This window comes from Gemmobacter aquarius (assembly GCF_003060865.1).
In the GTDB taxonomy this organism is placed as follows: Bacteria; Pseudomonadota; Alphaproteobacteria; order Rhodobacterales; family Rhodobacteraceae; genus Paragemmobacter; species Paragemmobacter aquarius.
Map to the genome: position 1 here is coordinate 1,853,307 of NZ_CP028918.1, position 110,726 is coordinate 1,964,032.

The following is a 110,726-nucleotide window of genomic DNA, read 5'->3' on the forward strand; positions in this document are numbered from 1 at the left end:
GACTGAACCGCCCCTCGGCAATCATCTGAAGCACGTCCTGCAAAACCTGCGACGCCTCGATGGCTTTTCTCGACTGCTCGGGGTCCTCGCGCCGCTTCATCACCTCGTCCGCCGTCAGCCCGAACAGGAAGAAATGCTCTGCCCCCACCTCTTGCAGGATTTCGACGTTCGCCCCGTCCAGCGTGCCGATGGTCGGCGCGCCGTTCATCATGAACTTCATGTTTCCGGTGCCGCTGGCCTCTTTGCCCGCGGTCGAAATCTGCTCCGACAGGTCGGACGCAGGGATCAACCGCTCGGCCATGCTGACGTTGTAATTGGCCGGATAGACGATCTTCAGCAAATCGCCGGTCACCGGATCGTTATTAACAACCTCGGCCACATCGTTGATCAGATGGATGATTTCCTTGGCCACCGCATAGCCCGGCGCCGACTTGCCTCCGAATATCTTGACCCTCGGCACCCAGCCCGCCTTGGGGTTCGCCCGTATCGCATGCCAGCGCGCGATGGTTTCCAGAATGTTCAGCAACTGCCGCTTGTATTCGTGAATCCGCTTGATCTGCACGTCGAACAGCGCGTCGGGCGACACCTTGACCCCGCATTCCGTGCCGATCCAGTTCGCCAGATCGACCTTGTTCGCCCGCTTCGCCGCCCCGAACGCATCGCGGAACGACCGCTCCTTGATATGCGGCTCCAACTCGCGCAGCCGGTCGAGGTTGTCTTCCCACCCCGCCCCGATCGTCCCCGTAATCAGCCCCGCAAGCGGCCGGTTCGCCATCTTCAGCCAGCGCCGCGGCGTCACCCCGTTGGTCTGGTTGATGATCCGCCCGGGGTGCAGCTTGTCCAACTCGGGGAACAGGTTCTTCTTGACCAGTTCCGAATGCAGCGCCGAAACCCCGTTCACCTTATGCGCCATGATAAAGGCCAACTCGCCCATCCGCACCTCGTGATGCTTCACGATGCCGATGTAATGCGGGCGGCTGTAATTCTCGTCCTTGTGCCACGCATCGATCCGCTCCACGATCTGCATATGCCGTGGCAACACGTTGCCAAAGGTGAAGGTCGCCCAGCGTTCCAGCGCCTCGGGCAGGAGCGTATGATTGGTATAGCCCAGACAGCCCCGCGCGGTTTCCAGCGCATCGGCGAATTCCATCTGATGCTCATCGACCAGCAAACGCACCAGTTCCGGCCCCGCAATCGCCGGATGGGTGTCGTTCATCTGGATCGCGGCATATTTCGGCAGGTCGCGCAGGTTGGTATGGGTCGCCATGAACCGGCGCAGAATGTCCTGCAACGCGGCAGAGGTCAGGAAAAACTCCTGCTTCAAGCGCAATTCCTTGCCCTGATAGGTCGTGTCGTCCGGATACAAGACCCGCGAAAGCGTCCGCGCCAAAGCCTCCGGCTCGGCCGCAGCCGCATAATCCCCGCGATTGAACCGCTCCAGATCGAACATCGTCGTCGGTTTCGCCGCCCAAAGCCGCAGCGTATTGGCCCATTTGCCCTGCCAGCCAACCACCGGAGTGTCATGGGCTTCCGCCAGCACGGTTTCCCCCGGCACCCAGACCTCGCGGCCCCCGACCATCTCGACCGCCCCCTTGAACGGGATGGTATAGCTGCTCTCGGGCCGCGCGAATTCCCACGGATGCGCCTGTGACAGCCAGTCCTCGGGCGTCTCCACCTGCTGCCCGCCCTCGAACCGCTGCCGGAACAGCCCGTGCTCGTAGCGGATGCCATAGCCGTAAGCGGGGCACCCCAGCGTCGCCATGCTTTCCATGAAGCACGCCGCCAACCGCCCGAGGCCGCCATTGCCCAAAGCCGCGTCCGGCTCGTTCCCGACAATGGCACGGAAATCCTGCCCGAACCCCGCCATCACCTCTTCGGCCGCATCCCGCAGCCCAAGGTTGACGGTCGCATCCTCGAGTATCCGCCCGATCAGGAACTCCATCGACAGGTAATAGACCCGCTTCCTGTCCTCGGCCCAGGTCCGGCGGGTCGAGGCAAACCACGGCTCGACGATCCGGTCGCGGATCGCGAAAGACAGCGCCATGCGCCAATCGTAAACGCTCGCGTTGGGGGCATCCTTGCCCAGCGTAAAGGTCAGGTGGCGGGCAACATCGGCCTGCAGCAGGTTGGGGGTCATCGAAAGATCGTTCACGTGCTCATCCGCGCTAGGGCCACAATTACCTCCCCAGCCTAACCCGCACCGATGTGCGGTCAAGCGGGGCCAAGACAAAGGGAAGCTCCGATACGTCCGTTCCGTTCCCTCAAACCGCTTTAAGGCCTAGCGCATTAAACTGCGCCCGTCACCCCTGAAATTCCGCAGAAAATCCTTTTTCAAACCGCTTTGACCTTCCGCCCGGCACAGCCCCGACATCACCCGCAATACCGCGCCGCATACCGCAAACGCAAACCCGCCATGCACAAACGGAACGCACAGCTTTCAGGCGGAAACTGATCTGGATCAACGTAGCCAAGCTGAAAACGGGATAAATCTTTGCCGTTCCCTCGGCTCCATCGGAAGAACCGGCATGAGACTCACAACCCGCACCAACCTCGCCATCCGCACGCTGATGTTCTGCGCGGTGAACGAAGGCCGCATCGTCCGCAAGACCGAGGTCGCCGCAGCCGTCAACGCCTCCGAAAACCACCTCGCGCAGGTCATCCACCTCCTCGCCCAACGCGGCTTTCTCAAAACCGTGCGCGGGCGCTCCGGCGGCCTGACCCTCGGCCACGCACCCCAAGCGATCCGCGTCGGCGACGTCTTCCGCAGCTTCGAGGCCTGCCTGCCCTTCACCGAATGTTTCAGCGAAAGCGAAAACACCTGCCCCCTCATCGGTGCCTGCCGGCTCAAGGCCCTGCTCGCAGACGCGCTTGAAGCGTTCTACACCGCGCTGGACAAGATCACGGTCCTTGACCTCGTGACCGACAACGCCCGCCTCGAAACCCTGCTCAGGGTCGCCTGACCGCCCCCGGCCTGGCTGCCCCCCTCAACGGCAGACGGTCCCGCACAACGCCGCAGGACCATCCCCGATTTTTCGCAGAAAAATCGCAGCCCCGCCACAGTGCCCGCAGGCACTCACGCGCCCCAGGTCCGCCGCAGCACCCCCAGCCAGTTGTCCCAGGCCAGTTTTCGCACCATCGCCTCGCCATAGCCATGCGCCAGCATCGCCTCGATCAGCCGCGGCAGGCCCGCCACGTCGACAACCCCGTCGGGCACGGTCGCCCCGTCGAAATCCGACCCGAACCCCACATGGTCCTCGCCCAGCCGTCCGATCAGATGGTCCAGATGTCGCAGCATCGCCTCCCACCCCATCTCGGGGTCGCGCCGCCCGTCGGGCCGCAAGAAGACCGTAGCAAAGTTCAGCCCCACCATCCCCTTCGACTCGCGGATCATGTCAAGCTGGCGGTCCGTCAGGTTCCGGCTCGACGGTGTCACCGCATGGGCGTTGGAATGGGTGGCCACCAGCGGCGCATCCGACAGCTTGGCCACATCCTCGAACCCCTTCAGGTTCAGGTGCGACAGGTCGATCATCACGCGCAGCTCGTTGCACACCCGAACCAGCCGCTTGCCCGCATCGGTCAGCCCCGGCCCGGTATCCGGCGTTGACGGGAACGCAAACGGCACTCCGTGCCCAAAGGCCGTTGGCCTGCTCCACACCGGACCAAGCGACCGCAACCCCGCCGCATGCCACAGGTAAAGCGCGTCGCAGGCAGGGTCGATCGCCTCGGCCCCTTCCATATGCATGATGCCCGAAATCGCGCCCGCAGCTTTCGCGGCCTCGATCTCGGCCACCGTTCGCACATGGCGGAACCGCCCGCCAGACGACCGCTCCATCCAAAGAAACTGGCTCGCCAACTCCGCCGCGATGGCCTGACTGGGTGCCAGCGCAAGCGGTGCGGGCAGCGGCACCTGATAGGGCGGATTGTCCATCAGCACGTCCATATCCGCATCCGGATCATGCGGCGACGGCATGTAGATCGCAAAGAACCCGGCCCAGAACCCGCCCGCCGCCATGCGCGGCAGGTCGAGATGCCCCTTCCCTTCGCCCGTCAGCCAGATCGCCTCGCGGTTCTCGGGCGCCTGCAGGATGCGGAACAGAATGTCGTTATGGCCGTCAAAGACAGGGATCATGCGCGAAGCCTCCATTTGCCGCCACCTTTGCACGGTCAAACCGGCGCTTCAATCGCAGCAAGCCGCACCCGCCTTCGCCGCCTCCGGTTTCGCCAGCCCCGACAATATCGGACAATCCGGCCGCGCATCCCCCGCGCAGGCATGCACCAGCCCCTGCAAGGTCGCTTCCATCGCCCGCAACTCCGCGATCTTGGCCGCGATGTCGCGCAAATGCCCCTCGGCCAGCGCCTTTACATCCGCACTGGCGCGGTCCTTGTCGTCATATAGCGCCAGCAGCTTGCGGCATTCCTCGATGGTGAACCCCAAGCCCCGCGCCCGCGCGATGAACGACAGCTTGTGCATGTCGCTCTCGCGGAACGCCCGATAGCCATTCGCCCCGCGCAAAGGCCGGATCAGCCCGATCTCCTCGTAGTAACGGATCGTCTTGGCAGGCAGCCCCGCCGCATCGCCGACTTCCTTGATGTTCATGCCCGCTCTCCCTTCACCAGCCGCAAGCGCAGCGCATTGGTCAGCACGAAAACACTCGACAACCCCATCGCCCCCGCCGCCAGCATCGGCGAAAGCTGCGGCCCCCCGAACGGCACCAGCACCCCCGCCGCCACCGGAATTAGCGCCGCGTTATACCCGAAGGCCCAAGCCAGATTTTGCCGGATGTTCCGCATCACCGCGCGACTGATCCGGACCGCATTGGCCACCCCCAAGGGGTCGCCCGTCATCAACACGACATCCCCCGCCTCGATCGCCACATCCGTGCCCGTCCCCATCGCCAACCCGACGTCCGCCGCCGCAAGTGCCGGAGCGTCGTTGATCCCGTCCCCGACGAACGCTACGCCCGCGCCCAAAGCCTTGATCTCCTCGCCCTTCCCGTCCGGCAGCACCCCCGCCCGCAGGTTGGCGATGCCGATCCGCCCCGCAATCGCCTGCGCCGTCACCGCATTGTCGCCGGTGATCATCGCCACCTCCAACCCCAGCGCCCGCAACGCAGCAAGCGCCCGCACGGTCGTTTGCTTCACAGGGTCCGCCACTGCGATCAGCCCCGCGGCCTCGGCCCCGTAACCCACGTAAAGCAGGCTCTTCCCCTCGCCCGCGAACCGCTCGCCCGCCTGCCCCAAGGCGGCAGGCAGAACCGCAAACATCCGCGCCGACCCGACACTCACCGAAACACCCCCCACCACAGCCCGCGCCCCGTAACCCGGCACCGCCTCGAACCCCTCGGCCCGTTCCACGACCAGCCCCCGCGCAGCAGCCTCGGCCAACACAGCCGCCGCAAGCGGATGCTCCGACCCCGCCTCGACCGCCGCGGCCACACCCAGCACATCCCCCAGCACATCCGTCACCACCGGATGCCCCTCGGTCAGCGTTCCGGTCTTGTCAAAGGCCACCATCCGCACGCCGGACAGACGCTGCAACGCCTCGCCTTTCCGAAACAGCACCCCCAACTCGGCAGCCCGCCCCGTCCCGACCAGAATGGAAACCGGCGTGGCAAGCCCCATGGCACAAGGGCAGGCGATGATCAGCACCGACACGCCCGCCACCAGCGCCTGCGCCACGCCGCCACCGGCCAGCAACCAGACCGCCACGGTCAAAGCCGCAATCCCCATCACCACCGGCACGAACCATAGCGTCACGCGGTCCACCACTTCCTGCACCGGCAGTTTGGTTCCCTGCGCCTCCTCGACCAGCGCCACGATCCGCGCCAGCACCGTCGCCGCCCCGACCGCGCCAACCTCGACGACCAGCCCGCCCGTCCCGTTCACCGTCCCGCCGGTCACGCCATCGCCGACCCCCTTGGCCACCGGCACCGCCTCGCCGGTCAGCATCGCCTCGTCCACGGCAGACCCACCCGATACCACACGACCGTCCACCGGCACCCGCTCTCCGGGCCGGATCACCACGCGCATCCCCGGCACCAGCGCCGAAACCGGCACCTCCTCGCCGCCTTCCAGCCGCGCCACCCGTGGCTGCAACCGCACCAGCCGCGCAATCGCCGCCCCCGCCCGCCCCCGCGCCCGTGCTTCCAAGGTGCGTCCCAGCAGGATCAGCACCACGATCACCGCAGCCGCCTCGAAATAGACCACCCGCGCCTCGGCAGGCAGCACCCATGGTGCAAAGGTCACGACCGTCGAGTAGACCCAAGCCGCCCCCGTCCCCACCGCGACAAGGCTGTTCATATCCGGCCCGCCCCGCAGCAGCGCCGGTATCCCCTTCACGAAAAACCGCCGCCCCGGAAAGGCCAGCACCAGTGTCGCAAGCGCAAACTGCACGGGGAACAGCCAGGCCCCCGCCACCCCCATCAGCCAATGATGGAACGCAGGCACCAGATGCCCGCCCATCTCGGCCACGAACACCGGCAAGGTCAGCACAGCCGCAACCGCCGTCTCTCGCGCCAGCGCCCGCACCTCGGCCTCGGGGTCATGCGGCGGCGCCTCCTCCAGCACCTGCGCCCCGTAGCCCGCCTTGCCCACCGCCGCGATCAGCGCCCCCTTGTCCACCGCAGCGCCATCCCACAGCGTCACCGTGGCCCGCCGCAGCGCAAGGTTCGCCACAGCATCCTTTACGCCCGCTTGCGCCTTGAGCACCCGTTCCACCCTCCCCGTACAGGCGGCACAGGTCATCCCCTCGACCGACAACGACAAAACCGCCTCGCGCGCCGGATAGCCCGCTTTCGCCAAGGCAGCCGCCAGATCGACCGGCGTCGCGGGCGCCGCAAAGCGCACATCCGCCGTCTCGGTCGACAGGTTGACCACCGCCGTCTCGACCCCCGGCACGGCCTTCAACACCCGCTCGGCCCGCGCCACGCAACTGGCGCAAGTCATCCCCTCAAGCCGGAAACGGGCAGTCATCGTGGGTGTATCAAGCATGGTCAGTCTCCTTCACCACCCCAGATAGGGCTTCCAGTCACGGTAAGGTCAACCCCGCAATCTTGATAAACATACCCCCTTGACCTTCCCCCCGCCGGAACCCCCACATCAGCGACCAAAGGAGAACCGCAATGACCACCCTATCGATCCCCGACATGACCTGCGGCCACTGCAAGGCCTCGGTCGAATCCGCGCTGAAAGCCTTGCCCGACGCGGGCACCATCACCGTCGATCTGGTTGCCAAAACCGCCACCACCTCCGGCCCCGCCGCCGCCGCGACCTTGCTCAAGGCACTGGACGAGGTCGGATTTCCCGCAACCCTCGTCGGGAACTGACTGGAACCCATCCGAAAAGCTCTGTTGCAAAGGTCGCACAGTCTTAATAAAGCGTCGTGAATTCGTCATGTTTGGGCCTTGCCATGGGCCAGCCCGAAGCGCACCTTTGCATGACGACCAAGAAGACCACCTGAAACGGCATAGAGAGCAGCCCGTAATGGCATCGAAACCTTCCGCCCAACAAGGCGGCACGCAGTCCCCCTCGCAACAGCAGCAGGGCGGCTCGGCACCTTCCCAGCAACAGCAGGGAACACAAAAACCCGTAATCCGCGACTGGGCCTCGATCTGATCCCCAGACCCGCTTGCAGATAACCGGGGCCAGCCGCTAGGCTGGCCCCGTTGCATTTCAGGCCAGCCCCATGCCCAACCCCGTATCAACCAACCCCGTCTCCACGATCACCAACCTCGGCCCCGCATCGGAAGCCGCCTTCGCCAAGGCGGGCATCCACTCGGCCGAGGAAATCCGAAGCCTCGGCCCCGACGAAGCCTACCGCCGCCTTCTGGCCGCAGGCACCCAGCCGCATTTCATCGGCTATTATGTTCTGGTGATGGGCCTGCAAGGCCGCCCGTGGAACGATTGTCAGGGCGACGAGAAAAAACAGCTCCGCGCCCGCTTCGATGCCCTCAAGGCCGCGATCCCGGCCAATACAAAGGGCCGCTCCGAACTCGAAGCGGCCCTTGATGCCTTGGGAGTGATCGAGCGGAAGGCTCAGCCGACCAGTTCGAGACCCGAGAAGTAGAACGAGATCTCGCGCGCAGCCGACTCCGGGCTGTCCGACCCGTGAACCGAGTTTTCGCCGACCGACAAAGCGAATTCCTTGCGGATCGTACCTTCGGCAGCGTTCGCCGGATTGGTGGCACCCATCACTTCGCGGTTCTTCAGGATTGCGCCTTCACCTTCCAGAACCTGCACGACCACCGGCTCGGATGCCATGAACTCGCACAGCTCGCCGTAGAACCCGCGCTCGGCGTGCTCGGCATAGAACTGGCCGGCCTGCTTGGCGCTCAGGTGGATACGCTTTTGCGCGACGATGCGCAGACCGGCTTCCTCGAACTTGGCGTTGATCTTGCCGGTGAGGTTGCGCTTGGTGGCGTCGGGCTTGATGATCGACAGCGTGCGTTCGATAGCCATTTTGAATGTCTCCATGACAAAGGGCGCGGGCATGATCCCGCGCCTCCAATTGATGCGCGCGCCTCGTAACACGCGTGGTACGGATTGAAAAGCCGACACCTCTGCCCCGGTCCCGAACTGGTGAACGGATCTTAACGCTTCTTCGCATTTTGTCTGCATAGGCTGTGCACAGCGTGTGCAGTGCCATTCAGCCCTCGTCACGGTTGACGCCAGCCCCCGCTTCGGGCAATGCCCTGCCCATGTTGAAAATCGAGAACATCACCTATTCCGTCGAAGGCCGCCCCCTGTTCGAGGGCGCTTCCGCAACCATTCCCTATGGCCACAAAGTGGGCCTCGTCGGCCGGAACGGCGCGGGAAAAACCACGCTTTTCAAGCTGATACGCGGCGAGTTGGTGCTCGAGGGTGGCGACATATCGCTCCCCACCCGCTCGCGGATCGGCGGCGTGGCGCAAGAGGTGCCCTCTTCCTCCACCTCGCTGCTCGACACCGTGCTCGCGGCCGATACCGAACGCAACGCCCTGCTGGCCGAGGCCGAAACCGCCACCGACCCGCACCGCATCGCCGAAGTGCAAGCCCGCCTGACCGACATCGACGCATGGTCCGCGACAGGCAGGGCTTCCAGTATTCTCAAGGGCTTAGGCTTCGATGCTGAAGCACAGTTGCGCCCGTGTTCCGACTTTTCCGGCGGCTGGCGCATGCGCGTCGCCCTTGCGGGCGTGCTGTTTTCCCAGCCCGATCTGCTGCTTTTGGACGAACCGACCAACTATCTCGACCTCGAAGGCGCGCTCTGGCTCGAATCCTACCTCACGAAATACCCCCACACCGTCATCATCATCAGCCACGACCGCGGCTTGTTGAACCGTGCGGTGCAGGGCATCCTGCACCTCGACCAGAAGAAATTGACTTACTGGACAGGCCCTTACGACCAATTCGCACGTCAGGTGGCCGAACGCCGCGCCGTGCTGCAAGCCGAAGCCAAAAAGCAGGAAGCCCGTCGCGCGCACCTTCAATCCTTTGTTGACCGTTTCAAGGCAAAAGCATCCAAAGCCGTGCAAGCCCAATCCCGCGTGAAAATGCTGGAAAAGATGACCACGATCACCGCGCCCGAGGATGCAAAGCGCGTCGTCTTCACCTTCCCCGCCCCCGAAGAATTGTCGCCCCCCATCATCAACCTCGAAGGCGCGTCGGTCGGCTATGGTGGACCGGCAATCCTGAAAAAACTCTCGCTGCGGATCGACCAAGACGACCGCATCGCGCTTCTGGGTCGCAATGGCGAAGGAAAGTCCACTCTCTCCAAGCTGTTGGCTGGCAAACTTAAAGTTATGGAGGGAAAGTTCACCTCCTCGTCGAAGTTAAGGATCGGTTACTTCGCCCAGCATCAGGTCGATGAACTGTACATCGACGAAACGCCCCTGCAACACCTCCAGCGCCTGCGCCCCGCCGAAGGCCAACCCCGCCTGCGCGCCCGCCTTGCCGGTTTCGGCCTGATGGCAGACCAGGCCGAAACCGTGGTCGGCAGGCTTTCCGGCGGACAAAAAGCCCGCCTTTCCCTGCTCTTGGCGACCATCGACGCCCCGCACTTGCTGATCCTCGACGAGCCGACCAACCACCTCGACATGGAAAGCCGCGAAGCGCTGGTCGAAGCCCTAACCGAATATTCCGGCGCCGTAGTCCTCGTAAGCCACGACATGCACCTTCTGTCGCTGGTGGCCGATCGGCTGTGGCTCGTCAAGGGCGGCGCCGTAACGCCCTATAACGAAGACCTCGAGGCCTATCGCAAGATGCTGCTGGCAGGCGACGAAGACGCGAAGCCCGCCGCAAAACCCGTTGATAAACCAAAGAAAGCCAGCCGCGACGAAATCCTCGCCCTGCGCTCGGAAGTGCGCAAATGCGAAGACCGCCTGACCAAGCTGAACGAGATGCGCGACAAACTGGCCAAGAAACTGGCCGATCCCGAACTTTATGAAGACGCCCGCAAGGGCGAGCTCGAAACCTGGAACCGCAAATATGCCGAGTTGATGGAGGCGCTTGACCGTGCCGAAGCGCTCTGGCTCTCTGCCTCGGAAAAGCTCGAAAGCGCCGCATGATCGAAACAGGGTTCCTGATCACCGCATTCGCCACGCTTTTCGTGGTGATCGACCCGCCCGGCCTCGTGCCGCTGTTCATCGCCCTGACCCAAGGCATGGATGCCGAACACCGCCGCCGCCTTGCCCTGCGCGCCTGCATCATCGCCGCTATCTTGCTGACTTTGTTCGGACTTCTGGGCGAACAACTGCTCGGCTTCATCGGCATCTCGATGCCCGCCTTCCGCATTGCGGGCGGCATCTTGCTGTTTCTGACCGCGCTCGACATGCTGTTCGAACGCCGCACCCAACGACGCGAGGGGCAAAAGACCGATCCCGACCATGACCCTTCGGTCTTTCCCCTCGCCACCCCGCTGATCGCCGGCCCCGGCGCGATTGCCACCATGATCCTGCTGGTCGGCCAGACCGAAAACTGGCTCGGCACCGCTGCCATCCTCGGCCTGCTCCTTGTGATGATGCTTTCGACCTTCCTTTTCCTGCTCGCCGCCCCGCTGATCGAACGGCTGCTCGGTCGCACCGGCACAATCGTTATCACCCGTCTGCTCGGCATGCTGCTTGCCGCCCTTTCGGTCCAGTTCGTCATCGATGGCGTCAAGGGAACCGGCCTGATCTGATACCCCTTTGCGTTTCGCCCGTCGCTTCCCATATAGGCCTTCATGGATTCCGATCAGCTCGCCCGTCTGGCCTATCTCTTGCTGCTTCTGGTGGCGGTCGCCGGCTGGGTTCTGGTCGAATTCCGCCGCCGCATCGGCGAGGCGTTGCGCGTCGGCATTGCATGGGGGCTGATTTTCTGTGGTGTGGCAGCGGGTTACGGACTTTGGCACGATATGGGCGGCTTCAGCGTGCCCGCGCCGCAAATGGTCAGCACCACGGGCGAAATCACCATCCCCCGCGCGCCTGACGGCCACTATTACGTAACGCTCGACATCAACGGCACTCCGATCCGCTTTCTGGCCGATACCGGCGCCTCCAACATGGTGCTCACGCAGGCCGACGCGTTGTCTTTGGGCATCGACCCAGAAAGCCTCGTCTATCTCGGCGAGGCCGCCACCGCCAACGGCACCGTCCGAACCGCCCGCGTCGAGTTGCCCAAGGTGACGCTCGGTCGATATACCGACGCCGATTTTCCCGCATGGGTGAACCGCAGCGACATGCAAGGCTCGCTTCTGGGAATGGAATACCTCCGGCTTTACCGCGTCGAGATAGCAGCCGACCAGATGATCCTGCGGCGTTAAGGCCCCGTTAACCCTTTTCCGCCTTCTTCTCCCAGCGTCCCGCCTCCTCGGACCAATACTGCGCAGGTATTCCTGCTTCGGTAAGCCGTTTCCACTTGCCCCGCGCCGCCGTCAACTGCTCGCCGTCCGAACCGTCGAAAAGCAGCCAGACGCGCTCCAGCCCGCTTGCCTCGGCCACGGTCACATCAGCCCCGTCAAGCAGGAACAAGCCCTTGGCACCGTTCGATATTTCTCCCGACCCGATCAGCACCGGCTGGTCGGCATCATGCGGACCGCCCTGCATGCCATGGGCCAGAAACCCGGTCGGCTCGCCCTGCCAAAGCCGCCCGTCCAGCCGCTCCAAGGTGGCCCTATCGCCGCCCCGAACCATCACACGCCAGCCCTGCCCCAAGGCGCGGGTCAACAGCATCATCAGCGTCTCTTCAGGCGACGACCGCGTCAGGTGGTAGAACATGACGACACCCATAGGGGATTATCTGCCCTCGTAGCGGTCGCGGATCAAGCGGTTCAGCGCCATGACACCCCAGCCTGTCGCCCCCTTCGGAGCAAGCGTGGAATCGGCCTTCAGCAACGCGGTACCGGCGATATCCAGATGGATCCACGGCATATCGGGCTTGACGAAGCGTTGCAGGAATTGCGCAGCCGTAATCGCGCCCCCGTCGCGCCCGCCGACGTTCATCATGTCGGCAATCCGGCTTTTCAGCTTGGCATCATAGGCCTCGCCCATCGGCATGCGCCATGCGCCCTCGCCCTCGGCTTTGGCGGCTTTCAGGAAAGCGTTGCACAAATCGTCGTTATTCGAAAAAACGCCTGTATTTTCATGGCCCAAGGCGACGATGATCGCGCCCGTCAGTGTGGCGAGGTTGATCATTCCCGTCGGTTTGAAGCGATCTTGCGTATACCACATCACATCGGCCAGAACCAAACGCCCCTCGGCATCGGTGTTGATCACCTCGATCGTGTCACCCTTCATGCTTCGCACCACATCCCCCGGACGTTGTGCGCGACCGTCGGGCATGTTTTCGACCAGTCCGACCAGACCGACGACATTGGCCTTCGCCTTGCGAAGCGCCAATGTCCGCATCACGCCCGCGACAACACCGGCGCCGCCCATGTCCATCGTCATCTCTTCCATGCCGCCTGCGGGCTTGATCGAGATGCCGCCCGTGTCGAACACCACGCCCTTGCCGACCAACGCGAAGGGAGCCACCCCCTTCTCGCCGCCATGCCATTGCATTACCACAACTTTCGACGGGCTCTCCGACCCTTGGCCAACCCCGAGAAGTGCCCCCATTCCCAGCTTTTCAAGCTGTTTCTCCTCGAGGATTTCGACCTCGAGCCCCAATTCCTGCATTGCCGCCAAACGCGCAGCGAAATCATAAGTGGTCAGGATATTCGCCGGTTCGTTCACCAGATCGCGGGTAAAGAAAACCCCCTCGGCCACCGCGGCCCCCGGCGCCGCGGCAGCGGCCACCGCTTCGGGATTGGCCACCATCATCACCACCGGCCCCGTGACCTTGGCCTCGCCGGTCTTATGCGGTGTGAAATCATAGGCGCGCATCGCAAGGCCAAAGGCTATCTCGGCGGCCTGCGCGTGACCCTCGGCGAGCACGGTTGCCCCGGCAGCGCCGATCCCCTTCGCTACCGCTGCCCCTGCCTTGCGGGCTATGGAAGCCTCGCAGCGCTTGGGCAGGCGTACGATCTGGATCGCCTCGGCCATGAGGCCCGCTGGCCATGCCAAATCCTGCGCCTCGCCCGGTTTCAGACGTGAAAAAGCATCCGATTGAAGATAGCGTGTGACCGATCCCTTGGTCAGCCGGTCTACCCGCCGCACCGCCGCCGAAAGGCCGGTTGGCCCGTCGGCGAAGACGGCAATCCTCCCGCCAAGCACGGCCAAGGCGTCAAGGTCGACCGCTTGAAACTGGATCGGGATCGGATGGGTCATGGCGTGTTCGGTCCTGCATGGAATGGGTGTCGGGCGAAGGCTGCAATAGGTTGCCTCGCCGCATTGAGCGAACGCTAGCCCGCTCCGACCGGCTTGACCAGATAGCAGTTTTCCCCGCCTTCCGTTTGCGATAGCTTGCCATCAACAAAAAACGGGGGGCTGGGGCGCGTGTCGAGATTCGACAGATATCTGCTGTCGCAATTGCTTGCGCTGTTCGGCTTTTTCGCCCTGATCCTGGTGACGGTCTACTGGATCAACCGCGCGGTCGGCCTGTTCGACAAATTGCTTGGCGACGGCCAATCCGCCCTTGTTTTCCTTGAGTTTTCCTTGCTCATCCTGCCAAATGCGATCCGGCTTGTGCTGCCCGTCGCCGCCTTTGCCGCGACCGTCTACGTCACCAACCGCCTGATGCAGGAAAGCGAGTTGGTGGTGATGCAGGCCACCGGATTTTCCTCGTTCCGTCTGGCACGTCCAATCATTTACTTTGGGCTGATCGTCACGCTGCTTCATCTGGCCTTGATGAACCTGCTCGTTCCATGGAGCAATGCCATGCTCAACACGCGCCAGCAGGCGCTTTCGCAGGATATGACGGCCCGCTACATGAACGAGGGTCAGTTCATGCAGCCTGCGTCGGGGGTCACGCTATATATCCGCGACATCACGGACAAAGGCGAATTGGAAGACGTATTCATTGCCGACGATCGCAGCAGGGCTGTCCGCACCGTCTATAATGCCAGCCGCGCGCTGATCGTGCGAAGCGAAACGGGTCCTAAGCTGCTGATGCTGGACGGCACGTCGCAACGGCTCGACCGCGACGGGTCGCGCAAGCTGTCGATCACCCGTTTCGCGGATGCGACCTATGATCTGGGAACGATCATCCAGACTGCCAAAGCGCGCGGGCCGGAGCCCCGCGATCTGACGAGCCTTGCGCTTTTCACACCCGAAGGCGGGCTGGACTGGGCCGATCCGGCAACGCAAAGCGCCGTAACCCGCGAGATCCAGTCGCGGTTGAGCCAACCTTTCCTAAGCCTCGCCTCGGCAATGCTCGGCTTTTCGGCTTTGTTGATAGGCGCGTTCAGCCGGTTCGGATTGGGGCGGCAAATTCTTGGCGCCGTGATCGGGCTGATTCTTGTGCAACTCATCAGCACCACGAGCACCTCTCTCACCCTGCAGAACGTGGCGCTTTGGCCAACGCTTTATGCCGGGCCGCTGACGGGGTGCCTGATTTCGGTGCTGCTCCTCTGGGTGTCGCAACGTCCGCGGCGCAGTCGCAGGGTCGTCGTATGACCCTGAACCTGTACATCGCAAGGCGGTTTCTCATGATGCTTCTGCGCGTGTCGGGTGTGTTTTACGGCATTCTTCTGCTGATCGACACCATCGACCAACTGCGCGGGGTCACCGACAGGGGGGCGGGCGTCACGACCGCGCTATGGCTTGCCGCGCTTAACGTCCCCGAAAGCCTGTATCGCATCTTCCCGCTGATCGTCGTTCTTTCGGCCATCGCACTTTTCATCGGGCTGGCCCGCAGTTCGGAACTGGTGGTAGTTCGGGCGGCGGGGCGGTCGGGTTTGCGGTTTCTGTTGGCTCCGGTTTGCACTGCACTGCTGGTGGGATTGCTTGCCGTTTCGGTCCTCAACCCCTTTGTTGCAGCCATGACACGGGCCTATGTCAACGCGCAGGCCGATCTCGCCGCAGGAACGGAAAGCGTGCTGTCGGTCAATGCCAACGGGGTCTGGATGCGGCAGGGCAACGAGGATGGCCAAACCGTCATCTCGGCCGCCCGCAGCAGCCAGGATGCGACCGAACTGTTCGAGGCAACCTTCCTGAAATTCGCGCCGGACGGAAACCCGACCGAGCGGATCGAGGCAAGCAGGGCGCGTCTCGACTTAGGCGCGTGGCTTCTGGATGGTGCCAAGCGCTGGGACCTGACCAAACCCAACCCCGAGGCCGAAGCGACAGTGGAACCGGACGGCTACAGGCTGGCATCGGACCTGACCGCCGAGGGCATCCGCGATAGTTTCGGAAAGCCCTCGATGATCGCGTTCTGGTCCCTGCCCGACTATATCGACAGTCTGGAACGCGCGGGCTTTTCGGCCCGAACCCATCAGGTCTGGTTCCAGATGGAATTGGCCCAACCCTTGCTGCTTATTGCCATGGTGCTGGTCGCTGCAGGCTTCACCATGCGACATGCGCGGTTCGGCAAGACCGGAACATTGGTGCTTTGCGCCGTTCTGAGCGGATTTGCCATTTTCTTTCTGCGAAATTTTGCCCAAGTCTTGGGTGAAAACGGCCAGATTCCCGTCGTTCTCGCCGCGTGGAGCCCGCCGGTGGCAGCCGTGATGATGGCGCTAGGCCTGTTACTGCATCTGGAGGACGGCTGATGGTTGCCACCCCATCCCTGAGTCTGCTTCTGGCCTCGTTCGCTTTGGCGTTTTGTCTGGGCCTGCCAGCCTCAGCGCAGGACAGAGCGACATTGGTTGCAGACAACCTGCAAATCGAGGGTGACTCGGTGTTGATCGCCGAAGGCGGCGTCGAGGTGTTCTTTCAAGGTCGCCGCCTGACCGCTTCGCGCATCGTCTATGACCAGAGCGCAGGCCGGTTGATTGTCGAAGGCCCGATCCGTCTGACCGACGAAACCGGCGACACGGTCATTCTGGCCAATCAGGCCGATTTGGCCGCCGATATGACCGAAGGGCTGCTGACAAGTGCCCGCGTGGTCTTGAACAGCCAATTGCAAATGGCATCGGCAGAAGCGCGGCGGATCGGCGGGCGTTATCTGCAGCTGGAAGATACGGTTGCATCGAGCTGCCGCGTCTGTGCCGAAGGTGACACGCCGCTTTGGGAAATCAGGGCGAGACGGGTCACGCATGACCAGCAGGAACGGCAGATCTATTTCGATCGGGCGCAGCTCAGGCTGGCGGGCGTGCCGGTGTTCTATATACCGCGTTTGCGGTTGCCCGATCCGACGTTGAAACGGGCAAACGGCTTTCTCCTGCCCAAGTTCAGCGGCTCGACCACCTTCGGGACAGGTATCGAATTGCCGTATTTTCTGACGCTCGGCGCATCGCGTGATGTGACCGTCACACCGTTCCTGACAAGCGACAAAGCCCGAAGCCTGACACTGCGCTATCGCCAGGCCTTCGAGAATGGCGACCTTACGGTCGTGTCGGGCCTTGCCGGAGACCAGACGAAGGAAGGTTTGCGCGGCTACCTTTTCGCCGACGGCAGCTTTGCCTTGCCCAATTCGTTCCAGCTGACTTTTCACGGCGAATTGGTCAGTGACCGCGCCTATCTGACCGATTACGACATCAGCGACGCCGACCGCCTGACAAGTTTCGTCGTCTTAACGCGGGTCCGGCACGACGAGTTGGTCTATGGAAACCTGCGCGGCATCAAGTCGCTGCGGACGGCCGAGAACGCATCGAGCATCCCCTCGATCGTCGGGGACGCGCTTTGGCAAAAACGGTTTACCGGGCTTGGCGGGATGGGCAATCTGCGCTTCGCAAGCCATGGGCACCTGCGCCGGTCGATTTCCGAGCTGGACACGGACGGAGACACCGTGCCCGACGGACGCGACGTTGCCAGGTCGTCGATCGGTGCGGACTGGCGGCGCGACTGGGTTCTTCCGGGCGGTGTGTTGGGTGCGGTTCTGGGCGAAACGCGACTCGATTTCTACGATGTCGCGCAAGACCCGGTCTTCGCCGGAAGTTCTGCCCGTCTTTGGGGTGCTGGCGGAGTCGAATTACGCTGGCCGCTGGTCAAGAACGGCAAAGACGGCGCGCGTCACGTTCTGGAGCCCGTGCTCCAGATCATCGCAGCCGAAGCAAGCGACGCGAACATTCCCAACGAGGATTCGATCCTTGTGGAGTTCGACGAGGCGAGCCTGATGTCGCTGAACAGGTACCCCGGAAGCGATGCAGTCGAGACGGGCCTGCATGCCAACCTCGGGCTTTCCTGGACCAGATACGATCCGGACGGATGGTCGCTTGGCGCAACCGTCGGCCAAGTGCTGCGCGCCGAAGCCAATGACGGGTTCAGTGCCGCATCCGGTTTTGCGGGCGACTCGTCGCTTTGGCTCGCGTCTGTCCATTTCGAGACAGGCACCGGGCTTTACGCTTCCGGACGGATCATCGCCGACGAGACGTCGGGTGTGGCGCGGGGCGAGATCGACGCGCTGTATTATGGAGAACGGCTGACGCTAAGCTCGGGCTATATCTGGTCGGTCGCAGATGCGGATGAATTCCGCGGCGACGACATTTCCGAGCTTGTTATGTTCGGCGGATACAAACTTACCGACAACTGGAGCACGGAAGCGTCAGGCCGGTATGATCTGATCGAAGACTCGGCAAGCAGGGCGGCATTGGGCCTGAAGTTCAAGAACGAGTGCGTCTTGCTCGATCTTTCGCTCTCGCGCCGCTTCTCAACGTCGACTAGTGTATTGGCAGACACACGCTTTGGCGTGACGCTGGAACTGACCGGTTTCGGCGGCGGCGAAAGTGCCGGTCCGGCGCAGGTGTGTCGGCGGTAAGATGCGGGATGAGGGCATGATGCGACGCAATGGTTCGAAACTGGCCTGTGCTTTGGGCACTGCGATGGCCTTGAGCTTCGTTACGCCATTGGCCGGAGCGGGCTTTGCACAGGACAGCGGCGGGTTGTTCGCGCCGCGACTGGTGATCAACGGTCAGGTCGTTTCGAATTACGAAGTCGAGCAAAGGATCAAATTCTTGCAGGTGCTGCGCGCACCGGGCGATCCGGAAAAGACGGCCCTGACCGGCCTGACAACGGACCGGATCAGCGCGCAGGAAGCCGAAAGACTGGCCATCAAGCTAACACCCGAGCAGGTGACCGCCGGGATGCAGGAATTCGCCGCCCGCGCAAATCTGGACGTTCCCGCCTTCATCAAGGCGATCAACGTCGAAGGGGTGGACGCCGAAACCTTCCGCGATTTCGTAACCGCGGGTCTGCTCTGGCGCGAGGTGGTGCGACAGAAGTTTGGCGGCACGGTCCGGATTTCGGAAGCCCAGATCGACCGTGCACTTGCCGAAGCAGCGCGCAAACCGGACGTGAAACTGCTGCTTTCGGAACTGGTGGTTCCGGTTCCCGAAGGAACCGATCCGGCAGATGTCTTGGCCGAAGTGCGCGATATCAAAGCGAATCTGGGGTCCGAAGGTGGTTTTGCCTCGGCGGCGCGCAAATATTCTGCCTCGCCCACGGCGCAAAGCGGCGGACGGCTCGAGTGGTTGCCGCTGAGCAATCTGCCTCCCGCAATTTCGGGGCAGTTGCTTGGTCTTGCACCGGGTGAGGTTTCGGACCCTGTGGTGGTACCGCAGGCCGTCGTGCTGTTCCAGTTGAACGGGATCAGCGATCTGGAGACGCCTGCACCGACCGATGTAAAGGTGAGCTACGCGCAATTCGCCGTTTCGCCGGAACAGGACGCGGCGGCGATTGCGGGATCAGTTGACGGCTGCGCCGACCTATACCCGCTGGCACGGGGTCTGCCTGCCGAACGCCTGACGGTGGTAGAAGAAGTTGCAATGGCCGCGGTGCCGCAGGATATCGGGCTTGCACTTGCAAAGCTCGATCCGGGCGAGGCGGTCGTACGGGAGCGTAACGGGTATAACGAGCTTTTGATGCTTTGCCTTCGCAACGGTGTGCAGCCCGAACCTGCGGCAGCGGATGCTGCTGCCGAGCCAGCACCCGAGGCCGCGCCGAAGCCTGATGCCGCGACCGATGCGCCAGCCACAACCGAGGACGATTTCGTCAAGCCGGACCCCCAGCGCGAGGCCGTGCGAAGCCAGCTTGGCAACCGCCAACTGTCAGTGCTTGCCGATGCCTATATGGAAGAGCTTCGGTCGGAAGCGATCATCGAAGCGCCGTGACCGCTCCGGTCGCCCTGACCTGTGGTGATCCGGCCGGGATCGGTCCTGAAATCGCTGTTGCGGCTTGGCGGATGCTCGGGCGCGAGGTTCCGTTCTTCTGGATCGGCGATCCGAGGCATTTGCCGCAAGGGACTGATTACATAGTGATTTCGGACCCTTCCGAGGTCGGTGACGTTGCCGATGGTGCCTTGCCCGTGTTGGCGCATGCTTTTGCGCAGGACGTGACGCCTGGACAGCCTGATGCTGCGCTTGCCCAAGGGGTAATCGACGTTATCGCGCGGGCGGTTGCCTTGGTTCAAGGCGGACAGGCTTCGGCCATATGCACAGCGCCGATTTCGAAGAAGGTGCTGAAAGACGGGGCGGGGTTCGCCTTTCCGGGCCATACCGAATTTCTGGCCCATCTGGGCGGGGTCAGGCAGGTGGTGATGATGCTGGCCTGCCCTGCGCTGCGGGTGGTGCCTGCGACGATCCACCTGGCCTTGTCCGAGGTGCCGCGCCTCCTGACGCCCGAAACGCTGGAAGAGACGATCCGCATCACCGCCGCCGGATTGCGGCGCGATCTGGGGATCATGGCCCCGCGTATAGCCGTGGCGGGGTTGAACCCGCACGCTGGCGAAGGCGGGATTATGGGGCGCGAGGAGATCGACTGGATCATTCCGCTGGTCGAACGGATGCGGGGCCAGGGTTTTGATCTGCGCGGCCCGATGCCGCCCGATACGATGTTTCACGCCAAGGCGCGGGCGGGATATGACGTGGCGGTCTGCATGTATCACGATCAGGCGCTGATCCCGATCAAGACCATCGATTTCGATGGCGGGGTGAATGTGACGCTTGGCTTGCCCTTCATCCGCACCTCGCCCGATCATGGCACGGCCTTTGACATTGCCGGAAAGGGCATCGCCAATCCGTCGAGCCTTGTCGCCGCCCTGAGAATGGCGCAACAGATGGCAAAGGCGCGTCTGGGGTAAGCGCCGGGGGCTTTGTGCCCCCGGACCCCCAGATTATTTGCGCCACGATGAACGGGGGAACGATGGCTGCGATTGACGGGCTGCCGCCGCTGCGCGATGTGATCCGCGACCATGATCTGGTGGCGAAAAAGCAGTTGGGGCAGAATTTTCTGCTCGACCTGAACCTGACCGCCAAGATCGCGCGACAGGCTGGCGATCTGAGCGGCTGCGATGTGCTCGAGGTCGGGCCCGGCCCCGGCGGGTTGACGCGGGGCTTGCTCGCCGAGGGCGCGCGGCGGGTGCTGGCGGTCGAGAAGGACCCCCGCTGCCTACCCGCTTTGGCCGAGATCTCAGCGGCTTATCCCGACCGATTGCAGGTGATCAACGGCGATGCGCTGGAGGTTGATGTACTGTCGCATCTGACGCCGCCGATCCGCGTGGTGGCAAACCTGCCCTATAATGTGGGGACAGAACTGCTGGTTCGCTGGCTGACGCCCAAGGTCTGGCCGCCCTTTTGGGAAAGCCTGACACTGATGTTCCAGCGCGAGGTTGCCGAGCGGATCGTGGCCAAGCCCCGGACCGAGCATTACGGTCGGCTGGCGCTGTTGGTGCAGTGGCGCTGCGAGGCGAAGATCGTGCTGCACCTGCCGCCCGAAGCCTTTACCCCTGCGCCAAAGGTTCATTCGGCGGTGGTGCATCTGACGCGGCTGGACAGCCCTCGTTATCCGGCGGACGGGGCGGTTCTGGCACGGATCACGGCGATGGCCTTTAACCAGCGGCGCAAGATGCTGCGGTCGAGCCTGAAGGGGATGGGGCCGGATATCGAGGAAAAGCTGGTCGCGGCCGGAATTGCGCCGACAGCGCGGGCCGAAGAGATTTCGCTGGAAGGGTTCTGCGCTTTGGCGCGGGAAGTTGCGGGCTGAACCGGAAAAGGCCGGACCTGATGGTCCGGCCTTTTGTTGGTTGGTTAAAAAAGGATTACTCGGCTGCTTCCTGCGAGCCGCCGCCGCCGCCGTTGTCGTTTCCGTCATCCTTTGGCTTTTCGGCCTTGGGCTTGCGGGGCGCACGCGGCTTTTTCGGTGCGGCTTCTGCCTCGGCTGCCGGAACGCCGGGGAGCGAGGCTTGAGCTGCCACAGGTGCGGCAACGGGCGGTGCAACGCGTGTCTCGGCCACCGGAGCGTCGGCTACGGGTTCGGCTTTGGGCTGCTGGTCGCGGCGGTCTTCGCGGTTCTGATCGCGCGGACGGTCCTCACGGGGCCGGTCCTCACGGGGACGGTCACGATTCTGGTCGCGGGGGCGGTCGTCACGGGGACGGTCCTGACGCGGCTGGTTGTTATCGTTTTGTTGAGGAGTGTCACGATTTGGGCGGTCGCCTTGCGGACGGTCGTCGCGGCGACGGAATTCGCCGCGGTCGCGGCGTTCGTTACCCTGACGTTCGCCGCCCTGATTGCCGTTTTGCTGGCCGCCCTGCGGGCGGTCATTTTGCGAACGATCATTCTGGGGACGATCATTCTGCCGGTCGTCGCGGCGCGGCTGGTAGGGGCGGGCTTCGGGCGTGTCGACGAGATTGGCATCGCCATCGGCGGTATAATCGCCTGAGGGTGCGGCATGGCGATCATCGTCGTTGCGGTCGTTGCGATCATCGGGGCGGTAGTCGCGATTGTCGTTGCGGTCACGCCAGGTGTCGCGGTCGCGGTTGGCGTTGTTGCCACCCTGCTGGTAGCCGCCCTGCTGGCCGTTGCCGTTCTGGCCATTGCCGCTGTGGCCATTGCCTTGCTGGTAGTTCCCCTGCTGGCTATTTCCGCCTTGGCTGTTGCCGTTCTGAACCTGGTTGCGCTGACGCTCTTCCTGTTCGGCGGCCATCTCGCGCTGGGCCTCGCCCAGAAGGCGGGTGTAGTGTTCGGCGTGTTGCAGGAAATTCTCGGCTGCGACGCGGTCGTTCGACAGCTGCGCGTCACGGGCGAGAAGCTGATACTTCTCGATGATCTGCTGCGGCGTTCCGCGCACCTTGCCTTCGGGGCCGGAGCTTTCGAAGACGCGGTTGATGATATTGCCGAGGGTGCGCGGGCGGTTCGCCTTGGAACGCGAGCGGGACTTGGAAGATCTCATCTTGTCCTTTGGTCCAAAAGACCTGGCTATCTGCGAACGCCCTTGCAGTTGATCCAACCGGATGGGGACGTTACGAGCATGTCTGGCATAATCCGCAAGGGGGAGCCTTCGCCCTGCCCCGCCGCGTAGTTCGAGTAATCACCGACTGCGGCAGATTACAAGGGGAAACTGTGCGAGGCGGCGCAGCGCACGGTGATTTTGCCGATGGAAACCCGCCGATGTGGCGGATTTCCCGCAGCTCAGGCAAGGTGGGCTGCAACCACGCGGTCGCGACCGTCGAGGTCTTGCAGAATACGGATGCCGGTGAGGCCTGCATCGGCGAAAATGCCAGCGACGGCGAGGGCTTGGGTCGGGCCTATCTCGACGATCAGGCGGCCGTTCGGGGCGAGATGCGCGGAGGCTGCAGCGGCAATCTTGCGGTAGGGCGACAGGCCGTCACCGCCCGGAGTCAGGGCGCGGCGGGGTTCATACAGAACCTCGGGCGAGAGGGTGGGCAATTCGGATTCGGCGATATAGGGCGGGTTCGACACGATCAGGTCGAAGCGGCCCGTGACCTCTGCCAGCCAGTCGGAGGCGAGGAAGCTGCCACGGTCGGTCAGGCCATGCTTCGCCGCGTTTTCGGCGGCGATGGCAAGGGTGGGGGCGTGGATGTCGGTGCCGGTGCCGGTTGCTTGGGGGCGGTCGGCGAGCAGCGAGAGAAGAATGCAGCCGGTGCCGGTGCCGAGGTCGAGGACCGATGCGAAGGGAGCAGAAAGGGCTGTTTGTACAAGGAGTTCGGTTTCGGGACGCGGGTCGAGCGTGTCGGGGGTTACGCGGAACGAGCGGCCCCAGAACAGGCGTTGGCCGATGATGTGGCTGACGGGTTCACGGTTTGCGCGGCGGGTGACGGCGTCGTCATAGCGGGCCAGCGCTTCGGACGCGATATCGTCATGCAGATGCAGGGTCAGGCGGTCCGGGGGCACGCGTGCCGCAAAGGACAAGAGGGCGCGGGCGTCGCGGGGGGCATCCTCGATACCGGCGTCGCGCAATCGGGGAATGGCGGCGCGCAGGGCGTCGGCGAGGGTGGTCATGCCTCCATCTCGGCGAGTTTTTCGGCTTGGTCGTGGGCGACGAGCGCGTTCACGATGGTGTCGATGTCGCCCTGCATGACGGCCGCGAGGGAATAGACGGTCAGGTTGATGCGGTGGTCCGTCAGGCGGCCTTGGGGGAAGTTGTAGGTGCGGATGCGTTCGGAGCGGTCGCCCGATCCCACCTGCGCCTTGCGGTCGGCGGCGCGGTCGTTGGCTTGGCGTTCGCGCTCGATCTCATACAAGCGGGCGCGCAGGACCTGCATGGCGATGGCGCGATTCTGGTGTTGGGATTTTTCGGAACTGGTGACGATGATTCCGCTGGGCAAGTGGGTGATGCGGACGGCCGAGTCGGTGGTGTTGACGTGTTGGCCCCCTGCCCCGCTGGCGCGCATTGTGTCGATGCGGATATCGGTGGCGGGGATGTCGATGTCGACCTCCTCGGCTTCGGGCAGGACGGCGACGGTGGCGGCCGAGGTGTGGACGCGGCCCTGGGCTTCGGTTTCGGGCACGCGCTGGACGCGGTGGACGCCGGATTCGAATTTGAGCTTGGCGAAGACGCCTTCGCCCTGGACGTGGGCGGTGACTTCCTTGATGCCGCCAAGGTCGCTGAATTGCTGGTCGAGGATTTCGAAGCGCCAGCCCATGCGTTCAGCGTAGCGTTGGTACATCCTGAGCAGGTCGGCGGCGAAAAGGGCGGCTTCGTCCCCGCCCGTTCCGGGGCGGATTTCGAGGATCGCGGGGCGGGCGTCGGCGGCGTCTTTGGGAAGCAGCGCAAGGCGCAGCGCGTGTTCGTAATCAGGGATCAGGGCGCGGAGGCGGGGGATTTCATCCTCGGCCAGGGCTTTCATCTCGGGGTCTGACAGCATGGCTTGGGCGTCGGACAGGTCGTCAAGCGCGCGGCGATAGGCGGCAATCTGGTCGGCCACGGGTTTCAGATTGCTGTATTCGCGGGATATTTCCGCAATTTCGGCGGGCGGCGCGCCTGCGTTGAGACGGGCTTCGAGGAATTCGAAGCGCTGGGTGATCTGGGCGAGTTTATCGAGTGGGACCATGGGGAGGGTTTGGCGTGGGAACGGGTGGCGGTCAAGGGGCAGCCGCACAGCGGGGGCCAGCCCCCGCACCCCCGGAGTATTTGACCAAGGATGAAGGTGTTAACGAAGGGTTAACTGCGCCGTCCAATCCGTCAGGCGGGCGGCGTTTACCCCCATGTCGCTGCGCCCGAAGCGGAGGCGGGCGTAGAGGTCAAGGCGGGTGCCTTGCGGCGTCGAAGTGGCCTGCGCGGTTGTGTAGTCGGGAAAGCCCCAGAGCGCCGAGCGGGTGACCCAGGTTATGCGGCCCGAGGCGGGGTCGCCTGCCAGCCGCATGGTGCGGGGGGGGGCCAGAGCGATGGCGTCGAGGCGTTGCAAGAGCGTTTCGGGCGGCATGTCATAAAGGCAGGCGAAGCGGGCAGAGCCTTCGGCAGCGGCGACCGCGCAATCGGCCGCGCGGTCGGTCAGGAGGTCTGTGTTCCAGCGCCCCGGATCAGAAGGTGCGAGACGCACGTAGGCCGCGAAGGCTGCGGTTGCGACAACGGCGAGAAGGGCCAGAAACATGGGGATCATTATAGCACCTGCGTTGCGGGCCATGATTAACGCTGCGTCCGCGCCCAGTGGTAGAGGCAGACCAGCTCGTATGCCACATGGGCGCCCGCGATGGCGGTGGCGCCTGTCGTGTCATAGGGGGGTGACACCTCGACCACGTCGCCGCCGACGAGGTTGATGCCCGCAAGGTCGCGCAAGCAGGCCGCCGCCTGCCACGAGTGCAGGCCGCCCCAGACCGGCGTGCCTGTTCCCGGCGCAAAGGCGGGATCGAGCGCATCAATGTCGAAGGTAAGGTAAGTTGCTGAAGTGCCGACGATATCCTTGGCGCGGGCGACGGTTTGGGCGACGCCTTGTTCATGCACATCACGCGCTGTGATGACATTGAAGCCGAGGTAATCTTCGGTCGTGGTGCGGATGCCGATCTGCACGGAACGGGCCGGATCGACGAGGCCGAGTTTGACCGCCTTGTAAAGGAAGGTGCCGTGGTCGATGCGGGTCATGTCGTCATCGGGCCAGAGGTCGGAATGGGCGTCGAAATGGATCACCGACAGGGGGCCGAATTTGGCGGCATAGGCGCGCAGGATGGGAAGCGTTATGAAATGGTCGCCGCCGAGGGTGACGGTGCCTGCGCCTGCGGCAAGGATGCCTGCGATGTGGTCGGTAAGCGTTTGCGGAAAGCTCGCCGTGTGGGCGTAGTCGAAGGCGAGGTCGCCGTAGTCGACAATGTTGAGCTCTTCCAAGGGGTTGGTGGGCCAGCCATGCGGCGGGTCGTAGGGTTGCAGGGTCGAGGCCTCGCGGATCGCACGCGGGCCGAAGCGGGTGCCGGGGCGGTGGGTGACGGCCTGATCGAAGGGCACGCCGGTTATGGCGAGATCGACGCCGGCGAGGTCTTTGGTGTAGGTCCGGCGCAGGAAACTGGTGGCGCCGCCAAAGGCGTTTTCAAACGCATAGCCGCGCTGGCTGGCGCGTGTGAATGCGGTATCGACTTCGGATTTCGCGTCTTCGAGGGCCATTGGGGGAATCCGTCACAGGCAGCAGCGTCGCTCGGGCGGCCGAGACGCTGCGGATCGGCTTGCTGTCAGGGAACAGGAGGCGGGGCGGGGTGTCAAGCGGATCGGGGCGGGAATTAACCATAATTTGGCGCGGCGAATCATGCACAGGGGATGCAGACAAATGCACCAAATTCGTGAAGATCGGTTAAGGAATTAAGGAAGGGTGAAGCGGGTTGTCGGCCTTTGCCTGACGCTTTGACCCCCCTTGACCCTCTCAATCGAAGGGGGCGTTTGCATGGAGTCGCGTATGGCCCCCTGTTGGGGACGGCGTTGGGCGCTCTGGATTCGGCGCGGCCTTACCGGTGGTGAACGTCAGGGACGGGGCGAAGGGATACGATAGACGACCGATGCGAACTTTGGCGTGGCTTCGCGGGCGATGACGGTGCCGCAAAGGCTTTCGGCGATCCGGCGACTTGCGGCATTGGCCTCTGCGACGGGATAGCGGAACGCCTGCGGGCTGAACACCGTCGCGGCCCATGTCGCCACTGCCCGCACGGCTTCCCGTCCGTAGCCCTTCCCCTGTTCGGTTTCGCTGATCCAGATGCCAAGTTCAGGTTCGGGGGACAGCGTTGCGTGGACGCCCGACAGGCCGATGAAAAGGCCCGTTCCGCCATGGCGGATCACGAAAACCAGATCGGTCCGATCCGCGATGGTAACGAGCCACCGGCGCCAGACGGTTTCGAAGGCAGCGTGGGAGGGGGGCGGGTCGAAGGCCAGAAAACGCGTGAGCGACGGGGTGATTGCGTCAAAGGCCGCGTCCGCGTCGGCGGGCGTGAACGGGCGCAGGGTCAGGCGTTCGGTCCGGATGGCACTGATCGGCGGTGGATCGGAAGCGACAGATGGAGGTTGCGGTATGGATATCGGATCGGATCGCAGCTTACGTGACCGTATCCCGTCTTGGCCAGAGGCGTCGAGAGGCCGGGTGCACCGCTGGAAGAAAGATGCGCCCTCCCCTGAGAGGGGGAGGGTCGGGGTGGGGGGTCAGGCGAGCGGCTGGGCGCGTTCGACGAGGCGGGCGAAGAAGGATGCGCCGATGGGCGCGGCCTCGTCGTTGAAATCATAAGCGGGATGGTGCAGACCCGCGCCGGGGCCGGTGCCGAGGAAGAGATAGGCGCCGGGGCGGGCTTCGAGCATGTAGGAAAAATCTTCCGACCCCATTTCACGGGCGGAATTGCCGTCTACGGCGTCGGCGCCAGCAACCTCGGCCGCGACATCGGCGGCGAAGGTGGTTTCGGCTTCATGGTTGATGGTTGCGGGATAGCCCCAGTCGTAATGCACATCGGCCTTGACGTTATAGGCGAGCGCGTGGCCTTCGACGATTTCGTGGAAGCGGCGCTTCAGAAGCGCGCGGACCTCGGGGGCGAAGGCGCGGATGGTGGCCTGAAACATCGCGGTTTCGGGGATGATGTTCGACGCCGTACCGGTGTGGATTTGCGTCACGGAAATGATCGCCTCGTCCAGTGCATAGACGTTGCGGGGGATGATCGTCTGGATCGCACTTACCATGCCGACGACGGCGACCACGGGGTCGATGCAGTCATGCGGGGTGGCGCCGTGGCCGCCCTTGCCGGTCAGGGTGACGGTGGCGGTATCGACCGAGGCCATGATCGGCCCCGGTGTGGTGCGGAAATGGCCGAAGGGCACGTTGGGGGCGTTGTGGATGCCGTAGACCTGCGAAACGCCGAAACGGTCCATCGCGCCCTCGTCCACCATGACCTGACCGCCGCCGCCGTCTTCTTCCGCAGGTTGGAACATCAGGGCGACGCGGCCGGTGAAGCGGCGGGTTTCGCACAGGTATTTGGCGGCGCCGAGCAGCATGGTCACGTGGCCGTCATGGCCACAGGCGTGCATCTTGCCGGGGATGGCCGAGGCGTAGGGGGCGCCGGTGATTTCGGCGATGGGGAGTGCGTCCATATCGGCGCGCAGGCCGATGGTGGCCCCCTGCCCCTGCCCGTTGATGATGGCGACGAGACCGGTCTTGGCGATGCCTTCGTGGATTTCATCCACCCCCATCTCGCGCAGGCGGTCGGCGATGAAGGCGGCCGTATTGTAGCAATCGAAGCCGAGTTCGGGGTTTTGGTGCAGGTGGCGGCGCCAGCCCTTCATTTCGTCTGCATAGGCTGCGATACGGTTGAGGACGGGCATGGCGGGCTTCCTTTGGGCGCGTGTCAGTTCGGTATTCTGGCGTTTGATCAAATCTGAAAAGCACGGAGGCTGCAATGGCTGCACCCGACATTGACCGGACCATGAGCGACGATCTGGTGCGCGACACCGGAGGTGGGCCCGAACGGCAGATACTGCGGCTGGTCGAGATCATGCGGCGGCTGCGCGATCCGGTGGGCGGCTGCCCGTGGGATCTGGAGCAGGATTTCGGCACCATCGCGCCCTATACGCTGGAAGAGGCGCATGAGGTGGCCGATGTGATCGCACGCGAGGCTTGGGACGAATTGCCGGGCGAGTTGGGCGATTTGCTGTTTCAGGTGGTCTACCATGCCCAGATGGCCGAGGAGGCCGGGCTGTTCGGGTTTGACGCGGTGGTGCGGGCGATTTCCGACAAGATGCTGTCGCGACATCCGCATGTGTTCGGTGACGAGAGCCGCGACAAGTCGTCGGCGCAGCAGACCGCGGATTGGGAGCGGATCAAGGCCGCCGAGCGCGGGGCGGCCAAAGAAGGTGGGGCGGGCGTGCTCGACGGGGTGGCGCTTGGGCTGCCTGCGCTGGTGCGGGCGGTAAAGTTGCAAAAGCGGGCGGCGCGGGTGGGGTTCGACTGGCCGTCGACGGAACAAGTGGTGGCCAAGATCGCGGAAGAGGCGGCCGAATTGGTCGAGGCGCGCGAGGTGTTGACCAAGACCGAGGTCGAAGAGGAGTTCGGCGATCTGCTCTTCGTCATGGCGAACCTTGCGCGGCATCTGGAGGTGGACCCCGAGGCTGCGTTGCGCGGCGCAAATGCCAAGTTTACGCGAAGATTCGGGCGGATCGAGGAATGGTTGGCGCAAGCGGGCAAGCGCCCCGCAGACAGTGATCTGGCCGAGATGGACGCGCTGTGGAACCGGGCGAAGGCCGAAGAGAAGGCGGCGAAGGCGGCAGTTTCGCGAAAGCGTGATACCTGATTTTTTCACTCAGGTATTGACCCAAGTAAAATAGTCGGGTTTATGGGGCGCATCGGTTTTCGCTATTCAGGAGCGCCACATGCGCCTTTCCCTCTCGCTTCTCGCCCTTGGCCTGACCTCGGTCGCCCTGCCTGCTTTGGCCGAGGAAGTGAACATCTATTCGCACCGCCAGCCCGAGCTGATCCAGCCTTTGCTGGATGCATTCACCGCCGAGACGGGGATCACGACCAATGTGGCCTTTGTCGACAAGGGCATGGCCGAGCGGCTGGTTGCGGAAGGCGCGCGGTCGCCGGCTGACCTGATCCTGACGGTGGATATCGCGCGGCTGAAACAGATCGTCGATGCGGGGGTGACGCAGGCGGTGGTCGATCCGGTGCTGGAAGCCAACATTCCCGCCACCTTGCGCGATACCGACAACCACTGGTTCGGGCTGACCACGCGGGCGCGGATCGTCTATGCCAGCAAAGACCGTGTGCAGGCAGGCGAAGTGACGACCTATGAGGATCTTGCCGATCCCAAGTGGAAGGGGCGCATCTGCATCCGGTCGGGGACCAACGATTACAACATCGCGCTTCTGGGGGCGATGATCGTTCACCACGGTGAGGATTACGCCAAAACCTGGGCCGAAGCGATCAAGGCCAATCTGGCGAAGAAGCCGAATGGCGGCGACCGCGACCAGATCAAGGCGATCGCGGCGGGCGAATGCGATATCGCGCTGGGCAACACCTATTACATGGGCCAGATGCTGAGCGACCCCGAAACCAAGCCCACCGCCGAGATGGTACGGATCGACTTTCCGGTGTTTCAGGATGGCGGGTCGCACCTGAACATCTCGGGCGTTGCGATGACCAAGGCGGCGCCTAACAAGGAGGCGGCGCTCAAGCTGATGGAATGGCTGGCCTCGGACGAAGCGCAGCGCATCTATGCCGAGAAAAACCACGAATTCCCGGTCAAGGACGGGGTGGCGCGGTCGGCGCTGGTGCAGGGCTGGGGCGACTTCACGCCCGACACGGTTTCGCTGAGCGATGTGGCGGCGGCACGGCCTGCGGCGCTGAAAATCATGGAAGAAATCGATTTTGATAATTGACCTGACCGGTCAAGACTGCGGATCAGGGGGCTTTGTGCCCCTTTTTCGTCTCGCGACAGTTTTCAATCGTAAATGGCAGTAAATATTTTTGTCCGTCTGGACAATTTCCGAGCCTTCCGATTTGCTCCGCCCGACCACAATCCGAGGATCAAATGACCCACAGCCCGCGCAAGATCATCATCGATACCGATCCGGGACAGGATGATGCCGTGGCGATCTTGCTGGCGCTGGCCAGCCCCAAGGATGTGGAGGTTCTGGGGATTACGGCCGTTGCGGGCAACGTGCCCCTGCCGCTGACGCAGAAGAACGCGCGCATCATCTGCGAGCTTGCAGGCAAGCCCGAAACCCGCGTCTTTGCGGGCTGCGATGCGCCTTTGAAGCGCAAGCTGGTGACGGCCGAACACGTGCATGGCAAGACCGGACTCGACGGGCCGCAGATGGCCGATCCGGTGATGCCGCTGCAGGACCAGCACGCGGTCGATTTCATCGTGCAGACCCTGCGGAGCGAGCCTGCGGGGAGCGTAACGCTTTGCCCGCTTGGGCCTTTGACGAATATCGCGAAAGCCTTTCAGCAAGCACCCGACATCGTATCGCGCGTGCAGCAGATCGTGCTGATGGGCGGAGCCTATTTCGAGGTGGGAAACATCACTCCGGCTGCGGAATTCAACATTTACGTCGATCCGGAAGCGGCGGAAATCGTGTTCAAATCCGGCGTGCCGCTGGTCGTGATGCCGCTTGACGTCACGCATAAGGCCCTGACCAACCGCGCGCGGGTCGAGGCGTTTCGCGCCATCGGCAACGAGGCCGGGCGGATGGTGGCGGAATGGACCGATTTCTTCGAGCGGTTCGACATGCAGAAATACGGGTCCGAAGGGGCGCCGCTGCATGATCCTTGCGTGATCGCCTATCTGATCCGGCCCGAATTGTTCACGGGGCGGCATATCAACGTGGAAATCGAGACGCAGTCGGAGCTGACGCTGGGGATGACCGTGGCCGATTGGTGGGGGGTGACGAAACGCCCTGCCAATGCGCTGTTCATTGGCGGGATCGATGCGGCGGGGTTCTATGCGCTTTTGACCGAGCGGCTGGCCCGGCTTTAGCTTTCGGGCAGCACCACGGTAAAGACGGAACCCTGCCCTTTCTCGCTTTCGATCCGCATCCGGCCGCGATGGCGGTTGACGATGTGCTTGACGATGGCAAGGCCAAGGCCGGTGCCGCCTTTTTCGCGCGAGCGGTGACCGTCGACACGGTAGAAACGTTCGGTCAGGCGCGGGATGTGCTGGGGGTCTATGCCCTCGCCCGTGTCGATCACGTCGACACGGATGCCCGGACCGCGTGGCAAGGCTTCGCGCGACAGGCGGATCGTGACGCTGCCCCCCGCCCCGCCGTATTTCACCGCGTTCTCGATCAGATTGGTCAGCACCTGCGTGATCTGGTCGGCATCGGCGGGAACGGGAAGCGGGCCGTCGATTCCGGTGGTTTCGATGGTGACACCCTGCGTCTGGGCAAGCGGGCGCAGCGTGGCTATGGCCGATGAGATAAGGCTGGCAAGATCGACGCGGTCGGTGGGGCGGACGCGTTCTTGCGATTCGACGCGGGACAGGTGGAGCAGGTCGCGGATGAGACGGTTCATCCGCTCGGCCTCGCGCTCCATGATCGCGAGGAAGCGGTCGCGGGCGGGGGCGTCGTCGCGGGCCGCGCCGCGCAGGGTTTCGATGAAGCCGAGAAGTGCTGTCAGCGGGGTGCGGAGTTCGTGGCTGACATTGGCCACGAAATCGCGGCGCATCTGGCCCATCTGTTCGGCTTCGGTGACATCGACGAAGGTGAGGGCGGCGCCAAGCCCGCCAAGCGGCGCGACCGAGACGCGGTAGGCCGCGTCTTGCGACGGGCCGGGGATGACGTGGCGCGCCTCGGCCCCGCGGCCTTCGGTCAGGGCGGCGGCGATGGCAGTTTGCAACGCAGGCTGGCGCAGGGTGAGCAGGTGGTGTCGCCCCTCGATCCCCGCGCCGAACAGGGCTGTGGCGGCGGGGTTGGCCGCCGCAATGCGTTCATCGGGGCCGATCACGATCATCGGCAGGGGTACGGCATCGGCCATGGCCCGCATCACACTGGTCTGCATCGCGCCCTTTCCATCGGTTTGTCCCCTACCTTTACCATGCCCAGTCGCAGGGACCAGTGCGGGCTTGGCTTTGACAAGGTGATACGATACCGAACTTAAAGTGTTTTGCGGCAGAGCCTTGGTAGGACGAGTGGAATGAGTGACGGATCCAAGGCGGTTGCGCTGCTGATCGGTGCCGTGGCGGGACCAGAGGGGGCCTTGCGCGCACCGTTCCGGATGCTCGATGCGGCGCTGCTGGCACATGTCGCGCCCGACACGGTGATCTGCGCGCTGCTGGCAGGCGACAGCGATGCGATGACCGTTGCCGAACGGCTGGCCGAACTGGGCTGGCGCGGGCGGCTTGTCGTCGTGGCACAAGGTCTGCCGAACCGTCGGATGGTGCAGCAGGAATTGCAGGCGATAGCGCCGTGGATCAGCGTCGAGGTGGTGGCCGGGCTTTAGGCGGTTGGGTTCAGGCGGCGGGCGGCGCGTCGCGCTTGGCGATCCAGTCGTGGTCGGGATCGTTCTGGAAGCGCCAGTTGCGGCGCGGGCCTGCCATGACGTTGAGGTAATAGAGGTCATAACCATAGGGCGCGCCGCAGGGGTGGTGCCCGCGCGGCACCAACGTGACGTCATGGTTCTTGGCGGCCATGGTCTCATCCAGGCTGCCGTCTTCGGTATAGACGCGCTGGATGGCAAAGCCGGTTTCGGGGTTGGTACGCATGTAATAGGTCTCTTCGAGATAGGTCATGCGCGGGAAATCGTCTTCGTCGTGGCGGTGGCTGGGGTAGCTGGACCAGTTGCCCTGCGGCGTGAAGACCTCGGTCACCAGCAAGCTGTCGGCCACGTCGCGGGCCTCCATGGCGATGTTGTTGATGTAACGGGTGTTGGCGCCCTGCCCGCGCGGGGTCAGTTCGATGCCATCGGGGCCGAGTTGTCGGACCGGATAGGTGCCCTTTCCCGGCGCGGTGCAGACGGCAAGAGTGCAATCGGTGGTGGCGGTGGCCTGCCAGTCGCTGCCGTTTGGCACATAGAGGCAATGCGGCGGGGTACGTTCGAAGACGCTCATGCGGTCGCCCATCTCGCCCATGTCCTGACCGCCTGCGGTGATGCGGGCGCGGCCTTCGACGAGGACGAGGATGGCCTCGCGGTCGCCGGTGACTTCGGACGCGGATTGGCCAGCCGTCAGCCGGTAAAGGCCAAAGCCGACATAGCCCCAGCCGGCGCTTTCGGGGGTGATGTCATGCACCTTGCCGGTGGTGCCGGTGGGTTTACGCAGAAGGTCGGCCATTTCGCCCCTCATTTTCTGTCTGAAAAATATCCTCGGGGGGTGCGGGGGCGGAAAGCCCCCCGCTCCTGTCAGATCAGCCCGACGTCCCGCGACAGGCGCTTGAGTGTCGCAAGGCCCAGCGTCTGGTAGAGCAGCGGGTTGCGGGCGTTCGGGTCTTGTTCGGCCTCGATCACGATCCAGCCGTCGTAATGGTGATCGGCAAGGATTTGCAGCAGCGGTTTGAAATCGACCCCGCCCTCTTGGTCGCCCGGAACGGTGAAGGCTCCGGCAACGACGCCTTTCAGGAAAGACCAGCCGTCGGCGCGGACCTTTGCGGTCACGGCGGGGCGGATGTTCTTTGCGTGGAAATGGCGGACGCGTTTGGCGTGTCTGGTCAGCACCGCGACCGGATCGCCGCCGCCAAAGGCGCAGTGGCCTGCGTCGAACAGCAGGTGGGTGTGCGGGCCGGTGGCTGCCATCAGCGCGTCGATCTCGGCGGGGGATTCGACGATGGTGCCCATGTGGTGGTGGTAGACGAGCGTCACGCCCTGTTCGGCCAGATAGGCGGCGAAAGCTTCGAGTTTGGCGCCGAAAGCGGTCATCTCGGCGGCGCCAAGCGTCGGGCGGTCGTTGACCGGCTTTGCCGCGTCGCCATGGATCGCGTTCGAGGTTTCGCAGACGATGCAGACCTTGCAGCCGTTGTGCTTCAGCTTGGCGAGGTGGGGCTGGACGGCTGCGATCTCATCTTCGACCGAGCGGATCAGGAGTTCGGTCGAATACCAGCCCGAGATGAATTTGAGGCCGTATTCGCCCAACAGGGCGCGCAGGGCTTCGGGCTCTTCCGGCCAGCGGTGGCCGTTTTCGATGCCATCGAAGCCGATCTGGCGACCAGCCTCGTCGAGGATGCGGGTGGTTGGGATATCGGCGCCGATAGAGCGGTCGTCGTCATTGGCCCATGCGATGGGATTGGTTCCGAAAAGGATCATGTGATTACTCAGCTTCAGTCGGCAAGCCGCTGTTTTTCTTTGGAGGTTTCGTAATTCTTGCGGGCCGCGTTGACGGCGGGGCGGACCGAGACTTCGGGCACGCCCACTTCCCACCATGTGCCGCCTTCGGCCGTGCTGGGTGCGGGATCGGTATCTATGACGATGACCACGGGGATCGCGCTGTCGCGCGCGGCATGAAGCTTGGCCTCCAAGTCGGCGATATCGTTGGCCTTGACCGCTTTCGCGCCCATCGAGGCCGCGTGGGCGACAAAATCGATGGCCGAGGCGTTCACGTGGTAGCTGTCGTCCAAGAGGTTGTTGAACGGCGCGCCGCCGGTGTGTTTTTGCAACCGGTTGATGCAGCCGTAGCCGCGGTTGTCGGTCAGCACGACAATGAAGGGCACGCCCATCATCACGGCGGTGGCGAGTTCCGAGTTGGCCATCATATAGCTGCCGTCGCCCACCATGCAGATCACGTCGGCATGGGGCCGCGCCATCTTGATGCCCAAAGCGCCCGCGACTTCGTAGCCCATGCAGGAAAAGCCGTATTCCATGTGGTAGCCGCCTTGTGCTGCGTCCCAGATCTTATGCAACTCGCCCGGCATGGTGCCTGCGGCGCCCATGACCACGGTTTGGGGCGTGGCTGCGCGTTGGACGGCGCCGACGACCTGCATGTCGGTGGGCAGGTGGTTTCCGGCGGCAGGGGTGGCTTTGACGGCGGCCTTGGCTGCGACCCAGTCGGCTTTCAGCTTGGCGTCGGGGCTGGCGTATTTGTGCGATTGCAACGCCAAGCCAAGGGCTTGCAGGGCGATCTTTGCGTCAGACACGAGGGCAAGCGCGCCGTGTTTGGCGGCGTCATAGGGTTGGACGTTGATCGACAGAATCTTGCGGTTCGGGTGTTTGAAGAGCGACCACGAGCCGGTGGTGAAATCCTGAAAACGGGTGCCGAGGCCGATGACGAGGTCGGCGGTTTCGCAAACGATATTGGCCGAGGACGATCCGGTGACACCCACGGGACCGTAGTTCAGCGCGTGGTCATGCGGTAGCGCGGACTTGCCGGCTTGGGTTTCCACCACGGGGATGTTGTGCGCGGTGGCAAAGGCGGCAAGGTCGGCTTCGGCCTGTGAATAAATCACCCCGCCGCCTGCGACGATCACCGGAGCCTTGGCGGCTTGCAGCGCGGCGATGGCGGTTTGCAGTTCCTGCGCGTCAGGCGCGGGGCGGCGGATGTGCCAGACCTTGGGGGTGAAGAAGGTTTCGGGGTAGTCATAGGCTTCGGCCTGCACATCCTGACAGAAAGCGAGCGTGACGGGGCCACATTCGGCAGGGTCGGTCATGACCCGCATGGCGCGGGGAAGTGCGGTCAGGATATGTTCGGGGCGCGAGATGCGGTCGAAATAGCGGCTGACGGGGCGGAAGCAATCGTTGGCGGAAATGGTACCATCGGCGAAGGATTCGACCTGTTGCAGCACCGGATCGGGGGCGCGGTTGGCGAAGACATCGCCGGGGATCAGAAGGACCGGCAGACGGTTGACGTAAGCCAAGGCGGCGGCGGTGACCATGTTGGTGGCACCGGGGCCGATCGAGGTGGTGACGGCCATGGCGCGGGTGCGCTTGTGGGCTTTCGCATAGGCGATGGCGGTATGGGCCATGGTCTGTTCGTTATGGCCGCGCCATGTGGGGAGCGTGTCCTTGATGCCGTGCAGCGCCTCGCCCAGCCCCGCCACGTTGCCATGGCCGAAGATGCCCCAGACGCCTTCGATGAAGCGGTCGCCCTCGGCTGTCATCTGCACCGAAAGCCAGCGGACCATGGCTTGGGCGGCGGTCAGGCGGATCGTGGTCATGCGGCGGTGTCCTTCGTTGCGCGGGCCTTGTCCCAGATCTGGCACAGGCGGCTGTAGCGGGTGGCCATCATCTCGACGGCTTGGGTATCGGTCATGGAACCTGCAAGCCAGCCACGGGCGGCATCGGCGAAAATGGTGCGGCCGACGGCGAAACCTTTGACCAGATCATGCCGGGCGGCAAGGGCGAGCGAGGCGGAAAGCGCGTCTTCGGCGGCGTCGAGGCCGAGGATGACGATGCCACGGGTGTGGGGGTCGTTGCGGGTGATGGTGGCGCAAGCCTTGTCATAGGCGGCATCGGTGGCGAAGGGTTCTAGCTTCCACCAGTCGGGGTAGATGCCGAGGTCGTAGAAGCGCTGGATCACGATTGCCGAGGTGTCGTCGGTGACGGGGGCGACCTTGGAGGGGATGATTTCCAAGAGCATTTCCAGCCGGTTGCGGCGGCAGGCGTGGAACAGGCGCAGGACGGTGGCTTCCTGTTCGGCTTTCATCTCGGCCGTGTCGTCGGGGTGGTAGAAGCAAAGCACCTTGACCACATGTTCGAGCGGCCATTCCTGCAAGCCGCCGTAATCAGGCCCGAGTTCGGGTTCGAGCGTCAGCGGGCGCGAACCCGGCCATTCGACGGGGCGACCGATCCACAGGCCGGTGCCAGCGGCGGCGTAAAGCGCCTCGCGGCCAAGGCGGCTGTCGCAGAGGATGCCGTAACCCGCCTGCCCGTTTTGCACGGCGAGGGCGGCTTTCAGGCAAAGCTGCTTGAACGCGCCGATCTTGGCGGGGGTGGCGCCCTCCATCGTTTCCAGTTGCATGCGGTGGTCAAAGGCGAAGACGCGCATGTTCGACAGGTCTTTGTGGCGGTTGGTGGCCCAATGGACCTGTTCGAGGTCGCGGTCCTTGCGGAGCGCCTTGGTCACGACGCCGCGGTTCAGGAAATACTGGAGTTCGGTCCACGAGGGATAAGCGGGGGTGCAGCCGTGGCGGCTGACGGCGAAAGCCCCGCAGGCGTTGGCATATTTCAGCGCGGTGGGCCAGGGTTCGTTGTCGAGCCAGCCCTTGATCAGGCCGGACATGAAACCGTCGCCCGCGCCTAGGACGTTGAAGACTTCGATGGGGAAACCGGGGCCGGCCTCGCCCTCGTCCAGCGTGTCGGGGATCGGGCCGGTGAAGGCGGATGCGCCCATGGGGCCGCGTTTGCAGACGAGGGTGGCGTTACTGACGGCGCGGACGGCGCGGAGGGCTGCGATGGTATCGGTGGTGCCGCCTGTGATGTGGAATTCTTCTTCGGTCCCCACGATGAGGTCGAAGAGGTGCAGGGTGGCTTGCAGTTTGGCGGTGACGGCGGCGGAGGAGATGAAGCGGCTTTCGCCATCGCCATGGCCCGCAAGGCCCCAGAGGTTGGGGCGGTAGTCGATGTCGAGTGCGGTTTGCGCGCCGTGTTTGCGGGCGAGGTTGAGCGCCTTGAGCACCGCGGCTTCGGTGCGGGCGTTGGACAGGTGCGTGCCGGTGGCGACGACAGCGCGGGCGCGGGCGATGAACTCTTCGGAGATGTCATCTTCGCAAAGGGCCATATCGGCGCAATTCTCGCGGTAGAAGATCAGCGGGAACTGGTGTTCGTCGCGGATGCCCAAAAGGACGAGGGCGGTGAGGCGTTCGGGGTCGGTGATGACGCCGCTGGTGTCGACGCCTTCGCGGGCGAGTTCTTCGCGGATGAAGCGGCCCATGTGTTCATCGCCCACGCGGGTGATGAGCGCGGATTTGAGACCGAGCCGTGCGGTGCCTGCCGCCATGTTCGTGGGCGAGCCGCCGATATATTTCTGGAACGACCCCATGTCTTCAAGCCGCCCGCCGACCTGCGCGCCATAAAGGTCGACGGACGAGCGGCCGATGGTGATGACGTCGAGCGTTTTGGTGGATGTGGTCATGGAACGGTCCCTGAACGGCCGAGTCGGGCGGCGTAATTTTGGAATATTTATTCCATCAATGCCGATGTGGGAAGCGAAAACTTCACTCGCGCGCCGACCCGACCGCCACGGCAAGCGAGAGGGCGAGGGCGATGGTCGCCGAAAGCGAGCGGAAGGCGCCGAAATCGACCTCGGGGACGGTGACGATACTGTCAGCCATTCGGGCGAGCGGGCTGGTCAGGCGGTCGGTGATGCCGACGACCGTCAGGCCACGGTCGCGGGCTTCCTGTGCGAGGGCAAGGGTTTCTTCGCCATAAGGGGCGAAGGTGATGGCAAGCACCGCGTCGCCGTCGCGCAGCGCGAAGCGGTGGTCGAGCTTGCCGACCCCGTCATGCAGCATCGAAGGCACGGACATCTTGCCGAAGACATAGGCGAGATAAGAGGCCACCGGAAAGGCGCGGCGGTAGCCGACGATATGCACGGTTCCGGCCTTGGCGAGCAGTCGGACAGCTTCGGCAAGCGCAGCTTCGTCAACATTTTTCGCCAAGGCTTCGAGCGAGAGGCGGCCTGCCTCGACGAATTCGGCCAAAAGCGCGGTGGGGCTGCCCGCGCCGCCGTCTTTGAGGTTTCGCAAGCGGGTGGAATAGTCGGGCCAGCCCGGCACATAAGCCTCGCGGAACAGCTTTTGCATTTCGGAAAAGCCGGAAAAGCCCATGATCTGGCAAAAGCGCATCAGGGCGGATGGTGGCACATCGGCCCCTGCGGCAAGCTCGGCCACGGTCGATACGGCGATGCGGTCGGAATGGGCGGCGATGAAATCGGCGCATTGGCGCAGGCGGCGCGGCAGATCGCTGCTGATGGCGGCGAGGCGGTCGCGGAAGTCATCGACCGTGGCCGGAGCAGCGGTGAATTCGGCACTGGTTTCGGTCATGCAGCGTCCTGCCCCCTGGTTTTGGTGAGGGTAACAAGCTGGAACGAATATTCCAACTGAAAATGGAACGCGTCAGGGCGTTTCCTAGCGCAGGAAACGCGGCGGTTTCTGACGCAGAAACCGGCGGCGCGCGCGGGTCCAAGGGGGTGCCCGATTTCCTGCGTCAGGAAATGGCGCGATTTCTGCGTCAGAAATCGCGTGCCGGGCGCAGACCAGTGCGGAAGCGACGGGCGTTTTTCTGATAGCCGAGGGCAGAGGCGATCAGGCGGGTCTGGGCTGCTTCGTCGAGGGTGCGGACGATCTTGCCCGGAGCGCCCATGACAAGCGAGAAGTCGGGAATCTCTTTGGCTTCGGTCACCAGCGCCCCTGCCCCGATCAGGCAGCCGCGCCCGATCCTTGCGCCGTTCAGGATGATCGCGCCCATGCCGATCAGGCTGCCTGCGCCGATGGTGCAACCGTGGAGCATGGCCTTGTGGCCGATGGTGCAATCGGGGCCGATGGTCAGGGGATAGCCGATGTCGGTGTGCAACACGCAGTTTTCCTGCACGTTGGACCCCTGCCCCACGGTGATACGCTCGTTGTCGCCGCGCAGGGTGGCGCCGAACCAGACCGAGGCGTCAGCTTCAAGCGTAACCGCGCCGATGATGTTGGCATCGGGGGCGACCCATGCGGCGGGGTCGATGTCGGGTGTGATGCCGTCGAGGGAGTAGATCATCGGGCTGCAAACTCGGTGTTCAGGCCGCGCACGAAATCCGACAGGCGGGGCTGGCGGTCGCGGCGCAGGCGTTCGGCGGTCAGGATGGTCTTGAGACGCTCGAAGGTGTCGGTCAGGTCTTCGTTCACCAGAACATAGTCGTATTCGGCCCAATGGCTGATCTCGTCACGGCTTTTGGCCATGCGGGTGGCGATCACCTCGTCGCTGTCTTGGCCGCGGGTGCGAAGGCGGCGGTCGAGTTCGGCGATGGATGGCGGGAGCACGAAGATCGACACCACATCGCGACCGAGCGAGGAGTTGCGGATCTGCTGGCCGCCCTGCCAGTCGATGTCGAAAACCGTGTCGCGGCCTTCCTTCATCGCGGATTCGACCGGGCCTTTGGGGGTGCCGTAGAAGTTTCCGAACACCTCGGCATGTTCGAGCATCTCGCCTGCGGCGACCATGGCTTCGAAATCGGGGCGGGCGCGGAAGTAGTATTCGCGGCCGTCCGCTTCGCCCGGGCGGGGGCTGCGGGTGGTGGCGCTGACGGAAAAGCGCATGGTCGAATCCCACGCCATGAGCATCTTTGTCAGGGTGGATTTGCCCGCGCCCGAGGGCGAGGAGAGGATGAGGAGAAGGCCGCGACGGTTGATCATCTATTCCACGTTCTGAACCTGTTCGCGCATCTGGTCTATGACGGTTTTGAGGTCAAGCCCGATGCGGGTAAGGGTGATGGATTGCGCCTTGGAGCACAGCGTGTTCGCCTCGCGCATGAATTCCTGCATGAGAAAGTCGAATTTGCGGCCCACTGGGGCGGGGTCGGCCAGCAGGGCGCGGGCGGCGGCGACATGGGCGGTGAGGCGGTCGAGTTCCTCGGCCACATCCTGTTTGACGGCGAGAAGGGCCAGTTCTTGCGCGAGGCGGGATTCATCAAAGCCTTCGGCCTGGGTCAGGAGTTTCGCCAAAGCGTCGCGCAGAGCGGTGGCGGCGGTGGTGCGGCGGGCGGCGGCTTCCTGCGTGGCGGAGGTGTGCAGGGTGTCGATGCGGTCGAGCTGGGCTGCGATCACGGCGTTCAGGGCTGCGCCTTCGGCGGCGCGCATGGCGGTGAAAGCGGCCAGGAGCGCGGGAAGATCGGCGAGGATCGCGGCGCGCAGGGGCGCGGTGTCTTCGTCGGCGGTCGCCGTGTCGAGGACGCCGCGCACGGCGAGCACATCTGCGGCGGTGGCTTGCGCGAGGGTCACGCCCTGTTCCATCGCGGCGTTTTCGACGGTGGAAAGGGCGCGCAGGATCTGTGACAGGGCGGCGAGGTTGACGCGCAGGCCATCCTGCCCCTCGGTCAGGCCGTCGCGCGTGACTTTCAGCGTGAGCGAGACATTGCCGCGCCCGATGCCCTTGGCCAGTTCGGTGCGGAGCGCGAGTTCGAGCCCGTCGATCCAGTCGGGCACGCGCAGGCGCAGATCGAGACCCTTGCCGTTGACCGAGCGGATGTCCCATGTCCACGAATGGCCCGCACCCTGCCCTTTCGCGGCGGCGAAACCTGTCATCGAGATCGTCATGCGCGGCCCTTTCGCCTGTGACGCCGGACGCGCCTGTTTACCATTTGACTCAATTTGTCACCGACGCGCCCCGATGCGGCCTATCCTGTGCAAACGGGTGGGGCCGATTTAAGGAATTCTGACCTTGTCCGTAACAGAGGGGGAGAAAGCCGACAACAGGCGCGGCGGGCGGAAGCATGATGACGGTGATACGACCAGAACGGATATGGCAGGCTTTGCCTGCGACGGCGGCACCTGTGTCGGCGCGGTTGCGCGGGCATTGGGAGGGGCTGCGGCCGGGCAATGCCCTGCCCCGCCGTGACCAGTTCGACCCGAGGGCGCTGGGGCCGTTGCTCGGGTCGGTGTTCCTGATCGACTGGACCGACCGGGGCGCTGCGCGGTTGCGGATCGCCGGGCAGGTCTTTACCCGGCTTTACGGGATGGAGTTGCACGGCGCGCCGCTTGCGCTGCTGTTCGAGCCGTCGGAGCGGGCCGAGATCGGGCGGATGGTGCAGGAAGTGTGCGAGGGGCCGGTTGCGATGGACCTCGGGCTGCGGTCCGAGGGCGGCGGCGGACGAGCACCCGTCACGGGGCGGATGATGCTTTTGCCGCTGCTGGACGGTTGCGGCGAGCGGCGTTTGGCGATCGGGTCACTCGAGGTGTCGGGCGAGATCGGGCGCGCACCGAGGCGGTTCAGGGTGGAGCGGTGTTTGCGGACGCCACTTTCGGTGGCATAGCAAAAGGGCGGCCCTGCGGGACCGCCCTTTGATGTTGGCGAGTATATGCTTACAGCGCGACGCGGCGTTCGGTGTCGCGGCGGGCGGTGAGTTCTTCGGCCACGAGGAACGCCAGTTCCAGCGACTGCGAGGCATTGAGGCGCGGATCGCAGGCGGTGTGGTAGCGGTCGGACAGGTCTTCGTCCGTCACGGCGCGCAGGCCGCCGGTACATTCGGTCACGTCTTTGCCTGTCATCTCGAAATGCACGCCGCCGGGGATGGTGCCTTCGGCTTTGTGGATGGCGAAGAATTCGCGGACTTCGCGCAGGACAGAATCGAAGGGGCGGGTTTTGTAGCCGGTGGACGATTTGATCGTGTTGCCGTGCATCGGGTCGCAGGACCACACGACATTGGCGCCTTCGGCCTGCACCGTCTTGATCAGGCGCGGAAGGTGGTCGCCCACCTTGCCTGCACCGAAACGGGCGATCAGGGTCAGGCGGCCCGCCTCGTTTTGCGGGTTCAGCTTGGCCATGAGCACCTTGAGGTCTTCGGCGGTGGTCGAGGGGCCGCATTTCAACCCGATTGGGTTGATGACGCCACGGCAGAATTCGACATGCGCGCCATCGGGCTGGCGGGTGCGGTCGCCGATCCAGATCATGTGGCCCGAGCCTGCGATGTTCTGGCCGGTGATGCTGTCGACGCGGGAGAGTGCTTCTTCGTATTCCAGAAGCAGGGCTTCGTGGCTGGTGTAGAAATCGACGGTGGAAAGTGTATGCGCGGTTTCGGCGTTCACGCCTGCAGCGTTCATGAAATCGAGCGCGTCCGATATGCGGTTGGAAAGCTCGCGGTAGCGTTCGGCCTTGTCATGTTCGGCAAAACCGAGGGTCCAGCTATGCACGCGGTGGATATCGGCAAAACCGCCCGTCGAGAAGGCGCGCAAAAGGTTGAGGCTGGCTGCGGCCTGCGTATAGGCCTGCAACATGCGCTGCGGGTCGGCCATGCGGGCCTGCGGCGTGGGATCGAAACCGTTGATGATGTCGCCCTTGTAGGAGGGCATCTCGACACCGTCGATCACCTCGGTCGGGGCGGAGCGGGGTTTGGCGAACTGGCCCGCCATGCGGCCGACCTTGATGACCGGAACCTTGGCGCCATAGGTCAGCACCACCGCCATTTGCAGCATGACGCGGAAGGTGTCGCGGATGTTGTCGGCCGAAAATTCGGCAAAGGATTCAGCGCAGTCGCCACCTTGCAGCAGGAAAGCCTTGCCTTCGGCTGCAAGGGCGAGTTGCTTTTTCAGCTTGCGGGCTTCGCCCGCAAAGACCAAGGGCGGATATTTGGCAAGCTGCGCCTCGACGGCGTTAAGCGCTGCCTGATCCGGATAATCGGGCATCTGGATCCGCGGCTTTGCGCGCCAATCCGATTTGGTCCAGCCCTTGGTCATTGGTCTCACTCCGACAGTTTCAGAAATAGGACAGTTTGCGGTAACGCCGTGCGGTATAAGGAAAGCGGCGGCATATGCAAAGGGAGAAACTGGCCTGATCCGCAGCGGGACGGTGCTTGCAGTTTGAAAGATTTCCTGTTTGGCTGCGCCCGAAACCGACACCAACAGGTCGCATCATGTCCCTCGCCCCGAAAAAAGCCCTGAACGTCGGCAAGGCCGTCGAACCGCGCCGCTTTGTCTTTCTGCTGCTCGACCGCTTTACGATGCTGTCCTTTGCGGGCGCGATCGAGCCTTTGCGGATTGCGAACCGGATTTCGGGCCAACCGCTTTATACGTGGAAGCTGGCGGGCGAAGGCGGCGACTTTGCGACCTGCTCGAATGGCGCGGCCTTCAAGCTGGATATGGGGCTGGACGAGATCGAGCGCGAGGACACGGTGCTGGTCTGCGGCGGGATCGATGTGCAGCGGGCGACCACGAAGTCGATCCTGAACTGGCTGCGGCGCGAGGCGCGGCGGGGTGTGACGATGGGGGGCTTGTGCACGGGGGCTTATGCCGTTGCCAAGGCGGGGCTGCTCGACGGGAAGAAAGCGACCATCCATTGGGAGAATCAGGACGGTTTCCTTGAGGAATTCGAAGATGTGAAGCTGACGAAATCTGTCTTCGTGATGGACGGGAACCGCTGGAGCACGGCGGGGGGGACAAGCTCGCTTGATCTGATGCTCAAGGTGATCGCGGCGGATCATGGCGAGGATATCGCCAATACGGTGGCCGACCAGTTGATCTATTCCACCATCCGCACCGATCAGGACACGCAGCGCCTGTCGATCCCGACGCGGATCGGCGTGCGGCACCCCAAGCTGTCACAGGTCATCCAGATGATGGAGGGCAATATCGAAGACCCGATGTCGCCCGCCGATCTGGCCGAGGAAGTGGGCATGTCGACGCGGCAGCTGGAGCGGTTGTTCCGCCGCTATCTGAACCGCAGCCCCAAGCGGTATTACATGGAATTGCGGCTGCAAAAGGCGCGCAACCTGCTGATGCAGACGGATATGAGCGTGATCAACGTGGCGCTGGCTTGCGGCTTTGCCTCGCCTTCGCATTTCTCGAAATGCTACCGCGCGCATTACAACACAACGCCCTACCGCGAGCGCGGAACCCAAGGCGGCGGCACGGGGGTGCGATTGTCGATCTGATGATTTCACGCCGGTGTGTTTTGACGAGTGGGTTGGGTCTGGCCGTGGCAGGGCGGGGGTTTGCGGCATCGGGGCTGGCGGGGAAACGTGTCGTGGTGGTCGGGGCCGGAATGGCCGGGATCGCGGCGGGGCGGGCGCTGACGGCTGCGGGGGCCGAGGTGGTGATCGTCGAGGCGCGCGACCGTATCGGCGGGCGGGTCTGGACGAGCGGGCTCTGGGATGACCTGCCGGTCGATCTGGGGGCAAGCTGGATCCACGGGGTGCGGGGCAATCCGCTGACGGCGCTGGCCGATGCGGCGGGGCTGAAGCGGGTGGCGACCGATTACGAAAGCGCCGTTGCCATGGCGGGCGGGGACGAGGTCGAAACCGCCGAGGCTTGGGACATCATCGAGGCGGCGCAGGACGGGGCCGAGGATGGGCAAAGCCTGCGCGATGCGGTGATGGCGCGGGCCGAATGGGCGGCGATGGACGAGGCCGGGCGGGCGGCGCTGCGGCTTTGGGTGCACCGCGCCATCGAACAGGAATATGGCGGCGACTGGGGCGCGTTGTCGGCGCAAGAGTTCGACGCCGGCAAGGAATTCGGCGGCGGGGATGTGCTCTTTGCGCAAGGCTACGGCGCTTTGGCGGATACGCTGGCGCGGGGGCTGGACATACGGCTGGGCCAGCAGGTCGTGGCGGTGCGGGCCGAGGGGCGCGGCGTGGCGCTCGACATGGCGGACGGGGGCGTTCTGGCGGCGGACCGTGCCGTGATCACACTGCCGCTTGGTGTGTTGCAGGCGGGGGCAGTGCGTTTCATTCCCGCGCTGGGCGAAGCGCGGCAGCGGGCGATTGCAGCACTGGGGACGGGATTGCTGAACAAGTGCTGGCTGCGCTTTGACAGCGCGCTGCCGGTGCCCGATGTGGACTGGATCGAGAACCTTGGCCCGACATCGCCACTATGGGCCGAATGGGTGAATGGCGGGCGGGCTTTGGGCGCGCCGGTGCTGTTGGGGTTCAACGCCGCAGCGACAGCGCGCGAGGTCGAAAGCTTCGATGACCGAGCCACCGTCGCCTCGGCCATGGCGGGGCTGCGCGAGATGTTCGGAAGCGGCTTTCCCGACCCGATTGCCGCACAGGTGACGCGCTGGGGGGGTGATCCTTTGGCCCTTGGCTCCTATTCATTTATGGCAGCGGGAAGCACGCCTGACAGCCGCGCGGCGCTGGCCGGGGCGGATTGGGACGGGCGGATCGTCTTTGCCGGAGAGGCAGCGTCGGTCCAGCACGCCTCGACCGTACATGGCGCGTGGACAAGCGGCGAGGCGGCGGTGCGGGATATCCTTTGAGGGGACGAATTTTCTGCGAAAATTCTGGCCCTGCCCCGACCTGCGGCGATGGTCTTTGGGGGTTTCTGCCTTGCCCGGCGGTTGCATGAGTATTTGGACAAGGGTGAAACCGCAGGCTTGTTCACCTTTGTCAAAATACTCGTCTTTGCGACATGAGGTGCAGAGCGCGCGGCTGGCAGTGGGGCCAGATTTTTCGCAGAAAAATTGTCAGGGGCGGCTGATGCGATAGGCGGCGCCGTCATAGACCGACAAAAACCAGATCGCGCCGTCGGGGCCTTGGCGGATGTCGCGGACGCGGCCGGTCTGGGGGCTTTGCAATTGCTCTTCGGCATAGGCGGCGTCGGGGTCGAGGCGCGATACCAGGTCGAATTTCAGGCTGCCGATGAAGACATCGCCCCGCCATTCTGGAAACATCGCGCCTTGATAGATCATCAGGCCCGACGGGGCTATGGAGGGGTCCCAGTAGTGGACGGGTTGCTCCATCCCGTCTTGCGCCGTGCCGATGCCGATCGGGCTGTCGTCGTAATCCTTGCCATAGGTGATGACCGGCCAGCCGTAGTTGCGGCCCGGCTCTACGCGGTTCAGCTCATCCCCGCCTTGTGCACCGTGTTCGACGACCCAGAGGTTGCCTGCCGCGTCGAGCGCGGCCCCTTGCGGGTTGCGGTGGCCGGTGGAGTAGACGCCTGCGGCCCAAGCGGGATCGGTCTGGATCGCGTCACCCTGTGCGGTCAGGTGGATCGTCTTGCCCATCGGCACGGCGGGGTCTTGTGCGGGCATGCCAAGGCCGCGTTCGCCGAAGGTGACGAAGACCGAGCCGTCAGCCGCTTCGACGAGGCGCGAACCGAAATGGCGCCCCCCGGCGGTGGCGGGGCCGGTAAAGACGGGGCGGAAGTCTTGCAAGGTGGTGCCGTCGTCCGAAAGCGTACCGAAACCGGTGGCGGTGCCGCCCGTACTACCATTTTCGGAAGTGGCGTAGGACAGCCAGATGCGGCGCGAGGTGGCGAAGTCGCGGGTGACGAGCACGTCGAGAAGACCGCCCTGCCCTTCCTCCCAGACCTGCGGCAGGCCGGTGATTTGGGTTCTGGCGCTGCCACCCTCTGAAAAGAGCGTCAGCCGCCCTGCCCTTTCGGTGACCAGAAAGCGACCGTCCGGCAGGAAGGCGAGGCCCCAGGGCTCATCGAGGCCTTGAGCCATGGGGGTGACGGACAGCGCCCCGAGGCTGGTGTCGAGCGCGGCCACGGGCGGCGCGACAAGGGCTGCGATCAGCGCGATCAGGGCGGCGCTGGCGGCTTTCGGCGGCATGGTGTGACCCCTGTTATCATTTCTTGCGCGGTCGCTGCGGACTTTGCCGCGACAGGGCAAAAGATAGGGGCGCACCGGCAAAGGTCTATGGCCGGATATCGCAAACACAGGGATTTTACAGCCTCGGGGACCGCAGCCAACAGGTGCTTTCCTTTTGCTGCGAGGCACACTAGCTTGCCCGATCAGGACAATGTTCCAGACAGGGAGTCTATCTATGAAAAAATTGCTGCTCGCCACGGCTGCGACCGCGCTTTTCGCCGGTGCCGCCTCGGCAGAGGATGTGAAACTCGGCGTGCTGATCGGTTTCACCGGTCCCATCGAATCGCTTACCCCGAACATGTTGGCTTCGTCCAAGATGGCGGTCGACGAAGTGAACGCTTCCAAGCTGTTCCTTGACGGCTCGACCCTGACCGTCGTCGAAGCAGACTCGACCTGCACCGATTCCGCGGCTGCCACCTCGGCTGCCGAGCGTCTGGTGACCACCGATGGCGTGGCCGGTATCGTCGGCGGCGACTGCTCGGGCGTGACCGGTGCCGTGTTGCAGAACGTGGCGCGTCCGAACGGGATCGCGATGATCTCGCCCTCGGCCACCTCGCCCGCGCTTTCGACCGCCGAAGATGACGGGTTGTTCTTCCGCACCGCTCCGTCGGATGCGCGCGAAGGCGAAGTGATGGCTGGCATCCTGATGGAAAAGGGTCTGAAGTCGGTCGCGCTGACCTATACCAACACCGACTACGGCAAGGGTCTGGCCGAGGCATTTGCCACGTCCTACACCGCGCTGGGCGGAACCATCACGATCAACGCAGCCCATGAAGACGGCAAGGCCGACTACTCGGCCGAAGTCGGCGCGCTGGCGGCTGCCGGTGGCGACATCCTCGTGGTTGCGGGCTACCTCGACCAGGGCGGCAAGGGCATCATCCAGGGTTCGCTCGATTCGGGCGCCTTTGACAAGTTCGTGCTGCCGGGCGGCATGGTGGGCGACTCGCTTCCCGCTGCCATCGGTCCGGGCCTGAACGGGTCGTTCGGCCAGATCGCCGGTTCGGATTCGGCAGGCGCTGCGACCTTCGAAGCCAAGGCCAAGGAACTGGGCTTTGACGGGACCTCGGCCTATTCGCCGGAATCCTATGATGCGGCTGCGCTGTTCGCGCTGGCGATGCAGGCTGCCAAATCGTCGAAATCGGCTGATTACGCCGGCAAGATCCTCGAAGTTGCCAACGCTCCGGGCGAGAAGATCTATCCGGGCGAGCTTGCCAAGGGTCTGCAACTGATCCTCGACGGTCAGGACGTGGACTTCGAAGGCGCCACGGCCGTGGAACTGATCGGACCGGGCGAGAGCGCAGGGCGCTACCGCGAGATCGAGATCAAGGACGGCAAGATCGAAACGATCGGCTTCCGCTGATCTTTCGCAGGTCTTGACGAGATGCGGCGGCCCGGGCATTAGCCCGGGCCGTTCGTTAAAAAGAGGACCGCGCCACGCTGGCATACCGGCGGGAGACTGGGTCCATAGGGGTTTTTCCGGGGGATACGGATGATCGTTGTCGAGGATCTTCACCGCCATTTCGGCGGCTTTCATGCCGTTGACGGCGCTTCGCTGACCATCGGGACGGGGTCGATCACGGGGCTGATCGGACCGAATGGCGCGGGGAAAACCACGCTGTTCAACGTGATAGCGGGGCGGCTGCCGCCCACGAGCGGGCGCGTGATCATGGATGGCGAGGATATTACCGGCCTGCCGCCGCACGAGCTGTTTGCCAAGGGTCTGCTGCGGACATTCCAGATCGCGCATGAATTCGGGTCGATGACGGTGCGCGAGAACCTGATGATGGTACCTGCACGCCAGAAAGGCGAGACGCTCTGGAACGCCTGGTTCAACCGCAACGCCGTCGCGGCCGAGGAAAAGGCGCTTGCCGACAAGGCCGACGAGGTGCTGGAGTTTCTGACCATTTCCCATCTGGCCGACCAGAAGGCGAGCCAGATTTCGGGTGGGCAGAAGAAGCTGTTGGAACTGGGGCGCACCATGATGGTGGATGCCAAGATCGTCTTCCTCGACGAGGTGGGTGCGGGTGTGAACCGGACGCTGCTGAACACCATCGGCGATGCCATCGTGCGGCTGAACAAGGAGCGCGGCTATACGTTCTGCGTGATCGAGCATGACATGGATTTCATCGCACGGCTTTGCGATCCGGTGATCTGCATGGCCGAGGGCAAGGTTCTGGCGCAGGGCACTGTGGACGAGGTCAAGAACGACGAGCGCGTGATCGAGGCCTATCTGGGTACGGGGTTGAAGAACAAGGTCAAAGAGGAGGCCGCGCATGGCTGATGTCGCAGGCAGCCGCGCCAATGAATTTTCTGCGAAAATTCGGGCGCTTTCGCAGCGGGTGGGACCGCTGAATTTTCGCAGGAAATTCGTAGCGGTGCGGGGGATGTGCAATGGCTGAACCGTTTCTCATCGGCGAGGCGATGACGGGGGGCTATGGCGGGGCGGATATCCTGCATGGCTGTACCATCGCGGTCGAAAAGGGCCAGATCGCCGTGATCGTCGGGCCGAATGGCGCGGGCAAATCGACGGCGATGAAGGCTGTGTTCGGCATGCTGCAACTGCGGAGCGGTCAGGTGAAGCTGGCGGGCGAGGATATCACCGCCCTGTCACCGCAGGACCGTGTGGCCAAGGGCATGGGCTTCGTGCCGCAGACGCAAAACATCTTTACGTCGATGACGGTGGAAGAGAACCTCGAGATGGGGGCTTTCATCCGGCGCGACGATTTCAAGGATACGCTGGCGCAGGTCTACGACCTGTTCCCGATCCTGAAGCAGAAGCGGTTGCAGCCTGCGGGGGAATTGTCCGGCGGGCAGCGCCAGCAGGTGGCGGTGGGGCGCGCGCTGATGACCCAGCCATCGGTGCTGATGCTTGACGAGCCGACGGCGGGGGTTTCGCCCATCGTTATGGACGAATTGTTCGACCGCATCATCGAAGTGGCGCGCACCGGCATCTCGATCCTGATGGTCGAGCAGAACGCGCGTCAGGCGCTGAACATCGCCGACAAGGGCTATGTACTGGTGCAGGGCGCCAATCGTTTCACCGACACCGGAGCGGCCCTGATGGCCGACCCCGAGGTCCGCCGTTCCTTCCTCGGGGGTTGAGATGGATTTTCTGAACGCGTTGATCGCATTCCTCAACTTTGTCTTCGTGCCGGGTCTTGCCTATGGCGCGCAGCTTGCGCTGGGCGCGCTGGGGGTGACGCTGATCTATGGCATCCTGCGTTTTTCGAACTTTGCCCATGGCGACACCATGGCTTTCGGCACCATGGTGACGATCTACGCCACATGGGGGTTTCAGGCCATGGGGATTACCTTTGGCGTGTTGCCGACCGCGCTTTTGGGGCTGCCCTTCGGGATCGCCGCTACGGCGTTGCTGGTTCTGGCGACGGATTGGCTGATCTATAAATTCTATCGCAAAAAGAAGGCTGTGCCGACCATTCTTGTCATGGTTTCGCTGGGCGTGATGTTCGTGATGAACGGGATCGTGCGGCTGTTCATCGGGGTAGACGAGCAGAATTTCGCGGATGGCGGGCGGTTCCTGATCTCGGCCGGTGATTTCAAGGCGATGACGGGGCTGGCCGAGGGGCTGGCGATCCGGTCGACGCAGGCGATCACGGTCGTGGTGGCGGTGGTCGTGGTGGCCTGGCTGTTCTGGTTCTTGCAAAAGACCCGTACCGGCAAATCGATGCGGGCGTTTTCGGACAACGAGGATCTGGCGCTTTTGTCGGGCATCAACCCCGACCGTGTGGTGCAGGTAACGTGGATCATCGCCGCCGCCCTCGCGACGATTGCGGGGGTGCTTTACGGCTTGGACAAATCGTTCAAGGCCTTCACCTATTTCCAGCTTTTGTTGCCGATCTTTGCCGCCGCCATCGTCGGCGGGCTTGGCAACCCCTTGGGCGCGATTGCGGGCGGATTCGTGATCGCGTTCTCGGAAGTCACGGTCACCTATGCGTGGAAGAAGGTTCTGACCTATGTGGTGCCTGAAAGCATGGCGCCGGACAATCTGATCCAGCTGATGTCGACCGATTACAAACTTGCGGTCAGTTTCGCGATCCTGATCCTTGTGCTGCTGTTCATGCCCACCGGGCTTTTCAAGGGGAAATCGGTATGAACCGGACGACGATCCTCTTTGTTGTTCTGGCGCTGCTTTATGCCGGAACCGGGTTCCTGTTCAGCTGGAACCTTGCACTTTCCATCCTGCTGATGGGGCTTTTGTCATCGATCATGGCGCTGGGGGTGAATATCCAGTGGGGCTATGCCGGCTTGTTCAACACCGGGATCATGGGCTTTACCGCGTTGGGCGGGCTGGCAGTGGTGCTGGTGTCAGCGCAGCCTGTCGTTGCTGGCTGGAACGCGGGCGGGCCGGGAATTCTGACGGGGCTGTTGCTTGGCGCGGCCTCGATCGCGCTGGCGGTCTTTGTCTGGAACCGCATGGCGGCGGGGCGCGCGCGGATGCTGACCACGATGGCCATTCTGGTGCTGGGCTTCGTGGTGTTCCGCGCCGTGATCGACCCGTCGGTCATGGCGGTCGAGTCGAACGATCCGGCGACATTCGGTAACCTTGGCGGCTTGGGCCTGCCCTCGCTTCTGGCTTGGCCGGTGGGCGGATTGCTGGCGGCGGCGGCGGCCTGGGCCATCGGCAAGACAGCCTTGGGGCTGCGGTCGGATTACCTTGCCATTGCCACGCTTGGCATCGCCGAGATCATCGTGGCGGTGATGCGAAACGAGGATTGGCTGGCGCGGGGCGTCAAGAACGTGGACGAGTTGCCGCGCCCCTGGCCGGTTCCGTATGAGGTGTTCTTGCAGAAAGACCCCGGTTTCCTTGACTGGGTGACGCGCTGGGGCTTCGATCCGGTGACGGCATCGACGATCATCGTGAAGCTGTGCTACGTCGTGTTGTTCACGCTGGTGCTTCTGGCGATCATCTGGCTGTCGGAACGGGCGCTGCATTCCCCTTGGGGCCGCATGATGCGGGCGATCCGCGACAACGAGGTCGCGGCGAATGCGATGGGCAAGAACGTCACCAAGCGGCATTTGCAGATCTTCATCCTCGGCTCGGCGGTCGTCGGAATCGCCGGGGCGATGATGACGAGCATGGAAGGCCAATTGGTGCCCGGCACCTATAACCCGTTGCGGTTCACCTTCCTGATCTGGGTGATGGTCATCGTGGGCGGGTCGGGCAACAACTGGGGGTCGGTGCTGGGTGGGCTGTTGATCGGCTGGCTTTGGCTGATTGTCGAAAGCCTTGGGCCGGGAATGATGGGTCTTTTGACAAGCGGCTTGGCGGATGGCTGGTTCAAGGCGCATCTGGTGGAAGCGGCGCCGCATATGCGGCTGTTGACGCTGGGGGTCATCCTGCTTCTGGTGCTGCGGTTCAGTCCGCGCGGGTTGTTGCCCGGCAAGTGAGGCTTGGCGCGGCAGCGGGGAATGGCGACCGGGAAAAGCGACGGGTAAATGCGACGGGGCGGACCATGGGGTTCGCCCTTTTGCTTTGCGGGCGACGCTTGGCTTGCGACATTTTTTGTCGCGTTCCGGCATGAGACTTTCAGGCACTGCGGTGAATGTGGCGGCAACATTTTTGCGAGGGATCCCCCATGAAAACCCATACCCGTGTCGTCGTCATCGGCGGTGGCGTCGTCGGCTGTTCGGTGCTGTACCACCTGACCAAGCTTGGCTGGTCGGATGTCACGCTGATCGAGCGGTCGGAATTGACCTCTGGCAGCACGTGGCATGCGGCGGGCGGGTTCCACACGCTGAACGGCGACACCAACATGGCGGCGTTGCAGGGTTATACGATCCGGTTGTACAAAGAGCTTGAAGCGATCACCGGCATGTCCTGCGGGTTGCACCATGTGGGTGGCATCACGCTGGCCGACAATGCCGCGCGGTTCGAGCAGTTGAAGGCCGAACGCGCCAAGCACCGTTACATGGGGCTGGATACCGAAATCCTCGGGCCGGAAGAGATTGCCAAGCTGACCGACGGGATGGTCAACCTCGAAGGGATCGTGGGTGCGCTTTATGACCCGCTCGACGGCCACCTCGACCCTTACGGCACCACCCATGCCTATGCCAAGGCGGCCAAGATGGGCGGGGCGGAAATCGTGCTGCACACCAAGGTGATCGCCACGAACCCGACGCGCGATGGTTGGGAAGTGGTGACCGACAAGGGCACAATCACCTGCGAGCATCTGGTGAACGCAGGCGGGCTGTGGGCGCGGGAAGTAGGTGCGATGGCAGGGGTTTACCTGCCGTTGCTGCCGATGGCGCACCAGTATATCGTGACCGACGACATCCCCGAAATCGTTGCCCGTGGCGGGCGCGAATTCCCGCATGTGATGGACCCGGGTGGCGAAAGCTACCTGCGTCAGGAAGGCCGCGGCTTCTGCATCGGGTTCTACGAAAAGCCCTGCGAGGGGTGGAGCATCGACGGCACGCCCTGGACCTGGGGGCAGGAATTGCTGCCCGATGCATTCGACAAGATTGCCGACTCGATCGAGTTCTCGTACCGCCGCTTCCCCGCCCTGCAGCGTGCGGGCGTCAAGCGCGTGATCCACGGGCCGTTCACCTTTGCTCCTGACGGAAACCCGCTGATCGGGCCGGTACCGGGCTTGCGGAACTATTGGTCTGCCTGCGCTGTCATGGCCGGTTTCTCCCAAGGCGGCGGCATGGGTCTGGCCTTGGCGCAATGGATGATCGAGGGCGAGGTGGAGCGTGATCCGCGCGGCTTCGACGTGTCGCGCTTCGGCAACTGGACCTCGCCGGGCTATACCGTGCCCAAGGTGATCGAGAATTACCAGATGCGTTTCTCGGTCAGCTATCCGAACGAGGAGCGTCCGGCAGCGCGGCCCTTCCGCACCACGCCGATGTATGAAGTCTTCGACAAGATGGATGCGGTCTGGGGCCAGCAATACGGGCTGGAAGTGCCGAACTACTACGCCCTGCCCGGCGAGCCGCGCTATGAGGAGCCTTCGTTCAAACGCTCGAACGCATGGGAGGCGACGCGCCAAGAGGTGCTGGCCGTGCGGAACGGCGTGGGCATCAACGAGGTGCAGAACTTCGGCAAATACAAGGTCACGGGGCCGAATGCGCGGGCATGGCTGGACCGGATCATGGCGGGGGCGATCCCCAAGCCGGGGCGTCTGTCGCTGACGCCGATGCTGGCGCATTCGGGCAAGATCATCGGCGATTTCACGGTGACCTGCCTGTCGGAAACCGAATTCCAGCTGACCGCCAGCTATGGCGCGCAGGGCTGGCACGGCCGCTGGTTCGAGCAGAACATGATGGAGGGCGTGCGCGTCGACAACGTGTCGGATGCGGTGTCGGGCTTCCAGATCGCAGGGCCGCAGGCGCGTGAGTTGCTGTCACGCGTCACACGCTCGGACGTGTCGGGCGAGGCCTTCAAGTTCATGGATGCCAAGCGCATGACCGTGGGCATGGCCAATTGCCTCGTGCAGCGCGTCAGCTACACTGGCGATCTGGGCTTCGAGATCTTTACCGACCACATGTCGGTGCGCCACCTGTGGGACGTGCTGAACGAAGCGGGCAAGGATCTTGGCATCCGCGCCTTCGGGATGCGGGCGATGATGTCCCTGCGGCTCGACAAGTGGTTCGGGTCATGGGGGCGCGAGTTCTCGCCTGATTATACGCCCGCCGAAACCGGGCTCGACCGGTTCATCCGCTGGAACAAGGAGGCCGACTGGATCGGCAAGGCGGCGGCAACGGCTGAAAAGGCGAGCGGGCCGAAGCGGCGTCTGGTCAACTTCGTCGTCGATGCAAACGACGCCGATGTGGTGGCCTGGGAGCCGATCTGGCTGGAGGGCAACGTGGTCGGGTTCTGCACCAGTGGCGGCTTCAGCCACTGGACCGGCAAATCGGCGGCGATGGGCTTTTTGCCTGCCGATAAGGTCAAGGACGGTCTGGAATGCGAGATCGAAATCCTCGGCGAACGGCGCCGCGCAACGGTCCACCTCGCACCCTTGTGGGACGGGGATGGCGCAAGGATGCGCGGATAAGTTTGCAAAGGGGGCCAAGCGCCCCCTTTCTTCATTTTCTGTCCTCAAATATCCTCGGGGGGCATTCTGCCCCCCGACTTTGGCAGGCACAGCATGACCCCGAATATCCTGATCCTTGCCGCAGGGTCGTCCTCCCGGATGCGAGGGGCGGACAAGCTTTTGGAAGTGGTCGAGGGCGCGCCGCTTTTGCGGCGCGTCGCCGGTGTGGCCTTGGCCACTGGCTGTCCCGTAACGTTGGTTCTGGCGGCAGACCGGCCCGCGCGGCGTGCCGCGCTGGATGGTCTGGATGTGGCATCGGTTACTGCTACAGAAGCGACCGAAGGCATGGCTGCGAGTCTGGTGGCAGGTGTGCAATCCTTGCCCGAAGGGTCAGCGGTACTGCTGCTGCTCTCGGATTTACCGCTGATCGACACGCCCGACCTGACCGCGGTGATCGCCGCGTCAGCGGCCGATCCCGCGTGCGTCTGGCGGGGGGCCGATCCTGACGGGACGCCGGGGCATCCCGTGCTGTTTCCCGCCGATTTGCGCGGCGAATTGCTTGGTCTGACGGGGGATGAAGGGGCGAGGTGGGTGCTTGCGCGTCACGCCGCACGGGTGCGGCTTGTCACGCTTCCACAGGGCCATGCGACCACCGATCTCGACACGCCCGAGGCTTGGGCGGCATGGCGCGCGGGCGGCACCGCGCCCTAAGTCGCGGGGCGAGGCCGAAACTTTTCCTTCGGCATGCATGTAAGGATAGATTATCATGCAAGCCTGTGTTGTTCCTATCCGGAGTCATGAGTGATGCCGTTCCCCCGATCCGCTACGCTTGTGTTCCTTGCCGCGCTGCTTCTTTCTGCCTGCGTCACCCCGATGGACGATCTGGCCACGGATGTCGAAGCCTTCACGAAAGCGCCCGATGCTCCGCGCCCCGACCCCGCCGAACACGAGGGCTGCGAGGTCAAGGGAAGCGGCACCTACAACCCCTGCCTGAAGGGCGGAAAGCTTCCCGCATCAACAGATAAAGCGGCAAAGGCGCTTGCGATTCCGTTTCCGTCAGACTGCAGGTACCATCCCTACGAGGTGGAGCAGCGCCATTATTCGCGAGCCGAGCTCGACGCATATGACAGAAGAACTTCGCCAACGGAAAAAGCCTGCAAAGCTTACATGGCTTCCATTGAAGGCCTATTCACAAATCGCGATGACATTCCGCCGGAAGTCCTCACCAAATTCGACACCGCTCACACTATCACAGTATCATTACTCGCCACATATGCGAGCATGGCGATGGCGGCTCCGCCCCCGCAATCAAGACCCACGCCTGAACCTGCCCCCATTGCATCGGGTTCCGGCAGTTGTTCCAACCCCTTTGGCGGGCGGGCGGCGACCCATGGCGAATACATCTGCTCGGATCAAGGAGAGTTGCAGGCCTGCCAGTGCTCGGGCGGTTCATGCGAGATCGTCTTGACAGGTTGGATAGCCTGCACCCAACCGGGCGCGGTTGTCCGTTAGCCGCGTTCGTTCGGGGACAGGTTTCAGCCGGGCAACGATGCCGATGTGCTCGCGGCGTTGGCGGCGTTCCGCCTCAGTCGCGGGTAAAGACCGAGAGCGCGAGTTTGCGGCCATTGCCAAGGGCGATTGCGGTGATCGTCTGCGACGGGCTTCCGGCTTGGCCGAAGGCCGCCTTTTCGCGCTGGTCGATCACGGCGGTGATGCAGCCCGGTTTTGCCCATTCGGCGGCGGCCCCTGCCCCGTCGCTGCGGATTGCGCGGTTTTGCGTCAGAAATACGAGCGAAGGTTCGGTATAGCCTGCAACCACCAAGCGGCAGCCGGCGCGTTCGAGCGCGGCAATGGCGGGGGCGGGCCAAAGCACCGGCATGCGGGCCAGCGTGGGGTAGAAGGCGAAGGACAGCGCAACACCGCAGGCAAAGAGCCCGAGAGTGGCGGCTCCGGTCCGGGATTTCGTTTGCGCGACCAGCAGGAAAGCGGTGGCGGCGAGTAGCGCCAGGGTTCCGGTCCAGTAGGTCCATGCCAGAGTGCCGCCGACTTCGGCCGCGCCATAGATCAGGGCTGCGAGAAGCAGGAAGGGCACGACGGCCAGCGCCCGTGCCAGCCAGCGGTTTCCCGCGCCATAGGTGGTAAAGGACCAGGCGGCCAGCAGCGCCAGCATCGGATAAGTCGGCATGGTGTAATGCACCAGTTTTGTCGGCGTCGCCTCGAACACCAGCCAGAAGGGCAAGATCCAGAGCGCGGCAAAGGCCACGACAGGCGCGCGGCGGTTGCGCCAGATCGCGGGGATTGCGGGGCCAAGAAGGAGGGCTGCGGGCCAGAAGGTCAGCCAGAGGCCGATCAGATAGCTGCCGGGGGGCGCGCCGTGGCTTTCCTTGGCGCCGCCCACTTTCGCCAGCATGTCTTGGCCGACCGAAGCCGTCCAGAACGCCCCGTCAGAGCGCAGGGTGATGGCGACGAGCCACGGCAGGACAAGGGCTGCGGTCAGGGCGAGGCCCCAAATCGGGCGCAGGGCGCGCAGGATCGCAAGGTCGCGGCGCAGCCAGCACAGGCCTGCGAGCAGCGGCAGGGTCACAAGCGGGCCAATCGGGCCTTTCACAAGGATCTGAAACGAAAGCGCCACCCAGAACAGAGCCGCCCAAGGCGCGGGCAAAGCCACCGACTGGCCCTTTCCCGCCGGAAGCCAGAGCCGGGCCAGCACGAAGCCTGCCGCCGTGATGCTGCCCAAAAGGAAGGCATCGGTCTTGGCAAGCCGCATCTCGGCCCCGAGGATGAAACACGACCCCAGCATGACGGCAGCGAGGGTCGCCCCTGCCGGGGTCAGGATGCGGCGGGCGATGCCGTAGGTGAAGCCGACCGCGATCAGCCCGCCCAGAAGCGAGACGAGGCGGTAGCTCTGGATTGCCTGTGGCTGGCCGGTGACCGCCGCCGACAGCGTTTGCAGCCAGTAAATGCCGACCGGCTTCTTGTAACGGCTTTGGTCGGCGAAGCGGATGTCCACCAGATCCCCCGAGCCGAGCATCTGGGCCGAGGATTGGGCGAAAAGCACCTCGTCCCTGTCGACGGGGGGAAGCGAGAAGAAACCGGGAAGGGCAAGGATCAGGGTCAGAAACAGCGCGAGCCAGAGACCCGCGCCCTGCATCATGAGCCTGTCGATCCGCTCCATCCGCCCGCCCCCCGCTGCGCCTTGCGTTTTGCTCGCTATAGCGTGGCAGGCGGGGATTTGAAACTGTCAGCGGCGTTTGCGGGGCGTCAGGTCGAAGCCGAGCCTCGCCTTGGGATAGACCAACGGCGCGCCGTCGGGGCCAAGCAGACGCGAGACACGGTGGCCACCCTCGAACACCTCGTCACCCTTGGTCTTGCCCCATTGGTCCATATCGTTGTCGAACCAGTGCTGGGTCACGTTCAGCATGCCAAGAGTAGGATCGGAAGGATTGCGGATGGTCATGGCGGATACCTTTTGGGCGGATTATCGCCGGTGAATATCGCGCCAAGGGGCGGGCGGCGCAATGCAACCAGCGGATGCGCCGCCCTTATCTTAAGTATTCAAACCAGATCAGTGCGCCGCAGCGGTCAGGACTTGCCGCCCGATTTGCCGCCTTTGGACGCTCCGGTTGCTTTGGGCTCGGATGCGCTCGATGCGGTGTCCTGGCCGCCTTTGCGGGCCGATTCCTGCGCTTTGGCGATACCGCCGCGCTGGTCGTTGGACGACCCCGCTCCTTTGCCGCCCTTGGATTTGTTTCCCGCCATGATGATCCCTTTCGACCGGATGGAAGCTGTCAGGGGAAATGCCTGACGGGCGGCGCGGTTCCGGCGCCAAGATGCCCGGCGAGGGACCGGGGCGGAGAATGGCCGGAATCACACCGCTTCATGCGGCGTGGCTGGCACATTCCATAATCGAAAATATGGTGCGGGTGGTCGGACTCGAACCGACACTCCTTTCGGAAACAGAGTTTGAGTCTGTCGCGTCTACCATTCCACCACACCCGCACTGGGCCGTGTTCTAGGAGGATCGGGCGGGGGAAGTCAAGCGCAAGGGACCGGAGTTTTGGCAAAGCGCCGCGCGCCTGTGGCCTGTCAGAGTGTGCGGGCACCAAACGTATCGCAACTGTCGATTTGGCCCGTATCCTGCCCGGTGGCGAACCAGCGCATCCGCTGGTCGGATGTGCCATGGGTAAAGCTGTCGGGCACGGGGCGGCGGCCTGCGTTCTGTTGCAGCGTGTCGTCGCCGATGCGGGCCGCGGCATTCATCGCCTCGGCGATGTCGCCCGCCTCGATGCTGCCGAACTGCGCCTGCGCGCCCTTGGCCCAGACACCGGCGAGACAATCGGCCATCAATTCGACGCGGACCGAGACGGCGTTCGCATCCGCTTCCGACATGGATTGGCGCATGCGGGTGGTTTCTTCGAGGATGCCGAGTTCGTCTTGCACATGGTGGCCGATTTCATGGGCGATCACATAGGCTGCGGCGAAATCGCCGCCCGCGCCGAGCTGGCGTTCGAGGGTGCGGAAAAAGCCTGTGTCGAGGTAGACCTTTTTGTCGAGCGGGCAGTAGAATGGCCCCGAGGCTTCGGTTGCACCGCCGCAGCCCGACCGGGTGGCGCCGCTGAACAGGACCAGGGTGGCGGGGGTGTAGGGCTGGCCGACCTGGTCGCGGAAGACGGCCTGCCAGACCTCTTCGGTATCGGCGAGGGTGACCGAGACGAATTGGCCGATCTCGCGGTCTTCGGCGGTCAGTTCACGGGTCTGGCCTTGCGGGGCGGTTTGCTGGCCGTCTTGCAGAAGCGGTGTCAGATCGACGCCGAAGAACCAGCCGATCAGGACGACCGCGATTACGCCGACGCCGCCGACCCCTGCCCTGCCGCCCCCGCCCATGCGGCGGCGATCCTCGATATTGTTGCTGCCCCGCCGTCCGCGCCATTCCATCGTGCCATCCTTTCGATAGACCCCGTCACTTGACCTTGATCCCTGCCCGTGATGCAAGGCCCTTGCACAACGCAGGCGAGGGCCGGGATGATCCGAGGACTTTACGACTGGACGCTGCGCTGGTCGGGATCGAAGCAGGCTCCGGTGGCGCTGGGGGCATTGAGCTTTGTCGAAAGCTCGGTCTTTCCTGTGCCCGCGGATGTGCTGTTCGTGCCGATGTGTCTGGCGCGGCCCGAGCGGGCGATGCGCTATGCGCTGATCGCGACGGTCACGAGCGTGCTTGGCGGGATCCTCGGCTGGGCGATCGGGCATTGGGCGTTTCATGCGCTGGCGCTGCCTATACTGGACTTTTACGGCAAGGCTGCGGCCTTTGATGCCCTGAAGGCGCGGACCGGGGATGCGGCGATCCTGACCATGCTTGTAACCTCGGGGCTGTCGCATATTCCGCCGATGAAGGTGGTCACGATCCTGTCAGGGGTGGTTGCCTTCGATCTGAAACTGTTCATCGTCTCGGCCATCGTGGCGCGCGGCGGGCGGTTCTATCTGCTCGCATGGCTTTTGCGCCGGTATGGCGTGCGGATCGCGACATTTTTCGAGACGCGGTTCAAATGGATTGCTTTGGCGGTCTTGGCTGTGGTGGCTGTTCTGGTCGCCCTTTACGAGGTGATGTGATGCTGGAAACGCCCCGAAACAGGCTGGTTGCCATCGCGGCCGGAGGATCGGCGCTTTTGTTGGCGGGGGCTTTCGCCTTTCAGTACATCGGCGGTCTGGCGCCCTGCCAGTTGTGCCTTTACCAACGGTGGCCCCATGCGGCGGCGGTGCTGATCGGGGCTTTGGCCCTGGCGATCGGCGGGCGGGTGCTTCCGGTTCTGGGCGCCATCGCGGCGTTGGCCACGGCGGCGATCGGGGTGTTTCATGTCGGCGTCGAGCAGAAGTGGTGGGAGGGTCTGGCATCCTGCACCGCAAGCTCGCTGGGCGGGGTGTCGATGACCGACCTGCTGAACCCCGATGTGACGGTGGGCGCGGTGATCCGCTGCGACGCGATTGCGTGGCAGATGCTGGAGATTTCGATGGCTGGCTGGAACGCGATCCTGTCGGTCGGGCTGGCGCTGGTCTGGCTGCAGGCCGCGCGGCGCTGATCGCGCGACCCGACGATTTTTCTGCGAAAAATCAGGGCGAAACGGCTAACGTGACCGCTACCGGCCGAAGTCGAATAAAGATGAGTACTTGGGCAAAGGTGAAGAGCAAAAGCATGCGTCTTCATCCTTGCGGCAAATACTCCGGGGGAATCGGCCAAGGGCCGATGGGGGCTGGCCCCCTCACTTTTTGACCGCGGGAGCAGGAGGCGAGATTTTTCGCAGAAAAATCTTCAGGTTAAGGGAATTTTCTCGCCTGCCTCGATGCGGAAGGGGAGGATGTTTTCGCGTGGGGGAAGCGGGCAGATGGCGTGTTCGCTAAACGCGCAGGGCGGGTTGAAGGCGCAGTTGAAATCCAGGGTGATGGTACCGTCGGGGTTTTCGCTGCCATATAGGAAGCGGCCTGCGCCGTAGGTTTCGCCTGCGGTCTTGTCGCGGAAGACGAACATCGGGCCTTCGGCCTTGTGGTGGGCGACGGTCAGGGCGACGGGTTGGCCGTCATGGGTGAATTCGGCGCGGTGGGTTTGCTGCAATGTGACGGTCGCGCCGTTGACCATATCGATGTCGACGGATCGCGGCGTGGCAAGCGGGGTCCACTTTGCGGTGATGCGCCATGCGGGCGTGGCGGGGTAGCGCGGGATTTCGGGGGCTGTGACGCGCTTTCCCAGATCGCGGACGCGGAGCGAGCGTTGGTCATCGACCGTCATGATCTCAAGCAGCAGTCCTGCGGTTTCGAGCATCGGGTTGCCAGTGGTGGCAACGAAGGGGCAGGTTTCGCCAGCGGAGGCGAGGGTCACTTCGTTCCCCTGCGTATGGAGTGTGCCGAGGTAGCCTGGCCCTGCAGAAAGGCGCAGATCGTTTGCGGGGTTGCTGCCGAGGGAATAGCTGGCCTGCCCGATGTCGATGCGGTCGGTCAGGTTCAGCCAACCGTCGGGGGCCGCCAGATCGGCAAGGCGTTGGCGGTGCCAGGCGTCGTAATCGGGTGTCATCGGCCTTCGACGCCTCCGAACAGGCGGGCGTGTTCCTGTATGGCGAAGCGGTCGGTCATGCCTGCGACGTAATCGGCCACGATGCGGGCCAGCGTCACCTCGTCGGTGGCGGCGCGCACATCGGTGCGCCATTCGTCGGGCAGGCGGTCGGGCTGCGCGATGAACAGCGGGAAAAGGTCATTGACCACGCGCGTCACCTTGGCGCGTTCGGCCATGACGCTGGGGGCGCGATACATGCGGTGGAACAGGAACGAGCGGATCGCCTTCAGTTCCTGATAGAGCGGTTTGGAAAAGCGGATCACCGTGGTGCCGAGGTGGCGGATGTCGTCCACGCTTTTGGGTTGCGCGGCCGACAGGCGGTTATGTGCTACGGCAATGACATCTTCGACCATGCGGCCGAACACGCGGCGCAGCGCCTCGTGCCGGCGGCGCATCTTGTCGAGACCGGGATAAAGGGCGTCGACTTCGGCAAAGGCGGGGCCGGTGACGGGCAGGTCCATCAGGTCGGCTTCGCTAAAGAGGCCCGAGCGCAGGCCGTCGTGCAGATCGTGGTGGGAATAGGCGACATCGTCGGCGATGGCTGCGACCTGCGCCTCGGCGCTCGCGTGGGTGGAAAGTTCTAGGTCCCAGAGGGCGTTCACCTCGGCCAGCGCATAGGGGAGCGGGCCTGCGTGCTTCTTGTCGGCATTCGGGCCAGTGACGGGGCCATTGTGCTTGGCGATACCCTCGAGGCTTTCCCATGTCAGGTTCAGACCGTCGAAATCGGCGTAGTGCCGTTCCAGCCGCGTGACGATCCGCAGGGCCTGCGCGTTGTGGTCAAAGCCGCCGTAGGGCTGCATGAGCAGGCCGAGCGCATCTTCGCCGGTGTGGCCAAAGGGAGTGTGGCCAAGGTCGTGGGCCAGAGCGATCGCCTCGGCCAGGTCGGTGTTCAGGCCGAGAACGCCCGAGATGGTGCGGGCGACCTGTGCCACCTCGATCGAATGGGTCAGGCGGGTGCGGTAGTAGTCGCCTTCGTGTTCGACGAAGACCTGCGTCTTGTGTTTCAGGCGGCGGAAGGCCGAGGAATGGATGATGCGGTCGCGGTCGCGCTGGAAGGGCGAGCGGAAGGAGGACATGCGTTCCTGATGCAGCCTGCCGCGGGACTGGTCGGGGTGGCAGGCATAGGGGGCAAGCATGGGCAACCTGTTCTTGTTGAATGGTCTTTCCCCTCCTATATTCAAGGTCACCCCTTTGGACCACGGATTTCATCATGGACCTGCAACTTCCGACCGATTTGCCGCCGCGCGTGACCGACCGCGCCTTTGCCCGCCTTGCCGAGATTTGCGAGGCGACCGGAGAGCAGAAGGCGCTTCGCGTGGCGGTCGAGGGCGGTGGCTGTTCGGGGTTCCAGTATGACATCCGGCTGGACGATGCGGGCGCGGATGATCTGGTGCTTGAAAAGGGCGGGCAAAAGGTTCTGGTGGATGCCGTGTCGCTGCCCTTCCTGCAAAACGCGGTGATCGATTATACGGAAGAGTTGATCGGCGCGCGGTTCGTCATCCAAAACCCGAATGCGACATCGTCCTGCGGCTGCGGGACAAGCTTTTCTGTATGATCTGACAGGATAAATCCTAACCTTGCCCTCGCCCTTGCGGCGTGCTGCGCTATGGTTTCCAGCCTGGCAAGGCGGGACGTGCGGGAAATGGCGGTTGTACTGATGCTCGGCTCTGCGCCGATGGTGACGCGCGCGGCAGACTGGCCGCGCAGTGGTATTGACGCGATAGTTGCGATCAACAACGCGCATGCCGTGCGTCCCGACTGGGATTACCATATCTACCCGTGGGATTACCCCGAGGACCGCCGCCCGGTGCCGAAGGCCGGTCAGGTCACGGTGCTGCAAGAGGATTTCGTGCCCGCGCAGAACGCTTATGGCGGCTTTGTCTATGCGGGAGGGACCATGGCCTTTACCGCTGGCTATTGGGCATTGCATGCGTTGCGGCCAAAGGTGATCGCCGCTTTCGGTTGCGACATGCATTATCCGGCGGGTGCGACGCATTTCTATGGCGCTGGCACTGCCGATCCGCTGCGGGCGGATATCACGCTGCAATCGCTGGAAGCGAAATCGGCGCGGTTGATGGTGCTGGCCGCGATGCAGGGTTGCGCAATGGTCAACCTGTCGGACGGGCCGTCGCGGCTGGTGTTTCCGCGGGTGACGCTTGGGGATTTGCAGGCAAGCCCCCTGCCCTATGACGCAGGTCTTGCCGCAGACGCGCTGAAGCGCGAGGCGGATTTGGGCTATGTCGTGCCATCAGGGCGTTACTGGGAGGAGGCCGACCGCTTCGATCCGGCCGAGTTGCGGGCGCTGGATGCGATGTGGCTGGCGGCGGCGCGGATGCCTGCGGTGGCGATCGCCTGACTTGTTTGGCCCCCTGTCCCGCCTTATGACGGGGCAAAGGGAGATGCCCATGAAACTCGCCACTTTCAATATCAACGGGATCAAGGCGCGGATCGAGGCCTTGCCCGCGTGGCTGGCCGAGGCCAAGCCCGATGTGGTCTGCCTGCAAGAGATCAAATCGGTGGACGAGGGGTTTCCGCGCGAGATCTTCGAGGACATGGGGTTTGCCGTCGAGACACATGGGCAAAAGGGGTTCAACGGGGTGGCGATCCTGTCGCGGCTGCCGCTGGAGGATGTGGTGCGGGGGTTGCCGGGGGACGCGAGCGACGAGCAGTCGCGCTGGATCGAGGCCACGGTGATCGGCGAGTCGCGGTCGGTGCGGGTCTGCGGACTTTACCTGCCCAACGGCAACCCAGCGCCGGGGCCAAAGTACGACTACAAGCTGGCATGGATGGCGCGGATGGAGGCGCGGGTGGCCGAATTGCTTGCCACCGAGGAGCCGCTGGCCTTTTGTGGCGATTACAACGTGATCCCGCAGCCAGAGGACGCGGCAAAGCCCGCCGTCTGGGCCGAGGACGCGCTGTTTCTGCCCCAGACGCGGGCGGCTTACAGGCGGATCGTCAATCTGGGCCTGACCGATGCCTTTCGCGCGGTCGACCAGACGCCGGGGCGCTATAGTTTCTGGGACTATCAGGCGGGGGCGTGGGAGCGGAACAACGGCATCCGCATCGATCATCTGCTTTTGTCGCCGCAATGCGCCGACCTTCTGGTGACGGCGGGCATCGACAAGGCCGTGCGGGGGCTGGAAAAACCGTCGGACCATGTGCCGGTCTGGGTCGAGCTGGCTTTGTGATCGAGTCACGAAGCCGTGATGCAGCGCGGCCACAGGGCGCCGCGTTTCGTTAACTAAAATAACTATGACATTGCCCAAAGGCGGGGCCGGATGAACCATTTGCCCAAGGACATACCGTCCTTTGGGGGTTCAATCATGTCGCGCCTTGCATCCGTGATCCTTGCCGGTTCCGTACTTTTCGCCAGCCTGCCTGCCCATGCGCTGGACCGGCGGGTGACGATCGTGAACGAGACCGGCTATGCCATCGTAAAGTTCTACGGGTCGAACACCGGATCGAAAAGCTGGGAAGAAGACATCCTCGGGCAGGATGTGCTGCCGAGCGGGTCTTCGGTCGTGATCAATTTCGACGACTCGAGCGGGTATTGCAAATTCGACTTCAAGGCGGTGTTCGATGACGGCGACGAGCTGGTGAAGGAAGCGGTCAATATCTGCGAGATTTCGACCTTTACTTATAACTGAGGGTGCGGAACGGGGGGCTTTCTGCCCCCCGACCCCCGAGGATATTTCCGGACAGAAAATGTGGGGGCGCGGGTCAGGCGGTCACGTCGTGGCGGTAGATCCAGTCGTAGCGTTTGAGCGCCATGCCGGGGGCGAGTACGCCGCCGAGGCGGAGTGCAGCATGGGCGATGCTGCGGGTCGGGCCTGACAGATGATAGGCGCGGGCCGATGCGTTGGCGGCCTGAACGATCCTGGCCGTGCGCGGGGCGCGGGCGGATTGGTAGGCGGCGAGCGCAGCGGCGGGGCTGTCGCTGGCGGAAAGTGCTGCGGCGAGCGCCCATGCGTCTTCGAGCGCCATGTTTGCGCCTTGGGCGAGGAAGGGCAGCGTGGGATGGGCGGCGTCGCCGAGGATGGCCATGGCCCCCTTTGGCAGGACGGCGTGCCAGCGTTTCGCGACGGGATGGCGGAACAGCCCCCATAGCCAGACGTCTTGCACCTGATCGAGCCAGCCCCGGACGCGGGGGCTGAAGTTTTCGAAGGCGAGACGCAGTTCCATCGGGTCGTCGCGCAGGGTCCAGCCCTCTTCGACCCAACGGCGGCGTTCTTCAACCGCGACGATGTTGCGAAGGGTGCCGGAGCGGAGGGGATAGCTGACAAGGTGGCGGCCGGGGCCCATGTGGACTTCGGCGACGTTCGGCTCGCCGGGGAGGCTGGGCAGCACCGCGCGCCATGCGACCTGATGGGTGAAGAAGGGTGCGACCTTGCCGGTGAGGGCGGCGCGGGCGGGGGAATGCAGGCCATCGGCCCCGACGAGAAGCGGGGACTCGATCACGTGGCCTTGCGCGGTGATGGCGCGGGGGCGGTCGCCTGACAGGTCGACGCTTTCGATTCTGGTCAGCAGGCGGATATCGACGCCAGCATCGCGTGCGCCGGTGGCAAGAAGACCGATCAGGTCGGCGCGGTGGACGAAATGCCAGCCCATATCGGGGCGCAGGCGGGCGAGATCGAGGCGGAGGACGCGCGAATTGTCAAAGCCGTCGCGCAGTTCGACCGCTTCGGCGCGGGTCGAGATTGAATCGACCGGCAGGCCAAGGGCGCGCAGAACGGTTGCGCCGTTGGGGCTGATCTGGAGGCCCGCCCCGACCTCGCGGATCGCATCGGCCTGTTCCAGCACGGTGACAGAGGCACCGCGCAGAGCGAGCGCACGGGCAAGGGCCAGACCGGCTACGCCTGCGCCGAGGATGGTTACCGGCTGTCCGATCAGGCTCATGTCGCTTCCCCGTCACGCAAAACGCCGGACCTGTGCGGTCCGGCGTCATTCTTTGCGCATCGGGCGCGGGGTTCAAGCCCCCTGCACCCACCCTGCCCTGCGACCAAGTCACTCGTCGCGGTGGACCTTTTCGCGGCGTTCGTGCTTTTCCTGCGCTTCCAGCGTCATGGTGGCGATGGGGCGGGCATCGAGGCGCTTGAGGCTGATGGGTTCGCCCGTCATCTCGCAATAGCCGTATTCGCCGTTGTCGATGCGGCGCAAGGCGGCGTCGATCTTGGAGACGAGTTTGCGCTGGCGGTCGCGGGTGCGAAGTTCGAGCGCGCGGTCGGTTTCTTCGGAGGCGCGGTCGGCGATGTCGGGGACGTTGCGAGCCGAATCTTGCAGGTTGTCGATCGTCTCGGCGGATTGTTCGATGAGTTCCGCTTTCCAGTTGATAAGCTTGCGGCGGAAATATTCAAGCTGGCGGTCATTCATGAACGGCTCGTCCTCGGCGGGACGGTAATCGTCTGGCAGGAACACCTCGGGCTTCATGGCTGCTCTCTCCAAGTCTTCGGATCGCTCCGACAGGTGGCTTGCTGTCATGACGCGCTCCCCAATTGCGGGTGCATCTAGACTATCGGCGGGGCGTTGTCACTAGCGGTTGCGACGAAATCGCGGCGTCGTTAGGGTCGGCACGTTCCATGCAAAAACGGTTTGCCCGCGATGAAGTTCACCTCGACCGCAAGATATATCGCCACCGACGCGTTGACGCTGGCGGTGAACGCCGCAGTGACGCTGGAGCGGCCCTTGCTGGTGAAAGGGGAACCGGGGACGGGAAAGACCGAGCTTGCGCGGCAGGTGGCGGCGTCGCTGGGGCTGCCGTTGATCGAATGGCATGTGAAATCGACGACGCGGGCGCAGCAGGGACTGTATGAGTACGATGCGGTGAGCCGTTTGCGCGACAGCCAGTTGGGCGAGGCGCGGGTTCAGGATGTGAACGCCTATATCCGCAAGGGCAAGCTGTGGCAGGCGTTCGAGGCGGCGGGCAAGGTGGTGCTGCTGATCGACGAAGTGGACAAGGCGGATATCGAATTTCCCAACGATCTGCTCCAGGAATTGGACCGGATGGAGTTCCATGTCTACGAGACCGGCGAGACGGTGCGGGCGCGGCACCGGCCCGTGGTCATCATCACCTCGAACAACGAGAAGGATCTGCCCGACGCGTTCTTGCGGCGGTGCTTCTTTCATTTCATCCGCTTTCCCGATGCCGAGACGCTGCGGGCGATCGTCGGCGTGCATTTTCCGCGGATCAAGGAGGATCTGCTGGCGGCGGCGCTGGCGCAGTTCTACGAGATTCGCGATGTGCCGGGGTTGAAGAAGAAGCCGAGCACGTCGGAGGTGCTGGACTGGCTGAAGCTGATCCTGGCCGAGGATCTGACGGCCGAGGATCTGCGGCGCGAGGGTAGGTCACTTTTGCCCAAGCTGCATGGCGCGCTGCTCAAGACCGAGCAGGACATCCATCTGTTCGAGCGGCTGGCCTTTGCGGCGCGGCGGTAAACGATTCGCATGATTCTGCCGTGATTTGGCCAAGGTTTCGCCACAATGTGGTAACAAAACTGTCTGTAAATGACATATTTTGAAATATTACGTGATACTTGTGTGGCCGATCTAGCGGTTCGCGCAAAGCAGCCCTCCAAGGGTTGATCCGGTTTCGGGCACGAAGATTCCCGCAAGTTGACACCGGAGTGCCCAAGTGCGGACACTTGCGCGGGGTTTTCTGTCCCTGTCGGTTGTGCGTTTGAATGGTGTCGAAGTGTTGGTGTCCCTCTGTCCCCTTTTGCCGGTTTCGCGCCTTGCGCGGCGCTTGGTCATGGCAGAGACACGGCTTGCCACAGACGCGCGCCGGTCCGGCCGGAGGATGCGGGGGCATCCTTGCGGGCGGGTGACAGATGCCACGGGCATCGCGAGCGGCCGGATCGTCCTGCCGTCGTACCAGTGCCAAGAACGAGCTGCCATACATGTATATTCCAACGCCTCTCCGCGCCATGCGCCGGACACTGCCCCTATTCGCGCTTTTGCTGGGGGCCTGCGCCCAGATGCCTGTTGCCGAAGTGACGATGAACCGCGGGCAGGATTCGGTTTCGGGTCTTGGCCAGCCTGCGATGCAGAGTTTTCCGGGGCGGGCCGGTAGCGCGCCGCAGTATTCCAACGCGGAAATCGCGGCGGATATGCTGGAATTGCAGTTCCAGATGGAGAGCGGGCGCTCTTTGCCGGTGCTGAGCCGGTTCGAGGGTCCGATCTCCATCGGTCTGACCGGAGACGTGCCCGCCACCGCGCCGGTCGATCTGGCGCGGGTGATCCGGCGCTTCCAGACCGAGGCCGGTCTGAATGTGGGCTTGGCGCCCAAGGGAGTGGTCCCCAGCATCACCATGGAATTCGTGCCGCGCTCGGCCTTGTCGAAGATGGTGCCTTCGGCGGCCTGTTTCGTGGTGCCGCGTGTGACGTCGTTTGCCGAGTACCGCGCCAACCGTGCCGCCCCCGACACGGACTGGACCACGGTGGTGGAGCGCAAACATGTGGCGATCTTTGCGCCCTCGGACACGTCGCCGCAGGAAGTGCGGGACTGTCTGCATGAAGAGGTCGCCCAGGCCATGGGGCCGCTGAACGACCTGTACCGTTTGTCGGATTCGGTTTTCAACGACGACAACTTTCACACGGTGCTGACCGGCTTCGACATGCTGGTGCTGCGGGCGCACAACGACCCTGCCCTGCACAGCGGCATGACCAAGGCCGAGGTTGCAGCACGCCTGCCGGCGATTCTGGCGCGGCTGAACCCGCGGGGCGAGGCGATCGGCCGTATGGGCGATCTGAGCGTGACGCCGCGCGCATGGGAAGCGGCGGTCGGGGCAGCTTTGGGGCAGCGCGGGTCGCCTGCGGCACGCAAGGCGGCGGCCGAGCGGATGCTGTCTATCGCCCGCGCGCAGGGCTGGCAGGACGGGCGGATGGCGTTCAGCCTGTTTGCCTGGGCCCGTTCGAATGTGAAGGGCGATTTTCCTGCTTCCGTTGCGGCCTTCCGCAAGGCGGGCGAGATTTACCGCAGCCTGCCGGGCGGCACTATTCAGGCCGCGCATGTGGATATGCAGCTTGCGGCCTTTGCCGTGGCGCAGGGGCAGTCGAAAGACGCGCTGGCGCTGACCGACCGCGCCTGGCCGGTGATAAACGCGGCCGAGAACGCATCGCTTCTGGCAACGCTCTACATGATACGGGCGCAGGCGCTTGACCGGTTGGGGATGCGGGCGGAAAGCCGCGAGGCGCGTCTCGACAGTCTGGGTTGGGCACGGTATGGGTTCGGCTCTGACGCGCAGGTCCGCGCCCGCATGAACGAGATTGCGGGTCTGGCGGGCGGTGCGGGCAAGGGCTGACAGGCGGGGCGCTGTGCCCCCGCCGATATCGGGGGCGCTGACGGAATGATCGTGATTGCTGGGCTGGTCATCGGGGCGGCCATCGGGGCGCGGACGGCGTTGAAGCGGGGCGGGCGCAAGCTCGACGCAGCTCAATACGGGGCGGCTTATGGCATCCTGTTCGCGCTTGTCGGTCTGGTCATCACCATCGTCGTCGGTCGCATCGTCTAGCGGAGGGGCGGATGTTACTGCCCTTTTTCGCAACTTTGCGGGCCGAGGGCGTTCCGGTTTCGATCGGGGAATTCCTGACTTTTCTGGATGGCGTATCGGCGGGGATTGCCGGATATGACATTGACGGGTTCTACCATCTGGCGCGGGTGTCGATGGTCAAGGACGAAGCGCATCTGGACCGCTTCGATCGTGCTTTTTCCATGTCGTTCAGCGGGTTGGAGCGCATAGACGATGCGGCGGTGCTCGACGCGCTGGAGGTGCCGCGCGACTGGCTGGAGAAGCTGGCCGAAAAGCACCTGACGCCCGAAGAACGCGCCGAGGTGCAGGCGGCGGGCGGGTTTGCCGCGCTGATGGAGCGGTTGCGGCAACGGCTGGCCGAGCAGCGCGCGCGACATCAGGGCGGAAGCAAATGGATCGGGACAGCGGGAACCTCGTCCTTCGGGGCCTACGGCTACAACCCCGAAGGCGTGCGGATCGGGCAGGAAGAAAGCCGCCACCGCAGTGCGGTCAAGGTATGGGACCGGCGCGAGTTCCGCGATCTGGACGACGGGGTGGAACTGGGGACGCGAGGGATCAAGCTGGCGCTGCGCCGGTTGCGGCGCTGGGCGCGGGACGGGGCGGCCGAGGAATTGGACCTCGACGGCACGATCCGCGCCACGGCCGAACGCGGCTGGCTTGACGTGCAGACGAGGCCTGAACGGCGCAACGCTGTGAAGGTGCTGCTTTTCCTTGACGTGGGCGGGTCGATGGACCCGCATGTGCAGGTGATGGAAGAGCTGTTCAGCGCGGCGAAGTCCGAGTTCAAGACGCTGGAAAGCTGGTATTTCCACAATTGCCTGTACGAAGGCGTCTGGCGCGACAATGCGCGGCGGCGCGCGGCGCAGGTGGCGACGTGGGACTTGCTCCGGACGCACGGGCAGGACTGGACCTGCATCTTTGTCGGCGATGCGGCAATGAGCCCCTATGAGATCTTGCATCCGGGGGGTGCCAACGAACATTGGAACGCCGAAAGCGGGCGGGTCTGGCTGGAGCGGGCCTGCGCGCAATGGCCGCGGCATCTGTGGATCAACCCCGTGCCGGAAGCGCATTGGCAACACACGCAATCGACGCGCATGATCGGTGACATCTTCGGCGGGCGCATGGTGCCGATGACGCTGGAAGGGTTGGTGCGGGGCATGGGGGTATTGCGATGATCGGGCGATTGTGGCGCAGGCATCCGGTGCTGACGCTGGCCTTTGCGCTGGCGCTGGTTGCCGTGGGGTTTTTCGGGGTCAGGGCGCTGACCTTTGCGGTCACGCTGGCGTGGCGGGCCGAGCAGCCTGTCGCCGCCTGGATGACGCCGCGCTATATCGAGCGGACCTATGATCTGCGCCGCGAGGAATTGGGCGCGATCCTGCGTCTCGACGAGGCCGGCGAGGCAGGGTTGCCGGTCGACGCTCTGGCGCGGGCTGCGGGGCGGCCCTTGGCCGAGGTGCTGGCCGAACTGGAGGCTGCAATCGCGGCGCATGAAGCGCAGGGCGGCGACGAATGACCGAAACCCTGCTGAGGCTCGTGCCGGAATGGGGGGCGCTTTTGGTGGCGCTGGCCAATTTTCTGGCCTGTATGGCACTGCCCATTCCGGCGTCGCTGGTGATGCTGGCGGGCGGGGCCTTTGCCGCTGCGGGTGACCTGCCCTTTGGCGTGATCTGGGGGGCGGGGCTGGCGGGCGCCGTTCTGGGCGATCAGGCGGGCTATCTGCTGGGGCGTTACGCGGGGGGCCCGCTTCTCGAGCGGATCGGGACGCGGCGCAAAGCGGGGCGGATGCTGCGGCGGGCGGTCGCGTGGTTGCACGAGCGGCAGCGTCCGGCGGTGTTCTATTCGCGCTGGCTGGTGTCGGCGCTGGGGCCTTATGTCAACCTTGCCGCAGGGGCGGCGCGGCTGCCGTGGCGGCGCTTTGCGGTCGCCTCGGCCAGTGGCGAGGCGATCTGGGTGACGGTCTATCTGGGGCTGGGCTACCGCTTCTCGGCAGACATCCAGGCGCTGGGGTCGACGCTTGGCAACCTTGGGCTGGCGGTCGCGGCGGGGGTGGTGGCGCTGTTGCTGGGCCGCGTGTTGTGGGGGATGGCGCAGGAGCGGGAGTGACCGCCCTGCCCTGCGACTTGCGCCAACGAATTTTCTGCGAAAATTCAGGCGCCCCTTTTCGCGGGGCGGTCTGCGGGCCATATCGGGGGTATGATAAAGGTGCTGCCCCTGATCCTTGCGCTTGGTTATGCGTTCCTGATGTTCCGCTTTTCGGTCTGGCGGACGCATAAGACGCTGGACGCGCAGTCGCAGCCGCTGACCGACCCTGCGGTGCTGCGGCTGGCCGACCGGATGGCGGCGGCGCTGGAATTGCCCGCGATAAAGGTCAATGTCTTCGAGGTCGAGCCGGTGAACGGGCTTGCCGCACCCGACGGGCGGATTTTCCTGACGCGGGGGTTTTTGAACCGCAAGGCGCGGGGCGAGGTGACGGCCGAGGAATTGGCCGCGGTGATTGCGCATGAATTGGGGCATGTTGCGCTGGGCCATGCGCGGCGGCGGATGATCGATTTCACCGGGCAGAATGCGGTGTTCTTCATGCTGACGGCGCTTCTGAGCCGGTTCTTGCCCTTTGTCGGGGTGTGGATCGCCAACCTGATCTCTGGCGCCTTGGCGGCACGGTTGTCGCGGCGCGACGAGTTCGAGGCAGATGCCTATGCGACCGCGCTGCTGATCAAGGCGGGGATCGGGACGGGGCCGCAAAAATCGCTGTTCCGCAAGCTCGACGCGATGGCGGGGCACCGGGGCGGGATGCCTGCGTGGTTGATGTCGCATCCCGACAGCGCGGAACGCATCGCGGCGATCGAGGCGAACGAGAAGCGATGGCTTCAGGCGTGACCGGCAGTGACGGCCTTGGCGAAGCGCGGGAGTTGCGCGCGTTTCAACAGGGCCTTGAGCGATACGGGTTGGCCAGCCATGGATTGGGCGGTGGCGTGGACCTTGGCCACGACCGCGCCCGCTTCGGCTGGATGCCGTGACCAGAGTTCCCATAAAAAACCGTCGGGGTCGCGGCGGTCGATGCCTTCCTCGGCCAGCGTGTGGCGCGGGAAATCCTTGGCGTTGAAGGTGACGATCGCATCGGCGTGCGACTGGATCGCCACGGCGAGGACGTGGATGTCGTCGGGGTCGGGAAGGTGCAGGCGGGCTTCGATGCCGGGCGCGGGCTGAACGCAGGCGCCGGGAAACGCGGCCCGCATCAGGGCGATGTCGGAGCGGGCAGCGGCTTCCTGCCCTGCCCCGAGTTTGACGGTGGCGCGGGCCCATTCTTCAAGGATGCGGTCAGACCAGCGGGCCTGAAACAGCCCCCGTACGGCACAACCGAGCAGAAGGTCGCGCAGCACGGGGGGGTAAAGGACGCAGGCGTCGAGGACGGCGCGCAAGTCAGTCGAGCCGGAAGACCAGCGATTTCAGATAACCCGATTCCGCCAGTTGCGGCAGCATCGGGTGATCGGCACCGGCAAAGCCGGTATGCAGCAGTTGCGCCTTGCGGCCCCCGCGCCCGATGCCGCGGGCGCAGGCCGAGCGGAAGGCTTGCAGGTCGGCGGCATGCGAGCAGGAGCAAAGCACGATGTAGCCTCCGCCGGCCACAAGCGGCGAGGCGAGGCGGGCGAGGCGTTCATAGGCACGCAGGCCAGCTTCGAGCGAGTTCTTGCCCGGTGCAAAGGCGGGCGGGTCGCAGATCACCACATCGAAGCGGTCGGGTTCGGCACCCATGGCTTCGAGAACGTCGAAGGCGTCACCTTGGCGGGTGGTGAAGCAGTCGGCGAATCCGCTGGCGGCGGCGCCCTGTTCGGCAAGGGCGAGGGCCGGGGCCGAGGCGTCGACGGCGAGTGCCGAAACGGCGCCGTTGGCAAGGGCTGCAAGGGCGAAGCCGCCGACATGGGTGAAGACGTCGAGCACGCGCGCGCCCTTGGCCAGCGAGGCGGCGAAGGCGTGGTTCGGGCGCTGGTCGTAGAACAGGCCGGTTTTCTGGCCCCCCGTCACATCGGCCATATAGGTGGCCCCGTTCATCGGCACCGGAATCGGCCCCGTGATCGCGCCCGTGACGACGGTGGTTTCTTCCTTCATGCCTTCGAGCGTGCGCGACCTGCCCGTGCCGTTTTTCACGACCGTTGTGACGCCCGTCACCTGCATCAGGGCGGCGACCAATGCGTCAAGATGCAGTTCGGCCCAAGCGGCGTTGGGCTGGACAACGGCGACATCGCCGAAGCGGTCGATCACGATGCCGGGCAATCCGTCAGCCTCGGCATGGACGAGGCGGTAGAAGGGCGCATCGTAAAGGCGGGCGCGCAGGTCGAGGGCGCGCTGCAGGCGGGCGGCAAACCATGCCTGATCGATCACCGCATCCGCGTCGCGGTCGAGCATGCGACCCACGATCTTGGACTTGAGGTTGATCGTGACGAGGCCGACCACGCGGCGGTCGCCGTCTTCGAGAATGGCAAGCGACCCCGGCGTCAGGTTCTGGGTGCGACGGTCTGTCACCAGTTCGTCGGCGTAAACCCACGGGAAGCCGTGGCGGATCGCCCGCGCCTCGGTGCGGGGTTTCAGGCGGACGGTGGGATGCGCGCGCGCAGGCGCGTCGGTCGCATCGTCGGTGGCGGGGTCCGGAATGGACGAAGGAGAGGATATCATATCCTCTCCTTACGCCAGATCGTGGATCGGGGCCAGAACGCAGATGCGCAAAACTGCGGACTTAGCGCGTCAGGATCAGCGGTTCGAGCGACTGGGTGCGCGCGCGGGCGACAAGGGTCGGGTCGGTCACGGGGGCCGACAGCTCGCGGCGCAGGACCTGCGCCAGACGTTCGGTGATGACGACCTTTTGCGTGCGACCCGCCGCATCGTCGGCGATGGCCTGCGCCCCGCCCGTGCCCTTGGTATCGGCCACGATCCGGCGCGGACCGTCGAGCACATCGCCGGTCGCGGCATCGCGCACCACGAGGTCGAAGCGCAACTCGTGCGTGCCGCCGATGGTGTAGCGGGTCTTTTCGGTCAGGGCGTGAAACTTGGTCAGGGTCAGTTCGACCGTGACGGGGCGGCCTTCGACCATCGGCATGGTCGCATCGGTCACGGCGGCCATCAGGATCGCGCCGACCTGCGCGTAGCGGTCGCCAGTCGGGTCGCCATGCCAGACGATGTCGGCGCGGGGTTTGAAGGTGTTGGCTTCGGAAACCTTCAAGGTGCGGGGCACGACGACCTGCACATCCTGCACCGCGTATTTCGCTGCCATGACCGCCGGTCCTTGCGGCGGGACGCGCGGCGCGTGCTGCGGCATCGGCCCGCCCTGCGAGGCGATGGTCAGCCCTTCGACCCCGATCGACCGGGTCGCAGGCTCGCCTCCGGCGCATGCCGACAGGAAAAGAGCTATGCCGAATGCGAGAGCTATCTTTTTCATATCCATATCCAGACCTACGAGAATAATCCCATCCCTTTGTCTGGGTTTATCGATATCAATTGTGGCTTGATTAGGAATTAAGCAGTGTATTTTCGTGATTTGCTACCTGCTGGAAACAATTCTCTGATTGTGTAAGCATATGTTTACACACTTATTGCGTGAAAAGCGGCAGCTTCCTGTGGGTTGTTAGCGCTAACAACATCTGATAGAAATGCCCTGACCCGACTCTCGGCCGCAACCGGCCGACCGGACCGCCAAACTGACCGCCAAACTGACTGCCAAACTGACTGCCGACCAGACCAAGGAGAGCGCCATGACGCTTCACCCCACCATAGCCCGCGTCACCGACCGGATCCGCGCCCGATCGCAGGATGTGCGGGGCGCCTATCTCGAGCGGATGGCCAGGGCAGCGAGCGCGGGGCCGGCGCGGGGGCATCTGGCTTGCGGCAATCAGGCCCATGCCTATGCGGCGATGGGGGCCGACAAGGAGACGATGGCGGCGGGGCGCGTGCCCAATATCGGTATCGTCACGGCCTATAACGACATGCTTTCGGCACATCAGCCGTTCGAGACCTATCCTGCGCTGATCCGGTCTGCCGCGCGCGCGGCGGGGGCAACGGCGCAGGTGGCGGGCGGGGTTCCCGCGATGTGCGACGGGGTCACGCAAGGTCAGGCGGGGATGGAGCTGTCGCTCTTCTCGCGCGATGTGATCGCGCTGGCGGCAGGCGTGTCGCTGTCGCACAACACCTTTGACGCGGCGATTTTCCTTGGCGTCTGCGACAAGATCGTGCCGGGTCTGATCATCGCGGCGGCGACCTTCAGCCATTTGCCCAGCATTTTCGTGCCCGCAGGTCCGATGACGAGCGGGCTGCCGAATGACGAGAAGTCCAAGGTCAGAAATGCCTATGCCAATGGCGAGATCGGGCGCGATGCGCTGATGGCGGCCGAAATGGCCAGCTATCACGGGCCGGGCACCTGCACGTTCTACGGGACCGCGAACACCAACCAGATGCTGATGGAGTTCATGGGGCTGCATCTGCCGGGCACGTCTTTCGTGAACCCCGGCACGCCGCTGCGCGAGGCTTTGACGGTGGCCGCGGTGACCCGCGCGGCCGAGATCACGGCGCAAGGCAACGATTATCGCCCCGTGGGCGAGATCCTTGACGAGCGGGCTTTCGTGAACGGGCTGGTCGGGCTGATGGCGACGGGGGGGTCGACCAACCTCGTGCTGCATCTGCCCGCCATGGCGCGGGCGGCGGGCGTGCTGCTCGACCTGCAGGATTTCGCGGATATTTCCGAAGCGGTGCCGCTGATGGCCAAGGTTTACCCCAACGGTCTGGCAGATGTGAACCATTTCCACGCGGCGGGCGGCTTGGGCTATATGATCGGGCAATTGCTCGACGCAGGCCTGCTGCATCCTGATGCCAAGACAGTGGCGGGCGATGGCCTTGCGCTTTACCGGCAAGAGCCGAAGTTGCAGGACGGCAAGCTGGTCTGGCAGGACGGCGCGGCCCACACGCTGAACGACAAGATCCTGCGCCCTGCGACCGATCCCTTTGCAAAGACCGGCGGGCTGAAGCAATTGTCGGGCAATCTGGGGCGCGGCGTGATCAAGGTTTCGGCTGTCGCACCCGAACGCCACGTGATCGAGGCCCCTGCCCGCATCTTCCACGACCAGGAGGATGTGAAGGCTGCCTTCAAGCGGGGCGAGTTCACGACCGACACCGTGGTCGTGGTGCGCTTTCAGGGGCCACAGGCTAACGGGATGCCGGAACTCCATTCGCTGACGCCGACGCTCTCGATCCTGCAAGAGCGCGGGCTGCGTGTCGCGCTGGTCACCGACGGGCGGATGTCGGGCGCGTCGGGCAAGGTTCCGGCGGCGATCCATGTTTCGCCCGAAGCGGCGGCAGGCGGACCGCTCGCCCGTCTGCGCGACGGCGATGTGGTGCGTCTGGACGCGGTGGCGGGCACGCTCGAGGTGCTGGCAGCCGATTTCGCCAGCCGCGATCCGGTCGTTGCCGACCTGACCGGCAACCGCTACGGAACGGGGCGTGAGCTGTTCGAGATGTTCCGCCGCAACGTCGGGCCCTCCGATCAGGGCGCGGGCGTTGTCGTCTGACCCTGCCGCATTTTCTGTCTGAAAATATCCTGCGGGGGTCCGGGGGTGCAAAACCCCCGGCCGTGCCGCGAAAGACCCGATGAAAGGACCGCAACCATGACCCCAGCCGAACAAAGCGCCGCCGCCCGACGCGTTTGCGCCCTTGCCCCCGTGGTTCCGGTGCTGGTGATCGACGATCTGGCCCATGCGCGGCCCTTGGCCGAGGCGCTGGTGGCCGGAGGATTGCCCGCGCTTGAAGTCACGCTGCGGACAGCCTGCGCGCTCGATGCGATCCGCGCCATGGCCGAAGTGCCGGGCGGGGTGGTGGGGGCGGGCACGCTTCTGACGCCCGCCGATGTGAAAGCGGCCAAGGCTGCGGGGGCGACCTTTGGTGTCAGCCCCGGTGCGACCGACCGGCTGATCGCGGCCTGCGAGGACGAGGGGCTGCCGCTTCTGCCCGGTGCCGTGACGGCATCCGAGATCATGGCGCTGCTGGAGCGCGGCTATACGGTGCAAAAGTTCTTTCCCGCCGAGCAATCGGGCGGGGCGGCTTTCCTCAGATCCATCGGCTCGCCCATACCACAGGTCAGCTTTTGCCCCACGGGCGGGATCAGCCTGAAGAACGCGGGCGATTATCTGGCGTTGAAGACGATCCTGTGCGTCGGCGGCTCATGGGTCGCGCCCAAGGACGCGATGTTGCGCGGCGACTGGGCCGAGATCACCCGCCTTGCCGCCGAGGCCAAGGCGCTGCGCGGAGCCGATTTCTGACGCAGAAATCGGTGCGGAATTTGACGCAAATTCCGGCGGCAGACGTTGCGCCCTGCCGCCCGATGCAGGGCAAAATTCCTGCGTCAGGAATTTGGGCGTTTTCCGCGTCCGAAAACGTCAGGCCAGCCCGACACGGGCGGCGCGTCCGCCTTTGCGCTTCGGGGTGTCGGGCGCGAGCAGCCCCTGTTCCATCACGCCGCTCATCGGATGGTCAGGCGCCCCCGTCGCATAATGCGCGATCAGGGCGCGCAGCGCGTCCTTCATCGGCGCATCGACCGGCAGGCTCAGCGCCCAGTCGACGAAGATCGACTTGCATTCACCGAGCGTGATACCCTCGATCCGGTAGCTTTCGCGCACCAGCCCCTTGGGGTCCGCCTCTTCAATCCGCATCGCCCGTCTCCCCATCTGCCGCTCCACCGAGGAGCATTCCGATCACCGCTGCCGCCCGTGCTGCACTTTCGTCGAGCGATGTCGCAAGCGATGCCGCATCCGCCATGCCCGTTTCGCGCAAGATAAAGGCGCGTGCGCCTTCGCCCAAGGTGGCCGGATCGACGGTGTCTTCGGTGATCAGCCGCACCGCAGCCTGCACCCGCCAGAACAGCCTATAGGCATCGGTCAGGACCGACTGGTCGGAATCCGACAGGTGAGAGGCCTTTCCGCCCGCCCTGAGCTGGGCTTCGACCCCGCGCGCGGGGCTGGCCGACACAAGCGCAAGTGTTTCGGCCATCAGTTCCACATCCATCAGCCGCCCCGGTCCGTTCTTGGCCTCCCACGAGCCTTTGGCCGGTTTCGCAACCTGCAGGCGCGCCCGCATCGCTGCGACGTCGGACCGTACCGCCTCTCCCTGACCCTTGGTCGCCATGAGCGTCCTGCGGAAGGCCTCCAGTTCGGCCCGGAGCGGGGCCTCCCCCACAAGCGGCCGCGCGCGGGTCAGGGCGAGGTGTTCCCATGTCCAGGCTTCGGTTTCCTGATAGCTGCGGAAACTTTCCAGCGCGGTCGCCACCGGCCCTTGCCGCCCGCTGGGGCGCAGGCGCATGTCGACATCGTAAAGTTTGCCTTCGGCCATCGGCGCGGTCAGCGCGGTCACCAAGGCCTGCGTCAGCCTTGCGTAATAGGGGCGCAGCGCCAGCGGACGCGGGCCATCCGAGGCCTCGGCCCCTGCCCCGTCATAGATCACGATCAGGTCGAGGTCGGAGCCTGCATTGAGCCGCGCAGCCCCTAGTGAACCCATGCCGAGCACCACCGCCCCGCGCCCCGGCAAGGGCCCGTGCTTGCGCGTCATCTCGGCCACGACCACCGGCCAGAGTGCTGCGATCACCGCTTCGGCCAGATCGGCATACATCTTGCCGGCCTCGAAGGCGTCGATCAGGCCGCGCAGGTGGTGCACGCCGACGCGGAAGTGCCATTCCTTCATCCAGCGGCGGGCGGCGTCGAGTTTCGCCTCGTAGTCGGGTGCTTCGGCCATCCGGGCCGCACCATCGGCCACCAGCGCCGAAACGCCCGGCCATGGTGCGAAGAACGACCCGCCGATCACCCCGTCGAGTACGCTTGCATTGCGCGACAGGTATCGGGCGAGTGCAGGCGAGGTGGCAGCGATGTCGATGATGAGGTCGATCAGGGCGGGGTTCGCTTCGAACAGCGCGAAAAGCTGCACGCCTGCGGGCAGGCCGCGCAGGAAGCCGTCTAAAGCGACGAGCGCCTCGTCCGGGTTGGCAGCGCGGTTGAGGCGCGTCAGGAAAGCGGGGCGCAGGCGGCGGAAGATCTGCTGGGCGCGGTCGGACCGCAGGGCGGGATAGGCGGCCCAGCCTTGCACGATGGCTTGGGCGGTTTGCGAGAGTTCGGGCACCGCTTCGGCTGTGCCAGAAGGGGAGAAGAAGCCTTCGGTCAGGCGGTCGGTGCGGGTCAGACGGTCGAGAAGCCCGCTGCGGAAGGCGGCGTCATCCTCGCCGCAAAAGGCGGCGATGCGGGCAATGTCCGGGGCCATGGTGGGCAAGGTATGGGTCTGGGCGTCATGCACCATCTGCAAGCGATGCTCGACCTCGCGGTGGGAGCGGTAGAGCGTGACCAACTCGTCGCACACGTCTTGCGGAATCCAGCGTTGCGCGGCAAGGGCGCGCAGGCCGCCCACCGTGGTGCGGTCGCGCAGGGTCGCATCGCGGCCGCCGGCGATAAGCTGGCGGGTCTGGGTGAAGAACTCGATCTCGCGGATGCCGCCCTGACCGAGTTTCAGGTCGTGGCCTTCGACGGCAAGGGCGCGGTTCAACTGGCGGTGTTCGCGGATCCGCAGGCGCATGTCATGGGCGTCTTGAATCGCGACGAAATCGAGATGCTTGCGCCAGACGAAAGGCACCAGCGTCTTGAGGAACCGCGCCCCCGCCGCCAGATCGCCCGCGCAGGGTCGCGCCTTGATACAGGCGGCGCGTTCCCAAGTGCGCCCGACGCTTTCGTAATAGCTTTCCGCCGCCGCCATCGACATGCAGACGGGGGTTACCGCCGCATCGGGGCGCAGGCGCAGGTCGGTGCGGAAGACGTAGCCACCTGCCGTCAGGTCGGACAAAAGCGCCGTCATGCGGCGGGTGACACGGATGAACGAGGCGCGGGCTTCGTGTTCCACGCCTTTGTAACGGCTTTCGTCGAACAGGCAGACAAGGTCGATGTCGGAGGAATAGTTCAGCTCCCCAGCCCCCATCTTGCCCATGGCAAGCACCACCATGCCGCCCGCTGTGGCGATGTCGTCGGGGGTCGCACCGGGCAGGCGGCCACGGCGGATTTCCTCGGCCACGCCGGTCTTGATGGACAGATCGACCGCCAGATCGGCAAGGCGCGTGAGGGCGCCAGTGACCTGCTCCAAAGGCCAGACACCGCCCAGATCGCAAAGTGCCGTGAACAGCGCCGCCCGCCGCTTGGCAAGGCGCAGCGCATCGGAAAGCTGGTCGGGCGTCGCGGCCGACATATCGGCCAGCAGGGCGTCGAAAGCCGCCTCGGGCGCGGCTGACAGGGCGTTTCGCAGCCAGTCACCTTCGCGCTGCATCAGATCGCGCAGAAAGGGGCTGCATCCGGCGGTCGCGGCCAGCAGGCCGGACAGAGCGGGCGGCAGGTCGGAGAATTGCGCTGCGATATCGGCGGCGACAGCTGCGTCATCGGCAAGCGGGGCGCGGGTCAGGCGGGCGGCGAAGGTCCGGGCGGTGTTGGTCATGGCGCATTGATGCGGTGCGGGCGGGGCGCGGTCAACCACCCCTGCCCTGTCTGCGTCTTGCCATTGGGGTTTTCCAAATGGGAAGTGCCGCGCGGGGGGATGAACAGACGTGCGAGACGAAGCCGGGCACGATCAGGCAAGATGAAACCGCGATGTGAATTATTTTAACATTGGCCCTTGCAGCGGGCCGTTGCCATACGCATCTCTTGGCATGTGAAACAGATTTACATCATCAAAACGGGGAGACACCGCCGATGAGCTACACGACCCAGACCCCTCCGATCACGGGCGGGATCATGTCCTTGCCGCGCCGGGCTGTCGGCTGGCTGGATGACCGGGGCAAGCCCGCGTGGATCGCGGCCATGGTCCTCGGCTTCATCTTCGTCTGGCCTGTCGGCCTTGCCATCCTTGCCTATGTCATCTGGAGCAAACGCATGTTCAACAGGTCTTGCCGCTCGTCTGCCGCCCGCATGAGTTGGGGCGCCACCCGCGTCTACAATTCCTCGGGCAACACCGCTTTCGACGCCTACAAGGCAGAAACCCTGCGCCGTCTGGAAGACGAGCAGGCCGCCTTTGAAGGGTTCTTGCAGCGCCTGCGCGAGGCAAAGGACAAGTCGGAATTCGACAGCTTCATGGAAGACCGCAGCCGCAAGGCGCGGGCCGAAGATGAAGCACCGCGTTCGGACAACTGATCTTTCGGGGGCGGCGTTGTGCCGCCCCCCTTTACGCCACGAGGACCGCTTCCCATGTATCAGCCCATGAGTTTTGACCACGCCCTGCCCGACCCCGACCGCCATGCCGCCTTTTACGACGGTGTCGTGCCGAAACGCGCGCTGGCATGGGTTGTCGATACGATCTTCGTGACACTGATCGTCGCCGTGGTCACGCTGTTCACCGCCTTTACCGCGCTGTTCTTCCTGCCGCTATTGTGGCTGACGGTGGGGTTCGTCTACCGCTGGGTCACGCTTTCGGGGCGGTCGGCGACATGGGGGATGCGGCTTTTGGGGATCGAATTCCTGGACCGCACGGGCATGCGCTTCGACGCGGGCACGGCTTTTGCCCATACGCTGGGCTATACGCTGTCGATGGCCTTCGTGCTGCCGCAGGTGATCTCGGTCGGGTTGATGTGCCTGTCGCAGCGGGGTCAGGGGTTGTCGGACATGCTGCTCGGGTCGGTCGCGATCAACAGGGCGGGATGACTCCAAAGGGGATTTTCCGGTACTGAAAGCGGGCGGCGGGGCGACTCGCCGCTTGGCGGGGGGCGTGAGGCTTGCTAGGGTAAGGGCCGGACCTGACTGAAATCCTTATTCCACGCATGAACGGCTGATGCGGCACACCCTTCCGATAGCGCCCCAATTCTATGTGACGGCCCCGCAGCCCTGCCCGTATCTGGACGGGCGGATGGAGCGTAAGCTGTTCACGGCGCTGCAGGGCGAGCACGCGCAAAAGCTGAACGACACGCTGTCCAAGCAGGGCTTCCGCCGCAGCCAGAACGTACTTTACCGCCCGTCCTGCGCGGAATGTTCGGCCTGCCTGTCGGCCCGCATCCGCGTGGCCGATTTCATCCCCAGCCGCAGCCACAAGCGCGTGCTGAAAAAGGCCGAGGGGTTGCGCCGCAATGCGACCAGCCCTTGGGCGACCGAGGAACAGTTCGGCCTGTTCCGCCGCTATCTCGACACGCGCCATGCCGATGGCGGGATGGCCGATATGGATATCTTCGAATTCGCCGCGATGATCGAGGAAACCCCGATCAAGAGCCGTGTGATCGAATACACCCGCCCCCCCGGTCTGGGCGAACGCGGGCGCCCCTTGGCCGCCGTCTGCCTGACCGATGTGTTCGATGACGGGCTGAGCATGGTCTACAGCTTTTACGACCCCGATCTGGCCGACCTGTCTCTGGGCACTTACGTGATCCTCGACCATATCGCCATCGCGCGCGAGGCGGGCTTGCCTTATGTCTATCTGGGCTATTGGGTGCCCGGCAGCCGCAAGATGGGCTACAAGGCGGGCTTTCCGGCGCTGGAAATCTACAAGGGCGGGCGCTGGCAGGATCTGGGCGATCCGGCGGACCACAAGGCCGAGTTGCACCCCCTGTCGGTCGATCCGATTGCCGAACAGGTGGCGCGGATCAACCTGCCCGACACGCGCACCCCGCCGCGGGAATGAGCCGCGGCGTTCTGTCTGCTGTGGCGCTGGTGGTGCCTGATTATGACCCCGCGATCCGCTTTTTCGTCGATATCATGGGCTTTTCGCTGACCGAAGACATCGCGGTGGGCGCAAAGCGCTGGGTGACGGTCACTCCGCCGGGGGGCGGGGCGCGGCTGGTGCTTGCACGGGCCGAAGGCGCGGCGCAACGCGCGGCCATCGGCGCGCAGGGGGCCGGGCGGGTGTTTTTGTTCCTGACGACCGATGATCTGGCCCGCGACCGCAAGCGGATGGAGGCGGCGGGGGTCGTGTTCGAAGAGCCGGTCAGGACCGAGCCTTATGGCCGCGTCTGCGTCTGGCGCGATCCGTTCGGCAACCGCTGGGACCTGATCCAACCGGCGGTGTAAGGCGGGACCGCCATGGCCCCGCCCCGATGGTTACTTGATCAAACCTTCGGCCTTCATCGCCGACTGCACTGCCGGACGGGCCGCGACGCGGGCGCGCCATGCGTTCAGGTTCGGAAAGGCGGACAGGTCATGCTTGAGGCTGCCCGACCAGTTGGTAACGGTAAAGAGATAGGCATCAGCGGGGGTGAAACTGCCCCCCAAAAGCCATTCGCGGCCATCGGAGAGGCGGTCTTCGACCAGTTTCAAGCGGCTGTCCAGAAGCGCGATCTGGGCATCGCGTGCCGCGCCTTCCAACCCGCGGAAGAAGGGCGAATAGGTCTTGTGCACCTCGGTCGAAACGAAGTTCAGCAGTTCTTGCAGGCGGGCGCGGTCCAGCGTGCCTGCGGCGGGAAGCGCACCGGGGGTCAGGCTGTCGGCCACGTATTGCATGATCGCCACGCCCTCGCCGAGGATCTGCCCATCGTCGAGTTCGAGGACAGGCACGGCGCCGCGCGGGGAGATGCCAAGGAAATCGGCGCCCGTCTCGGTTTTCTTGGCACGGATGTCGGCGCGTTCGATGGCAAAGGGTTTGCCGGTTTCGGCCAGAACGATATGCGAGGCGAGCGAGCAGGCACCGGGGGAGTAATACAGTTTCATGGCAGGTTCCTTGGGGTTACGCGCCGGAGGGACCGGCTTTGTCTTGCCGACAGCATGTAGCCGCTGAACGCTCCTGTGCCAAGCGTCGGGGCGAGTCGGCCAGGCGCACAGACCCCGCGCACAGACCCCGCGCACAGACGCGCAATTTGCGAAGATTGCGCGAATAGATGTCAGAAAGAAAGAAAGCTTCAATTTTAGGCCGCCCTGCGACACTTTAGATGCGTTTTTGCGGTTGACGCCCGCAAGGTGCCACCCTAGTTTCCCGCCAGAGACAGGTTTTGGCTTACCAAGGGGGCGGCGGTGTCCGGCATTCTTGTAGAAGTAAGGAAACGGCGCATGGGGCGGTAACGCTGACCATATGGTTCCCATGCGCCCCCGACTGAAAACCGGGGGCTTTTTGTTGCGCGAAGGGGTCCGGATGGGACCCGACGAGAGGAAGAGATTATGACCACGACAGCGACCAAGGCACAGATCATGACCGGCGCCCGCATGGTGGTGCAGGCGTTGAAAGACCAAGGGGTCGAAGTGGTTTTCGGCTATCCCGGCGGTGCGGTGCTGCCGATCTATGACGAGATCTTTCAGCAAAACGACATCCGCCACATCCTTGTGCGCCACGAACAGGGTGCGGTGCATATGGCCGAGGGTTATGCACGTTCGACCGGTAAACCCGGCGTGGTGCTGGTGACATCGGGTCCCGGTGCGACCAATGCGGTGACGGGGCTGACCGATGCGCTGCTGGATTCGATCCCGCTGGTGGTGCTGACCGGCCAGGTTCCGACCTTCATGATCGGGACCGATGGCTTTCAGGAGGCCGATACGGTCGGCATCACGCGGCCTTGCACCAAGCACAACTGGCTGGTCAAGGACACGGCTGACCTGTCGGCGACGATCCATACCGCGTTTCACGTGGCGATGTCGGGCCGCCCCGGTCCGGTGCTGATCGACATTCCGAAAGATGTGCAGTTTGCCACGGCGACCTATACGCCGAAGGAGCTGACCAAGGCGTCGCATTACCAGCCGCGCCGCAAGGGCGACATGGAGCAGGTGCTGCGTCTGGTCGAGATGATGGAAACCGCCGAGCGGCCGGTGTTCTATACCGGCGGCGGCGTGATAAACTCGGGCCCCGAGGCGAGCCGTTTGCTGCGCGAGCTGGTGGCTGCGACCGATTTTCCGATCACCTCGACCCTGATGGGGCTGGGCTGCTATCCGGCGAGCGGCAAGAACTGGCTCGGGATGCTGGGGATGCACGGGCTTTACGAGGCCAATCTGGCGATGCACGGCTGCGATCTGATGATCAACATCGGCGCGCGCTTCGATGACCGCATCACGGGGCGGATCGCGGATTTCAGCCCGCGCTCGCGCAAGGCGCATATCGATATCGACCCGTCCTCGATCAACAAGGTGATCCGCGTGGATGTTCCGATCGTGGGCGATGTGGGCACGGTGCTTGCCGATGTGCTGGCGGTCTGGAAAGAGCGCGGATCGAAGACCAATCAGGGCGGGCTGGCCAAATGGTGGAAGCAGATCGCCGAATGGCGCGCTGTGAAATGCCTGAGCTACAAGAACTCGGACAAGGTCATCAAACCGCAATACGCACTTGAGCGGCTGGAAGCCCTGACCAAAGGGATGGACCGTTACATCACGACCGAAGTGGGCCAGCACCAGATGTGGGCGGCGCAATACCTCGGCTTCGAGGGACCGAACCGCTGGATGACGAGCGGCGGTTTGGGGACGATGGGATACGGGTTGCCCGCATCCATCGGTGTGCAGATCGCGCATCCCGAGGCGGTGGTGATCAACGTGGCGGGCGAGGCGTCGTGGCTGATGAACATGCAGGAGATGGGCACGGCGATGCAGTTCCGCGCGCCGGTCAAGCAGTTCATCCTGAACAACGAGCGGCTTGGCATGGTGCGCCAGTGGCAGGAATTGCTGCATGGCGAGCGTTATTCGCAAAGCTGGTCGGAAAGCTTGCCCGATTTCGTCAAACTGGCGGAAGCCTTCGGCTGCAAGGGGTTGAAGTGTTCGGACCCCAAGGATCTGGACGATGCGATCATGGAGATGCTGCGCTATGACGGGCCGGTGATCTTTGATTGCCTCGTGGAAAAGCACGAAAACTGTTTCCCGATGATCCCGAGCGGCAAGCCGCATAACGAGATGCTGCTGGGCGATGCCGATACCCAAGGGGTGATCGGCGCCAAAGGCGCGGTTCTGGTGTGATCTGGAGGAGCGGGGGGTTTCACACCCCCCGCACCCCCCGTGGGATATTTTTCGACAGAAAATGAAGGGAGTGGTCGGGATGTCGGCGCTCAATATCAAAAAAGGCTCTTCGAGCCACTCGGCCTACGATTTGCGCGACCCGAATGCGCTGGTGATCGAACAGCACACGCTGGCGGTGCTGGTCGACAACGAAAGCGGCGTGTTGGCGCGGGTGATCGGGCTGTTTTCGGGGCGGGGCTACAACATCGACAGCCTGACGGTTGCCGAGGTGGACCATGCCGGGCACCGGTCGCGGATTACGGTGGTGACGCGGGGCACGCCGCAGGTGATCGAGCAGATCAAGGCGCAACTGGCGCGGATGGTGCCGGTGCATGATGTGCACGACCTGACCGCCGAGGGGCCTGCCGTGCAGCGGGAACTGGCGCTGTTCAAGGTGGCGGGCAAGGGCGAGGCGCGGATCGAGGCGCTGCGGCTGGCCGAGATCTTCCGCGCCAATGTGGTCGATTCGACGCTGGAGAGCTTCGTCTTCGAGATCACCGGCACGCCGGAAAAGATCGACGCCTTTGGCGACCTGATGCGCCCGCTCGGCCTGCGCGAGATGGCGCGGACGGGTGTTGCCGCGCTGGCGCGGGGGGCCTGACCGGACACGGCGGGGGGCCAGCCCCCCGCACCCCCCGCACCCCCGGGAATATTCATGACAAGATGAAACGGGGCGCGGCGTTCGGCTTTGCGCCCCTTAGTCTTTGAGCAATTCGGACAGGCGGGCTTCTTCGGTGGGGGTCAGCGTGACCTCGTCCTGCCCTTTCCGGCGGAAGGTGGTGACGGCCACGGCAAGGCCGCCGATCAGCATCAGCGGGCCTGCCGCCCACAAGAGCAGGTTCCAGCCTGACGTGCCAGGCTTGAGGAGCACGAATTCGCCGAAACGGTCGGTGACGAAGGCCATGACCTCTTCATTCGTGTCGCCTTCAAGGATGCGGGCGCGGATCACCTCGCGCAGGGTCTTGGCGATCTGGGCATCGCTGTCGTCGATGTTCTCGTTCTGGCAGACCGGGCAGCGGAGTTCTTTCGACAATTCACGGGCGCGGGCTTCGAGAGCGGGATCGGCGAGCATTTCCGACGGCTGCACGGCGAAGACCGGCGCCGTTGGGAGCGCGAAGAGGACGCCGAGCGCAACGGGAACAGCGAGTGCGAGGCGGCTCATTCGGCAGGCACCCCTTGGGCAGCGGTGCGGCGTGCGCCTGCGGCGACGCGGTAGCGGCGGTCGGTCAGGCTGAGCAGGCCACCCAAGGCCATGATGAGACATCCGGCCCAAAGCCAGTTGGCGAAGGGTTCGATATAGCTACGCACCGCCCAGCCGCCGTTATCCTGCGGATCGCCGATCACGAGGTAGAGGTCGCGCCACAGGCCGAAATCGATGGCCGCTTCGGTCGTCGGCATCTGGGCGATGGTGTAAAAGCGCTTTTCGGGGTTCAGGAGGGCGACTTCGGCCCCCCCCTTGGTGACCAGCATGTCGGCCATGGTCGAGGTATAGTTGGGGCCTTTCACTTCGCGCACGTCTTGCAAGGTGACCTCGTAGGGGCCCAAGGCGAAGGTTTCACCCTTTTGCAGCACGCGAATGTCTTCGGTCTTCCACGAGAGCATCGCCGCCACCGCGAAGATGGTGATGCCGAGACCCGCATGGGCGGTGGCCTTGCCCCAGTCGGCGCGGGGAAGACGCGCCAGGCGGGCGAGGCGTTGGCCAACCGGGCCGCGACCGGTGCGGGTGAAAAGGTCGAGCATGGCGCCTGCCACCACCCAGAGCGCAAGCATGACGCCCACCGGGCCGAGGGCGGAGCGGCCGGTCTGCATGGCCCAGACGAGGGCGCCGAGAGAGACGGACAGGACCGCGAGGGGCCAGAGCGGGCGGAAAGTGCGGACGGCGTCGCCCCGTTTCCACGGCAGCATCGAACCGAAGGGAAGAAGGGCTGCAAGCGCCACGACGAAGGGCGGGAAGGCCGCATCGAAAAAGGGCTCGCCCACCGAGAGTTTGCGGTCGAAGAACATCTCGGCCACGAGAGGCCAGATCGTGCCGACGAAAACGACGAAGGCCGAGACGGCAAGGAGCAGGTTGTTCGCAACAAGTGCCGATTCGCGGCTGACGAGGGAGAACACGCCCTTGGATTCCATCGCGCCGGCGCGGACGGCAAAGAGGGTGAGCGCACCGCCCATGAAGACGCCGAGGATGCCCAAGATGAACACGCCGCGGTCGGGATCATTGGCGAAGGCGTGGACCGAGGTGATCACGCCCGAGCGCACGATGAAGGTGCCGATCAGCGAGAAGCCGAAGGCGAGGATGGCCAGAAGGATGGTCCAGGCCTTGAGCGTCTCGCGCTTTTCCACAACGGTGGCGGAATGCAGCAGCGCCCCTGCGATGAGCCATGGCATGAACGAGGCGTTCTCGACCGGATCCCAGAACCAGAAGCCACCCCAGCCGAGTTCGTAATAGGCCCACCAAGAGCCGAGCGCGATGCCGATGGTCAGGAACACCCACGAGATCAGCGTCCAGGGCCGCACCCAGCGCGCCCATGCGGCGTCGACGCGGCCCTCGATCAGGGCGGCGACGGCGAAGGAGAACGACATCGAGAGGCCGACATAGCCGAGGTAGAGGAAGGGCGGGTGGAAGGCGAGACCGGGGTCTTGCAGCAGCGGGTTCATGTCCTGCCCGTTGAGGGGCGGAATTTCCAGCCGCAGGAAGGGGTTGGAGGTGAAAAGCATGAAGAGGAGGAAGGCCACGGCGATCATGGCCTGTACCGAAAGCACGCGGGCCCGGAGTTGCGGTGGAAGCCCGTCCCCGAACCAGACGGCGCAGGCGCCGTAAAGCGCGAGGATCAGCACCCAAAGGAGAAGCGAGCCTTCGTGATTGCCCCAGACGCCCGAGATTTTGTAGAGCATCGGCTTGAGGGTATGCGAATTCTCGACCACCACTTTCAGCGAGAAATCCGAGGCGACGAAGGCCCAGGTGAGCACCGCGAAGGAAAAGGCCACCAAGAGGAACTGCGCGATGGCGGCGGGGGCGGCGATGGCCATCCACGCTGCATCGCGCCGTTGCGCGCCGATCAGCGGGACGATGGATTGCACCACGGCGACGCCGAGGGCCAGAACGAGGGCGAAGTGTCCGAGTTCGACGAGCATATGCGGTGCCTCTGGTGTTTCGCGCAACAGTGTAGGGGGAAACGCGCTGCGGTTCCATGGGGCTGCGGCCCTGCACCGCAGGCGGTGACGAAAGGGTGATCGGGGTGGTTTGCCCCGCATCCCGGAAGGGGCTCGCCCCTTCCGAACCATCCCGAGGATATTTGGGCGAGTGTGAAAGGGGCAAGGGGGCGTGACCTTGGCTGCGAGGTCGCCTAGAAAGAGCGGGACAACCTGAGGAACATGCCATGAGCCGGACCGTGCATCTGATCGGGGCGCCCATCGATACGGGGCAGCGCTATGCGGGCTGCATGATGGGGCCGGGCGCCTACCGTGTGGCCGGGATCGCTGCGGCGATCCGCGATCTGGGGCACGAGGTGAGCGATGGCGGGGATGTGGCGCTGCCTGCGCTGCCGGTGGTGGCCTGTGCCAATCCGGCGGTGCATTCACTGGCCGAAACCGTGGGATGGACAGACGTGCTTGCCGGGCGGGTGGCAGCGTCGCTGGCGCGGGGCGAGATGCCGGTCATTCTGGGCGGCGACCATTCGCTGGCGCTGGGGTCGGTGTCGGGGGCGGCGCGCCATGCGGCGGCGGCGGGGCGGCCGCTGTTCCTGCTGTGGCTCGATGCCCATTCGGATTTCCACACCCCGCTGACCACGACGTCGGGCAACCTGCATGGCACGCCTGTCGCCTATATCGCGGGGCGGGCAGGGTTTGATGCCTTTGCGCCCTTCCCTGCCCCGATCCCTGCGGAACGGATCTGCCTTTACGGCATACGGTCGGTCGATCCGGCGGAGCATGCGGCGCTGCTGCAGCACGACATTGCCATCACAGATATGCGAGTGATCGACGAGCGCGGCATCGTGGCACCCTTGCGCGAATTCCTGCAGGCGGTGCAGGCGGCGGGCGGGATGCTGCATGTGTCGCTCGACGTGGATTTCATGGACCCGTCGATTGCGCCCGCCGTCGGGACGACAGTGCCGGGGGGGGCGACCTTTCGCGAGGCGCATCTCGTGATGGAGTTGCTGCACGAGAGCGGGCTTGTCACCTCGCTCGATCTGGTGGAGCTGAACCCGTTCCTCGACGAGCGCGGGCGCACGGCGCGGTTGATGGTGGACCTTGTGGCCAGCCTTATGGGGCGCAAGGTGTTCGACCGGCCGACGCGGGCGTGACGGGTCTTCTGGCGCAGAATTATGGCTGAACGGCGGGCTGCGTTTCCTGCGTCAGGAAACGCCGCGAATTCTGTGCCAGAATTCGCTGTCAGTGCAGGCGGAATTCGCCCACCACGTTGCGCCATTCGCCCGGTGCGATCAGTTTGCGGTGCGTGAAGCGGACGGAATGCAGCGGGCCTTCGATCTTTTCCTGCCAGAATTCGATGAAGCGGAAAAGTTCGGGGTAATCAGGCGCAAGGTCATAGGTTTGCCAGACGAAGCTGTTGAGAACGTTGCGATAATCGGGGATACGGTAGTAAAGCTCGGCGGTTGTCAGGCCGTAGCCTTTGAGCATCTTTTCGGTATCGGTGAGGGTGCGGTTTTCCACGGGCTTCTCCCCTGTTCGTCTGCCTGCCCGTAAACTGTACCGAGAATCGTTTTATTCTTCAACGAAAACAGTATGTTGTCACTGTGATGGTATGGCTGCCAAACTGGCGGGCTGCCAGCCATTGCACCCCATATCCGCGATGGTGTAAGGTTTACCCAACCATATCTTGATCCTTTGCAGGAAGGCCCGGCCCCCGTGACCGATACGCCCGAAACCCCTGAAAACACTGACGATTCCGCGCCAAAATCGACCTGGACCGGGCAGCAGCGGTCTATCGCCGACGAGATGAAGACGGCTTACCTCGATTACGCGATGAGCGTGATCGTCAGCCGCGCGATCCCCGACCTGCGCGACGGGTTGAAACCGGTGCACCGGCGCATCCTGTTTGCGATGCACGAAAGCGGCAACAACCACGAAAAGGCTTACCGCAAATCGGCGCGTCCGGTGGGCGATACGATGGGCAAGTATCATCCGCATGGTGACTCTGCGATCTATGACGCGCTGGTGCGGATGGCGCAGCCGTTTTCCATGAGCCTCAAGCTGTTGGACGGTCAGGGCAATTTCGGCTCGATGGACGGCGATAACGCGGCCGCCATGCGCTATACCGAAGTGCGGATGGACAAGCCTGCGGCCTTTCTGCTGGCCGATATCGACAAGGAAACCGTCGATTTTCAGGACAACTACGACGGCAAGGACCGCGAGCCTACGGTTCTGCCTGCGCGGTTCCCGAACATGCTGGTCAATGGCGCGGGCGGGATTGCCGTCGGCATGGCCACGAACATACCGCCGCATAACCTTGGCGAGGTGATCGACGGCACGCTGGCGATGATCGACAACCCCGACATCTCGACCGAGGCGTTGATGGAGATCATCCCCGCGCCCGACTTCCCGACGGGCGGTGTGATCCTTGGCCGGTCGGGGGCGCGCAAGGCTTACCTTGAAGGGCGCGGGTCGGTCGTGATCCGGGCCAAGACGCGGATCGAGGAAATCCGCAAGGACCGTTACGCGATCATCATCGAAGAGATCCCCTATCAGGTGAACAAGGCCACCATGATCGAGCGGATCGCCGAGATGGTGCGCGAGAAGCGGATAGAAGGCATCGCCCATATCCAGGACGAGAGCGACCGCATCGGCGTGCGGGTGGTGATCGAGCTCAAGCGCGATGCCACGGCGGATGTGGTGCTGAACCAGTTGTTCCGGTTCTCGACCATGCAGGTCAGTTTCGGTTGCAACATGCTGGCCTTGAACGGGGGCCGCCCCGAACAATTGGGGTTGCGCGATTTCCTGAGCCATTTCATCACCTTCCGCGAGGAAGTTGTGGCGCGGCGCACGGCGTTCGAACTGCGTAAGGCGCGCGAACGGAGCCATGTGCTGTGCGGTCTGGCGGTTGCGGTGTCGAACGTGGACGAGGTGGTTCGCACCATCCGCGCCAGTGCCGATGCGGCCGAAGCGCGCGAAAAACTGATGACGCGGCGTTGGCCCGCGCAGGACATCGCGCCCTTCATCAAGCTGATCGATGACCCGAGCCATACGATCAACGAGGACGGCACCTATAACCTGTCCGAGGTTCAGGCCCGCGCCATTCTGGAACTGCGCCTGCAACGCCTGACGGCGCTGGGGGTGAAAGAGGTCACTGACGAGCTGGCCGAACTTGCGGCCAAGATTCAGGACTATCTCGACATCCTTGGCAGCCGCGAGCGGATCATGGCGATCATCTCGGACGAGTTGCGCGAAGTGAAAGCCGCCTTTGCCGTGCCCCGCCGGACCGAGATTCAGGACTGGGCCGGCGATATGGACGACGAGGATTTGATCGAGCGCGAGGATATGGTCGTGACGATCACCTCCGGCGGCTACATCAAGCGCACGCCCTTGGCCGAATTCCGCGCGCAGAACCGCGGCGGCAAGGGGCTGTCGTCGATGGCGACGAAGGAAGATGATGTTGTCACGACGCTTTTCGTAGCCAATACGCATACGCATCTGTTGTTCTTCACGACCGATGGCATGGTCTACAAGATGAAAACTTGGCGCCTGCCGCTGGCGGGGCGCACGGCCAAGGGCAAGGCGATCGTCAATATCCTGCCCATCGCGCAGGGTGTCTCGATTGCTGCGCTGATGCCGGTCGATGTGCCGGAAGCGGAATGGGACAAGTTGCAGATCGTCTTTGCGACGAGTGACGGCGATGTGCGGCAGAACGATCTGTCGGATTTCACCAACGTCAAGCGCAACGGCAAGATTGCGATGAACCTGCCCGAAGGCGTGTTTCTGGTGAATGCAGCGATTGCCGACGATCAGGACGATGTGATGCTGGTGACCGCGCAGGGCCGCGCGATCCGCTTTCCGACCACCGATATCCGCGTGTTCAAATCGCGCGGGTCTACCGGCGTGCGGGGCATCCGTCTGGGTGCCGACGACAAGGTCGTGTCGATGGCGATCATCCGGCATTTCGAGGCCGATCCGGCAGAGCGCGAGGCTTACCTGAAACAGCGGCGCCTGATGGCCGGTGCGCCTGACGAGGCGGAAGTGGACGAGGCGGATGCCGAGGAAGCGACTGTCGAGGCGGGGCAGTTGTCGACCGAACGCTATGCCGAAATGTCGGCGGCGGAAGACCTGATCCTGACCATCACGGTCAACGGGGCGGGCAAGCTGTCGTCGAGCCACGACTACCCCGTTCGGGGCCGTGGCGGCATGGGCGTCAAGGCGATGGACGGGGCGATGCGCGGCGGTAAGCTGGTGGCTTCGTTCCCGGTGGAATCGTCGGACCAGATCATGCTTGCAACCTCGACCGGGCAGTCGATCAGGGTGCCGGTCGAGCAGATCAGCTTCCGGTCGCGGTCGGCGGGCGGGGTCAAGGTGTTCAACGTGGGTGCCGATGAACAGGTCGTGTCGGTTGCCCGCGTGGCAGAACAGGGCGATGAGTGATCTGGCGGCGGTTTTGGCGGGCAGGCTTGCCCGTCTGGCCGCCGAGAGAGCGACGGTAGGCTATGGTGCCTTGGCCGCCGAGTTGGCGGTGCGGGTTTCCGACCTGACCGCGGCACTGGAAGCAACGATGGAAGAAGACGCCGCCCGAGGGGAGCCCCTGCGGGCGGCTTTACTTTGCGGCAAGCTGACAGGCGGGCTGCCTGCGCGCGGGTTTTACGACAAGGCGGCGGCGCTGGGGTTTGCGGTCGATGACCCTGCCCTTTTCGTCGCCATCCATCGCGAGCGATTGGGCGTTAAACACCGCTAACCGTGCGCCCATGCACAACAACCATGCGCTGGCTTGGGTATGCAGACCGTAGCGCTTCGCTATGGTCTGCGCTTGATCCGGCAGAAAGCCGGACTTGGATTAGGGGATTACGTGATGGACAAGTTGAATACCTATCTGCCGCTCGTGGCGCGTGTGCTGATTGCGGTGCTGTTCCTGCTGGCCGGTTTCGGCAAGACGATGGATGTGGCGGGCACCGCCGGCTATATGGCTTCGGTCGGGCTTCCCGGCTTTCTGGCATGGCCTGCGATCATCTTCGAGATCGGCGTCGGCGTTCTGCTGATTGCTGGCTGGCAGACCCGGATCGTCGGCCTTGTCGGCGCTGCGTTCTGCATCGTGACGGCAGTGCTGTTCCACAACAACTTCGCCGACCAGATGCAGATGGTAAGCTTCCTCAAGAACCTTGCCATTGCCGGGGGCTTCTTGCTGCTGGCCGCAAATGGTGCGGGCAAGTACGCCGTCGACAAGTAACCGTCGGCTTTACAGGTCAGGGGCCGGGGGGAAACCCCCGGCCCCTTTCCTATTTGCGCCAAGCAGACTAAATCGGGCGCATGGACAAGAAATTACACATCATCGGCGGCGGTATGGCCGGATCGGAAGCGGCGTGGCAGGCGGCAGAGATGGGCGTGCCCGTCGTGCTGCACGAGATGCGGCCTGCCGTTGGCACTTTCGCGCACCGGACGGGGCATTTCGCGGAAATGGTCTGTTCCAATTCCTTCCGGTCGGATGACGACGAACGCAACGCCGTTGGTCTGCTCCATTGGGAGATGGGTGCGGCAGGCGGGCTGATCATGGAGACGGCGCGGGCGCACCGGCTGCCTGCGGGCGGCGCGCTGGCGGTGGACCGCGATCCCTTTGCCGAAGCGGTGACGGCGCGGCTTTTGGCGCATCCGCTGATTTCGGCGGAGTATGGCGAGATTGCCGAACTGCCTGTCGAGGGCAACTGGATCATCGCAACCGGCCCGCTGACGAGCGGCGCGCTGGCCCAAAGCATCAGGGCCGAGACGGGGGCGGAGTCCTTGGCGTTTTTCGACGCCATCGCACCAATTGTCTATGCGGAATCGGTCGATATGTCCGTGGCGTGGATGCAATCGCGCTATGACAAGGGCGAGACCGAGGAAGAGCAGACCGCCTATATGAACTGCCCCATGGACCGCGAGCAGTATTACGCATTCATCGATGCGCTTCTGGCGGCGGACAAGACCGAGTTCCACGAGGGCGAAACGGCAGGTTACTTTGACGGTTGCCTGCCGATCGAGGTGATGGCCGAGCGCGGGCGCGAGACGCTGCGCTTTGGCCCGATGAAGCCGGTGGGACTGACCAATCCGCATACGGGAGTAAAGCCCTATGCCGTGGTGCAGTTGCGGCGAGATAACAAGCTGGGCACACTTTACAACATCGTGGGCTTTCAGACCAAGATGAAGTACGGCGCGCAAACCGATGTTTTCAAGATGATTCCGGGGTTGCACGAAGCGTCGTTCGCGCGGTTGGGCGGGATACATCGCAACACGTTCATCAACTCTCCCACGCTGCTGGACGCGCAGATGCGGCTGAAGTCGCGACCGAACATCCGCTTTGCGGGGCAAGTGACGGGTGTGGAAGGCTATGTCGAAAGCGCCGCGATGGGGCTTTTGGCGGGGCGCATGGCGGCGGCCGAGCTGCTGGGGCGCGAGGTTTCGCCGCCCCCGCCCGATACGGCGATGGGGGCGCTTATAACCCACATCACCGGCGGGGCCGAGGCAAAAACATTCCAGCCGATGAACGTGAACTTTGGCCTTTTCCCGCCGATCGACGCCAAGGGCGGGCGCAAGGGGCGCAAAGACCGTTACAAGGCCTATACCGACCGCGCCAAGGAAAGCTTTCAGGCATGGCTGGCGGCTATGTGACGCGTTTTGCGCCCTCGCCCACCGGTCCGTTGCATCTGGGTCATGCGTATTCGGCGCTGACAGCGTGGGGGCGGGCAAGGGCGGCAGGGGGCGCAATGCTGTTGCGGATCGAGGATATCGACCCTGCGCGGTCGAAACCCGAGTGGGAAGCGGCGATCCATGACGATCTGGCCTGGCTGGGGGTAGACTATCCGCGCCCCGTGATGCGGCAATCGGAGCGGTTGGCCGAATATCGGGCGGCTTTGGCGCGGCTGGAGGGGTTGGGCGTGCTTTACCCCTGCCGCTGTTCGCGGGGCGATATCCGCGCGGCGCTGTCGGCGCCGCAAGAGGGGGCGGTGGGGCCGGACGGGGTGATCTATCCCGGCACCTGTCGCAGGCGGGCGATGGTTGATGCGGTCGCGGGCGATGCGATCCGGCTGGATATAGGCCGCGCGATGGCGCTGGCGGGCGGGCTGGAATTCACGGAAAGCGGGCCGGAGTTCACGGGGGCGCATCGCTTCGATGCAGCGTTCATGTGCGAACGGGTGGGCGATGTGGTGCTGGCGCGGCGCGATTTCGGCACGTCCTACCATCTGTCTGTGGTGGTGGATGATGCCGCGCAGGCCGTGACCGAGGTGGTGCGGGGCGCGGACCTGTTCGAGGCGGTGCCGATCCATCTGCTGTTGCAACGCCTGCTCGGCCTGCCCGCACCCGCCTATCACCATCACCGGCTCATCCGGGACGAGGCGGGAAAGCGGCTTGCCAAGCGCGACGATGCGCGGGCTTTGGCGAAGTATCGCGCCGAGGGGGCGACCCCTGCCGATATTCGCCGGATGGTCGGGCTTTAGGCGACGGGTTCGCTGAGAACGGTTTCGCCCTGCATGCCGATGGAGGTAAAAAAGCACGAGCGGCGGTTGGTGTGGCAGGCGGGGCCGGTCTGGTCGACCAGCACAAGCAGGCAGTCGCGGTCGCAATCGACGCGCAGTTCCACAAGCCGCTGGATGTGGCCCGAAGTTTCGCCCTTGATCCAGAAGCCCTGCCGCGAGCGCGACCAATAGGTGACGCGCCCGGTGGCGAGGGTTTGCGCCACTGCGTCAGGGTTCATCCACGCCATCATCAGAACCTCGCCGCTGGCATGGTCTTGTGCGATGCAGGGGATCAGGCCGTTCGGATCATATTTCAGCGAAGCAGGGTCAAAGGGCATCGGCCTTCTCCTTGGCAGGGCGGCGGGTCGGGTCTATCTATGGTGCAAGCGGCGCAAGGGGAAGTCATGTCCGACAGCGATCTGGTCAAGCTTTATTCGGGCCGTATTCTGGCACTGGCGGCCGACATTCCGCATCTGGGCCGACTGTCCGCGCCGGACGGGACGGCGAAGAGGCGCTCGCCCTTGTGCGGATCGACCGTGACGGTGGATGTGACCGTAGCGGACGGGCGGATTACGGGCTTCGGGCAGGATGTGAAGGCCTGCGCGCTGGGTCAGGCTGCGGCGGCTGTCGTCGGGGCAGCGGCCCTTGGGCGGTCGCGCGACGAGGTGGCGCTTGCGCGGGAGCAGTTGGTTGCCATGCTGAAGGCGGGCGGCCCTGCCCCCGATGCGCCGTTCGACGGGCTGGAGGTGCTGCTTCCGGCGCGGGAATATGCCAATCGTCATGCCTCGATCCTGCTGTCGCTGGACGCGACGGTTGATGCGCTGGATGCGGCCGAGGCAAAGCTGGCGGGATAAAAAAACCGCCGCGCGTCGGGTGACGGCGGCGGCAAGTCGCGAATCTTTCCGGGGCGAAGGGCTTGGGGAACCCTGTGGCGTCACTTGGGGACCGACGCGACCCCGGTCGCAAAGACCGCAGGCAGAAAGCGAATGGGTCAGGCCGCGCCCGAGATGTAGAGGCCGGCGATAAGCAGCGAAAACAGGGTGACCATACCGACCGCGTCTTCGATCAGCGTGGCGCGGGAGCGGACGACGATTTCCTTGAGTTCCGTAAACATCAGGCACCTCCGTTGGCGTTTGTTGCTACTTTGTTCTCATAATTCCCCGAATCGGGCAAGAACTTTTTAGCAACATTCGGGAACACAAGGGCAACTTTTGGGTAAGCCTGCGGAAAGTAATGAAAATTTTACACGCCTTGAACCGGAGCGCAGGGGGCAAAGCGCGGGGGGCTGTCTGCCCCCCGACCCCCGAGGATTTTTGAGCAAGCGTGAAAAGGCGGCCTTGGGCGATACGTCAGCCGACCGAGAGAAGACGGATCGCGCGGTCCTGGTCGAGCAGCCACAGAAGGGTGCGGGCAGCCTGACCGCGCGGACTGGTCAAGGCTGGATCATCGCCAAGCAGGCGGCGGGCGTCGGATTGGGCGACGGCCATAAGCGCGCCCTGCCGTTCGAGATCGGCCACGCGAAAGCGCGGCAAGCCCGATTGGGCGGTGCCAATCAGATCGCCCGCGCCGCGCATGGCAAGGTCTTCTTCCGCGATACGAAAGCCGTCTTCGGTGTCGCGCAGAACTTTGAGACGGCGTGCGCCGCTTTCGGACAGCGGGGCCTGATAGAGCATGAGGCAGGTCGACGAGGCAGCCCCGCGCCCTACCCTGCCGCGCAGCTGGTGCAACTGGGCAAGGCCGAAGGTTTCGGCGCGTTCGATCACCATGATGCTGGCGTTGGGAACGTTCACGCCAACCTCGATCACCGTGGTGGCGACCAGAACCTTGGTCTGCCCCGCCACGAAACGGGCCATGGCCGCGTCTTTATCGGCCGGCGGCATCTGGCCATGCACAAGGCCCACCACATCGCCCAAGACGGCGCGGAGCGCCTTGAAGCGGGCTTCGGCGCTGGCGTAATCGAGCACTTCGCTGTCTTCGACCAGCGGGCAGACCCAATAGGCCTGCCGCCCCTCGGCCACCGCGTGGCGCAGCTTGGCGACCACCTCGTCGCCCCGCGCCGTCGGGATGAGCGCCGTGGTGATCGGCTTTCTGCCCGGCGGCTTTTCATCGAGCACCGAGACATCCATGTCGCCATAGCTGGCAAGCGCAAGTGAGCGCGGGATCGGGGTGGCGGTCATCACCAGTGTGTCGGTCGCAGCCCCCTTGGCGCCAAGTTCCATGCGCTGCGAGACGCCGAAGCGGTGCTGTTCGTCGATGATGGCAAGGCGAAGGTCATGGAAATGCACATCTTTCTGGAAGACGGCATGGGTGCCCACAAGGATGCGGATCACGCCTTGCGCCAGATCGGAAAGCTTGCGGGCGCGTTCGGCCCCCTTGTCGCGGCCGGTGAGCAGTTCGAGCCGGACCCCTGCGGCGCTGGCGAGGGGCTCCAGCCCTTCGAAATGTTGGCGGGCGAGGATTTCGGTCGGGGCCATCATCACGCCCTGCCCGCCCGATTCGACCGCGATCAGCAGAGACTGGAACGCGACGAGGGTTTTGCCCGCGCCAACATCGCCCTGAAGCAGGCGGTTCATCCGCAACGGCGCAGCCATGTCACCGGCGATTTCGGCGACGGCGCGGGTTTGCGCGCCGGTGGGCGCGAAGGGCAGGCTTTGCAGCACCTTGGCTTGCAGCGTGCCGGTGCCGATCGTGGCGTGGCCTTTGGAGCGACGCAGGGTGGCGCGGGCAAGGGCGAGGGTCAGCTGATGCGCGAAAAGCTCGTCATACGATAGCCGCTGACGGGCGGGATCGGTCGGGGCGAGATCGGCCTGCGAAGCGGGCGCGTGGACGCGGGCGAGGGCTTCGTGCCATGCGGGCCAGCCTTCACGCGCAAGAAGCGGGCCGTCGATCCATTCGGGCAAGACCGGCACGCGGGTCAGGGTGCTGGCGACGGATTTGGCGACCTGCTTTTGCGTGATGCCGTTGGCAAGCGGATAGACCGGCTCGAAGGCGGGCAGTTCCCCCGCTTCTTCGGGGCGCAAGACGTGGTCGGGGTGGACCATCTGGGCGATGCCGTCGAAGAGTTCGACGCGCCCCGAGACGAGGCGGCGCTGGCCGGTGGGCAAGAGTTTCGTCAGGTAATCGGCGCGGGCGTGAAAGAACACGAGCTGGAATTCGAGCGCCGCGTCGCGCACCATGATGCGGTAGGGCCGACCCTTGGTGCGCGGGGGGATGTGCAGGCCGACCTCGACCTCGACCGTCACCGTGCAGGGCGGGATGACATCGCGGACCGAAGCTTTGCGGGCGCGGTCTATCGCGGAATGGGGAAGAAGGAAGAGCAGGTCTTTCGGGCGTTCGACGCCAAGCCCCGCGAAGGCGCGGGCGATCTTGGGCCCGACGCCTTCGAGCGTTTCCAACTCGGCAAACAGCGGGAACAGCGCGGGCGGACGGGTCATGCGTCGCCGATGAGGGCAAGCCAGGCGTCTTCGTCGATCATGCGGACGCCGTAGCGTTCGGCATCCTTGGCCTTGGACCCCGCCCCCGGCCCTGCGACCACAAGGTCGGTCTTGGCGCTTACCGAGCCTGCGACCTTGGCGCCCAAGGCTTCGGCGCGGGCCTTGGCTTCGGCGCGGGTCATCTTTTCCAGACTGCCGGTGAAAACCACGGTCAGGCCCACGACCGGCGAGGTGGTGGCGCGGGCTTCGGGCGGCAGGATCGACAGGTGTGCGATCAGGCGGTCGATCGAGGCGCGTTCTTCGGGATTGGCAAGCGCATCCGAGAGCGAAAGGGCAAGGACGGGGCCGATGCCGTCGCCGGTGACGAGTTCGCTCCACGCGGCGGCGGCGTCGGGCGGGACTTGTGCTTCGGCGACGGCCTTGCTGCGGGCGGCGGTGATTTGCGCGCGGCGCTGGCCGAGGGCGGCGGCGGCGCGTTCGGCATCTTCCGCCTCGTCCGCAGCGCGGTGGGCAAGGGCCGCCGGGCGGGCAAGGTCGACGGCGGCGGCAAGCGCGTTCCAGCTTTGGTAGTGGCGGGCGAGGTCTTGCGAGGCGACCTCGCCCACATGGCGCAGGCCGAGGGCGAAGATCAGGCGGGCAAGCGGAATGCTGCGGCGTTCGCGGATCGCGGCCCAGAGATTGGTGACGGATTTCTCGCCAAAGCCGTCACGGTTCTTCAGGCGGGTCAGGCCTGCGGCATCGCGGGCTTCGAGGGTGAAGATGTCGGCAGGTTCTCGGATCGTCAAGGCGGGGTCTGCAAAGAACATCTCGATCTGCCTGGCGCCAAGGCCTTCGATGTCAAAGGCACCGCGACTAACGAAATGTTTCATCCGTTCAATGGCTTGGGCGGGACAAATCAGGCCGCCGGTACAGCGGCGGACGGAATCGCCCTCCTCACGGACCGCCTGCGACCCGCATTCGGGGCAGAGGTGGGGAAGGTGAAGGGCGTGGCCTCGGGCGGGCGTTGCGACAGGTCTACATCGGCGATCTTGGGGATCACGTCACCCGCGCGGTAGACCTGAACCCAGTCGCCGATGCGGATGTCTTTCGCGTCGCGGATCGGGTTGCCCTTGGCATCGCGCCCCGCGATGTAATCTTCGTTGTGCAGCGTGGCGTTCGAGACGACGACGCCGCCGACGGTGACGGGGTGCAGGCGGGCGACCGGGGATAGTGCGCCGGTGCGGCCGACCTGGATGTCGATGGCGAGCAGGCGCGTCCATGCCAGTTCGGCGGGGAATTTATGCGCGATGGCCCAGCGAGGGGTGGTAGAGCGGAAGCCGAGGCGCGATTGCAGGGCAAGGTCGTTCACCTTGTAGACCACGCCGTCGATATCGTAGCCGAGGGTGGCGCGCTGAACCTCGATGGCGCGGTAATGGGCAAGCATGTCGTCGGGGCCGGCGCAAAGCGTGGTCAGCGGATTGGTCTGGAAGCCGAGTGATTTCAGCCGTTCGATGGCTTTCGCCTGCGTTTCGGCGAGCGGTTCGGACAATGCACCCCAGCTATAGGCGAAAAAGCGAAGGGGGCGGGCGGCGGTGACGCTGGCGTCGAGTTGGCGCAAGCTGCCTGCAGCGGCATTGCGCGGATTGGCGAAGGTCTTGTCGCCCCTTGCCGCCTGCCGTTCGTTCAGCGCGGCGAAATCGGCGTGGGACATGTAGACCTCGCCCCGCACTTCAAGGACGGCGGGTGCATCGGTCAGGGTTTGGGGAATGTCGGTGATGGTGCGCGCATTTTCAGTGACATTCTCGCCGGTTTCGCCATCGCCACGGGTCGCGGCCTGTTTGAGAACGCCGTTTTCGTAGCGCAGCGACAGCGACAGCCCGTCGATCTTTGGCTCGGCGGTATAGGCGACCGCCTTGGTCAGACCGAGGTAGCGGCGCACGCGGTCGTCGAAATCGGCGATTTCGCTGTCTTCGAATGCATTTTCGAGGCTGAGCATGCGGATTTCATGGCGGATCTTGCCAAAGCCGTCCGAAACGGTTGCACCAACCTGATCGCTTGCGCTGTCATGGCGTTTGAGGTCGGGAAAGCGGGCCTCGATCGCAGCATTGCGGCGCTTGAGTGCATCGTATTCGGCATCAGACATCACGGGCGCGTCGAGCCGGTGATAGGCCGCGTTCGCCTCGTCAAGTTGCGCGGCAAGCCGTGCGAGGTCATCGCGGGCTTCGCCTTGCGTCAAATCTTCTATCCGCTTCTCAGCCATGACCCGCGCCCCAATATTCGTCGCCCCCTTGGTTTAGGGGGCGACCGAGGCCGCGTCCAGAGCGGAGCGCTTCAGCTTGCCGCAGCGACCGGAACGCGGCGCAGCACCATTTCCGGGATCGGATCACGCATGACATAGCCGCGGCCCCAGACGGTTTCGATATAATTTTCGCCGCCGGTGGCTTCGGACAGTTTCTTGCGCAGTTTGCAAATGAACACGTCGATGATCTTGAGCTCGGGTTCGTCCATGCCGCCGTAAAGGTGGTTGAGGAACATTTCCTTGGTCAGGGTCGTGCCCTTACGCAAGCTGAGCAGTTCGAGGATCTGGTATTCCTTGCCGGTCAGGTGGACCGACTTGCCCTCGACATCGACGGTTTTGGCATCGAGATTGACGCCGACCATGCCCGTGCGGATGACCGATTGGGCGTGCCCCTTGGAGCGGCGTATGATGGCGTGAATGCGGGCGATCAGCTCTTCGCGGTGGAAGGGCTTGGTCATGTAATCATCCGCGCCGAAACCGAAACCGCGGATCTTGTTGTCGGTGTCGTCAGACCCCGACAGGATCAGGATCGGGGTTTCGATCTTGGCCATACGCAACTGGCGCAACACTTCATGCCCGCTCATGTCGGGCAGGTTGAGGTCGAGCAGGATCAGATCGTAATCGTAGAGCTTTGCCAGATCCACGCCATCTTCACCAAGATCGGTGCAGTAGACGTTGAAATTGGCATGGGTGAGCATGAGTTCGATGCTGCGCGACGTCGCAGGATCGTCTTCGACAAGAAGGATTCGCATTCGTTACACTCCGTAAAGCCGCCTAAAGCGACATTGCAGACCACTGATTAAACAAAGATTACTATGACCAAATATGGATTCAAAACAACTCAAAATTGCCGGTATTCCTGTATTTTGGTGACGCGCAGGCCGGCGAGGCCGTATTTTTGCACTGCAACTTCCCAAATCGAGAATTCTTCATCGGACAGGGCGTAGCGGTCGAGGGCAGCTTCGCGGCTGATCAGGCCCGCTTCGACCGCCATGACGACCAGCGCCTTGCGCCGTGCGACCCAGCGGCGGGTATCGGCGGGCGGCAGGTCGGCGCGGGTCATCACCGTGCCGTCCGACAGCGTGACCTGACGGGGACCGTCGACGCGTTTGATATACATCTGGGCAACTCTCCCTAATCCTCGGCACGATCATCGCGCGAATCCCTTAAGCAAAGCTGAAGTGCCGAGCGGGCGGGGCAGGACTTGTGAAAGCGGGCGATTTTCCTTATTTGTGCCGCCTTATCCAATGATCCGGACGTGGCACCATGCTCGACCAACCCCTGAATTCGCTCGGCCTGCCCAAACCCCCGTCGAAAACGCGGGTCGTCGTTGCCATGTCGGGCGGCGTGGATTCGTCGGTGGTGGCGGCGGTCCTGAAGGACGAGGGCTATGACGTCGTGGGCGTCACCTTGCAGCTATACGATCACGGGGCGGCGCTGGCGAAAAAGGGCGCCTGCTGTGCGGGGCGCGACATCCATGATGCGCGGCGCGTGGCCGAAACCATGGGGTTCCCGCATTACGTGCTGGATTACGAGAACACCTTTCGCGAGGCGGTGATCGAGGAATTCGCCGATGCCTATCTTGCGGGGGCGACGCCTGTGCCCTGCATCCGCTGCAACGAACGGGTGAAGTTCAAGGATCTGCTGGCCACGGCAAAGGATCTGGACGCCGATTGCATGGCGACGGGCCATTACATCCAGCGCAAGATGGGGCTGGCGGGGCCAGAGTTGCACATGGCGGCGGATGCGAACCGCGACCAGAGCTATTTCCTGTTCTCGACCACGCCCGAACAACTGGCTTATCTGCGCTTTCCGCTGGGGCATCTGGCCTCCAAGGCCGAGACGCGGGCGCTGGCGCTGCGCTACGGGCTGCCGGTGGCCGACAAGCCCGACAGTCAGGACATCTGCTTCGTGCCGAATGGCGACTATGCCGCCGTGATCGAAAAGCTGCGCCCCGGTGCGGCCGATCCGGGCGAGATCGTCGATCTGGAGGGCAATGTGCTGGGCACCCACCGCGGCGTGATCCATTACACCATCGGACAGCGCAAGGGGCTGGGGATCGGGGGCTTGGAAGATCCGGTGTATGTGGTGCGGCTTGATCCTGCCACGCGGCGCGTCGTCGTGGGGCCGAAGGCGGCGCTGGCAACACGGGTCATTCCGGTGCGCGAGATCAACTGGCTGGGGGATGCGCCCTTTGCCTCGCAGGGGGAATGGCACTGCCACGTCAAGGTGCGCTCGACGCGGCCGCCGCGTCCGGCGGTGATCAGGCCCTTGTCGGCGACCGAGGCGGAGGTCGAATTGCTCGACCCCGAAGACGGGGTTTCGGCAGGGCAGGCTTGCGTGTTCTATGCCCCCGATGACAGCAGGGTTTTCGGCGGCGGCTGGGTCTGGCGCGGACGTTAAGGCGCAGTTCTTCGACAAAAGATCGGCGTGAGCGGTCGGGAGCGTTGCGCGCTTGGCCGCTGGCGGAGCGGGGGTTTCACACCCCCGCGCCCCCGTGGGATATTTTCAGACAGAAAATGCGGGCAGGTGGGCGAGGACCGAGCGGGCGGCGCGCAGGCCCGGAGCTTCGCCGCCTTTGCCGAGGCGGTGCATGGTGGTTCGCATCGCCTCGGCTTGGGATTCGGGGTTGGCGATGAGGGCGAGGACGGCCGTAGCGATGCGGTCGGCGGTGGCGTCGGGGCCGATGAATTCGGGGACGCTGCGGGTTTCGGAGACGAGGTTGACCAGCGTCACCGTGTCGATCAGGGCCGCGCGGCGCATCAGCCATAGGGTGACGGGGTTCATGTCGTAAGCGATGACCATCGGGCAGTCGTTGGCGGCGAGTTCCAGAGAGACGGTCCCCGAGGCTGCGATGGCGACGGTGGCTGCGGCGAAGGCGCCGCGTTTGCGGGCGGGGTCGGTGATGATTTCCGGCTGGACCGGCCATGTGGCGGTCAGCTCGCGCACGAGGGGTTCGACGTGTCGCACGGTCGGCAGGGCCACGCGCAGGTCGGGGTGCTGTGTTTGCAGCCGCGCGAGGGTTTGGCCGAGGATGGGCGCGAGGCGGGTCACCTCGGCCTTGCGTGATCCGGGAAGGGCGAGGATGAGAGGGCCGGTTCCGGTGAAGGCTGCGCGTTCCCCGGGTGTGGCGAGGGGGTCGGAAACGACCGGATGGCCGACGAAATCGCAGGTCATGCCCGCGGCCTGCATATAGGGCGGCTCGAAGGGGAGAAGGGCCAGCACATGGTCGATGTGGCGGGCCATTTTCGCTGCGCGTCCGGGGCGCCATGCCCAGACCGAGGGCGCGACGTAGTGGATGGTGCGGATCTCCGGGCGGGCGGCTTTGACGATTGCCGCGACCCGCAGGCCGAAATCGGGGCTGTCGATGGTGACCAGCGCATCGGGGCCTGCGTCGATCACGGCTTGGGCGGTCTGGTGAATGCGGCGCTTTAGGGCGCGGTATTTGGGGATGATCTCGGCCAGCCCCATGACGGAGAGTTCCTCCATCGGGAAAAGGCTGGCCATGCCTGCTGCCTGCATCTCGGGGCCTGCGACCCCAAGGAAACGGGTGGCGGGTTCGAGTTGCAGGAGGCCGCGCATCAGGGCTGCGCCAAGGCGGTCGCCGGAGGGTTCCCCGGCGACGAGGAACAGGGTCAGGCCGTCCGCGCGCACAGGAAAAGACCGTGGCGGTTGGCGGTTTCGATCATGGCGGGCAGGTTCAGGGTGATCACGCCGCCCGCTTCCCATACGATACCGCCGAGGCCGGCTTTGGCCGCGTTCTCCACCGTGTCGGGGCCAAGGGTGGGCAGGTCGATCCGGCGGTCTTGCAAGGGTTTGGGGGCTTTGTAGAACAGGCCCTTTGCGCCTGCGGGGCGCAGGTGGGACAGGGCGGCGACCGAGGCGAGCATGGCATCGGTGCCCGACAGGGTTTCGACGGCGAGACAGAGGCCCTGTTGCACCACCGCGCCCTGCCCCACGTCGACGCGGCCCAAGGCGGCGGTGATGGTGGCGGCGCGGATGGCGTCAGACTCGTCGCGGGGAGTCATCGCTCCGGCGTAGAGGCCTGCGGCGGGGACGAGGGCGGGGGCAATGTCGGGCACGCCGGTTATGGCGAAGCCGGCTTCCTCGAAGATCGCCAGAACCTCGCGCAACGTCGCATCATCGCCCTGCCCCATCGCGGCCAGAAGGCGCGGGACGATGGTGGCTGTGGCGGGGTCGAAAAGTGCGGGGTCAAGGCGCGGGCGCTGCACTGCTCCGGCGAAACAGACGCGGGTGACGCCTGCGTCTTCGAGTTGGCGCAGGAAGGGCATCAGCCGTTCGACGCGGAAACTGGTGTCGGGTGTCACGCCAGCGGGCATGAAACCGTCGAGTGCGGCCATATAGGGGCGCTGCGGCAGGGCTGCCACCAGCGCGGCGGGCAAGGCCCCTGCCCCTGCGATGAGGGCGAGCGTCATTTCGGCGTCAGGAAAGAGCGGTCCGAGGCGGCGAGGATGAATTCGGTCATCTCGCGCACATGGATGCTGTCGGTTTCTTCCTGCAGGCGGCGGGCGCGGTCCAGAAAGGTACCCTCGCCCTGTGCCAGCATCTGGTAGGCGGCGCGCAATGCGGTGATGTCGGCGCGCTCGACGCCGCGACGTTTGAGACCGACGAGGTTCAGCCCGTCCAACTCTCCGCGCGGGGCCTGCACGAGGCCGTAGGGGATCACGTCATTCGTGACCATGGTCACGGCACCGATGATCGCGCCGCGTCCGATGCGGACCCATTGGTGCACGCCGGACAAGCCTCCGACGATGACATCATCGCCCAGCACGCAATGGCCCGCGATGGCGACGTGGTTCACAAGGATCACGCGGTCGCCGATCCGGGCATCGTGGCCGACATGCGCGCCGGTCATGATAAGTACATCGTCGCCGACGCGGGTGATGCCGCCGCCCCCTTCGGTGCCGAGGTTCAGGGTTGCCGCCTCGCGGATGCGGCAGCGTTTGCCGACGATCAGGCGGGTTTTCTCGCCCTTGTACTTCAGGTCTTGCGGCACCTCGCCCACGGTGGCGAAGGGGAAGATCACCGTTTCATCGCCGATCTCGGTCCAGCCTGTCACCACGGCGTGGCTTTTGACCACCACGTTTTCGCCCAGCGTGACATCGGGACCGATCAGGCTGAAGGGGCCTACCGATGCGCCTGCGCCGATGGTCGCCCCGTCTTCGATCACCGCCGAGGGGTGGATGCGGGCTGTCGGGTGGATGGTCATGTATCGGCCTTGTCAGCCTTGGGGTCAGCCTTGGGGTCAGCCTTGGGGTCAGCCTTGGGGTCAGCCTTGGGCACATCGAACATGGCCATGAAGGTGGCTTCGCAGGCGAGTTCGCCTTCGACCATGGCGCGGCCTTCGAATTTCCAGACTTTGCCGCCGCCGCGCAGGGCTTTGACATGCAGTTCGAGCACGTCGCCCGGCACGACCTTGCGGCGGAATTTGACGCCGTCGACGCCCATGAAGAAAACCTTGGCCTGTTTGTCGACGAGGTCCATGGTCAACCCGACGAGAATGCCGGAGGTCTGCGCCATGGCTTCGATGATCATCACACCCGGAAAGATCGGCATGCCGGGAAAGTGGCCGGTGAATTGCGGTTCGTTGATGGTGACGTTCTTGATGCCGACACAGCTTTCGCCGACGATGATGTCGCGCACCTTGTCGACCAGAAGAAAGGGGTAGCGGTGCGGGATGATCCGCTGGATCAGATCGAGGTCCGCGCTAAGGGCTGCGCCGTTTGTCATCGAAATCTCCTTCAATCTGTCCCTGCATGACCCGCTTTCGGGCCGGTGCCACGCCTTGGGGCGCTGTATGGGCAAGTGACTAGCAACTTGGGCCGGACGAGACAAGCATCAGGGCTTCGGCTTGGGTTCCGGAGAGGGTGCCGTGGTTGGAGGCCCGTCACCCGTGCCGAGGACGGTGTCGATGCGGGCGATTGCGGTATCGGTCACGTCGATGCCGCGCAGCGACAGGATAATCGAATTCTTG

Annotated in this window: 107 protein-coding genes, 1 tRNA gene and 2 pseudogenes (2 of these 110 cut by a window edge); 56 read left to right on the plus strand and 54 right to left on the minus strand. The window is 64.4% G+C overall.

What is annotated here, in order from left to right; genetic code table 11:
• On the minus strand, window positions 1-2,137 hold the 5' portion of the coding sequence (locus HYN69_RS08905; RefSeq protein WP_108435430.1) for a glycogen/starch/alpha-glucan phosphorylase. The gene continues 242 nt to the left of window position 1, outside the view; the window shows 2,137 of its 2,379 coding nt (coding positions 1-2,137); the start codon lies at window positions 2,135-2,137; its stop codon lies beyond the left edge, outside the window.
• Between the two features lie 388 nt (window positions 2,138-2,525).
• On the opposite strand from HYN69_RS08905, the gene HYN69_RS08910 reads away from it, so the two are divergent.
• Complete coding sequence (locus HYN69_RS08910; RefSeq protein WP_108435431.1) at window positions 2,526-2,960, plus strand: RrF2 family transcriptional regulator; 435 nt, start codon at window positions 2,526-2,528, stop codon at window positions 2,958-2,960.
• Between the two features lie 113 nt (window positions 2,961-3,073).
• Here HYN69_RS08910 and HYN69_RS08915 read toward each other — a convergent pair whose 3' ends face one another.
• Genes HYN69_RS08915 through HYN69_RS08925 form a run of 3 tightly spaced genes read right to left on the minus strand, consistent with a single transcriptional unit; the run spans window position 3,074 to window position 6,990 of the window.
• Window positions 3,074-4,144, minus strand: coding sequence for a dipeptidase (locus HYN69_RS08915; RefSeq protein ID WP_230426358.1), 1,071 nt, complete (start codon window positions 4,142-4,144; stop codon window positions 3,074-3,076).
• 33 nt (window positions 4,145-4,177) lie between these two features.
• Entirely contained in the window at window positions 4,178-4,597 is a 420-nt protein-coding gene (gene cueR / locus HYN69_RS08920) for a Cu(I)-responsive transcriptional regulator (protein ID WP_108435432.1), read from the minus strand.
• On the minus strand, window positions 4,594-6,990 hold the full coding sequence (locus HYN69_RS08925; RefSeq protein ID WP_108435433.1) for a heavy metal translocating P-type ATPase: 2,397 nt from the start codon (window positions 6,988-6,990) through the stop codon (window positions 4,594-4,596). The genes cueR and HYN69_RS08925 overlap by 4 nt, the downstream gene beginning before the upstream one ends.
• Before the next feature lie 131 nt (window positions 6,991-7,121).
• On the opposite strand from HYN69_RS08925, the gene HYN69_RS08930 reads away from it, so the two are divergent.
• Both HYN69_RS08930 and HYN69_RS08935 read left to right on the plus strand, forming a co-directional pair.
• Window positions 7,122-7,325: a heavy-metal-associated domain-containing protein gene (locus tag HYN69_RS08930; RefSeq protein ID WP_108435434.1), complete on the plus strand. Its 204-nt coding sequence runs from the start codon at window positions 7,122-7,124 to the stop codon at window positions 7,323-7,325.
• A gap of 359 nt (window positions 7,326-7,684) precedes the next feature.
• Window positions 7,685-8,065, plus strand: a complete 381-nt coding sequence (locus tag HYN69_RS08935) for a TfoX/Sxy family protein (protein ID WP_108435435.1) — start codon at window positions 7,685-7,687, stop codon at window positions 8,063-8,065.
• Here the strand turns inward: HYN69_RS08935 and ndk are convergent.
• The gene (ndk, locus tag HYN69_RS08940; protein ID WP_108437118.1) at window positions 8,035-8,457 is read right to left on the minus strand and encodes a nucleoside-diphosphate kinase; all 423 of its coding nucleotides are present in this window, start codon (window positions 8,455-8,457) and stop codon (window positions 8,035-8,037) included. The genes HYN69_RS08935 and ndk overlap by 31 nt on opposite strands.
• Window positions 8,458-8,696: 239 nt before the next feature.
• On the opposite strand from ndk, the gene HYN69_RS08945 reads away from it, so the two are divergent.
• Genes HYN69_RS08945 through HYN69_RS08955 form a run of 3 tightly spaced genes read left to right on the plus strand, consistent with a single transcriptional unit; the run spans window position 8,697 to window position 11,776 of the window.
• A complete protein-coding gene (locus HYN69_RS08945; protein ID WP_108435436.1) occupies window positions 8,697-10,544 on the plus strand; it encodes an ABC-F family ATP-binding cassette domain-containing protein in 1,848 nt (615 codons plus the stop codon).
• Window positions 10,541-11,155 (plus strand): MarC family protein, encoded by a 615-nt coding sequence (locus tag HYN69_RS08950; RefSeq protein ID WP_108435437.1) that lies wholly within the window; start codon window positions 10,541-10,543, stop codon window positions 11,153-11,155. The genes HYN69_RS08945 and HYN69_RS08950 overlap by 4 nt, the downstream gene beginning before the upstream one ends.
• A gap of 42 nt (window positions 11,156-11,197) precedes the next feature.
• Window positions 11,198-11,776: a retropepsin-like aspartic protease family protein gene (locus HYN69_RS08955; RefSeq protein ID WP_108435438.1), complete on the plus strand. Its 579-nt coding sequence runs from the start codon at window positions 11,198-11,200 to the stop codon at window positions 11,774-11,776.
• Between the two features lie 7 nt (window positions 11,777-11,783).
• Here the strand turns inward: HYN69_RS08955 and HYN69_RS08960 are convergent, their stop codons facing one another.
• Together HYN69_RS08960 and HYN69_RS08965 are read right to left on the minus strand one after the other, a co-directional pair.
• Window positions 11,784-12,242, minus strand: a complete 459-nt coding sequence (locus HYN69_RS08960) for a DNA polymerase III subunit chi (RefSeq protein WP_108435439.1) — start codon at window positions 12,240-12,242, stop codon at window positions 11,784-11,786.
• 6 nt (window positions 12,243-12,248) lie between these two features.
• The gene (locus HYN69_RS08965; RefSeq protein ID WP_108435440.1) at window positions 12,249-13,721 is read right to left on the minus strand and encodes a leucyl aminopeptidase; all 1,473 of its coding nucleotides are present in this window, start codon (window positions 13,719-13,721) and stop codon (window positions 12,249-12,251) included.
• A 168-nt stretch (window positions 13,722-13,889) separates the two neighbouring features.
• On the opposite strand from HYN69_RS08965, the gene lptF reads away from it, so the two are divergent.
• The 6 genes from lptF to rsmA all read left to right on the plus strand — a co-directional run bounded on the left by lptF (window position 13,890) and on the right by rsmA (window position 21,470).
• Complete coding sequence (gene lptF, locus HYN69_RS08970) at window positions 13,890-15,008, plus strand: LPS export ABC transporter permease LptF (protein ID WP_108435441.1); 1,119 nt, start codon at window positions 13,890-13,892, stop codon at window positions 15,006-15,008.
• The gene (lptG, locus tag HYN69_RS08975) at window positions 15,005-16,102 is read left to right on the plus strand and encodes an LPS export ABC transporter permease LptG (RefSeq protein WP_108435442.1); all 1,098 of its coding nucleotides are present in this window, start codon (window positions 15,005-15,007) and stop codon (window positions 16,100-16,102) included. The genes lptF and lptG overlap by 4 nt, the downstream gene beginning before the upstream one ends.
• On the plus strand, window positions 16,102-18,249 hold the full coding sequence (locus HYN69_RS08980) for an LPS-assembly protein LptD (protein WP_108435443.1): 2,148 nt from the start codon (window positions 16,102-16,104) through the stop codon (window positions 18,247-18,249). Before lptG ends, HYN69_RS08980 begins: the two co-directional genes overlap by 1 nt.
• Before the next feature lie 16 nt (window positions 18,250-18,265).
• Window positions 18,266-19,600, plus strand: a complete 1,335-nt coding sequence (locus HYN69_RS08985; protein ID WP_159082410.1) for a peptidylprolyl isomerase — start codon at window positions 18,266-18,268, stop codon at window positions 19,598-19,600.
• Window positions 19,597-20,568, plus strand: a complete 972-nt coding sequence (pdxA, locus tag HYN69_RS08990; RefSeq protein WP_108435445.1) for a 4-hydroxythreonine-4-phosphate dehydrogenase PdxA — start codon at window positions 19,597-19,599, stop codon at window positions 20,566-20,568. The genes HYN69_RS08985 and pdxA overlap by 4 nt, the downstream gene beginning before the upstream one ends.
• Window positions 20,569-20,630: 62 nt before the next feature.
• Window positions 20,631-21,470 (plus strand): 16S rRNA (adenine(1518)-N(6)/adenine(1519)-N(6))-dimethyltransferase RsmA, encoded by an 840-nt coding sequence (gene rsmA, locus HYN69_RS08995; RefSeq protein ID WP_108435446.1) that lies wholly within the window; start codon window positions 20,631-20,633, stop codon window positions 21,468-21,470.
• Between the two features lie 910 nt (window positions 21,471-22,380).
• Here rsmA and HYN69_RS21360 read toward each other — a convergent pair.
• The 7 genes and pseudogenes from HYN69_RS21360 to HYN69_RS09030 form a co-directional block, all read right to left on the minus strand.
• A pseudogene (locus HYN69_RS21360) lies at window positions 22,381-22,656 on the minus strand (DUF4167 domain-containing protein); the annotation flags it as partial.
• A 239-nt stretch (window positions 22,657-22,895) separates the two neighbouring features.
• Window positions 22,896-23,726, minus strand: a complete 831-nt coding sequence (gene prmC, locus HYN69_RS09005; protein WP_108435447.1) for a peptide chain release factor N(5)-glutamine methyltransferase — start codon at window positions 23,724-23,726, stop codon at window positions 22,896-22,898.
• Entirely contained in the window at window positions 23,723-24,778 is a 1,056-nt protein-coding gene (gene prfA / locus HYN69_RS09010) for a peptide chain release factor 1 (RefSeq protein ID WP_108435448.1), read from the minus strand. The genes prmC and prfA overlap by 4 nt, the downstream gene beginning before the upstream one ends.
• A 99-nt stretch (window positions 24,779-24,877) precedes the next feature.
• Window positions 24,878-25,327 carry a DUF1499 domain-containing protein gene (locus HYN69_RS09015; RefSeq protein ID WP_230426359.1) on the minus strand — a complete coding sequence of 150 codons (450 nt, stop codon included), beginning with the start codon at window positions 25,325-25,327 and terminating at the stop codon, window positions 24,878-24,880.
• Between the two features lie 26 nt (window positions 25,328-25,353).
• On the minus strand, window positions 25,354-26,319 hold the full coding sequence (gene speB / locus HYN69_RS09020) for an agmatinase (RefSeq protein ID WP_108435449.1): 966 nt from the start codon (window positions 26,317-26,319) through the stop codon (window positions 25,354-25,356).
• Window positions 26,320-26,670: 351 nt separating this feature from the next.
• Window positions 26,671-27,249, minus strand: coding sequence for a GNAT family N-acetyltransferase (locus HYN69_RS09025; protein ID WP_216824684.1), 579 nt, complete (start codon window positions 27,247-27,249; stop codon window positions 26,671-26,673).
• Window positions 27,250-27,339: 90 nt separating this feature from the next.
• Window positions 27,340-28,503 carry a M20 aminoacylase family protein gene (locus tag HYN69_RS09030; RefSeq protein WP_108435451.1) on the minus strand — a complete coding sequence of 388 codons (1,164 nt, stop codon included), beginning with the start codon at window positions 28,501-28,503 and terminating at the stop codon, window positions 27,340-27,342.
• Window positions 28,504-28,604: 101 nt separating this feature from the next.
• Here HYN69_RS09030 and mazG point away from each other — a divergent pair, with 101 nt between their 5' ends.
• The 3 genes from mazG (at window position 28,605) to HYN69_RS09045 (ending at window position 31,655) form a co-directional block, all read left to right on the plus strand.
• On the plus strand, window positions 28,605-29,468 hold the full coding sequence (gene mazG / locus HYN69_RS09035; protein WP_108437120.1) for a nucleoside triphosphate pyrophosphohydrolase: 864 nt from the start codon (window positions 28,605-28,607) through the stop codon (window positions 29,466-29,468).
• Window positions 29,469-29,547: 79 nt separating this feature from the next.
• Entirely contained in the window at window positions 29,548-30,555 is a 1,008-nt protein-coding gene (locus HYN69_RS09040; protein ID WP_108435452.1) for a Fe(3+) ABC transporter substrate-binding protein, read from the plus strand.
• A 152-nt stretch (window positions 30,556-30,707) separates the two neighbouring features.
• Window positions 30,708-31,655 carry a nucleoside hydrolase gene (locus HYN69_RS09045; protein ID WP_108435453.1) on the plus strand — a complete coding sequence of 316 codons (948 nt, stop codon included), beginning with the start codon at window positions 30,708-30,710 and terminating at the stop codon, window positions 31,653-31,655.
• Here HYN69_RS09045 and HYN69_RS09050 read toward each other — a convergent pair.
• Window positions 31,652-32,674: a sensor histidine kinase gene (locus HYN69_RS09050; protein ID WP_108435454.1), complete on the minus strand. Its 1,023-nt coding sequence runs from the start codon at window positions 32,672-32,674 to the stop codon at window positions 31,652-31,654. The genes HYN69_RS09045 and HYN69_RS09050 overlap by 4 nt on opposite strands.
• A gap of 135 nt (window positions 32,675-32,809) precedes the next feature.
• On the opposite strand from HYN69_RS09050, the gene HYN69_RS09055 reads away from it, so the two are divergent.
• Window positions 32,810-33,115: a hypothetical protein gene (locus tag HYN69_RS09055; protein WP_108435455.1), complete on the plus strand. Its 306-nt coding sequence runs from the start codon at window positions 32,810-32,812 to the stop codon at window positions 33,113-33,115.
• 10 nt (window positions 33,116-33,125) lie between these two features.
• Here the strand turns inward: HYN69_RS09055 and iolB are convergent, their stop codons facing one another.
• From iolB to HYN69_RS09095, 8 genes are all read right to left on the minus strand, one after another.
• Window positions 33,126-33,944 (minus strand): 5-deoxy-glucuronate isomerase, encoded by an 819-nt coding sequence (gene iolB, locus HYN69_RS09060; RefSeq protein ID WP_108435456.1) that lies wholly within the window; start codon window positions 33,942-33,944, stop codon window positions 33,126-33,128.
• Between the two features lie 68 nt (window positions 33,945-34,012).
• Window positions 34,013-34,909: a myo-inosose-2 dehydratase gene (iolE, locus tag HYN69_RS09065; protein WP_108435457.1), complete on the minus strand. Its 897-nt coding sequence runs from the start codon at window positions 34,907-34,909 to the stop codon at window positions 34,013-34,015.
• Between the two features lie 14 nt (window positions 34,910-34,923).
• Window positions 34,924-36,753: a 3D-(3,5/4)-trihydroxycyclohexane-1,2-dione acylhydrolase (decyclizing) gene (gene iolD, locus HYN69_RS09070; protein WP_108435458.1), complete on the minus strand. Its 1,830-nt coding sequence runs from the start codon at window positions 36,751-36,753 to the stop codon at window positions 34,924-34,926.
• On the minus strand, window positions 36,750-38,669 hold the full coding sequence (locus HYN69_RS09075; RefSeq protein WP_108435459.1) for a bifunctional 5-dehydro-2-deoxygluconokinase/5-dehydro-2-deoxyphosphogluconate aldolase: 1,920 nt from the start codon (window positions 38,667-38,669) through the stop codon (window positions 36,750-36,752). The genes iolD and HYN69_RS09075 overlap by 4 nt, the downstream gene beginning before the upstream one ends.
• Window positions 38,670-38,751: 82 nt before the next feature.
• Window positions 38,752-39,579, minus strand: a complete 828-nt coding sequence (locus HYN69_RS09080; protein ID WP_108435460.1) for a MurR/RpiR family transcriptional regulator — start codon at window positions 39,577-39,579, stop codon at window positions 38,752-38,754.
• 187 nt (window positions 39,580-39,766) lie between these two features.
• A complete protein-coding gene (locus HYN69_RS09085; protein WP_108435461.1) occupies window positions 39,767-40,294 on the minus strand; it encodes a gamma carbonic anhydrase family protein in 528 nt (175 codons plus the stop codon).
• Window positions 40,291-40,926 (minus strand): guanylate kinase, encoded by a 636-nt coding sequence (gene gmk / locus HYN69_RS09090; protein ID WP_108437121.1) that lies wholly within the window; start codon window positions 40,924-40,926, stop codon window positions 40,291-40,293. Before gmk ends, HYN69_RS09085 begins: the two co-directional genes overlap by 4 nt.
• Before the next feature lie 3 nt (window positions 40,927-40,929).
• A complete protein-coding gene (locus HYN69_RS09095) occupies window positions 40,930-41,829 on the minus strand; it encodes a YicC/YloC family endoribonuclease (RefSeq protein WP_108435462.1) in 900 nt (299 codons plus the stop codon).
• Between the two features lie 176 nt (window positions 41,830-42,005).
• Here HYN69_RS09095 and HYN69_RS09100 point away from each other — a divergent pair, with 176 nt between their 5' ends.
• Window positions 42,006-42,545: a PAS domain-containing protein gene (locus HYN69_RS09100; RefSeq protein WP_108435463.1), complete on the plus strand. Its 540-nt coding sequence runs from the start codon at window positions 42,006-42,008 to the stop codon at window positions 42,543-42,545.
• A 49-nt stretch (window positions 42,546-42,594) separates the two neighbouring features.
• Here HYN69_RS09100 and HYN69_RS09105 read toward each other — a convergent pair whose 3' ends face one another.
• Window positions 42,595-43,965 (minus strand): class II 3-deoxy-7-phosphoheptulonate synthase, encoded by a 1,371-nt coding sequence (locus HYN69_RS09105; RefSeq protein WP_108435464.1) that lies wholly within the window; start codon window positions 43,963-43,965, stop codon window positions 42,595-42,597.
• Between the two features lie 176 nt (window positions 43,966-44,141).
• Here HYN69_RS09105 and HYN69_RS09110 point away from each other — a divergent pair, with 176 nt between their 5' ends.
• Both HYN69_RS09110 and HYN69_RS09115 read left to right on the plus strand, forming a co-directional pair.
• A complete protein-coding gene (locus HYN69_RS09110) occupies window positions 44,142-45,158 on the plus strand; it encodes a GlxA family transcriptional regulator (protein ID WP_108435465.1) in 1,017 nt (338 codons plus the stop codon).
• A 20-nt stretch (window positions 45,159-45,178) separates the two neighbouring features.
• Entirely contained in the window at window positions 45,179-46,480 is a 1,302-nt protein-coding gene (locus HYN69_RS09115; protein WP_329608577.1) for a flavin monoamine oxidase family protein, read from the plus strand.
• 207 nt (window positions 46,481-46,687) lie between these two features.
• Here the strand turns inward: HYN69_RS09115 and HYN69_RS09120 are convergent, their stop codons facing one another.
• Window positions 46,688-47,782 carry a PQQ-dependent sugar dehydrogenase gene (locus HYN69_RS09120; protein WP_108435467.1) on the minus strand — a complete coding sequence of 365 codons (1,095 nt, stop codon included), beginning with the start codon at window positions 47,780-47,782 and terminating at the stop codon, window positions 46,688-46,690.
• Between the two features lie 214 nt (window positions 47,783-47,996).
• Here HYN69_RS09120 and HYN69_RS09125 point away from each other — a divergent pair, with 214 nt between their 5' ends.
• The 8 genes from HYN69_RS09125 to HYN69_RS20555 all read left to right on the plus strand — a co-directional run bounded on the left by HYN69_RS09125 (window position 47,997) and on the right by HYN69_RS20555 (window position 57,327).
• On the plus strand, window positions 47,997-49,181 hold the full coding sequence (locus HYN69_RS09125) for an ABC transporter substrate-binding protein (RefSeq protein WP_108435468.1): 1,185 nt from the start codon (window positions 47,997-47,999) through the stop codon (window positions 49,179-49,181).
• 129 nt (window positions 49,182-49,310) lie between these two features.
• Window positions 49,311-50,102, plus strand: coding sequence for an ABC transporter ATP-binding protein (locus HYN69_RS09130; protein ID WP_108435469.1), 792 nt, complete (start codon window positions 49,311-49,313; stop codon window positions 50,100-50,102).
• A gap of 110 nt (window positions 50,103-50,212) precedes the next feature.
• Window positions 50,213-50,923, plus strand: a complete 711-nt coding sequence (locus tag HYN69_RS09135) for an ABC transporter ATP-binding protein (protein ID WP_108435470.1) — start codon at window positions 50,213-50,215, stop codon at window positions 50,921-50,923.
• A gap of 1 nt (window position 50,924) precedes the next feature.
• Window positions 50,925-51,935, plus strand: coding sequence for a branched-chain amino acid ABC transporter permease (locus tag HYN69_RS09140; RefSeq protein ID WP_108435471.1), 1,011 nt, complete (start codon window positions 50,925-50,927; stop codon window positions 51,933-51,935).
• Window positions 51,932-53,230 (plus strand): branched-chain amino acid ABC transporter permease, encoded by a 1,299-nt coding sequence (locus tag HYN69_RS09145; protein ID WP_108435472.1) that lies wholly within the window; start codon window positions 51,932-51,934, stop codon window positions 53,228-53,230. The genes HYN69_RS09140 and HYN69_RS09145 overlap by 4 nt, the downstream gene beginning before the upstream one ends.
• A gap of 188 nt (window positions 53,231-53,418) precedes the next feature.
• Window positions 53,419-55,836: a GcvT family protein gene (locus HYN69_RS09150; protein ID WP_108435473.1), complete on the plus strand. Its 2,418-nt coding sequence runs from the start codon at window positions 53,419-53,421 to the stop codon at window positions 55,834-55,836.
• 93 nt (window positions 55,837-55,929) lie between these two features.
• Window positions 55,930-56,526: a nucleotidyltransferase family protein gene (locus HYN69_RS09155; RefSeq protein ID WP_108435474.1), complete on the plus strand. Its 597-nt coding sequence runs from the start codon at window positions 55,930-55,932 to the stop codon at window positions 56,524-56,526.
• Between the two features lie 162 nt (window positions 56,527-56,688).
• A complete protein-coding gene (locus HYN69_RS20555) occupies window positions 56,689-57,327 on the plus strand; it encodes a hypothetical protein (RefSeq protein ID WP_216824584.1) in 639 nt (212 codons plus the stop codon).
• A 73-nt stretch (window positions 57,328-57,400) separates the two neighbouring features.
• On the opposite strand, the gene HYN69_RS09160 is transcribed toward HYN69_RS20555, so the two are convergent.
• From HYN69_RS09160 to ypfJ, 5 genes are all read right to left on the minus strand, one after another.
• Window positions 57,401-58,990 carry an ArnT family glycosyltransferase gene (locus tag HYN69_RS09160; protein WP_108435475.1) on the minus strand — a complete coding sequence of 530 codons (1,590 nt, stop codon included), beginning with the start codon at window positions 58,988-58,990 and terminating at the stop codon, window positions 57,401-57,403.
• Between the two features lie 66 nt (window positions 58,991-59,056).
• A complete protein-coding gene (locus HYN69_RS09165; protein WP_108435476.1) occupies window positions 59,057-59,272 on the minus strand; it encodes a hypothetical protein in 216 nt (71 codons plus the stop codon).
• Window positions 59,273-59,397: 125 nt separating this feature from the next.
• A complete protein-coding gene (locus tag HYN69_RS20560) occupies window positions 59,398-59,574 on the minus strand; it encodes a hypothetical protein (RefSeq protein WP_159082412.1) in 177 nt (58 codons plus the stop codon).
• Between the two features lie 156 nt (window positions 59,575-59,730).
• Window positions 59,731-59,814, minus strand: a tRNA-Leu gene (locus tag HYN69_RS09170).
• Between the two features lie 87 nt (window positions 59,815-59,901).
• On the minus strand, window positions 59,902-60,750 hold the full coding sequence (gene ypfJ / locus HYN69_RS09175; RefSeq protein WP_108435477.1) for a KPN_02809 family neutral zinc metallopeptidase: 849 nt from the start codon (window positions 60,748-60,750) through the stop codon (window positions 59,902-59,904).
• A gap of 87 nt (window positions 60,751-60,837) precedes the next feature.
• On the opposite strand from ypfJ, the gene HYN69_RS09180 reads away from it, so the two are divergent.
• Window positions 60,838-61,422: a YqaA family protein gene (locus HYN69_RS09180; protein WP_108435478.1), complete on the plus strand. Its 585-nt coding sequence runs from the start codon at window positions 60,838-60,840 to the stop codon at window positions 61,420-61,422.
• On the plus strand, window positions 61,422-61,889 hold the full coding sequence (locus HYN69_RS09185) for a disulfide bond formation protein B (protein ID WP_108435479.1): 468 nt from the start codon (window positions 61,422-61,424) through the stop codon (window positions 61,887-61,889). The genes HYN69_RS09180 and HYN69_RS09185 overlap by 1 nt, the downstream gene beginning before the upstream one ends.
• 230 nt (window positions 61,890-62,119) lie before the next feature.
• On the opposite strand, the gene HYN69_RS09190 is transcribed toward HYN69_RS09185, so the two are convergent.
• A complete protein-coding gene (locus HYN69_RS09190) occupies window positions 62,120-62,875 on the minus strand; it encodes a DUF1684 domain-containing protein (protein ID WP_108435480.1) in 756 nt (251 codons plus the stop codon).
• Window positions 62,872-64,050: a deoxyguanosinetriphosphate triphosphohydrolase gene (locus HYN69_RS09195; RefSeq protein WP_108435481.1), complete on the minus strand. Its 1,179-nt coding sequence runs from the start codon at window positions 64,048-64,050 to the stop codon at window positions 62,872-62,874. Before HYN69_RS09195 ends, HYN69_RS09190 begins: the two co-directional genes overlap by 4 nt.
• A gap of 74 nt (window positions 64,051-64,124) precedes the next feature.
• Here HYN69_RS09195 and erpA point away from each other — a divergent pair, with 74 nt between their 5' ends.
• The 4 genes from erpA to HYN69_RS09215 all read left to right on the plus strand — a co-directional run bounded on the left by erpA (window position 64,125) and on the right by HYN69_RS09215 (window position 66,561).
• Window positions 64,125-64,469, plus strand: coding sequence for an iron-sulfur cluster insertion protein ErpA (gene erpA, locus HYN69_RS09200; RefSeq protein ID WP_108435482.1), 345 nt, complete (start codon window positions 64,125-64,127; stop codon window positions 64,467-64,469).
• 87 nt (window positions 64,470-64,556) lie between these two features.
• Window positions 64,557-65,270, plus strand: a complete 714-nt coding sequence (locus HYN69_RS09205) for a hypothetical protein (RefSeq protein WP_108435483.1) — start codon at window positions 64,557-64,559, stop codon at window positions 65,268-65,270.
• Between the two features lie 49 nt (window positions 65,271-65,319).
• The gene (xth, locus tag HYN69_RS09210) at window positions 65,320-66,102 is read left to right on the plus strand and encodes an exodeoxyribonuclease III (protein ID WP_108435484.1); all 783 of its coding nucleotides are present in this window, start codon (window positions 65,320-65,322) and stop codon (window positions 66,100-66,102) included.
• A 135-nt stretch (window positions 66,103-66,237) separates the two neighbouring features.
• Entirely contained in the window at window positions 66,238-66,561 is a 324-nt protein-coding gene (locus HYN69_RS09215) for a hypothetical protein (protein ID WP_108437122.1), read from the plus strand.
• Between the two features lie 73 nt (window positions 66,562-66,634).
• Here the strand turns inward: HYN69_RS09215 and HYN69_RS09220 are convergent, their stop codons facing one another.
• Both HYN69_RS09220 and dksA read right to left on the minus strand, forming a co-directional pair.
• The gene (locus HYN69_RS09220) at window positions 66,635-67,810 is read right to left on the minus strand and encodes an FAD-dependent monooxygenase (protein ID WP_108435485.1); all 1,176 of its coding nucleotides are present in this window, start codon (window positions 67,808-67,810) and stop codon (window positions 66,635-66,637) included.
• Window positions 67,811-67,918: 108 nt separating this feature from the next.
• Window positions 67,919-68,341 carry an RNA polymerase-binding protein DksA gene (dksA, locus tag HYN69_RS09225; protein ID WP_108435486.1) on the minus strand — a complete coding sequence of 141 codons (423 nt, stop codon included), beginning with the start codon at window positions 68,339-68,341 and terminating at the stop codon, window positions 67,919-67,921.
• Between the two features lie 171 nt (window positions 68,342-68,512).
• Here dksA and HYN69_RS09230 point away from each other — a divergent pair, with 171 nt between their 5' ends.
• The 7 genes from HYN69_RS09230 (at window position 68,513) to HYN69_RS09255 (ending at window position 74,316) form a co-directional block, all read left to right on the plus strand.
• Window positions 68,513-69,346, plus strand: a complete 834-nt coding sequence (locus HYN69_RS09230; RefSeq protein WP_108435487.1) for an AAA family ATPase — start codon at window positions 68,513-68,515, stop codon at window positions 69,344-69,346.
• 488 nt (window positions 69,347-69,834) lie between these two features.
• A complete protein-coding gene (locus HYN69_RS09235) occupies window positions 69,835-71,211 on the plus strand; it encodes a DUF2927 domain-containing protein (protein WP_108435488.1) in 1,377 nt (458 codons plus the stop codon).
• A gap of 45 nt (window positions 71,212-71,256) precedes the next feature.
• Complete coding sequence (locus HYN69_RS20985; protein ID WP_174213611.1) at window positions 71,257-71,421, plus strand: hypothetical protein; 165 nt, start codon at window positions 71,257-71,259, stop codon at window positions 71,419-71,421.
• An 11-nt stretch (window positions 71,422-71,432) separates the two neighbouring features.
• A complete protein-coding gene (locus HYN69_RS09240; RefSeq protein ID WP_108435489.1) occupies window positions 71,433-72,614 on the plus strand; it encodes a vWA domain-containing protein in 1,182 nt (393 codons plus the stop codon).
• Window positions 72,611-72,952 carry a hypothetical protein gene (locus tag HYN69_RS09245; protein ID WP_108435490.1) on the plus strand — a complete coding sequence of 114 codons (342 nt, stop codon included), beginning with the start codon at window positions 72,611-72,613 and terminating at the stop codon, window positions 72,950-72,952. The genes HYN69_RS09240 and HYN69_RS09245 overlap by 4 nt, the downstream gene beginning before the upstream one ends.
• Window positions 72,949-73,542 carry a DedA family protein gene (locus HYN69_RS09250; RefSeq protein WP_108435491.1) on the plus strand — a complete coding sequence of 198 codons (594 nt, stop codon included), beginning with the start codon at window positions 72,949-72,951 and terminating at the stop codon, window positions 73,540-73,542. The genes HYN69_RS09245 and HYN69_RS09250 overlap by 4 nt, the downstream gene beginning before the upstream one ends.
• Before the next feature lie 90 nt (window positions 73,543-73,632).
• Entirely contained in the window at window positions 73,633-74,316 is a 684-nt protein-coding gene (locus HYN69_RS09255) for a M48 family metallopeptidase (RefSeq protein WP_108435492.1), read from the plus strand.
• Here the strand turns inward: HYN69_RS09255 and HYN69_RS09260 are convergent.
• The 3 genes from HYN69_RS09260 to HYN69_RS09270 all read right to left on the minus strand — a co-directional run bounded on the left by HYN69_RS09260 (window position 74,307) and on the right by HYN69_RS09270 (window position 76,870).
• On the minus strand, window positions 74,307-74,858 hold the full coding sequence (locus HYN69_RS09260; protein WP_108435493.1) for an RSP_2648 family PIN domain-containing protein: 552 nt from the start codon (window positions 74,856-74,858) through the stop codon (window positions 74,307-74,309). The genes HYN69_RS09255 and HYN69_RS09260 overlap by 10 nt on opposite strands.
• A 1-nt stretch (window position 74,859) precedes the next feature.
• Entirely contained in the window at window positions 74,860-76,110 is a 1,251-nt protein-coding gene (locus tag HYN69_RS09265) for an RSP_2647 family RNA methyltransferase (RefSeq protein ID WP_108435494.1), read from the minus strand.
• 61 nt (window positions 76,111-76,171) lie between these two features.
• On the minus strand, window positions 76,172-76,870 hold the full coding sequence (locus tag HYN69_RS09270) for a DUF6778 family protein (protein WP_159082413.1): 699 nt from the start codon (window positions 76,868-76,870) through the stop codon (window positions 76,172-76,174).
• 313 nt (window positions 76,871-77,183) lie between these two features.
• On the opposite strand from HYN69_RS09270, the gene edd reads away from it, so the two are divergent.
• Window positions 77,184-78,989, plus strand: a complete 1,806-nt coding sequence (gene edd / locus HYN69_RS09275) for a phosphogluconate dehydratase (protein WP_108435496.1) — start codon at window positions 77,184-77,186, stop codon at window positions 78,987-78,989.
• 96 nt (window positions 78,990-79,085) lie between these two features.
• Window positions 79,086-79,736 carry a bifunctional 4-hydroxy-2-oxoglutarate aldolase/2-dehydro-3-deoxy-phosphogluconate aldolase gene (locus HYN69_RS09280; RefSeq protein ID WP_108435497.1) on the plus strand — a complete coding sequence of 217 codons (651 nt, stop codon included), beginning with the start codon at window positions 79,086-79,088 and terminating at the stop codon, window positions 79,734-79,736.
• Window positions 79,737-79,853: 117 nt separating this feature from the next.
• On the opposite strand, the gene HYN69_RS09285 is transcribed toward HYN69_RS09280, so the two are convergent.
• Complete coding sequence (locus tag HYN69_RS09285; protein WP_108435498.1) at window positions 79,854-80,126, minus strand: hypothetical protein; 273 nt, start codon at window positions 80,124-80,126, stop codon at window positions 79,854-79,856.
• Window positions 80,116-82,932: a [protein-PII] uridylyltransferase family protein gene (locus HYN69_RS09290; RefSeq protein WP_108437123.1), complete on the minus strand. Its 2,817-nt coding sequence runs from the start codon at window positions 82,930-82,932 to the stop codon at window positions 80,116-80,118. Before HYN69_RS09290 ends, HYN69_RS09285 begins: the two co-directional genes overlap by 11 nt.
• Before the next feature lie 254 nt (window positions 82,933-83,186).
• Between HYN69_RS09290 and HYN69_RS09295 the strand changes: the two genes are divergently transcribed.
• The 4 genes from HYN69_RS09295 (at window position 83,187) to HYN69_RS09310 (ending at window position 85,484) form a co-directional block, all read left to right on the plus strand.
• On the plus strand, window positions 83,187-83,624 hold the full coding sequence (locus HYN69_RS09295; RefSeq protein WP_174213612.1) for a DUF2852 domain-containing protein: 438 nt from the start codon (window positions 83,187-83,189) through the stop codon (window positions 83,622-83,624).
• A 54-nt stretch (window positions 83,625-83,678) separates the two neighbouring features.
• On the plus strand, window positions 83,679-84,131 hold the full coding sequence (locus HYN69_RS09300) for an RDD family protein (protein WP_230426360.1): 453 nt from the start codon (window positions 83,679-83,681) through the stop codon (window positions 84,129-84,131).
• A 127-nt stretch (window positions 84,132-84,258) separates the two neighbouring features.
• Entirely contained in the window at window positions 84,259-85,098 is an 840-nt protein-coding gene (locus HYN69_RS09305) for an arginyltransferase (RefSeq protein WP_108435499.1), read from the plus strand.
• A complete protein-coding gene (locus HYN69_RS09310) occupies window positions 85,095-85,484 on the plus strand; it encodes a VOC family protein (protein WP_108435500.1) in 390 nt (129 codons plus the stop codon). Before HYN69_RS09305 ends, HYN69_RS09310 begins: the two co-directional genes overlap by 4 nt.
• A 30-nt stretch (window positions 85,485-85,514) precedes the next feature.
• Here the strand turns inward: HYN69_RS09310 and gstA are convergent, their stop codons facing one another.
• A complete protein-coding gene (gstA, locus tag HYN69_RS09315; protein WP_108435501.1) occupies window positions 85,515-86,120 on the minus strand; it encodes a glutathione transferase GstA in 606 nt (201 codons plus the stop codon).
• A 444-nt stretch (window positions 86,121-86,564) separates the two neighbouring features.
• On the opposite strand from gstA, the gene HYN69_RS09320 reads away from it, so the two are divergent.
• Window positions 86,565-88,337: an acetolactate synthase 3 large subunit gene (locus HYN69_RS09320; RefSeq protein ID WP_108435502.1), complete on the plus strand. Its 1,773-nt coding sequence runs from the start codon at window positions 86,565-86,567 to the stop codon at window positions 88,335-88,337.
• A gap of 79 nt (window positions 88,338-88,416) precedes the next feature.
• The gene (ilvN, locus tag HYN69_RS09325; RefSeq protein ID WP_108435503.1) at window positions 88,417-88,977 is read left to right on the plus strand and encodes an acetolactate synthase small subunit; all 561 of its coding nucleotides are present in this window, start codon (window positions 88,417-88,419) and stop codon (window positions 88,975-88,977) included.
• Between the two features lie 96 nt (window positions 88,978-89,073).
• Here ilvN and HYN69_RS09330 read toward each other — a convergent pair whose 3' ends face one another.
• Both HYN69_RS09330 and HYN69_RS09335 read right to left on the minus strand, forming a co-directional pair.
• The gene (locus HYN69_RS09330; protein ID WP_108435504.1) at window positions 89,074-89,538 is read right to left on the minus strand and encodes a cytochrome c-type biogenesis protein; all 465 of its coding nucleotides are present in this window, start codon (window positions 89,536-89,538) and stop codon (window positions 89,074-89,076) included.
• Window positions 89,535-91,508, minus strand: coding sequence for a heme lyase CcmF/NrfE family subunit (locus tag HYN69_RS09335; RefSeq protein ID WP_108435505.1), 1,974 nt, complete (start codon window positions 91,506-91,508; stop codon window positions 89,535-89,537). Before HYN69_RS09335 ends, HYN69_RS09330 begins: the two co-directional genes overlap by 4 nt.
• Before the next feature lie 245 nt (window positions 91,509-91,753).
• On the opposite strand from HYN69_RS09335, the gene rocF reads away from it, so the two are divergent.
• Entirely contained in the window at window positions 91,754-92,677 is a 924-nt protein-coding gene (gene rocF / locus HYN69_RS09340; RefSeq protein ID WP_108435506.1) for an arginase, read from the plus strand.
• A gap of 88 nt (window positions 92,678-92,765) precedes the next feature.
• Here the strand turns inward: rocF and HYN69_RS09345 are convergent, their stop codons facing one another.
• A complete protein-coding gene (locus HYN69_RS09345) occupies window positions 92,766-93,011 on the minus strand; it encodes an usg protein (protein WP_108437126.1) in 246 nt (81 codons plus the stop codon).
• Window positions 93,012-93,239: 228 nt separating this feature from the next.
• Here HYN69_RS09345 and gyrA point away from each other — a divergent pair, with 228 nt between their 5' ends.
• From gyrA to gluQRS, 5 genes are all read left to right on the plus strand, one after another.
• Complete coding sequence (gyrA, locus tag HYN69_RS09350) at window positions 93,240-95,963, plus strand: DNA gyrase subunit A (protein WP_108435507.1); 2,724 nt, start codon at window positions 93,240-93,242, stop codon at window positions 95,961-95,963.
• Window positions 95,956-96,270 carry a hypothetical protein gene (locus HYN69_RS09355; RefSeq protein ID WP_108435508.1) on the plus strand — a complete coding sequence of 105 codons (315 nt, stop codon included), beginning with the start codon at window positions 95,956-95,958 and terminating at the stop codon, window positions 96,268-96,270. Before gyrA ends, HYN69_RS09355 begins: the two co-directional genes overlap by 8 nt.
• Window positions 96,271-96,384: 114 nt before the next feature.
• Window positions 96,385-96,759 carry a DoxX family protein gene (locus HYN69_RS09360; RefSeq protein ID WP_108435509.1) on the plus strand — a complete coding sequence of 125 codons (375 nt, stop codon included), beginning with the start codon at window positions 96,385-96,387 and terminating at the stop codon, window positions 96,757-96,759.
• A gap of 80 nt (window positions 96,760-96,839) precedes the next feature.
• A complete protein-coding gene (gene trmFO, locus HYN69_RS09365) occupies window positions 96,840-98,174 on the plus strand; it encodes a methylenetetrahydrofolate--tRNA-(uracil(54)-C(5))-methyltransferase (FADH(2)-oxidizing) TrmFO (protein ID WP_108435510.1) in 1,335 nt (444 codons plus the stop codon).
• Entirely contained in the window at window positions 98,156-99,001 is an 846-nt protein-coding gene (gene gluQRS, locus HYN69_RS09370; protein ID WP_108435511.1) for a tRNA glutamyl-Q(34) synthetase GluQRS, read from the plus strand. The genes trmFO and gluQRS overlap by 19 nt, the downstream gene beginning before the upstream one ends.
• On the opposite strand, the gene hisI is transcribed toward gluQRS, so the two are convergent.
• Window positions 98,998-99,357, minus strand: coding sequence for a phosphoribosyl-AMP cyclohydrolase (gene hisI / locus HYN69_RS09375; protein ID WP_108435512.1), 360 nt, complete (start codon window positions 99,355-99,357; stop codon window positions 98,998-99,000). The two genes, gluQRS and hisI, sit on opposite strands and share 4 nt — an antisense overlap.
• A 66-nt stretch (window positions 99,358-99,423) precedes the next feature.
• Here hisI and HYN69_RS09380 point away from each other — a divergent pair, with 66 nt between their 5' ends.
• Window positions 99,424-99,873, plus strand: coding sequence for an iron-sulfur cluster assembly scaffold protein (locus tag HYN69_RS09380; RefSeq protein ID WP_174213613.1), 450 nt, complete (start codon window positions 99,424-99,426; stop codon window positions 99,871-99,873).
• A 137-nt stretch (window positions 99,874-100,010) separates the two neighbouring features.
• Here HYN69_RS09380 and HYN69_RS21695 read toward each other — a convergent pair whose 3' ends face one another.
• From HYN69_RS21695 to sciP, 5 genes and pseudogenes are all read right to left on the minus strand, one after another.
• Window positions 100,011-100,133, minus strand: coding sequence for a hypothetical protein (locus tag HYN69_RS21695; RefSeq protein ID WP_268902862.1), 123 nt, complete (start codon window positions 100,131-100,133; stop codon window positions 100,011-100,013).
• A 235-nt stretch (window positions 100,134-100,368) separates the two neighbouring features.
• On the minus strand, window positions 100,369-102,453 hold the full coding sequence (gene recG / locus HYN69_RS09385; RefSeq protein WP_108435514.1) for an ATP-dependent DNA helicase RecG: 2,085 nt from the start codon (window positions 102,451-102,453) through the stop codon (window positions 100,369-100,371).
• Window positions 102,450-104,692 (minus strand): annotated as a pseudogene (ligA, locus tag HYN69_RS09390) (NAD-dependent DNA ligase LigA). Before ligA ends, recG begins: the two are co-directional and overlap by 4 nt.
• Before the next feature lie 71 nt (window positions 104,693-104,763).
• Window positions 104,764-105,483 carry a response regulator transcription factor CtrA gene (gene ctrA / locus HYN69_RS09395; protein WP_108435515.1) on the minus strand — a complete coding sequence of 240 codons (720 nt, stop codon included), beginning with the start codon at window positions 105,481-105,483 and terminating at the stop codon, window positions 104,764-104,766.
• Window positions 105,484-105,572: 89 nt separating this feature from the next.
• Window positions 105,573-105,851, minus strand: a complete 279-nt coding sequence (sciP, locus tag HYN69_RS09400; protein WP_108435516.1) for a CtrA inhibitor SciP — start codon at window positions 105,849-105,851, stop codon at window positions 105,573-105,575.
• A 146-nt stretch (window positions 105,852-105,997) separates the two neighbouring features.
• Here sciP and mnmA point away from each other — a divergent pair, with 146 nt between their 5' ends.
• The gene (gene mnmA / locus HYN69_RS09405; RefSeq protein ID WP_108435517.1) at window positions 105,998-107,134 is read left to right on the plus strand and encodes a tRNA 2-thiouridine(34) synthase MnmA; all 1,137 of its coding nucleotides are present in this window, start codon (window positions 105,998-106,000) and stop codon (window positions 107,132-107,134) included.
• 105 nt (window positions 107,135-107,239) lie between these two features.
• Here the strand turns inward: mnmA and lpxB are convergent, their stop codons facing one another.
• The 5 genes from lpxB to HYN69_RS09430 all read right to left on the minus strand — a co-directional run.
• Entirely contained in the window at window positions 107,240-108,370 is a 1,131-nt protein-coding gene (lpxB, locus tag HYN69_RS09410; RefSeq protein WP_108437127.1) for a lipid-A-disaccharide synthase, read from the minus strand.
• Window positions 108,367-109,167 (minus strand): LpxI family protein, encoded by an 801-nt coding sequence (locus HYN69_RS09415; RefSeq protein ID WP_108435518.1) that lies wholly within the window; start codon window positions 109,165-109,167, stop codon window positions 108,367-108,369. The genes lpxB and HYN69_RS09415 overlap by 4 nt, the downstream gene beginning before the upstream one ends.
• Window positions 109,164-109,961: an acyl-ACP--UDP-N-acetylglucosamine O-acyltransferase gene (lpxA, locus tag HYN69_RS09420; protein WP_108435519.1), complete on the minus strand. Its 798-nt coding sequence runs from the start codon at window positions 109,959-109,961 to the stop codon at window positions 109,164-109,166. Before lpxA ends, HYN69_RS09415 begins: the two co-directional genes overlap by 4 nt.
• Entirely contained in the window at window positions 109,958-110,482 is a 525-nt protein-coding gene (gene fabZ, locus HYN69_RS09425; protein WP_108435520.1) for a 3-hydroxyacyl-ACP dehydratase FabZ, read from the minus strand. The genes lpxA and fabZ overlap by 4 nt, the downstream gene beginning before the upstream one ends.
• A 108-nt stretch (window positions 110,483-110,590) precedes the next feature.
• Window positions 110,591-110,726 carry the 3' portion of an OmpH family outer membrane protein gene (locus tag HYN69_RS09430; protein WP_108435521.1) on the minus strand. Its footprint extends 461 nt past the window's final position, so 136 of the gene's 597 nt are visible here — the last part of the coding sequence; its start codon lies beyond the right edge, outside the window; it ends in the stop codon at window positions 110,591-110,593.

Excerpts from the sequence above, each read along its gene's own strand:
- HYN69_RS08910 (WP_108435431.1), top strand. The coding sequence starts at position 2,526 with ATGAGACTCACAACCCGCACCAACCTCGCCATCCGCACGCTGATGTTC.
- HYN69_RS08915 (WP_230426358.1), bottom strand. The coding sequence starts at position 4,144 with ATGGAGGCTTCGCGCATGATCCCTGTCTTTGACGGCCATAACGACATT.
- cueR (WP_108435432.1), bottom strand. The coding sequence starts at position 4,597 with ATGAACATCAAGGAAGTCGGCGATGCGGCGGGGCTGCCTGCCAAGACG.
- HYN69_RS08925 (WP_108435433.1), bottom strand. The coding sequence starts at position 6,990 with ATGCTTGATACACCCACGATGACTGCCCGTTTCCGGCTTGAGGGGATG.
- HYN69_RS08930 (WP_108435434.1), top strand. The coding sequence starts at position 7,122 with ATGACCACCCTATCGATCCCCGACATGACCTGCGGCCACTGCAAGGCC.
- HYN69_RS08935 (WP_108435435.1), top strand. The coding sequence starts at position 7,685 with ATGCCCAACCCCGTATCAACCAACCCCGTCTCCACGATCACCAACCTC.
- ndk (WP_108437118.1), bottom strand. The coding sequence starts at position 8,457 with ATGGCTATCGAACGCACGCTGTCGATCATCAAGCCCGACGCCACCAAG.
- HYN69_RS08945 (WP_108435436.1), top strand. The coding sequence starts at position 8,697 with ATGTTGAAAATCGAGAACATCACCTATTCCGTCGAAGGCCGCCCCCTG.
- HYN69_RS08950 (WP_108435437.1), top strand. The coding sequence starts at position 10,541 with ATGATCGAAACAGGGTTCCTGATCACCGCATTCGCCACGCTTTTCGTG.
- HYN69_RS08955 (WP_108435438.1), top strand. The coding sequence starts at position 11,198 with ATGGATTCCGATCAGCTCGCCCGTCTGGCCTATCTCTTGCTGCTTCTG.
- HYN69_RS08960 (WP_108435439.1), bottom strand. The coding sequence starts at position 12,242 with ATGGGTGTCGTCATGTTCTACCACCTGACGCGGTCGTCGCCTGAAGAG.
- HYN69_RS08965 (WP_108435440.1), bottom strand. The coding sequence starts at position 13,721 with ATGACCCATCCGATCCCGATCCAGTTTCAAGCGGTCGACCTTGACGCC.
- lptG (WP_108435442.1), top strand. The coding sequence starts at position 15,005 with ATGACCCTGAACCTGTACATCGCAAGGCGGTTTCTCATGATGCTTCTG.
- HYN69_RS08980 (WP_108435443.1), top strand. The coding sequence starts at position 16,102 with ATGGTTGCCACCCCATCCCTGAGTCTGCTTCTGGCCTCGTTCGCTTTG.
- HYN69_RS08985 (WP_159082410.1), top strand. The coding sequence starts at position 18,266 with ATGATGCGACGCAATGGTTCGAAACTGGCCTGTGCTTTGGGCACTGCG.
- rsmA (WP_108435446.1), top strand. The coding sequence starts at position 20,631 with ATGGCTGCGATTGACGGGCTGCCGCCGCTGCGCGATGTGATCCGCGAC.
- prmC (WP_108435447.1), bottom strand. The coding sequence starts at position 23,726 with ATGACCACCCTCGCCGACGCCCTGCGCGCCGCCATTCCCCGATTGCGC.
- prfA (WP_108435448.1), bottom strand. The coding sequence starts at position 24,778 with ATGGTCCCACTCGATAAACTCGCCCAGATCACCCAGCGCTTCGAATTC.
- HYN69_RS09015 (WP_230426359.1), bottom strand. The coding sequence starts at position 25,327 with ATGATCCCCATGTTTCTGGCCCTTCTCGCCGTTGTCGCAACCGCAGCC.
- speB (WP_108435449.1), bottom strand. The coding sequence starts at position 26,319 with ATGGCCCTCGAAGACGCGAAATCCGAAGTCGATACCGCATTCACACGC.
- HYN69_RS09030 (WP_108435451.1), bottom strand. The coding sequence starts at position 28,503 with ATGCCCGTCCTCAACCGTATCGCAGCCTATGCAGACGAAATGAAGGGC.
- mazG (WP_108437120.1), top strand. The coding sequence starts at position 28,605 with ATGAGCGACGATCTGGTGCGCGACACCGGAGGTGGGCCCGAACGGCAG.
- HYN69_RS09040 (WP_108435452.1), top strand. The coding sequence starts at position 29,548 with ATGCGCCTTTCCCTCTCGCTTCTCGCCCTTGGCCTGACCTCGGTCGCC.
- HYN69_RS09045 (WP_108435453.1), top strand. The coding sequence starts at position 30,708 with ATGACCCACAGCCCGCGCAAGATCATCATCGATACCGATCCGGGACAG.
- HYN69_RS09050 (WP_108435454.1), bottom strand. The coding sequence starts at position 32,674 with ATGCAGACCAGTGTGATGCGGGCCATGGCCGATGCCGTACCCCTGCCG.
- HYN69_RS09055 (WP_108435455.1), top strand. The coding sequence starts at position 32,810 with ATGAGTGACGGATCCAAGGCGGTTGCGCTGCTGATCGGTGCCGTGGCG.
- iolB (WP_108435456.1), bottom strand. The coding sequence starts at position 33,944 with ATGGCCGACCTTCTGCGTAAACCCACCGGCACCACCGGCAAGGTGCAT.
- iolE (WP_108435457.1), bottom strand. The coding sequence starts at position 34,909 with ATGATCCTTTTCGGAACCAATCCCATCGCATGGGCCAATGACGACGAC.
- iolD (WP_108435458.1), bottom strand. The coding sequence starts at position 36,753 with ATGACCACGATCCGCCTGACCGCCGCCCAAGCCATGGTCCGCTGGCTT.
- HYN69_RS09075 (WP_108435459.1), bottom strand. The coding sequence starts at position 38,669 with ATGACCACATCCACCAAAACGCTCGACGTCATCACCATCGGCCGCTCG.
- HYN69_RS09080 (WP_108435460.1), bottom strand. The coding sequence starts at position 39,579 with ATGACCGAAACCAGTGCCGAATTCACCGCTGCTCCGGCCACGGTCGAT.
- HYN69_RS09085 (WP_108435461.1), bottom strand. The coding sequence starts at position 40,294 with ATGATCTACTCCCTCGACGGCATCACACCCGACATCGACCCCGCCGCA.
- HYN69_RS09095 (WP_108435462.1), bottom strand. The coding sequence starts at position 41,829 with ATGACGATCTCGATGACAGGTTTCGCCGCCGCGAAAGGGCAGGGTGCG.
- HYN69_RS09100 (WP_108435463.1), top strand. The coding sequence starts at position 42,006 with ATGATGACGGTGATACGACCAGAACGGATATGGCAGGCTTTGCCTGCG.
- HYN69_RS09105 (WP_108435464.1), bottom strand. The coding sequence starts at position 43,965 with ATGACCAAGGGCTGGACCAAATCGGATTGGCGCGCAAAGCCGCGGATC.
- HYN69_RS09110 (WP_108435465.1), top strand. The coding sequence starts at position 44,142 with ATGTCCCTCGCCCCGAAAAAAGCCCTGAACGTCGGCAAGGCCGTCGAA.
- HYN69_RS09120 (WP_108435467.1), bottom strand. The coding sequence starts at position 47,782 with ATGCCGCCGAAAGCCGCCAGCGCCGCCCTGATCGCGCTGATCGCAGCC.
- HYN69_RS09125 (WP_108435468.1), top strand. The coding sequence starts at position 47,997 with ATGAAAAAATTGCTGCTCGCCACGGCTGCGACCGCGCTTTTCGCCGGT.
- HYN69_RS09130 (WP_108435469.1), top strand. The coding sequence starts at position 49,311 with ATGATCGTTGTCGAGGATCTTCACCGCCATTTCGGCGGCTTTCATGCC.
- HYN69_RS09135 (WP_108435470.1), top strand. The coding sequence starts at position 50,213 with ATGGCTGAACCGTTTCTCATCGGCGAGGCGATGACGGGGGGCTATGGC.
- HYN69_RS09140 (WP_108435471.1), top strand. The coding sequence starts at position 50,925 with ATGGATTTTCTGAACGCGTTGATCGCATTCCTCAACTTTGTCTTCGTG.
- HYN69_RS09145 (WP_108435472.1), top strand. The coding sequence starts at position 51,932 with ATGAACCGGACGACGATCCTCTTTGTTGTTCTGGCGCTGCTTTATGCC.
- HYN69_RS09150 (WP_108435473.1), top strand. The coding sequence starts at position 53,419 with ATGAAAACCCATACCCGTGTCGTCGTCATCGGCGGTGGCGTCGTCGGC.
- HYN69_RS09155 (WP_108435474.1), top strand. The coding sequence starts at position 55,930 with ATGACCCCGAATATCCTGATCCTTGCCGCAGGGTCGTCCTCCCGGATG.
- HYN69_RS20555 (WP_216824584.1), top strand. The coding sequence starts at position 56,689 with ATGGACGATCTGGCCACGGATGTCGAAGCCTTCACGAAAGCGCCCGAT.
- HYN69_RS09160 (WP_108435475.1), bottom strand. The coding sequence starts at position 58,990 with ATGGAGCGGATCGACAGGCTCATGATGCAGGGCGCGGGTCTCTGGCTC.
- HYN69_RS09165 (WP_108435476.1), bottom strand. The coding sequence starts at position 59,272 with ATGACCATCCGCAATCCTTCCGATCCTACTCTTGGCATGCTGAACGTG.
- HYN69_RS20560 (WP_159082412.1), bottom strand. The coding sequence starts at position 59,574 with ATGGCGGGAAACAAATCCAAGGGCGGCAAAGGAGCGGGGTCGTCCAAC.
- ypfJ (WP_108435477.1), bottom strand. The coding sequence starts at position 60,750 with ATGGAATGGCGCGGACGGCGGGGCAGCAACAATATCGAGGATCGCCGC.
- HYN69_RS09180 (WP_108435478.1), top strand. The coding sequence starts at position 60,838 with ATGATCCGAGGACTTTACGACTGGACGCTGCGCTGGTCGGGATCGAAG.
- HYN69_RS09185 (WP_108435479.1), top strand. The coding sequence starts at position 61,422 with ATGCTGGAAACGCCCCGAAACAGGCTGGTTGCCATCGCGGCCGGAGGA.
- HYN69_RS09190 (WP_108435480.1), bottom strand. The coding sequence starts at position 62,875 with ATGACACCCGATTACGACGCCTGGCACCGCCAACGCCTTGCCGATCTG.
- HYN69_RS09195 (WP_108435481.1), bottom strand. The coding sequence starts at position 64,050 with ATGCTTGCCCCCTATGCCTGCCACCCCGACCAGTCCCGCGGCAGGCTG.
- erpA (WP_108435482.1), top strand. The coding sequence starts at position 64,125 with ATGGACCTGCAACTTCCGACCGATTTGCCGCCGCGCGTGACCGACCGC.
- HYN69_RS09205 (WP_108435483.1), top strand. The coding sequence starts at position 64,557 with ATGGCGGTTGTACTGATGCTCGGCTCTGCGCCGATGGTGACGCGCGCG.
- xth (WP_108435484.1), top strand. The coding sequence starts at position 65,320 with ATGAAACTCGCCACTTTCAATATCAACGGGATCAAGGCGCGGATCGAG.
- HYN69_RS09215 (WP_108437122.1), top strand. The coding sequence starts at position 66,238 with ATGTCGCGCCTTGCATCCGTGATCCTTGCCGGTTCCGTACTTTTCGCC.
- HYN69_RS09220 (WP_108435485.1), bottom strand. The coding sequence starts at position 67,810 with ATGAGCCTGATCGGACAGCCGGTAACCATCCTCGGCGCAGGCGTAGCC.
- dksA (WP_108435486.1), bottom strand. The coding sequence starts at position 68,341 with ATGAAGCCCGAGGTGTTCCTGCCAGACGATTACCGTCCCGCCGAGGAC.
- HYN69_RS09230 (WP_108435487.1), top strand. The coding sequence starts at position 68,513 with ATGAAGTTCACCTCGACCGCAAGATATATCGCCACCGACGCGTTGACG.
- HYN69_RS09235 (WP_108435488.1), top strand. The coding sequence starts at position 69,835 with ATGCGCCGGACACTGCCCCTATTCGCGCTTTTGCTGGGGGCCTGCGCC.
- HYN69_RS20985 (WP_174213611.1), top strand. The coding sequence starts at position 71,257 with ATGATCGTGATTGCTGGGCTGGTCATCGGGGCGGCCATCGGGGCGCGG.
- HYN69_RS09240 (WP_108435489.1), top strand. The coding sequence starts at position 71,433 with ATGTTACTGCCCTTTTTCGCAACTTTGCGGGCCGAGGGCGTTCCGGTT.
- HYN69_RS09245 (WP_108435490.1), top strand. The coding sequence starts at position 72,611 with ATGATCGGGCGATTGTGGCGCAGGCATCCGGTGCTGACGCTGGCCTTT.
- HYN69_RS09250 (WP_108435491.1), top strand. The coding sequence starts at position 72,949 with ATGACCGAAACCCTGCTGAGGCTCGTGCCGGAATGGGGGGCGCTTTTG.
- HYN69_RS09255 (WP_108435492.1), top strand. The coding sequence starts at position 73,633 with ATGATAAAGGTGCTGCCCCTGATCCTTGCGCTTGGTTATGCGTTCCTG.
- HYN69_RS09265 (WP_108435494.1), bottom strand. The coding sequence starts at position 76,110 with ATGATATCCTCTCCTTCGTCCATTCCGGACCCCGCCACCGACGATGCG.
- HYN69_RS09270 (WP_159082413.1), bottom strand. The coding sequence starts at position 76,870 with ATGAAAAAGATAGCTCTCGCATTCGGCATAGCTCTTTTCCTGTCGGCA.
- edd (WP_108435496.1), top strand. The coding sequence starts at position 77,184 with ATGACGCTTCACCCCACCATAGCCCGCGTCACCGACCGGATCCGCGCC.
- HYN69_RS09280 (WP_108435497.1), top strand. The coding sequence starts at position 79,086 with ATGACCCCAGCCGAACAAAGCGCCGCCGCCCGACGCGTTTGCGCCCTT.
- HYN69_RS09285 (WP_108435498.1), bottom strand. The coding sequence starts at position 80,126 with ATGCGGATTGAAGAGGCGGACCCCAAGGGGCTGGTGCGCGAAAGCTAC.
- HYN69_RS09290 (WP_108437123.1), bottom strand. The coding sequence starts at position 82,932 with ATGACCAACACCGCCCGGACCTTCGCCGCCCGCCTGACCCGCGCCCCG.
- HYN69_RS09295 (WP_174213612.1), top strand. The coding sequence starts at position 83,187 with ATGAGCTACACGACCCAGACCCCTCCGATCACGGGCGGGATCATGTCC.
- HYN69_RS09300 (WP_230426360.1), top strand. The coding sequence starts at position 83,679 with ATGTATCAGCCCATGAGTTTTGACCACGCCCTGCCCGACCCCGACCGC.
- HYN69_RS09305 (WP_108435499.1), top strand. The coding sequence starts at position 84,259 with ATGCGGCACACCCTTCCGATAGCGCCCCAATTCTATGTGACGGCCCCG.
- HYN69_RS09310 (WP_108435500.1), top strand. The coding sequence starts at position 85,095 with ATGAGCCGCGGCGTTCTGTCTGCTGTGGCGCTGGTGGTGCCTGATTAT.
- gstA (WP_108435501.1), bottom strand. The coding sequence starts at position 86,120 with ATGAAACTGTATTACTCCCCCGGTGCCTGCTCGCTCGCCTCGCATATC.
- HYN69_RS09320 (WP_108435502.1), top strand. The coding sequence starts at position 86,565 with ATGACCACGACAGCGACCAAGGCACAGATCATGACCGGCGCCCGCATG.
- ilvN (WP_108435503.1), top strand. The coding sequence starts at position 88,417 with ATGTCGGCGCTCAATATCAAAAAAGGCTCTTCGAGCCACTCGGCCTAC.
- HYN69_RS09330 (WP_108435504.1), bottom strand. The coding sequence starts at position 89,538 with ATGAGCCGCCTCGCACTCGCTGTTCCCGTTGCGCTCGGCGTCCTCTTC.
- HYN69_RS09335 (WP_108435505.1), bottom strand. The coding sequence starts at position 91,508 with ATGCTCGTCGAACTCGGACACTTCGCCCTCGTTCTGGCCCTCGGCGTC.
- rocF (WP_108435506.1), top strand. The coding sequence starts at position 91,754 with ATGAGCCGGACCGTGCATCTGATCGGGGCGCCCATCGATACGGGGCAG.
- HYN69_RS09345 (WP_108437126.1), bottom strand. The coding sequence starts at position 93,011 with ATGCTCAAAGGCTACGGCCTGACAACCGCCGAGCTTTACTACCGTATC.
- HYN69_RS09355 (WP_108435508.1), top strand. The coding sequence starts at position 95,956 with ATGAGTGATCTGGCGGCGGTTTTGGCGGGCAGGCTTGCCCGTCTGGCC.
- HYN69_RS09360 (WP_108435509.1), top strand. The coding sequence starts at position 96,385 with ATGGACAAGTTGAATACCTATCTGCCGCTCGTGGCGCGTGTGCTGATT.
- trmFO (WP_108435510.1), top strand. The coding sequence starts at position 96,840 with ATGGACAAGAAATTACACATCATCGGCGGCGGTATGGCCGGATCGGAA.
- gluQRS (WP_108435511.1), top strand. The coding sequence starts at position 98,156 with ATGGCTGGCGGCTATGTGACGCGTTTTGCGCCCTCGCCCACCGGTCCG.
- hisI (WP_108435512.1), bottom strand. The coding sequence starts at position 99,357 with ATGCCCTTTGACCCTGCTTCGCTGAAATATGATCCGAACGGCCTGATC.
- HYN69_RS09380 (WP_174213613.1), top strand. The coding sequence starts at position 99,424 with ATGTCCGACAGCGATCTGGTCAAGCTTTATTCGGGCCGTATTCTGGCA.
- HYN69_RS21695 (WP_268902862.1), bottom strand. The coding sequence starts at position 100,133 with ATGTTTACGGAACTCAAGGAAATCGTCGTCCGCTCCCGCGCCACGCTG.
- recG (WP_108435514.1), bottom strand. The coding sequence starts at position 102,453 with ATGACCCGTCCGCCCGCGCTGTTCCCGCTGTTTGCCGAGTTGGAAACG.
- ctrA (WP_108435515.1), bottom strand. The coding sequence starts at position 105,483 with ATGCGAATCCTTCTTGTCGAAGACGATCCTGCGACGTCGCGCAGCATC.
- sciP (WP_108435516.1), bottom strand. The coding sequence starts at position 105,851 with ATGTATATCAAACGCGTCGACGGTCCCCGTCAGGTCACGCTGTCGGAC.
- mnmA (WP_108435517.1), top strand. The coding sequence starts at position 105,998 with ATGCTCGACCAACCCCTGAATTCGCTCGGCCTGCCCAAACCCCCGTCG.
- HYN69_RS09415 (WP_108435518.1), bottom strand. The coding sequence starts at position 109,167 with ATGACGCTCGCCCTCATCGCAGGGGCAGGGGCCTTGCCCGCCGCGCTG.
- lpxA (WP_108435519.1), bottom strand. The coding sequence starts at position 109,961 with ATGACCATCCACCCGACAGCCCGCATCCACCCCTCGGCGGTGATCGAA.
- fabZ (WP_108435520.1), bottom strand. The coding sequence starts at position 110,482 with ATGACAAACGGCGCAGCCCTTAGCGCGGACCTCGATCTGATCCAGCGG.